Raw genomic sequence first — 109578 nt, 5'->3', positions numbered from 1 at the left:
CCCCACGGCACACCTCGAGGATTCACCGAAGGATGCCGCGGAGCCGCCTGCCCCGCGCTGATCAGCTGTCGCGACATCCACACCAGATACGCGGGCGACTGGAGCTTCAAACGCCTCATCGACGTCGGCACCCCGCTCGAGGAGATCATCGCCCGCGAGACAGCAGAACGAGACAGCGTCCGAGAACGCGACCGAGCCGCGACCCACGCGGACCGTCACGCTGAGGCGCGAACCACACGAGCGCGCGCCGCCAACCGGAAGCCATCGTCCACCCGCGGCCGCGGCGCTTCGCCCGCGGTGGCACTTCCGACACGCGCCACCCCAGCGGTGTCACCCCCAGTAGCTCCCGAATCCGCGGCACCAAGGGTGCACCCCGGATATGCCTGGCTTTCCAACGCTGAGACCCTCGCTGCCGAACTCCCCGTTGAGCAGGCGGCCGACTGGCGGCGAGCGCTCGAGGAGTATCGCTCCGCGCTTGACGCGCACGTCGCAGACCTGGCCGGATGGGCGGCCGATCGCCGGCGGGGCCGTGCAACTCTGCGCAGCGCCAAGCTGATGCTCGAGCAAACCCGGATCGCCCTGAGCACAGGGATCTCCCTGGACGGAGCGATCTCCGCTGCAGCGGATGCCGCACGAACGGAGTATGACTGTGCCCTGGCGGCGTGGGAGGAGCATGCGGCGTCCGCGAGGCCAGAACCGCCTGCCCGTCCGCGCCGGCCGCAACACCGCCTCGTGAAGCGGACGCCGGCGGCGCCGCGCGAGCTGAAGCCCCATGGGACGAACGCTTGCCGGGCTCGAGGGTGTGATCGCCCGGAATGCATCGAGGCAGGCCGTCAGTACCACCGCGCATGGGTGGCCGGGCGGCAGGGTCAGAACATCGAGACGAAACATCACGGCACGGCCTATGGCTACCAGCTCGGTTGCAAAGACCGTTCGAACTGCCCTGCCGAGATTTCCTGCGCGGATGCGTCGCTGAACGAGGAACGACGACGAGCACGGCAAGCGGGCATTCCCGCACAAGCTCCCCGTGTCCCCGCTGAGCCCGTGCGCGAACGCGTTCGAGAACTCATGGCATCGGGCATGACCATCCTCTCGATCGCCGCCGACGCGCAGGTCTCCAAGACAGGGATCAAGATCTTGCTCTATGGGCGGTCGGGTGCCCGCAAGGGCGAGGTGCCCGCGGCGATCGAACAGGGCAAGGCTGATCGGATCATGCAGCTCAAGCCCCACCGCGGAGCATCCTCACAGACTGCGTGAGTCAATCACGCACCGGTTACCGCTTCCTGTTGGCGAAGGGCCAGCGCCCATACCGCTCCGCGAACACTGCGCGGTAGTGGATCTCGACAGCCTCTGCCGACTCGTCAGGAGTTGTGGCCCAACAGACCAGCAGCTCGTCCTGATCAGCCAGCTGCCAGATGGACCGTCCACCCTGATGACTGGCACCCTTTCGCGCGAACTGGCCCAGTCGCTTGCGCAGCCCGCCGGCCTTTGCCTCGGCCTTCCCGATGTAGACCACCGGCGTGCCCTCAATCCATCGAGCGGACAAGTCCTCGAGGGGGTAAGCCGCTCCGGCGCGTGCTCTGGTCACCTCGAGTAGGTGAGGCGGTGTGCTCGCTGTTCGCAGCACGAGGTAGATGCCGGGGGAACGGGGGACATTGGCTGTGTTGAGCTCGGCGAAGGCGACGAAGCCAGCGAAGCCCACCTCCTCGAGTCCAGCTCGATCCCACGAAGCCGGCAATTGAAGCGAGCTCATTCGCCGTCCACTTCCGCAACGGCGAGCGCAATCCCCCGAGGATGCACGGACGCTCGCATCAGCTCAACCACGAACCGGCACCGAGAGCAGCTTGCCGCTCGAACCAGCAGCCGTAACGATGACCACGCCACCCTCGGGCGGCTCCACCGTCGCGATCCCGTCGGCGTCGACTGTCAGGACGTATCCGCTGACGACAGCGCGACGGTGATCCTGGATCTCCTCGATCGGCGCGTCACCGTGACGAACCACGTCGGTGTCGACGTACTGGATCGGACGCGCCTGGCCACGGACCCACGGCTTGACGGGGCTCTTCTGCCCCACCAACGAGGCGAACTCCACCGACTCCTCGGCGTCGAAGTAGACGCGGCCGTCCTCTTGGCGCTCATGCGACTTCACGTCATAGACGGAGACCACCTGGTCGTTGTAAACCCCGACGACCACATCGCCGTAGCGTTCCACAGCCTCATCGGTCACCCCGGCCCACCAGCCCAGAGTGGCGTCCTCCATATCCCTGAGGCCGGCGAGCACCTCTCGGTAGGACTTGCGCAGATTCACGACGATCATTGTTCTTCCTTCATCCGGTGAAGATGGGTCTTCTTTGTCACTCGTTTCGAAGATAGCACTTCTTCAACCCAAGATGTTTCTGTAGGTTCCCGCCCGAAATGGCGAAGGTTTCCGCTATTCCACGGTATTTGACAGCGACTTACGGACAAGGAATCCACGCGAAGTGGCGGATTCCTACATTCCGCCAACTAGCAGTGGAGCTGTAGGCGGTTCGGATCGGAAGAACTGCCCGCGCGGATCCGAGCTACCGGCCCTTCGGGCCGAGGGAGCCGGCCGTGTACTCCTCGAGCGGGACCTCGCCATTCCGCCAGGCGCGCAGCACCGGTTCGAAGATGCGCCAGCTCTCCTCCGCCATGTCGGCCCGCACCGACAGCAGCGGGTCACCCTCGACGATGCCCTGCAGCACCTGACCATAGGGGAGCAGGTCGCCCAGCTCTTTCTTCGCAACCAGGGTGCTGCGTTCCAATGTGAACGCGTCGCCACTTCCGTTCATCGTCAGATCGAGTTCGACTGAGCCCGACTTGAGATCAAGCGTGATGCAGTCGGGCGCCGGAGCGCCGCCGAACCCGGGGATTGCCGGCACCGGCCGCATGTGCACGCGCACCCGAGTCACGTACTTGCCGAGAGCCTTGCCCGACCGCAGCACGAACGGCACGCCATGCCACCGCGCGGTGTCCACCTCGAGGGTGACCTGCGCGAACGTCTCGGTCTCTAGCGCCGGATCCACCCCCGGTTCATCCGTGTACGAAGGCATCGATCGCTCGCCCACCTTGCCGGCCGTGTAGCGGGCCCGGCGGCTGGAAGTAGCCGGATCGTCGTCCCACACGTGGGTGGCGCGCAGAACCTGGGAGGCATTCGATCGGAGCTCGACCTCGTTCAGCCGCGGCGGCCGCTCCATCGCGACGAGCGCGAGGACCTCGAGCAGATGGCTCTGCAGCATGTCGACGAGGGCACCCGCGTGGTCGTAGTAGCCGCCGCGCCCCTCGAGTCCGAGCAGTTCGTCGTACACGATCTCGACGCGTTCGATGCGGCGGCTGTTCCACACCGGCTCGAGAAACTGATTCGCGAAGCGCAGGCCGAGGATATTCAGCACCATCGACATCCCCAGGAAGTGATCGATGCGGAACACCTGCTCTTCGGGCACAAGCTGCGCGATCTGTCGGTTCAGCGCGCGCGCAGACTTCAAATCGGTGCCGAACGGCTTCTCGAGCGCGAGGCGAGTGCCATCGGGGAGGTCAAGCGAACGCAGCGAGGCACACACCTTGGTGGTGACGGCGGGCGGCAGGGCGAAGTAGATGATCGGCGTGTGGTCGCACGCCGCGATCAGACTGCGAAGCTGCTCGGCATCCGTCACGTCTCCCGTGATATACCGGGCGGATTCGAGGTAGCGGTCGGCGTTCTTGGGATCGGTGACCAGCGCGAAGCTGTCGCGGATCAGCTGCCGCCATTCCGCGTCCGTGCGCTCTTCCCGAGCCGCGCCGATCACCTGCACGTCGTAGTCGTGCGACGACAGCAGGCTCGCCAGCCCCGGGAGCAGCAGGCGCTTAGTCAGGTCGCCCCCGGCTCCGAGAATCAACAGGCTCACGCTCTTGGGTGCTCGACGCTTGGTCACAGCCCCAATGCTAGGTCGTGGTCGTCCGGCGCGAGGGCCCCTCGTGCGCGAGCCCCTCCGGTGCTGCCGGTTGGATCCCGGTACACGCTCGAGGTCACGCGCTGGCGGAGTCCGCCTTCCGGCTGCCGGCCTCCAGCACGTCACCGGCGGGAAGCTCGGCGTGCCCGCCGAACTGCAGGCGCATCGCCGAGAGCAGCTGGTTCGCGTAGTGATCCTCACCGCGGGAGGCGAAGCGCTCGAACAGTGCCGCCGCGAGCACCGGGACAGGCACTCCGGTGTCGACAGCGGCCTTGATCGTCCATCGCCCCTCGCCCGAGTCCGACACGCGACCCGCGAGACCGTCCAGCGTCGGATTCTCCTCCAGCGCCGCAGCCGTCAGGTCGAGCAGCCATGAGGAGATGACCGATCCGCGACGCCACAGCTCGGTGACCTTCGGAGTGTCGACCGTGAACTGGTAGAACTCCGGCTCCTCCAGTGGTGCGACCTCGGCGGAATGCTCGGACTCTCGGATGCCGGCATCCGCGTTGTCGAGGATGTTCAGCCCCTCCGCCAGCGCCGCCATGATTCCGTACTCGATGCCGTTGTGCACCATCTTCACGTAGTGCCCCGCGCCCGACGGCCCGCAGTGCAGGTAGCCCTGCTCCTCCGGCGCGTAGTCGCCTTCCCGACCGGGAGTTCGAGGGATCTCGCCCGGCCCGGGTGCGATCGTCTTGAGGATCGGCTCGATCACCGATACCGCCTCGTCGGGGCCGCCCACCATGAGGCAGTAGCCCCTCTCCAGTCCGAACACGCCGCCGCTCGTGCCGACGTCGACGTAGTGGATGCCACGCTCCTTCAGCTTCGCGGCCCGGCGGACGTCATCTCTGTAGTTGGAGTTGCCGCCGTCGATGATGATGTCGCCGGGCTCGAGTACATCGGCGACCTGGTCGACTACCTTTCCCGTGAGTCCTGCGGGGATCATCAGCCACACGACACGTGGCGCCGGCAGCTTCGCAACCATCTCCTCGATGTTGCGGCTGCCCTCCGCCCCCTCACTTTCGAGAGTTGTGACCGCCGCTTCGGCGACGTCGAAGACCACGGTGTCGTGACCGTCCCGCATCAGCCTCCGCGCGAGATTCGCACCCATCCGGCCGAGGCCGACCATTCCCAGCCGCATGCTTCCTCCGATTACTCGATCGACCCCACCCAGGCGGCGGATCACCGGAGTCTACGGCGAGGTCGTCCCGGGAAATAGCACCGGGGAAGACCGAGCTCGTCTACGACTCGGCAATCTCCGGTTCGTGGTCTGGGCCACTCGAATCGACCATCGCTGCGGTTGCATCGAATTGCGACATGATCAAGGCCGCTGTGCTTGTGAAGCCAGCGGCAAGGGCGATGAGGATCGACGGGACGAAAGCGGACGTGGGAGGCGCCCATCCTCCGATGATCCAGGGAAGAACGATCAACACGACGACGGCCGCCGTGCTCGTCCATTGATTGACCAGGAGTGCCGACGAATCGCCGGATCCGCCCTTCATCAACATTCGCCGCCCCGTGTCGACCGTGGAGACCGCCAATATCGCACTCAGGGCGATGAACGCCGCGGCACCCCAGATCGTGTCCAACGCCGCGAGAGCCAATGATGCGAAGAGTGCCAACGCGTAGACGACGAAGACCCAACGCACACCCGAACGCAGATAGCGATCGGCCGTATCCGACGCCATGAGTCGGCGGTGCATATCGGTGTCGATATAGAAGAACACTCCCACAATGAATGTTCCGAGCAAGGTCGCTGAGACCCCGGCGACGCCCAAGAGAAGTTCATCCACGTTGATGCGCATGGTCGGTCAAACCCCTCTTTCGTGTGGTGTGGACTCTGTCACGCACTCATGCTGTCATGACACTCGGGCGGCGGATCCTCAGGTGATGCGGGTTGCAACGCGATTGCAGAGCGTGATCCACTCGCCTTCCGGCCTGAACTCCCAGTGATGGGTTTGAGTGCGTCCGTCATCGTTGAACGTGATGGTGGCGCGCTCCTCGTCGCCGGTGAGGGTCCAGACGTCTCCGTCGACGGTGACGAGATACTCACGCGCGAATCCGTGATTCTCGATGCTCCATGAAAAGTAGGTCGAACGGTCGGCGTCCCATCCGAGGAAGCTCATCGTGTCGAAGGGTCCGTTGGCGCGCTCATTCTGAACGATGAAGAAATCGCCGGAGTGCCAAACGGCCGAGTGCACGCTCCGCCACGGTTCCCTGTGGAGTTGGCGCTTTTTGGCGGTGTTCTGTGATCGCTTAGTGTCGCTGGTTGCCAATGACGAGGGTGCTGGCGGCGGCCTCGATGACGTCGTCCGTGATGGTGTCCAGCTGGTTGATCTTGAGGACCCGGTTGATCTGAGGGAAGAGTCGTTCGAGGAGGCGGAATGAGTCACCCCGGCATGTTCGGAGAGCGTTTTGCTGGTGTCAGCCCGTTCGTTCGAGGGGTTCGGTGTGAGCGTAGTCGAGCTGCTCGGCCTCTACGGGGGTGAGGTCATCGATCGAGCTGTGGGTGCGTTCGGTGTTGAACCACTGCACCCAGCTCGCGGTGGCAACCTCGACCTGGTCGACGTCGCGCCAGGGGCCTTCGTGGTGGATGAGCTCGGACTTGTAGAGCCCGATCTGCGACTCCGCGAGGGCATTGTCATACGCATCGCCGACGCTGCCGACGGACGCGTCGATGCCCTCATCCACGAGCCGATCCGTGAAGGAAATCGACGTGTAAACGCTGCCCGCATCCGTGTGATGGGTGAGGCCGGCGAACCCAGCGATGCCCTCACGACGACGCGTCCAGAGCGCCATTTCGAGACAGTCCAGAACCAACGGTGTCGTCATCGAAGTGGCGGCGCGCCAGCCGAGGATGCGGCGGGAGTGCGCGTCGAACACGAACGCGACGTAGACCCACCCGGACCATGTCCAGACATACGTGAAGTCGGCGACCCAGAGCTGGTTCGTGCGGAATCTCGCGAAATGCCGGTCGACGAGATCAGCTGGTCTGGTCTCCCGCGGGTCCGCATCGACCGGACGCTTCCGGCGCCCGCGGATCACACCGGCGATGCCCAGTTCTCGCATGAGGCGTTCGACCGTGCAGCGGGCGATATCGTGCCCATCACGACGGAGCCTCAGCCAGAGTTTCCGGGCGCCGAGGAGCTTTCGCTGCTTCTGCCACGTCGCCAGGACGATCGACTTCCACCGTTCGTCCGACACCCCCCGGGGTGAGGGGCCGCGGCGCCTCGCGTCGTAGTAGGTCGATGGGGCGATCTTCACGTCATGCTGGCTCAGCACGGCGCAGATCGACTCGACACCCCATCGCAGCCCACCATCCCGGCGGTCCTTGTGCGCCTCGATGAAGGCGACTAACGCAGGTGTGGCCGGTCGAGTTCGGCCGCGAAGAAAGTCGAAGCCGCCTTCAAGATCTCGTTCGCCCGCCGCAACTCGGCGTTCTCCCGCTTCAGCTTCTTGATCTCGGCCTGCGCGTCGGTCGTGACACCCGCCCGGTCGCCGGCATCGACCTCACGCCGGCGAATCCACGTCCGGATCGTCTCCGGCGAACCGATACCGAGCATCCCCGCCACCGCCGTCATCGCGGCATACTCGCTCGGATAATCGGGCCGCACCTCGGCGACCATACGGACAGCGCGCTCACGAAGCTCACGCGGGTACTTACTGGGACGTCCCATAAGACAGATCCTTCCAAGGAATCTGCCCTCCGGACACACCGGGGTGACTCAGGACGTGGAAATGTTGTCGTTGGACTGGTTGGTCCGGAAGGCTGGGCGTAAGGTGACGGGTGTGTCCCGCCACGAACGGCTCGTGCTCTCGATCGCAGTGGGAGCATCGTTCGTCGTCTTCATGAGCGGAACGGTCCTCACGGTCGCGCTGCCCAGAATCACCGACGACCTCGGTGGGGGTCTCGTGGGGCAGCAGTGGATGATCAACGCCTACCTGGTCACGCTCGGTTCGCTGATCCTCGTCGCTGGCTCTGTCAGCGACTCGCTGGGTCGCGCTCTGGTGCTTCGCGTAGGTCTAGTCGGGTTTGCGGTTGCCTCCACGGCCATCGCCCTCGCACCAACCGTGGAACTGGTCGTTGGTTTCCGGGCCGTGCAGGGCGCCGCGGGCGCGTTCCTGGTACCGAGCTCGCTCGCATTGATCACGTCCACGTTCCGCGGTGCTGCCCAGGCTCGGGCGATCGGCATTTGGACTGCCGCCACAAGCATGGCCTCCATTGTCGGCCCCATAGTCGGCGGACTGCTCTCGGACTTCCTGTCGTGGCGGTTGGCTTTTCGTGATCAACCTGCTACCGATCGTGATCGTCCTGGTCCTCGTCGCCGTGGTGAAACTGCGCGACGTACCGACGGGCGGGCGAGTCGACATTCTCGGGGCGGCGCTATGCGCTTTGGGCCTGGGCGGTCTCGTGACTGCGCTGATCGAGGGACCGAGCCAAGGCTGGGCCGAGCCTCTCGTGCTCGGATGCCTGATCGGGGGTGCCGCGCTTTTCCTCGCCTTCATCGCCCGGCAGCGATATGGTTCACACCCGATCGTGCCGCTGGAGCTGTTCAAGAAGCGAAACTTCTCGAGCGGAAATCTGGCCACGATTTTCGTTTACGCAGCCCTGTCACTAAACGGGTTCGCCCTGGCCATCTTCCTGCAGCAGTCGGTTGGCCTCTCTGCGACCGCTGCCGGGCTGGCATCGCTGCCCATGACGATCATCATGATCCTTGGAAGTTCCGCCATCGGTTCGCTCAGTGGTCGCTTCGGACCACGACTGTTCATGACCGTCGGGCCGATCATGATGGCCCTTGGCTCGCTAATGCTTCTCACCGTGTCAGTCGACTTCAACTACTGGCTGCAAGTGCTGCCTGGCGTCATCGTGTTCGGAGCCGGCCTCACGGTGACCGTCTCGCCGCTGACGAGCGCCGTGCTCGGCTCGGTGCCCATCGAACGCTCCGGAACCGCGTCGGCGATCAACAACGCGGTTGCCCGACTTTCCAGTCTCGTCATTGTTGCTTTGCTCGCCGTGATCGTCGGAGGGCAAATCGACCTCTCAGGGTTTCACCGCGCCGCTGTCGTCACGGCAGCACTTCTCGGTGCGGGCGCTCTCGTGTCATGGGCCGGGATCCGCACTGTGATCGAGCCGAATTCTCTGACCAAAACGATGGTCACGGCTGAGCCCTGCACAGCGTCGGATATCCCCGTGGCTGTCGGCGTCGCACGAGCACACCCAAGACCCAGGTGACAAACGAAGGAGCTATCCGATGGGAGTGATCAACAGCAGATTCGGTGGGCGTCGCGGCGACGACGATTCACGGGTGCCACCGGGCCAGACAGTCGTCGACGACTGGCCGGTCCTGACCGCTGGCCTGACGCCCGATATCGGAGCGCACGAGTGGACGTTCACCATCACGACCGAGACGGGCAACGAGCACCGATGGGACTGGAACGCGCTCCAAGACGTGGGCGTGGAAGACATCGTCGCCGACATACACTGCGTCACCCACTGGTCGAAACTCGACATGGCGTGGCGCGGAGTCTCCCTGGACCGGCTATTCAAGGACGTCAAGACGTCCTATGACTACGCCATGGTCCGAAGCCATGGCGGCTACACCACCAATCTGCCCCTCAAGGATCTGCTCAACGGCCAGGCCTGGATCGCCACCGAGGCAGAAGGTGAGCCCTTGTTTGATGAGCACGGCGGACCCGCGCGTCTTCTCGTGCCCCATCTCTACTTCTGGAAGAGCGCCAAGTGGGTCCGCGAGATTCGGATGATTCCCAGCGACGAGCCCGGGTTCTGGGAACGGAACGGATACCACCTCCGCGGTGATCCGTGGCAGGAGGAGCGCTACTCGTGACCCATACGGGCAGGACGGGTCGCCAGCTGTGTTGGAGCTCAGCGTCGTGAGGCACGAAACGGAGGAGAACATGACCGCGCACAACGAAGTCGCTGACCATGCCGGCCGCGAAGAACCTCGCGCACACGCGAAGAGCGAGGCAGATCACAGCCAGGAGATAGGCAGGATTGGGCTTGGACTCGCGGCTCTCGGACGACCGGTCTACCTCACGGCGGGCAGAACCGATGCCTTCGGCGCTCCTGGCGACCGAAGCGTCGACGCCATGCGTGCCCGGACGTTCGAGGTGTTGGATGCTGCGTGGCGACTCGGCATCCGGTTCCTTGACGGCGCCCCCTCGTACGGGCACGCGGAAGACTTCCTGGGAGCATGGCTCACCTTGCACCCGACTCGCCGCGGTCAACTCTTGGTCAGCTCAAAATGGGGGTACGAGTACGTTGCCGGATGGGACCCCAAAGCGACAGTCCACGAACGCAAAGAACACAGTCTTGAGATGCTCGAGAAGCAGTGGCCCCAGAGCCGTGCCGCCCTTGGGAGCACTCCAAATTTCTATCTGGTCCACTCCGTAACTCCTGACAGCCCGGCGCTCAGCGATCCCGCTCTGCTCGCGCGGCTGAGAGCTGTGACGGACGAGGGCACGCAAGTCGGGCTCACCACCAGCGGCCCGTATCAAGCACAGGCCATCGACACAGCGCTGAGCCTTCCATCATCGCCGTTTTCCGCTGTGCAGACCACATGGAACCTGCTCGAACGATCGGCACAGCGATCTCTCGAGACCGCTGCCGACCACGGGTGGACGGTCATCGTGAAGGAAGCCATGGCCAACGGTCGCCTCGCGCCAGGTGGGACACCCGAGGTGGACCGCCTCGCGGCTGCGGCTGGCACCACCAGCGACGCGCTCGCAATCGGCGTGGCCCTCGCGCAAAGCTGGGCTCACATCATCCTCAGCGGTGCGGTAACCCCCACTCAATTGATAAGCAATACGAGTGCCCAACCGTTGATCATGGACGCCGCAGAACTCGACCGACTGTTGATCCCCACGGACAGATATTGGGCGGAGCGAGCCGCACGCACGTGGAGTTGACCGGCCTGAGCCCTCATGTGCTGGGCCTTCGGGCAGCCGTCCCCTCCCCCACGGGATCGGTGATAGTCGTGCAGTTCTCGTCGAGGTCCGCGACGACCTAATCCCCCCGAGAACGTCAGCTGTCTCAGCGTCGGCCCCGCGGCGAGTCCTCGGCGACGAGATCGGCCAGTCGGCCGAATCAGTCGCGAAGCTCATCGGCCGTGATGTCGCCGCCAGTTACCGCCACACACGCGATCGAAGTCCCGGCGTCGGAAATCGTGATCGTCCCGCATGCAGTGATGCCCGGCCTCCGCCTCGGCGGCCGTCGTGGTCCTTCGCGCTACATCCGTTCAGGCGCGTCGACGCCGAGAAGGTCGAGTCCGTTGCGCAGAACCTGACCGCTCGCGTCATTCAGCCACAACCGCGTTCGGTGCACGGCTTCGATGGGTCCGTCGCCGAGTGGGATCACGCGGCACATGTCGTACCAGCGGTGGTACAGTCCGGCCAGCTCCTCCAGATAGCGCGCGACGCGGTGCGGCTCGCGCAACTCCGCAGCAAAGCCGACGATGCGCGGGAACTCCTGCAGGGCGCCCAGAAGTGCGGCCTCCGTCTGGTGGTCGAGCAGTTCGGGCGCGAACTCCGAGCGGTCGACACCTGATGCGGCCGCGTTACGTCCGACGTTATGCGTACGGGCGTGCGCATACTGCACGTAAAAGACGGGGTTGTCGTTCGTCCGCTTGCGCAGCAACTCGGGGTCAAGCGTGAGCGGCGAGTCGGCCGGGTAGCGTGCCAGCGAGTATCGCAATGCATCGGTCCCAAGCCACTCACGAAGGTCGTCCATCTCAATAATGTTCCCGGCGCGCTTGGAGAGCCTTGCACCATTGACCGACACCAGCTGGCCGATCAGCACCTCGATGTCCTTCTCCGGGTCGTCCCCGGCGGCACCGGCGAGTGCCTTTAGCCGATGAACGTAGCCGTGATGATCAGCTCCGAGGAGATAGATCTTGTGCGCAAAGCCGCGGTCGCCCTTATTGAGGTAGTACGCGGCGTCAGCAGCGAAGTACGTGTACTCGCCATTGGATCGACGGATCACTCGGTCCTTGTCATCGCCGAACTCGGTGGTGCGCACCCACACCGCATCATCAGCATCGAAGACGTGGCCCTGCGCCCGCAATCGGCCCACCGCCTGTTCGACGAGGCTGGGAGCCCCGCCGGTGCCGGCCGCGTGCAGGTCTCGCTCGGAGAACCAGACGTCGAAGGCCACATGGAAGGCTGCGAGTGAGGCCTGCAGCTCGGCGAGCTGGAAGCCGTACGCGAGATCACGCGCAGTGGTCATCTGCTCAGCGTCGTCGAAGCCGAGCAAGTCGGGCCGCGCCGCGATGACCCGCCGCGCCAACTCGTCAACGTACGCCCCGGAATAGCCGCCTTCCGGTGCGGGCTCGCCCTTCGCCGCCGCGATCACCGAGCGGCCGAAACGATCCATCTGCACACCAGCGTCGTTGATGTAAAACTCCCGGACGACCGTCGCACCGCTGGCACGAAGCAGTCGCGCGATGCAGTCACCGAGCGCCGCCCAGCGGGTGTGGCCGATATGCAACGGACCGGTCGGATTCGCGCTGACGAACTCGACGTTGATCGAGTTGCCACGCTGCGAGTCGTTGGTGCCGAAGGCCGCGCCGGCCTCGACGATCACCCGCGCCACCGACCCAGCTGCCGCGGTCTCCAGTCGTATGTTGATGAAGCCGGGGCCGGCCACTTCGACGGTCGCGACACCGGGAGTCGCCGTCAGGGCCTCTGCGATCTCGGCCGCGAACTCCCGCGGATTCGCTCCGACCGTTTTGCCGAGCTTGAGCGCAGCGTTGGAGGCCCAGTCACCGTGGTCGCGGTTCTTCGGCCGGCCCAGCAGGAGGTCAGCGACGCTTAGATTCTCTGTCGATCCGGAGCGCCGTGCCTCCGCAAGCGGAATGATCACGGCGAGCAGGGCTTCGGCGAGAGCGTCAGGATTCATGACCGGGCCAGTCTATGGTCGCCGTCATGTTGCCCTCCGGCACCCTGGGAAAGTCCATTAGTTGCAGCCCGGACACGAGAATCGCGGTGGGATGGGCCGGTGAAGCAACTTCTCGGTCCATTTCTGGGATGAGAAGGTTCCAGGAGTTTGGATAACACCATCCCCAGAACTGGCCCAACAGGACCAACATACGCTGCCATCGGAGGCGTGCTGCCGGACACCGGCCTACGGGCCAAGGCTCATCTTGACGCGGGGCGCGCTGAAGCTACATCGCTAAACTGGTCCTGCTGGGCCAATAGCCGTTGCGACAGCAACTGTGCGTGCCGGATACTGACCCTCATGACAACGGCCGAAAGTGCAACCATCTTTGATGATCTCGTCGGCGAGATCATCCAGCACCACCCACGGGGGCGCGTTCTCATCGCGATCGACGGAGTTGATGCACAAGTATCCGGTGGGTTTGCTCTCTCGCTGGCGGAGGCGATCAGAGCCAGGTCGCGGGTAGTTGTCCGGTCGACAAGTACGGCGACCTCCGATCCCGCGCAAGGGTGTAATCTCTCGTTTCCTCGGCATGAGGGCTATCTCGCCGACGACGACTACAGTCGGCTGCGCGACATCGTCTCGCATTTCCGTGACGGCGACCTGTCCACAGATACCTCAGAGACGGTGATTCCTAGCGACGCGGTGCTGATCGTCGACGGCCGATTCCTCCTGCGACCAGAACTGCGGGGAGTTTGGCATTTCGGGGTGTGGCTAGAGGGCGACACCCGTCTCAGCGACGAATCACTCGAAGCACAGATTCGCTACAGCCGGGACAGTGCACCCAGGGCCGCCGCAGACGCCATCTTCGATGTCACGAAGACTGATGCGCCCGCTCGAGTATGGGCTGACTCGTGCTGACCTTGCAGCATCCGGCCCATCCGGCCCTCTCACGCGGGCAGCGAGCCTCAGAAAAGGTGAAAACAGCCGTTACGACGACTTCCCCACACCCACTCAGCCGCGACAAGCCAACGTGCGCCGTCCAGCACGTTCGTCCGGGCGGCGGCGCCTCACGCGATGATCGAGGACTGGCGCCCGACAATGTGCGATGCCGCTGTCACGGATGGACTGCGTGTGATCTCAGCGGTCCGGCAAAGTCTGAAGCTGGAGCGTTAACGTCATCACCTCCGTCGCGGGTCGCCTGAGAAGAGTGTTGCCGTGGAGGACAATGCAGTTGACGCCCGCGACCAGAATGTCGACATCCGACGAGCGGAGTTGGCTGCGGGATTGAGCTGTGCTGACGTGACGGACGCCGTCGGCCGGAAGCACCGTCACCGGGCGCACCTCACCGGCCTTGTAAGTCCAGTACCGAGTCGCACGCTCTTTGGCAGAGTTGTGACGATCTCATTCTTCCCCGCATGCAGATCAAGACTGAATCCGGACGATTTCAACTTTGACCGACTATTTCACGAGGCCGTGCACGGCGGAGGAAGCGATCCCGCGCACACGGTTCTCGTCATGGCGAGTAACGGGTACACGTCGACGTCGCTCGCTGGCGGAACAAAGCTGTCACGCGTCACCACCGCAGGCCTGGCGGGGGTGCTAACCGACGGGCGCCTGCGTGATTTTGACGAGCTGGTCAACGAACCGTACGCGGCGTGGTGTTCAGGCGAAGCGGTCGCGTGGGGCGGTGGCGACGTGACCCCCTTCCAATCGAACGTGCCGGTAGTCATCGGCGGCGTCGGCGCATACCCGCACCAGTACGTATTCTGCGACTCGTCTGGAGCCGTGTTCATCCCGGAAGCGGACATCGACAACGTGCTTGAAACTGCTCATCAGATTCGACGCGAGGATGCATCTCACCGTATCGACATCGCCCGAAAGGGCATGACTGCCGCTGCCGGAGACGAGCGGTGATGGGTGACAGCGAATCGAGCCCTCAGGAGATCCCATCCGTCCACGACGGTGGCACATCAGCAAGCCTCGGGTCCCCGCGTCTGGCAGATTTGGTGGAGAGAATTCCTGAGGGCTGGACACGTGCCAGCTATCGAGGGCGCGCCTACGGCTTGTCCCGGACGACTCGGGTTGGAGGTCGAAGTATTAGTGTCACTGCGGCGGAGCTGGGCGGACAGGACCTCATCAGCGCGAACGTGTATCGCACCCGTCGAGACGACGTTCTTCGATCATGCGAGATGCCAGATGCGAAGGTGCTGGCGTTCCTGCGCGAATGGACGCCCGCATAATTAACTTCGGTCGCGCGCACGGTCTACAGCGGGGAGGCCAAATGACCAGACGAGGGGTCGGACTAGGTTGAAAACATCCGAACTTGCGCGATTGCCATGTCCAGCGCCACTCGCATGGGCTGCACATCACGGAAAGTTTTTGCCAGCAAGTACCCTCCCTGCACTGCAGCGAGGAGGCCGTTAGCTGATATGTGACTGGTTCCTGTCAAGTGGCAGGGGAAAGAGCGCCCGGAGTGATCGAGCTCCGGGCGCTCTTTCGTGGGGTCGACGGCGTCGTGGTCTCGGTTGACGAGCGTGTCGTGGCGACGCGTGGTCAGACTGATATGCGCGGGTTGGTTACCGCAGGACGGGCTGTTCGGCTGGAGCGGAACCGCTTGTCTAGGATCGAGCGTCGCCCGCCGTGGGCAGGCTGCTCATAGCTAAATCGCGGGTCGCTCCTCGCGTTGCCGTCACCGTTGTCCGCGGCGCCGTCGACCGGTCGGGGGCTGTCAGTCGGGCATGACGGCCAGGGACCAGCACCAGCCCGCGAGCTCGCGGGCGACAGCGACGTTCGCGATCACGGGACGCTTCTTGCGGGTGGTGAACTGCTGCCACTTGTGGTGAAGGCGGTGGTTGCCGGCGTCGCCCCGCGCGACGGCCATCCCCGAAGCTTGAGCCCACCGCGCTTGCATGACCGCGCCGGGTCGGTACGGCTTGCGGTGATGCCAGGCTGATTCGACCAGCAGGCGCCTGGCGTGCGTGTTGCCGGTCTTCGTGATCGATCCCTGAACCCTGGACTGGCCTGAGGAGAACTCTGAGGGCACCAGCCCGAGGAACGCACCGATGGTCGATCCGGTGAACCTGTCCCAGTCGCCGATCTCGACGGCCAACGCGAACCCGGTCAGCGTCGAGACACCCCGCAGGCAGCCGAGCCGGCGCACCGTGGCCGCGTACTGACTGGTCTCCGCCAGCTCCTCGATCAGCTTGTCGAGGCGGTCCTTGCGGGCACCGATCTGCTGCACGGTCTCGTAGTCCGCGTCGAACGCGGCCTGCAGGCCCGGATGCTCGAAGCGGTGCCGTCGCAGCCAGGCATCGTGCGCGCCCGTCCACGCAGACTTGCCGTCGTAGAGGATCCCGTGCCGCAACAGCAGCTTCGACAGCCGATGCCGCGCCGCCATCAGCGCGGCCCGGTTGTCTTCCCGCGTGCGGACAAGATCCCGTGCGGTCTCCTGCTCGATCGTCGGCACCCGGACCGCGACGATCTCGTCCAACCGCAACAGCCTGGCCAGATGCAACGCATCCCGCGCGTCCGTTTTGACTCGATCCCCTGACGGTCGCTGAAGCTTCGACGGCGCCGCGACAAGACACGAGATCCCCGACACCGCGAACAGTCGCGCCAACGCGAAACCTGTCGGACCGGCCTCGTACGTCACCGCCGCGGGCTGCGGCAAAGACCGCACCCAGGCGACGACCTCGGCGGGGTCATACCCGAATCGTCGCCGGAGGACCTCGCCGGTCTGCTCATCGATCGCCGCCGCCACCACACTCCGTGCGTGCACATCCAGTCCGACGCTCGTACGCTGAGTAATCAACTGGGGCCTCCATTCGCCTGTCGGATAGACCAGTCCCCACCGGACTGGTAACCCACGCTTACGCGAATCGAGGCCCCAGCCTCAAGAGGACCGAAGACCCATATCGTCTAGCGCCCGCGAATCAGCGTCCGCGCTGATCACTCCATGACTTTTCAGCCTGTCAAGCGCGGCGGTCAGTAGCTGAAGCCACTCATCGAAGTGCGCGGCGATCCTGCGTCGGCCCTCATCGTCTTGGTCGGCGATCTCGTTAGCCATTGACCCAAGGGGACACCCGAACGCCCCATCACGGATCGCGTTGCGCTCCACGAGCTCATCACGCCAAAGCTCGAGCCCGCGAATGGAGTCAACCTTCTCCAGCCGACGACGCTGCTGCGCAAGCACCTTCTCGGCCCGAACCTCGATGACTTCCCCCACTAGTGCGGCCTTGCTGGCGAAATGTTGATAAAGCTGGGACTTGGACGTCCCACTAGCAATCCGAACATCAGCAAGCGTGGTAGCCGAAACGCCCCGCTCGTACATCAGTTGATCAGCGACCTCGACGATGCGCAGCTTCGTGGCCTTCCCACGCGACGTCAAACGGCGCACACTCGCGTCGGCGCTGCTAGTAGTCACACCCCCAGGTTAGCCCTCCCCCAGGCTTTGAATCCGGGAGGCTTCGTGTGTGGAGGTGCGTGGATCGAGGCGCGCCGAATGAGTTGGCCGGCGCTATCGCGTGTCGTCGTGCGGCTTCATTTCAATCCCACTGGTCTACTTAGTTCTTCGTTTGGACCCTCGGGTCCTCGTCTGCGAAAAGCCTACTGGATGAGCGGGCGCTGTTGATCCCACACAAGGGGGCCAGCAGACCAGCGTTTGCCGGAGTTTTCGCTCCGTCCTCAGCTTCCCGGTCACGTGGCACCCAGTTGTAAAAATGGACCTGTTGGTCCTACATGACCGGCGTATGATGATCGAACAATCCAGGACGAAGTGTTCGCCTCACGATCGGAGTGGAGCATCCGTCTTCACATCCCTGAACGGCACCTGGTAACTGCGTTTGGGCGCGTTATCGTACGCGTCTTGCGTAAGCCATTGGATGGTGCCAGCTTCATCTTGCCGAGCTCGATCGCGTGGACCCGTTCGCTGTGATGCTGCTCGGATTGAACGTGGCAGTCCCGAGTGAAGGAGTCCCATGTCAGTCATTAACAGCGGTTTCGGTCGCCGACACGCCTCTAGCGACCCACGGTTGCCTCCGGGACAAACATTGGCCGATGACTGGCCGGTGCTCACGGCAGGTCCAACGCCCGAGATCGGGGATGACCAGTGGTCTTTCACGATCAGGACAGAGACGGGCGCCGAGCACAGCTGGGATTGGAACGCACTCCACGAGCTCGGCGTGGAGGAGATCGTCACCGACATTCATTGCGTCACGCACTGGTCCAAGTTGGACATGGCGTGGCGCGGGGTGTCGCTTGACAAGATTTTCGAGAACGTGGAGTCGCTGCACGACTACGTGATGGTGCAGAGCTATGGCGGCTACACCACCAACCTTGCAGTCGAGGACCTGCTCGATGGGCAGGCCTGGATCGCCACGGAAGCAGAGGGGGAACCGCTTACGCCAGAGCACGGTGGACCGGCGCGTCTTCTCGTACCCCATCTCTACTTCTGGAAGAGCGCCAAGTGGGTCCGCGGGATGCGAATGATGTCGCTTGATGAGCCCGGTTTCTGGGAGCAGAACGGATATCACCTCCGAGGCGATCCCTGGTTGGAGGAGCGCTACTCGTGACGCTACTGACCCGTGCGAAATGGCACATCGGGCGAGTAGTGGACATTCGCCGCGAGACAAGATCGGCGGTGCGTATTGAACTCGATGTACCTACTTGGCCTGGTAATCACCCCGGTGCGCACCTGGATATCCGTCTCACCGCCCCTGATGGCTACCAGGCTGCGAGGTCGTATTCCGTCGCCAGCTCTGGCGAGACGACGCGAGTGGTCTTGGCTGTCGAAGAGGTTGATGGCGGCGAGGTATCGCCCTTTCTCGTCCACCATCTCAGCAAGGGTGAAGAAGTAGAGGTGCACGGCCCACTTGGCCGCTACTTCGTATGGGATCCTTCGACACCCGATCTAACACCCGTGCAGCTCATAGCGGGAGGGTCGGGTATAGTCCCGCTGTTCGCGATGGCGGTCGCTCGGGAGCTGGAGGCAGACAGCGTCGCTTTTCGCTTGCTGTACTCCGTCCGCACACCTCAGGACGTGTTCTTCTCCGAGGAGATCGCCGCATTCGCGAGGACCACCGTGGACCTCGTACACACCAGGGAGCCACCTCCCGGGGCCGACCGCCCGGCGGGACGGCTAACAAGGGAATCGCTTGGTGCCCTCACTTTCCCTTCCTCAGCAGCACCGCGGATCTTCGTCTGTGGGCCCACGCCGTTCGTCGAGGCGGTTGCTGGTTGGCTTGTTCAGCTTGGCCACGACCCCGCAAGAATCCGCACGGAACGATTTGGAGGAATCGGATGAGTTACGTAGACGGAAACGCTCTTGCGGGAGTGCTTGCTGACGTATTCGGCGTCGAAATGACTGCGGCCATTGCACGGTGTCGCCACTGTCAACGCATCTTCGAGCTCGCCGTGGCACACGTGTTCATCACCGCCATGGGGTCAGTGATGCGGTGTGCACACTGCCAGTCGACGCTCGCCGTGATCGTGAACAAGCCCCACGAGACCCTCTTCAGCCCCACTGGCCTATCGTTCGTGGCAGCCCCGCGGTCGTGACCGCGTGCACGGAAGAGATCAGAAAGGGTGCGAGCACAGATGTTCCATATCTACGACAGTCGCACCCGCGCAGTGCGCGCATTCATCCCCGTCCAACCAGGAAAGGTCAGCATCTACCTCTGCGGGCCCACGGTTCAGTCCGCGCCACATATCGGGCACCTGCGAAGTGCCCTCACCTACGATCTCTTGAACCGCTGGCTCACCCACCGCGGATACACCGTCACCCTCGTACGAAACGTGACGGACATCGATGACAAAGTCCTCGCCTTGGCCACCGAAGACGAACCATGGTGGGCCCGCGCATACCGTGTCGAAACAGAATTCACGCGGCTGTACGCGTCGATGCGAATCCTGGCGCCCACGTATGAGCCGCGCACCTCGGGCCACATCATTGACACGCAAGCATTCATCGAGAGGCTGATACAGCGCGGTCACGCCTACGCTGCTAGCGACGCATCTGGAGACGTCTACTTCGACGTCAGCAGCTGGGGCGACTACGGTGCGCTGACGAGGCAGAAGCCGGATAGCATCCCCGATTCCGATGAGGCCCCCAGCGCCGCGAAGCGCGATGCACGAGATTTTGCTCTCTGGAAGGGAACGAAGCCCAACGAACCGGCGTCGGCCTCATGGCCCTCCCCATGGGGGGCTGGCCGACCTGGTTGGCACATCCAGTGCTCGGCCATGTCGCACCGTTATCTCGGGCCCGTTTTTGATATCCACGGTGGCGGTCTTGACCTTCGGTTCCCACACCACGAAAACGAGCTCGCCCAATCGGCGGCTGCCGGCGACGCATTCGCCCGGAACTGGGTCCACAACGGCTTGGTCACCGTCGGCGGGCAGAAAATGGCCAAGTCGCTCAGCAACTGGGTCTCCGCTGACGAGCTCCTCCAAACTGTCGGCCCGGACTCCCTGCGCTACTACCTGCTGAGTGCTCACTACCGGTCGACGCTCGACTATCACCCGCACGCTCTCGCCGACGCCCAAGCGGCCTTCGCTCGAGTTTTGACCTTCCTGAAGCGGCATCAGCAACAAGCTGTCGCCGCAGCACACACAGTCGATGCCCTTCCTCGCCAATTCGCTGATGCCTTGGATGATGACCTGAACGTGCCAGCGGCTCTAGCCGTCCTTCACGAGCATGTCCGCACCGGAAACATGGCACTCGATCGCGGCGAGAGAGCCATCGCATCCGCGGAGTATCGAGCAGTATCGGCAATGCTCACGGCGCTCGGCATGCACCTTGATGACAAGACCCGTCCGACGAAGCATGACAACCGTGACACGCTTGCGGACCTCCTCGATGTCCTGGTGGCCCGTCGCGAGCAGGCACGAGCGGCAGGCGACTACGCCTCAGCTGACCGCATTCGCGACGATCTCGCACGCGCCGGAATAGTCCTCGAAGACACCCCCTCAACCAGCACCTGGAGGACCATGACGACTCCCCCGTAAGCACATCAACAATCCTCCGGCAGTCAGCGTGGGCGAGCGTGTCCTGGTGACATCCGGGAGTCGGAGTTCCTCCTCTGACGGGAGAAGAGGACCCCATGGCTTGGTCCGACTGAAGCGGCATCAACCCCGAACTGATCTAGACCTCAGGTGCATCTGCGCCTGGGACACACTTTCAAGTCCACATCCACTGAGGAGTCCCATGGAACACGCACCGAAGTCCACGCCCGAGTTCTTTGCGACCCCTGGATATGGGGAATGGGCACGTGAGCACCTTCACTACTCGCAAGCGTTGCGGATCGGAAATCGAATCGAGACCTCCGGCCAAGGCGGCTGGGACGACCACTGGGTGCTCCCTGAATCGCTGGAGGCGGAGATCGTACGTGCGTTCGAGAACGTCGAGCGCACTCTGGCGACGGCCGGCGCGAGCTGGCGGGACGTCGTTCATGTGAACTCCTACCACGTGCCAACCGAGACAGACGCGATCGGTCACGCACACAATGACGTGATGGTGGCACAGCTCCGGCGCTGGACAGGGCAACGTGCTCCGATCTGGACCCAGACCGGCGTGACAGCACTCGGACTGGCCGGGATGAGGGTTGAAATCCGCGTCACCGCGATCGTCGCTTAGCGGCAACGTGGCATCGCATCAAAAGGATGGTCGACATCGGCCCAAGAACGACCTCACACACCGCAACACAACCCAAAGGACGAGGGATTTGATACTCATGGCTCGACCACTTAAGGAAGCACGCGGCTGCGGCGGTTTGGGCGACCTTCGCCGGCAGAGGGATGCTGACGAGCACTACGGCTCCCACCCCGAGTACCGGTGAGATCTCACATGAATCCCGCCGCGACCGAACGCATTGAATTCTCAGGCTCGCAGGGTGACTCACTTGCCGCCCGACTCGAACTGCCGCTCGGCGAGCCGCGCGGGTACGCCCTCTTCGCCCACTGCTTCACCTGCAATAAGGACTCCGTCGCCGCAAGTCGCATCTCTCGCGCACTCACCAGCTCAGGGATCGCAGTGTTGCGCTTCGACTTCACCGGCCTCGGCCAGTCCGGCGGTGACTTCGAGAACTCGAACTTCAGCTCAAACATCGGAGACCTGATCGCCGCTGCGGACTATCTGCGCGAGAACTACGACGCGCCCCGCATTCTGATCGGTCACTCGCTCGGCGGCTCAGCCGTGCTCGCCGCTGCGGGGAGTATCCCCGAAACGGCGGCTGTGGTGACGATCGGCGCTCCCGCAGAGACGGAACACATCGTGCGGTTGATCGGCGATGACCTCTCCACAATCGAGCGCGACGGAGTCGCAGAGGTGAATCTCGGCGGCCGACCGTTCCGTATCCAGACACAGTTCCTGCGCGACATCGAGATGCAGCCCCAGCAGGAGCGGATCGCGAGCCTCGGCGCGGCGCTGCTCGTGCTGCACTCACCGGTGGATGAGACCGTCGGCATCGACAACGCACGCATAATCTTCGACGCGGCGCGACACCCCAAGTCGTTCATCGCGATCGACGGTGCCAACCATCTGCTCTCCCACAAGCAGGACGCTACCTACGTCGCTGCCATCATCGGTCACTGGGCGAGCCGCTACGCCCTCACCGACCCACCGGCCGAGGCCATCGGTCGTGGGCCAGACCTCGCCCCGGGGCACGTGCGCGTCTCTGAACGATCAGCCGACGGCTTCGTCCAGACGGTCACCACGGCCCAACACCTGTCCGTCGCCGATGAACCCTTCCCGCGCGGCACTGACGCAGGCCCGAATCCCTACGAGCTTCTTCTCGCCGCCCTGGGAACATGCACCTCGATGACCCTACGGATCTACGCGAATCGCAAGAAGTGGCCGCTCGAGCACGTGGAGGTTGAGCTCTCCCACGCGCGCTCCCACCCAAACGACTGCGAAACCTGCGACGAGACCACCGCGCAGCTTGAGCACATCGACCGCACGATCACTCTGACGGGCAACCTGACTGACGATCAGCGGTCCGCTCTCCTGGTGATCGCCGACAAGTGCCCGGTGCATCGCACGCTTCACGCCGGACTCGTCGTATCAACCCGGCTCGGATAGACGCCAACCTGAGGGCGACGACGAGGGTGTCAGCTTCATGAGCTTTGCCGCCGTAGACCCTTACCGAGCACGAGCATGCGAACGAGTACGCCGGAATGCCGCAATCAGCTCGCCCGCACGCTAGACCTCGAAAAGGAGCGCAGCAACGCCGGGCTCAAGTGCGTGTTCAGCTAGCGGTGATCAGATAGCCGTCGAGGAATCATCTAAGTGCTCGCGGGCCGCGTCCAGCGCACGGCTGAGAGGTCCCGACATCGATGCCGAGGGTCACCGCTGCACGCTTGCTCGTTTCACCGACCCGACGGCTCCCGCCGGCACGCGGACCGTCAGATCGCGCACCGAGCGTTACCTGCCGCTGCCCTCGAGACCCGCGTTGTGCAACTCGACAAGGTATTGGCTATCTGCGGGGTGAATCGGCCTGACTTTCGTTCCGTTCTTCAAGTAAGGATGGAACACGATGAACAGGAAGTATTCGCCGGAGATGCGTGAGCGGGCGCTGCGGATGCTCGCGGAGACGCGGCCGTCGCACCCGACGATGATGAGCGCCGTCCGGCACGTGGCCGGATTGCTAGGGATGAGCCCGGAGACGTTGCGATTGTGGCAACGCCGCTACGAGGTAGACGCCGGCGTGAAGCCCGGCGTAACGACCGAGGCGGCCGCGGAGATCAAGCGTCTGCAGAAGGAGGTCTCGGAGTTACGGAAAGCGAACGAGATCCTCAAGGCTGCGAGCATCTTTTTCGCGAAGGAGCTCGACCACCCCTCGACGAGATGATCCGGTTCATCAACGAACACCGGGATCGTTTCGGGGTCGAGCTCATCTGCCAGGTCCTCCGACCGGCAGTGAGAGGATTCCTCACGTCACGCGGCTACCGCGCTGCGGTGAACCGCACTCCATCCGCCAGGCAGCTGCAGGATGACCTGCTAGTGCCCGAGATCGTCCGGCTGCACGCAGAGAACTACGGGGTCTATGGGCGCCGGAAGATGCACGCGCTGATGCGACGACAGGGGTGGGACATCGGGCGCGACCAGACCGAACGGCTGATGCGTCTCGCCGGTGTTCGCGGGGTGCGCAAGTCCAAGCGAGTGTTCACGACGAAGTCTGATCCCGCCCTGCAGCGTCCGACGGATCTCGTCAACCGCCGATTCACCGCCGACGGTCCCCGCCGGCTCTGGGTCTGCGACGTGACCTATGTCGCGACGTGGTCCGGGTTCGCTTACGTCGCGTTCGTCACCGACGTCTACTCACGTCGCATCGTGGGTTGGAACGTCGCGGCCACGCTTCGGGCGGAGATTCTGCCGATGCAGGCGCTGGATATGGCGGCGTGGGACGCCGGCGATGACCTCACCGGGCTGACGCACCACTCGGACCACGGCTCGAACTACATGGCGATGGTCTACACCGACAGGATCGTCGAACTCGGCGCTGTTCCCTCGACCGGGACGGTCGGCGACAGCTTCGACAACGCGATGGCAGAGGCGGTCAACAACCTCTACAAGACCGAGCTGATCCGCCAACGCGGTCCCTGGCGGACCGTCGAGCAGGTCGAGCTCGCGACCCTCGAATGGGTGTGGTGGTGGAACAACTCCCGCCTCCACGGCGAGCTCGACATGCGCACCCCACTCGAGGTCGAGCAGGCGTACTACGCTGACCAAGAATCAGCCCAACCGGCCCCCGCCAGACAAGGCTCCCGATAGGAACGAAAGTCAGGCCGATTCACACTGAGCGTAATTGGTGACTGTGGTCGAAACACATGACCGAGAGTGAATTGATCGAGCTGCGACCATCGACGACGTCTGCCGGCACCCCGAAAAGCCCGCTCGAGCATGCGAAAGAGGACGCCGGAACGGCCGCGCGACAAGCTCGCTCGAGAGGGAGCGCAGCCACGCCGGATCCCAGTGCTTGCTCAGCTGCTGGTGACGAAATAGCCGTCCAGAGAACCACGAAGATGATGGCGGGCCTCGTTCAGCGCACGGCGGAGATCGCCGACCGCGACGCCGAGGATCGTCGCCGCGCGCTCGCTCGTTTCACCTTCAAAATCCACCAGGTTGACCGCCGTAGCTTGCAGAGAGCTAAGGTCGTCGAAGGCATCGTCGACGACGCCGTACAACTCCGTGGTCGAAAGATCCGCTTGCGGCCCCAGGATTTCGTTGTGTCCGGGCCACGCGTTGGGCTGGTCGATCCACGCGCCAGCGTCGGGGCCCTCGCCATAGAACGCGGGGTAAAACAACTCGGCTTCATCCGCGTCCGCGTCCAGCTGGTCGACGATGGCGTCTGCGCCGCCGTCGTGATCATCCCATGACCGCACCTCGGGGTCACCGTCGTCCTCGACCAGAAGCAGCTCGGTGAGTCGTTCGCGGGTGAACGCCTCCGAACCCTCGCGAAGAGCGCGCAGCCAGGCAGACTGGACGGCATCTTGCGCGCTCTCGGGCCGGAAGGCCCGAGCGAGTCCGAGCAGGTATCCGGTGTGGTCCATGGCAGCCTGAGCCGCCACGTCGGCCAAAGATGCGGTTGCGGAAGCGGCGGCGAGTACATTCCGTAGTTCGTCGGGCACGACGACATCTGGCCGTTCGCCCAGGATCCTGATGGTGGTCCGAAGTTGGGCGAGGTGCCGCGGGCACGCGTCGCAGCCTTCCAGGTGTGCGTCAACCTCTGAGCGCTCCTGCGGCTCGAGTACGCCGTCGAGATAGTCCGAGGCCATCGATACGACCCGGGCGCATGTCAATGTAGCCATCATTCGACTCGAGGCGCTCATGCGTCGGTGACGTCGATGAGCACTTTGCCGACGGTGTCCGCCTCAACGGCATCGTGAGCTGCCGCGGTGTCAGCGAGGTCGAACCTGGTGAGGGGAAGCCCGTGCTCGGCGCCGACGGGCAGTGCACCGTCAGCAAGAGCGGAGGTGACGGCGGTGACCGCGTTGGTCTTCTGGTCCTCGGTCACGGTGTAAGTGAGCACGAACTGGTATCGAGCGTTTCGACGCATTGCGCTACCGATGGGAACGGCGAGCGGCGCGGACGAGTCCGAGGCGTAGATGGCGATCGTTCCGCCGAACTTCAGCACCGCCAAGTCTGTGGCACCGTTGGCCTGCACGTTCACGTCGACGATGGTGTCGACGCCCTCTTCCGCGATGGAGAGTACGGCGGCGGCTACATCCTCGTTGCGGTAGTTGATGACGTGGTGGGCGCCGGCCGCTCGGGCGAGTTCCGCTTTCTCGGGGCCGCTGACCGTGGTGATGACCGTTGCCCCTGCCCAGCGCGCGAGCTGTATGGCTGCGTGCCCCACGGCGCCGGCGCCGCCGGTCACGAGGATGACCTGGCCGCCGAGTGCACCGGGAGCGAGCCGCGCGGGGCCGTGTTCGTTGGCGGTGAGGGTGCGGTGCGCGGTTAACGCCGGGATGCCGAGCGATGCGCCCACGTCGAAGGAAGCGTTGGACGGCAACGGAACGACCTGCCGGACGGGCACGACAGCGAGTTCCTGGGCGGTACCCGCGGTTCGCTCGTATGCGGCATCCCACACCCAGACGCGGTCGCCCACCGACAGCCCAGACACTCCGCTGCCGAGCGCGTCGACGATACCCGCACCGTCTTGATTCGGCACTCGTCGCTCGAAGCTGCTCGACGAGCTGCCGGCGCGTGCCTTCCAATCCGTGGGGTTAACGCCGGACACGACGATCCGCACGCGGACTTCTCCTGGGCCCGGATCAGCGGCCTGGACCTCGTCGAGGGTCAGTACTGAGGATGCGCCGGGCCGGTTGTAGCTGATTGATTTCATAGTGGTATCCCTAACTGTTGAAGTGAATAGTGAATCTCGCCTACCGCTGAGCAGAATCCGGTTCGTCGTCCGCAAGGCTCAGATCGGCCATTGCTGCGGTCGCATCGAATTGGCCCATGATCAGACCGAGAGTGCTTGTGAAGCCGGCGGCGAGGGCGAGGAGGATGGACGGGATGAATGCGGTCGCCGGAGGCACCCATCCTCCGATGACCCAAGGAAGCGCGACCAGGACAACAACGGCTGCTGTAGACACCCATTGATTGATCACCGTGGCAGTCGAGTCACCCGATCCACCACGCACGAGCATCCGTCGCACCGTGTCCCCGGTGCAGACGATCAGAATCGCGCTCAAGAGGATGAATATAGCGGCGCCCCAGACCGGGTCGAAGACCGCGAGAGCTAAGGAGGCGAAAAGCGGTAGGGCGTAGACAAGGAAGACCCAGCGCACGTTGGAACGGAGGTATCGATCGGCCGCGTCTGACGCCATCACAACACGGTGCATGTCGGTGTCGATGTAGAAGAACACCCCGACAATGAAGGTGCCGAGGAGCGTCGACGAGACTCCCGCAACGCCCAGCAGAAATTCATTCAAGTTGATGCGCATCGTCGGACCTCTCACAATCTGAGTTTGTTTTGGCAGTCGCCCGCTGGCCATCGTGTGTGAGCGACCCTCAAGGCTCAGTGTGGTGCGGATCATAGGGTTTCTCGGTAACCAGGGAGGGTTTCCGTTTGCATCCCATGAAGTACGGTGCTCCACGCAGACTCGCCTTGCCATAGTTGAACGATCCGCGATCGAATCTCGACCGCATCGCCTCCTTTCTTAACTCCTGAGGCACCACCCCCGCACGCAGACAATCTGACCAACTCCGGTGAAGCTCCAGGTCTCGACCTCGGATCCCGCGCTCGCGCAGGATCCGAGGACTGCACGGTAGGCGGCTTCCGACTCGATTCGCGCCGTGGCCGCGGAACCCGCTGCAATCGGCGGAACTGCGGCCTGGAGGTCGGCGACCGCCTCACTTACCGCACCCTGGCCGGAGGTAGCCACTCGATCGAGTGCACGTGTCGCGAGCCGATTCCAGCTCCGCTGCTCCTGCACAGTCAGGCGACCCTCCTGCGCTGCCGAGTCAGCGTTGAACGTGATCGCGACAACGTCGCCGATGGCAGCGCACATGTCCGCGTCCGTGACCCCTACCACTGCGTTTACTGAGTCCGTGAGTGGAGGATCAGGCGACGAGGCGCAGCCAGCAAGGGTCAGCACGAGTGTGAAGGCGAAGGCCCCAATCGCAGGCCTCACGTAGCGAAGCCACACATCCTTGTCCCGATGGCGCGGACTCACCCGGGGTCCACCTGACCGACGATCTGCGTTTCGTCCGGCCCCATCGCCTCCGACTCAACGGGCACAGCCCCTTGCGCGAGCTTGAGGCGAGTCCACACATTCATGTTTATGACGACAGCGGCGATCTCTGCGACATCGCGTTCGGTGAAGTGGGTGCGCAGTTCGTCGTGTGCGGTGGCAAACCGCTCCTGGTTGAAGACGGTTAGGGCTTCGCAGTATTCCAGTGCTGCTCGCTCCTTCACGGAGAACATCGTGCTCTCCCGCCACGAGGGGAGATGCGCCACGTCGATCGACGAGATCCCGATCTTGATTGCGACTTCGGAATGCAGGATCAGGCAGTAGGAGCATGGATTGAGCTGCGCGACTCGAAGTCTCAGCAGTTGCAGCAGTTGCGGATCAACGGCCAGTTCGGCCGAGTACCCGAATGCTGCGGCCATCTCTGCCGCCAAGCGGTCGAGTCCAGTCTGTTCCGGGTTAAACCGGGTGTTGCGGAAGCTGACGTTCTCGAGGACCTTACCGAAGCGATTGGTCTCTTGCTCAGACATCGTCATCCGGATCCCGGCCCGGTTGGTGGTCGAGGCGTGCCGCGTACTCTGGGTGATGCTGGACGAACGAGCGGAAAACGGGGCACTTCACCGTCACGCTCTTGCCCTCGGCATGGAGCATGTCGAGCACCCTTCGCGTGAGTGCCGCGGCCAAACCCTTCCCGCGAAACTCCGGCAGGATCGACGTTGCCAGAAGCAGAACTCTGTCGTCTTTTTCGGCGAACACCACTCCGCCGAACTCGATGCCATCCTTTGTGGCTATGAACACGTCGGCGGCCTCGTCTAGGGAGATCGAAAACGAGGGCTCCTCCTCTGGACCAGTCGCCGGCATCTCGTCCATCAGAGCCTGCTGGTCTGCGGAGACAGCGGGCGAGCTGTGGTCCGCCCGGTCCAAAGCATCCGACGACGACAAAGCCGGAAGACGCGAATCGGTCATGTCAGCCTCTCGAGTCCACTGCGGAGATATGGGATCAGGGCGTTAGCGGAGCCCGAAAAGCGGGCCGCCAGGCGCTCAGGGGACTTCGATGTCGAACGCCTCCGTGAGGCTGAGCATACTCCCAGGCGAAAGTTTATGGACGCCAAGGTCCAAGCCCATCTATGGTGAGGAATGGCGGCGGTACCGAGGAGGAAGCCATGACTTCGAAGGACTATCTCAAGACCGAGGAGGCGCTCAGTCGCCTTACTGAACGGCAGCGCTATGTCACCCAGAACGAGGGCACTGAGCCCGCGTTCAACAATGAATTCTGGGCGAACGACGAGCCCGGCATCTATGTCGATGTGGTTTCCGGGCAGCCCCTGTTTTCCTCTACTGACAAGTACGACAGTGGAACTGGCTGGCCGAGTTTCACCAAACCAATCGAAGACAATGCTGTCGACACCAGAACCGACTACCGTCTGACCCGGCCCCGCGTCGAAGTGCGTTCGGTGGGTGCGGATAGCCACCTCGGCCACGTCTTCCCGGACGGACCGCAGGAAGCTGGTGGTCTTCGATACTGCATGAACTCCGCCGCCTTCCGTTTTATCCCCGCCACATCGCTCGAGGAGGAGGGTTACGGCCAATACCGCTCCTTATTCGACTCGACAACAGAATCGACAGGACACGGATCATGACCAGCGCCATCAACAACACCGGGAAGATCACCCGCAACACCGACACGGAGACCGCTATCCTTGCTGGCGGCTGCTTCTGGGGCATGGAAGATCTGTTCCGACACCAGCCAGGCGTGGTCGACACCCGTGTGGGCTACACCGGGGGCGAGAACGATCATGCGACCTACCGCAACCACCCGGGTCACGCCGAGGCGATCGAGGTCGTGTTCGACCCAACCCAGACGACCTACCGCGACATCCTGGCCTTCTATTTCCAGGTGCATGATCCGACAACACTGAACAGTCAGGGCAACGATTACGGCACAAGTTACCGATCTGCGATCTTCCCAACCTCCATGCAGCAGGAGCAGATCGCGCGGGACACGATCGCGGACGTGGATGCGTCCGGCCTGTGGCCGGGCAACGCGGTAACGACCATCGAGGCGGCCGAGTCGTTCTGGGAAGCGGAGCCTGAGCACCAGGGCTATCTCATCACTTACCCGAATGGTTACACGTGCCACTTTGTGCGTCCGGACTGGGTTCTCCCGAGGCGAATCGTGTCAGAAGTGCCGGCGAGTCACTGAGCCACCCAGCGGTTGCCAGTGACCAGCTTCGCCCCTTCCTTTCGGACGCCGTGGTCGCAGAGCACGCGGAGAGGCTTTCGCAGGTCGCCCACTACCAGACAGTCAGGACGACATGGAACGCAGTGAAGACAGCATGGTCACGCTGATGGGCACTGACCAAGTGATCGCGGAGCTGACGGTGTCCGAGACCGGGGCGACCGATGAGGACGATCTTGGCATCAGCGACAACAAAGACGCTGGCGCCTACGAGCTCAGGGTCGCCGGGCAGACGGTAGCTGGCCTTCTCTATACGGAAACGGGGACGCGCGTCACTCTTCTCGCGACGTCTGTGTTCCCCGAGTTCCGCGGCAGGGGTATCGCGGGCAGGCTTCTCGGCGGAGTCCTCGACACGCTTCGCAGAGAGGGTCGAACGGTCACACTCAGCTGCCCGTTCGCGATGGCCTTTGTCCGATCTCGCCCCGAGTACGCGGACCTCGTCGACGTCGCTTTTCCTGGCAGTGCGCACTCTCTTGGGCACCACGGCATGCACGGAGTCTTGCGCCAGCACTGAGTCATGTCGAGGGAGCAAGCGATGGAGCCAACACACCGCGCGGCCAACAACATCACACCATCGACTCGGGATCACGGGGTCAGGGTGCGCCTGGACGACGCGCCCGCGGAGCGATGATGCGCAACGAAGATGGTCTGCTCCCTTTCATGGACAAAGCTCTACCCGACGCGTGGACGGCAGCGACGACCTTCGCGGCTGCCATCTCCCGGGAGACCACCCGGCACGGCCTCACGCTCGCGGAAATCGAGCTCATCAAGGTGCGCGTCTCCCAGCTCAATGAATGCGTCTTCTGCCTGGACCTGCACTCACGGCAGGCCAGAAAACTTGGCGTGCCGCAGCAACAGCTGGATCTCCTGCCCGCATGGCGGGAAACCGCATTGTTCAGCGCGCGGGAAGCTGCCTTGCTCGCTGTCGCCGAGACAGCCACCGAGTTGCCACTAACAGAACGCAGCAAGGCAGACCTCATTGCCACGTATCGCCCTCGGCGACGAGACCTTCGTACGCGCTGAATGGGTAGCCACCACCATCAACATCTTCAACCGGATCTCCATCCTCAGCGAGCACCCGGTACGTACACGCGATGCTGACGGACATCTCTCCTGACGCTGACGCCGGGACTCGGCCCCTGTGTCGGGGCACGAACCGAGCCCGACTCGTCGTTTGACGGTCCTCTCGTCGGGAGCAGCGCACTCGCCATCACCATCTGCCGCGCTGTGAGATCGGCGTGCCCGGTTGCCGGCCGGGCCGAGACTGAAGTCACAGTCAGCTCCCAGGAACTCAGGACCAAAAGGTCTACTTCCTGCGTTTCACCTGATGACGCCGCGGACCAGACGCGGCCGGAACGGAGAAATCGTGGTCAAGTCCCGTGGTGTGGTGTCATTCCGTATCAGTAATCTTGAAGAGCGGACCATCTCACCCAGGAGGAGACCATGAGCGCGAAGGATTACGTGAAGACCGAGGAGGCGCTACGCAGCCTCACCGAGGACCAGCGTTACGTCACGCAGGAAGAGGGCACCGAACCTGCTTATGACAACGAGTATTGGGCGAACGACGAGCCCGGCATCTACGTCGACATCGTCTCCGGGCAGCCGCTGTTCTCCTCGACCGACAAGTACGACAGCGGCACCGGTTGGCCGAGCTTTACCAGGCCGATCGATGACGACGCCCTGGACACCAGGACCGATCATCAGCTGGTCACGCCTCGCATCGAGGTGCGTTCGACCGGTGCGGACAGCCACCTCGGCCACGTCTTCCCCGACGGACCGCAGGATGCTGGGGGGCTCCGGTATTGCATGAACTCCGCCGCCCTTCGCTTCGTCCCGGCCTCATCCCTCGAGGAAGAGGGATACGGGCAGTACCGCTCGCTGTTCGACGCGGATGCCGGCTCGACAGGAGTCGTCGCATGACCGCCGGCATCGATGACACCGGAAAGATCACCCGCAACCCCGACACCGAGACCGCCGTCCTCGCGGGCGGCTGCTTTTGGGGCATGGAGGATCTGTTCCGTCGCCAGCCGGGCGTGGTTGACACCCGTGTCGGCTACACGGGAGGCGAGAACGATCACCCGACTTACCGTAACCACCCCGGGCATGCCGAGGCGATCGAGATCGTCTTTGACCCGACCCAGACGACGTACCGCGACATCCTCGCCTATTTCTTCCAGGTCCACGACCCCACGACCCTCAACAGCCAGGGCAACGACTACGGCACGAGCTACCGCTCCGCGATCTTCCCCACCTCCATGCAACAGGAGCAGATCGCCCGCGAGACGATCGCCGACGTCGACGCATCCGGTCTGTGGCCGGGGAAGCCTGTCACCACCATCGAGCCCGCGGGCTCTTTCTGGGAAGCCGAGCCCGAGCATCAGGATTACCTGATTACATACCCCAACGGCTACACATGTCACTTCGAACGCCCCGATTGGGTGCTGCCGAGCCGAACCGAGGCGGACGCGCCGGCATAGCGACGGCGGATCTCAGCGAACCTCGGACGATCGCGCCGGAAACAGGACACACATGGACAGCAGCCAGGACGGCATGGTCACGCTGAGAGGTACCGATCAGGTGCTCGGAGAACTGGACTCGTCCCGGACCGCCGACTCGCTCGCCGAAGTCACGAACATCACGAACGACGAGAGCGCATCGGTCTATGAACTCCGCGTCGAGGACCGCACCGTTGCGGGACTTGTGTACGCCGAGACCGGCAACCGGGTGACTCTGCTCGCGACATCCGTGTTTCCTGAGTTCCGCGGAAAAGGGCTTGCCGGCAAGCTCCTCGGCGGCGTCCTCGACAAGCTTCGCACCGAGGGCCGGACCGTGACCCTGACGTGCCCATTCGCCACCGCATTCGTCCACTCCCATCCCGAGTACGCGGATGTCGTCGACCCCACCTTCCCTGGCAACGCGCACTCACGCAGGCACGGACGACGGCACTGAGCCGCAAGAGAGGCAGCCATGACCCACCTCGAAGAACACTCGCTCCCGTACATGGACAAAGCCCTCCCCGATGCATGGAAAGCAGCGACAACCTTCGCTAGCGCGATTTCTAGAGAAGCCGCTCAGCACGGGCTGTCACTCGCCGAAGGCGAGATCATCAAGATCCGCGTCTCGCAGCTCAATGGATGTGTCTTCTGCCTAGACCTCCACTCCCGGCAAGCCCGGAAGCTGGGTGTGCCGCAGCAGAAGCTCGACCTGCTCCCAGCATGGCGAGAGTCCACGCTCTTCAGTGACCGGGAGGCAGCGCTGCTCGCAGTCGCCGAGACAGCGACCACGCTCCCGCTGAGCGAAGACAGCAAGGCCGACCTCCTCGCCGCCCGAAGCGCCCTCGGTCAGGAAGCTTTCGTCAGCGCCGAATGGGTGGCCACTACCATCAACATCTTCAACAGGATCTCCATCCTCAGCGAGCACCCCGTGCGAGCGCGAGATGCTGAAGGGAAGCTCTCCTAGAGTCGAGAACGGACGCCCCGCAACGCCGCGAAAAGGACAGCATTCTCTCAGGAAAGCGGGACCAAAAGGTCCACTTCTGACGTTATCTCCAGTGACGCCGCAAGCCAGCGGCGGCAGAAACGGAGGAATCGTGCCCAGCAGTAACTACCCCAAGACGTCCGAGGCGCTCAGCCGTCTCACCCCGATCCAGTACCGCGTGACCCAGGAGGACGGCACCGAGCCGTCGTTCTGCAACGAGTACTGGAGCAACCACGAGCCCGGCATCTACGTCGACGTGGTCTCGGGCCAGCCCCTGTTCTCATCCACCGACAAGTACGAGAGCGGCACCGGATGGCCGAGCTTCACCCGACCGATCCAGTCGGACGCCGTCCACACCAAGACCGACCGGAAGCTCTGGATGGAGCGCACAGAGGTCCGATCCACAGGAGCCGACAGCCATCTCGGGCACGTCTTCGACGACGGACCTGCCGATGCCGGGGGATTGCGCTACTGCATGAACTCGGCCGCACTCCGTTTCATCCCCGCAGCGGAGCTCGAGGCACAGGGATACGGCGAGTACCGCTCCCTGTTCGACACCACCGACACCACAGAGGAGAACGCATCATGACCAGTGGCATCCACGACGCCGGCCAGATCACCCGCACACCCGGCACCGAGACGGCGGTTCTCGCCGGCGGCTGCTTCTGGGGCATGGAGGACCTGGTCCGCCGCCAGCCAGGCGTGCTGCAGACACGAGTCGGCTACACCGGCGGTCGCAACAGCCACGCCACCTACCATCGTCATCCCGGTCACGCAGAGGCGCTGGAGGTAGTCTTCGACCCCGCCAAGACCACCTACCGTGATCTCCTGGCATTCTTCTTCCAGATCCACGACCCGACCACCGTCAACCGCCAGGGCAACGACATCGGCTCCAGCTACCGCTCAGCGATCTTCCCCGTCACCCCGGAGCAGGAGAAGATCGCCCGCGACACCATCGCAGACGTGGACGCCTCCGGCCTGTGGCCGGGCAGCGTCGCGACCACAATCGAGCCGGCAGGCCCGTTCTGGGAGGCAGAGCCTGAGCACCAGGACTACCTGGAGCGGTATCCGAACGGCTACACGTGTCACTTCCCTCGTGCAGGTTGGGTGCTTCCGCCTCGCGCGGCGCATGCGGCGATCTGATCAAAGGAGGAGGGTGTGCTCACCAGGGTGAACACACCCTCCCGGTCGATAGGGAAGCAGTTAGTGAGCTCCGCCGTCGTCGGCCCAGACCTGCAGCTCGTTCATCACAAGCTCGTCGAGCATGGGCGTCTCGTATCGCCCTTCGGCGGTGTAGGACCCATTCCGGAAGCTGAGCCCAGCAACAAGATGGTCTTCAACGATCCATCGAACGTCATAGCAGGCCCGGTAGCTCGGAGGCCAGAAGGAGCAGAAACGCCCCGTCGCGTCGAGGTACCATTCGCCGCGAGTGGACCGCCCATACTCGACATACACAGTGCCGCCGGCGGGGTCGAACGTCTGTGTCGCCCCGTCTGCGTATCGGAGAGGTCCTCTTGTCACCGCGTAAGCAATGTCTTCGGCGAGGACGACGTCGCCATGCTTCATGATCGGCTTCTCCCAGCGTACGGAGCCTCGGCCCTCGTCTTCGTGCTAGACGCGGTCTCCATCAAACAACGGCCTCCTCGATGAGCTCGTAGATGTTCGCGCGCCGGAGGTCGGCGGCGTGAAAGACGAGACCGTCGCCGCGCTCGGGCGGTTCCACGGCGACATGCCGCACGCAAGTCGCGGCGAGATCTCGCTCTTGTCCCGTCATGACAACGAGCCCGATCACCGTGGTGTCGGACCCGACCGCGTTGGTCGCTGCCACTCTGATGTCGCGGGTGACGTGCCGTGCGATGCGGTCCACACGTCGCCGTGAGGCGCCGTCAGCACCCTCGAACACCATCACCACCGTCCGCGGCTGCACAGCGTGCACCGCGCCAGTGACCTCCCGGCGTATGCGCGCCACTTCTGCTCTCCTTGAGCGGAAACCGAGCATTCCTCTGATCCGATATGCGGCCAGCACCATCCGCAGGTCCTCGACCGTGGGCATATCGGAGGCCAGCGGGACGAGATCCAGAACGGCCGCGTCGTCGCCAATACGGACTGGCGAACGTATGTCAGACATCGCGCCAACTGATCGGGGGCATGCCGCACAGGCTTGCGTGCCCATCTACGTCCATCGTTGAGGCTCCCGTCGAGATAGTTGCGCCTTCGTGTGCCACTGCCCCTCGGCGACGGGCGAGGAGGACCGCCCGTCACCAATTCGCTTCGCGCCGCGGCGGCTAGGCGTGAACGTGACCCGGCTCGTGCTGGTGGTTGTCGAGCTCGGCACGGACCTGCTCCATGTCCAGCCCTCGCACCTGAGCGATGAGGTCCTCCAACGCCGGCTTCGGCAGTGCGCCAGCCTGGATGAACACCCTGATCGAGTCGCGGTAGACCGCCACGGTAGGCAATGCACGGATGCCGATCTCCGACGACAGCTGAGCCGCAGCCTCTGTATCGACCTTGCCGAACACAATGTCCGGGTGCTCTTCGGAGGCGGCCTCATACACCGGGGCAAACGCTCGGCACGCACCACACCAGGTCGCCCAGAAGTCGAGGATCACGATCCCATCGCGGCCCGTGACCTCCTGAAAGTTCTCGTCTGTTACCTCTATCGTCGCCATCTCTGGTCCTCTCGTGAACAACCTTATTGGACTTCGTGGTCCTGTTACATAGTCCTCGGTCGCGCGGGACTGCGCAAGGTCGCGGCTACCTGTTGGCGGCGTAGCGATAACCGTCAGCAGCGGGGCGGAGATGCGAGTCGACACGTCGCTACACGCGATCGCCGGATTTTCCGTCCAAGATCAGGCTTGTCGGGCTCGCGAGGCGAGCCTCGGTAGCGGTCGGCTTTCGGGCGCCGCGAAGGTTCCCGGCGTCGTCAACGTCGCCACCCGCGTACGGCTGACTACGTGCTGCTGTCGGACCCGATCGTTGTGACGGTCATTCACCACCGGGGGGGTATCACCGGATGAGTGTGCTCTTGCTCCAGAGGATCGACTTCCATCTCGGTGGCGTCCGACACGGCCTCGACGCCGGCACCCGAGCGACGACTCTCGTTGAGTGCCTGGACGATGCGAGCAAGCGCTGGTTCAGAAAGCGTGCCGGTATGGCTGAAGACTCGTGCGCCGTCTCGGTACCCCAGTAGGGCCGGGACGGCGGCCACGCGTGCGACGTGCGCAGCCTGGAGCTCGCTGGTGATGTCGACGCGTGCGTGCAGGACGTGTGACTGTTCGACGGATGACCTCTCGTAGATCGCACCGAAGGCACGGCAGGGAGAGCACCAGCTCGCCCAGAAGTCGACGACGACGAGTTCGGTCGTCGCAACCACGCTTACGAAACTCTGATCAGTCAAAGCAACCACGGTCATGGGTCAATGCTCCTGTCAATTTCGACGCGGCGGTCTTGGAGGGGCAACGGAATGGCGGCGACCCCGGTGGCTGCGGGGCGACCCCCGCATCGTGTCTCGGTCAAGTCCCGTGGTGTGGTGTCACTCCGGTTGTTCCCTGTGGTGGGTGGAGGGTCAGGCGGTGAGGTAGCGCTCGGGGCGGGGCTGCTCGGTGTGATCGTGCAGGGTATGGACGAGTTTGCGCATGGAGATGTCGGAGAAGTAGCGGCGTTCGCCGTAGGACCATTCCTCGTGCTGTTCTTGGAGGACGGCCCCGATGAGGCGGGTGACGGAGTCGCGGTCAGGGAAGATCTGGACGACGTCGGCGCGGCGTTTGATCTCGCGGTTGAGGCGCTCGATGGGGTTGTTCGACCACACCTTCTGCCAGTGCTCGCGGGGCAGCGGTGCGAACGCGGTGAGGTCGGGTTCGGCGGCCTCGAGCATGGTCGCGATCTCCGGGAATGAGCCGCGGAGGCTGTCGGTGACGGCCTGGTATTGCGCGGTGACGGCTTCGGTCGTGGTTTGCGCGAAGATCGTGGAGATCAGTGCGTTGACGGGCTTGGAGCGGGCCGAGCCGATCTTCTGGGTGACGTTGCGAGCGAAATGGACCCGGCATCTTTGCCACCCGGATCCGGGCAGGATCGCTTTGACCGCGGCTTTCAGGCCGGCGTGCGCGTCGCTGGTGACCAGGGTCACCCCGAGCGGGTCGGCGTCGGTGGCGACCTTGAGTCCCCGGTCGCGGAGGGAGCGGAGGAACTCGGTCCAGAAGTCGGTGGTCTCCGCGTCCCCGAGCGCCATCCCGAGGATCTCCCTCCTGCCGTCGCCGGAGACTCCGGTGGCCACGACGAGGGCTTGGGAGACGACCCGGCCGCGGTGGCGGACGTCGAGGTAGGTGGCGTCGAGGAACAGGTAAGGGAACCAGGTGTGATCGATCCGGCGGTGCAGGAACTCCTGCACCGCCTCGTCGATCTCCCCGCAGATCCGCGACACGGTCGACCTCGAGATGCCGGTGTCGTTGCCGAGCGCACGGACCAGCTGGTCGACCTTCCTGGTCGAGACTCCGTCGATCCAGGCCTGGCAGATGACCGCGTAGAGGGCTTTGTCGACCCGGCGACGCGGGTGCAGCAACGACGGGAAGAACGACCCCTCCCGCAGCTTCGGGATCTGAAGGTCCACCTCCCCGGCCGGGGTCGCGAGCGTCTTCGGGCGCACTCCGTTGCGGCGGGTCGTCCGCTCAGGAGACCGCTCGTGCGGGGCCGCGCCGATCTTCACGGTCGCTTCCGCGTTGATCAGGTCTTGCAGGCCGGCCTGCAGCATCCGGCGGAACACGTCCGAGTGGGCGAGGTCGGGGTCGGCGAGGACTTCGCCGATCAGGGTCGTCAAGGCAGACTGGTTCTGGGTCATCGTGGGATCCACTTCTTTGCTTCTTGGCGGAAACAACTGGGTATCCCACGGTGGCCCGTCATCGTCTACGACGACGAGGACCCCGCGGGAAGTGACACCACGCTATGGGACTCACCCCGACAAAGTACGATCGCGGAATGCCCGGCCTCGTTGCTCCGATGACCTTGCCGCCCGGCGAGCCGGCTGCCGGCCCTTGGCGGGCGATTCGAGAAGAGGACCTCGTCCGGGTGCTGTTCAATGCGGGCAGCGTTTCGCCCCGCAAGCCCTTAATCGTGGCGGTAGACGGTCGCGGTGCATCCGGGAAGACAACTCTCGCCGAACGGTTGGCTCGACAGGTGGATCGCTCAGCCATCGTCCATACCGATGACATCGCTTGGAATGAACCCTTCTTCACGTGGGGCCATCTCCTCGGCGATCACATCCTGAGTCCGTTGCGCCGCGGTGAGAGCGTGATGTTCTCACCGCCCGCCTGGGCTAAGCATGGGAGGGACGGGGCCATCGAGGTTCGCGCTGGTTTGGATCTCGTGATCATCGAGGGCGTTGGGGCCAGCCAGCGCGAATTGAGCGACCTCGTTGATGCCACCGTCTGGGTACAGTCCGACTTCGCTGCAGCGGAAACACGAGGTATTGCCCGAGACATTGCTCAGGGCGTGAATGGAAGCGCCGAAGAGACCGTCGCTTTCTGGCACGAATGGATGGATGAGGAACTGCTGTTCTTATCGGAGCAGAGGCCGTGGGAACGGGCATGCATAGTTGTCGCGGGGACCCCCACGATCCCGCTCGAGCGAGATCGGCTGGCCGTGGCGAGCGGACCCTTGTAAATCTCCAAGCCCGCGTCATCTCAGGTAGGACGCTCTGATCAGTGGGCGCCCGACATCGTGCGGAGATCCGCTACTGAGGTGCCCTCAGCGAGACCATCGTCGACAATTCTGTGGACCCATCCTTCTACGGTCGTCCCCCTGGGCGCGTGCGGAATTTCGGCTTAGGGCGCGAGCAAGTACGCGACGGGTTCGGAAACGGCCACGATAGCGGTCACCACGATGCCCATGACAGCCAAAGTCGTCCAGCGCGCGGAGGTGGACGCCGCCAGGCCGACCACGATCGTTCCCACGCTCAGCGCGAGGAGGGCGGAGCATGTCGCGATGAACGCCGCGATCGCCCACAGGTTCTCTGTGTCGCTCGTGATCTGCTGCGAGACGAGCCCCGCAAGGAAGTACGAACCGAGGTAGGCGAAGAACAGTCCGCTCGCGGCCATGCACAGACCGGACGTGATCCAGACGGCGACAGCCTGGAGGTGTCGGCGCAGGTATGGAACGAGGAAGACAAGCTGACCGAGAAGTGCGAGCACCGTCCCGAGGAGACGGATATCGGTGAACGAAGTCAGGGAGGCCACCACCAGTGATGTCATGGTGACGATGACGTAAAGCACGGTTACCGCCGCCACCGTTCTCGTCGATCGCGGTTCAGCGGTGGCCAGTAGAGGTTCCGTGCTGGTCATCGGCTGCCTGCCTGTCGTTGATCCCAGATGCTGTGTGTCGTCGTCTTCAGCATCAATGGGAATCTCTGCACCCGCAAGCGGATCCGCTTGCGGGCGCTCGCCCTAGGGGGAAGTGGACATCTTCGCGCAACGATGACGCTGCAGCTCGTGGACATTTCTCGAGTCGAAAGCCCGCTGTGACGTGCGCGCGGTGGACAAGTCGCACCGGTTCCTACAAAGATTGAGATGTCCGAGACAGGACTGGCTCCACGTCCGATGGGGCGCACCAGCAGGCGGCGATCACGCCGTCCGCGAGTAAGGAGAGATCATCGTGCCGACGTGTGGGAAACTCAGGTCATGACCATGGCCGACCCGTACACCCCGGAGAAGTCGAAGGCGCTCTTCGGCAACAGCCACATGTCCACGGTCATGCTCGAAATCGCCTCGCTCGACGACGACACCTTCTCGCCCAAGCAGATCGTGGAGCGCACCGGCTTGCTGGGCAGTGTCGTTCACCCACTGATCCACCGCCTCACCGACGCCGGACAGATCGAATACCTCGGCCGTGGGCCAGACGGCAAGGCGAAGCTCTACCGCATACGCCGCACCCACATCTGGGATGCAATGAAGAAATACGCAGACGGCGTCGACGACGAAGTCGGCCAACTCGCCAGCTGAGAGTTGTCTGCGGGCACCTACGTGGTAGACCGATAAGCCGAACGTGGGGAAGCAGGAGAAGCTTCACCGGAAGGGTGCCGTGAGCCGTCGCTTCAGTTGCCGAGGTCAGCGTGGTAGTGGCCCAGGAGCAGCCGGGTGAGCTGTTCACCCCGTACCGCGACGGCCGTGAGGTCCTCCGTGGTCATTGCGGCGAAGTTGGTGGGGTATCGCTCGACACGCTCACGCGGGATCAGATCATGGAGTGGCACCGGGAGCTTGTGATCGCGCATCCCGAGGTATGCGTGCACGAATCCATCAATCTGGCCGGCCGCGGCTGCGTCGTGGATGCGGCCGCGGCTCGCATCTTGGGTCTTGCCGTACGTGATATCGAAGCTCTGCGACAGCCGGCCGGGGAGGAAGCGTGCAGCGCGGCGGTGGGCGCGCCCTCGGCCGGCATCAGCCGCGATCAGGAAATCGAGCTCGTAAGTGTGGCTTGTGTGAGCAGTGGATCGATTGGGCAGCAAGGGACTCAGTCCAAGGTTGTCGTATACGCCGCCGTCGGTCATGACCACCGTCTCATGCGTTCGATGACCATCGCGGTTCTCGAATTCATACTCCCTGGTCATCGCGGGCAGGAGTATCGGGAACGCAGCCGAAGCCGCCACCGCCTCTGCGACGGTGACCGGATCCAGGATCTTTCCGTACGCGGAGCAGGAACTCACCCTGCTACCGAATCTCACGGCGTTGCCGGTAGTCATATCCGTCGCGGAGAAAATCACGCTGCGATCCGGGTGCGTAACGTCGGCCACGTCGCGGCTGCCGAACGCTCGTGAGGCAAGTGCAGCGACGAGGGCATCGGTACGCGAGTACCCGCGGCGCTGACCCGGGACTGTGGCGCGAAGTGCGCTGCTCGCGCTCTTCACCATCGCGGTGGGCGCGAATGCGCGTCGGGCGAGCTCGGCCTGCAGCCCGCAGCGAAGGAGTTGGACTACCGAGTCGTCGAACTCAGCGAACTCGGCCGGCCCGTACGCCCACATGGCCGTGAGTAGGCTTCCGCCGCTAATTCCGGATACGACAGACACGTGCTGGAGAAGGTCGCGATCCTGCAGTGCCCGGAGACAGCCAAGTCCGAAGGCTGTAGCGCGAAACCCGCCTCCCGAAAGGGCTAAGCCAATACGCGGAGTGGTCATCCGTCCGCCTCGATCGCGCCCGCCGTCGGGTAGGCGAATCCTCCCGGGAACCAGTGGGTGCTGCCGATCGTCATGTAAAACGGTGAGCTTGCAGGTGTCCGGGTGCGTCCTTCATCCCGTCGGACAACGCGCGCATATAGGTGGGGTGGGGTCCCATCGCGTAACCAGGTCGACCAGGCGTGTGACGGTCCGCCGAGGATCAGCATCAGCGCCCGCCGCCCAGCACCCTGAGGCGCGACGATCTGCGACATTCCCGCATCGTCAATGTCGCTCGGTCTGGCGGGGCCGTGCGGGTGCGTGTGCCACATGCCCACGAAGCCAACCCGGTCACCGGTGTTACGCAAGCTTGCCTCCACGATCTGCTGAGTGCCCTCGACGCCGTGATCGAAATAGATCGAGGAGAGGTGGCTGTCCGGGGACGGGCCCGTGGCGGCGTCCACGTGCACAGTTCCCGTCGCATCGTCGATCATGCCCAGGAGCATCCCGCCCGTCTCGACCTTTGCCCCTCGGATGCGCGCACCCCGACGGGCTTCGCTCCGGATCTCAGCCAGTGCACGCGAACTCACCTGGACCTCATACTCACCGGAATGATCCGCCATCGTCACGTCGTTCGGCCACGTCAATGGCCGCGGCACGTGGCCGGCCGCGGGCGGGGTGAGGTGAATCGCCACCGCCGTCATCGGTGCTGCCTCACGATCAGTCAGCACACGAAGAGCCGACCACAACAGTTGGGAAGCGAGAGCCACTGTCTGGGTGGAGGACCCCGTGAACGTGGGTGCAGAACAACCCGGCTCGGGGAAGAACATGTCCGTCCGCGGGGTGGCTGGGAAGAAATCTTCAGCGATCTCAGCCCATCCGAGGGGCGGGTTGGTGGCGATGTCGATCGCAGTTCGTCGCAGGACATCGTGTGTTGCCCCGGTTGCTCCCGTCAAGGACACGGTGACGACGCCGCGCTCCGCGGTGTGTCCGAACACGGCACCGACAGTGGGCGGCCACTGATCTCTGCGCGAAGAGCGGGCATCCTCGAGGGCGGTCCGCACGCCCACGTCCGCCGTCGCATCGATGACGAGGTCGTATCCCAGGACGGCGTCGGGTTCGCTCAGGATTCCCGTGACGATGTGGGATCGGGAGGCCGTCACGATCAAGTCTTCGCGGACACGGGACAACCGAGCTGCCAGACGCTCCGCCTTGTTGTAACCGATGTCATCATCGTCGTAAGGCTGGCGCACGAGGATCCCCGGGCCGACATTCCCTTTGTCGATCACGTGAAGAGCCGCCACGCCTGCGCGAACGCATTGCTCTGCGATCGGTGCGCCGAGCGCCCCGGCGCCGAGCAGCAGCACACGCTTTCCGGCCAGCCATGTCGACGCTGATCCCGTGTCACGGCGTCGTGTCACCTCGGCGCGCGCCTCATGGACGATCATCCATTGAACCTTCGCGAAACCCAACCAGGCCTCGGCCAGCTCGCGAACGTCCGTGGCGAGCTGCTCGTTCTCCGGTCGGATCATCTGCAAGAGATCGGTGATCTTGGAGCCGAGGTCATCGAGGTGCCAGCACGTCACGTGCGCAAGCGGCTTCCCAGGGTCGAGGCGCCGCGCAGGTGTAGCCAGAAGCATCATCGCTGGCACTGCACTGCCACCGCTTACCGAGTGCCCGAGCACCTTGTTGATCGTCGATGCCCGAACGAGAGCCGAGAGAAGCATGTCCCGCGGAACCCCGTACCCATCCAGCGCGTCGGCGAGGGCAGCGGCAGTTGCCGGGTACTCCATATCGAGTGTGTCGCTGATCACTATCGAGGGCGCCACGAAGAGCGCGCGACCCTGATCGTCATGGCTCGCGACACCGTCCTCGAGAACGCGCTCATAGGTCTGAAGCGGAGTGAGCCACTCGAGCACATCAACGCGAGACCCGCGTTGCACACACCACGCGTAGACCAGCCTGACCCCGTCACCGCCGAGATCGCGCCACGGCACCAGATCTCCCAGATCCGGGCGCAGCACAATCCACCCGTTCTTATAGGAGCCGTACGCGATAGGTGGGTGCAGCGGCTGACCCGCTGGATCGAGCTCTCCCGCAGCTGCGCGCTGCACCCACGACATCAGGCGGGAAATCAAACCCCGCATGCCATCTGCTGGATTCCACTCAACGGACGGCGCCGCATAGAGACACAACACCGAACCCCACTGCACGTGCGGTGTGCCCGCCCACCGCCGGTGTCGAACCATCACTGACGGGTACGCGTGAGGGTATGACGGCTCGACCAGGATCTCGAATCGTTCCCTGCGCCGCACTGAGATACCGGAGCCAGCGGTAACGACACCGGCCGTGTCCAAGGAGATGCTGTAGGTGGAGATCGTCTCGTCCGCCGTCGATCCGAGAAGCTGGATAGCGCCGCCACTCATGTCGGCGAGATCCGCGAGCTGGCGGGCGGCGAGTTCGCTCAACGACCGAACCCGATGGGGTTCTCCGGTGCGCTCTGCCCACCACGATCAGCGGCGATCGCGTCCTGAACCCGATCCACGCCCGAGAACTCAGAGGCCACCGCTGTCGCAGGAAGTGCGTGCGCCAAGCTCACCGCGGCAGCAGTGACGGCGGCAAACCGGCGGCCGACGGAGGACATCGACAACTCCAGCGCCGCTTCCTGCGCCGACTTCTCAAGCAGCTCGCCGCGGATCACGCGCGCACCGTACGCGTCGACGCCGAACACCACCGGACTGGGTGCCAGTTCATCAACCCACGACATGGTGCAAATCAGCTCATCAGCTATCTCGGCGTACCGATCCGCCGCCATAAGGTGCGGCGGGTTGTGGCCGTCCACGTCCACGTCAGGAAACACCGCGCTACTGGCCACAATCGAGGCACCCAGCCGGGCGTTGCGCTCGAAAGCGTCAAGGATGTCCTGCTGCAAGACCTCCGCGCCGTCCACATCCTTCTTGTACATCACCCGCTTCGAGCAGTGATGCGGCGCAAGCAACAGATCCCACTCGAGATACTGCTCGCGATCCTTCGCCTCGCTGTACTTGAAGATCTTCATGATCGTGTCGTGCGCCAGATCTCCGAAGAGCAGAACCTTGCCGTCAACACCCGACTCGTCGGTGAGGGTCACCTGCATCGACAACGATGTCTCGTTCCGGGCAGCCGCAGCATCCTCCTTGAAGGGTGCATGGATGAACGCCTCGAAAACACCGGCACGATCATGACCGTCCAGCACTGTCAGCGACGTCCCCGGATACGCCAAGTACTCCTTCGGGAGATCGTCGTACGCATGGGAGCTGTGATCGGTGTCGTATCCAACTACTCGGATCCGATCGCCACTCCCTGGAGCCCCACCGACGCTCACCGCTGCACGCGTGACCTCAATACGACGCTCCGACTCTTCACGAAACGCGATCGCGTCCGCGCACAGCTCCGGTGCCTCCGGATCGTTGTATTCACGCCACAGGCGCGGCGTCGACCACAGCTCACCAATACGGACCTTCGCCAGCAGATCCGCAAAACCCAGGCAATGGTCCTTATCGGCATGCGTCAACACGAAGGTGGCAAGATACGGCTCCCCATCAACGATCGGGAGGGCATCAACGAGGCGATCAACAACCGCGACTTCTGGGTTCTCATCGCTGTCCGCCTTCGCAAGGTCATGAAGATCGACCTGCATCACCACGCCATCATCAACGACGACTGTCGTACTATCTCCGGTGCCAACCGGCCAGAACACCGCGCCTCTCGCGGGAAGCCCCTCTGAATACATCACGCACCTTCCTGTCGACCAAAACCGGTGCGCGCCAATCCGCCACACTTCGGGTGTGCACTGCTCAAGGTAGCTACGACCACCGACACCAACACTGGGAAACGCAAGCGGATCATTGAGCCACCCAGCGCCAATCCGGCTCCCAGCGCCGCCCCACATTCGACGTCACCACGGCAAGCACCGGCGAATGGCACAAGGAGCGGATCCCGGGTACCTGGCACGAATGCCAACTGCATGCCATCTCGTCGTGGAAAGTGCCATCTTCACGCGGAACCTACAGTTTCTTCTTCAGCAATGTCAGTGGTCCGCGCTAAAGTGTAACTGTCAGAGATACAAACAAAGGAGCATGATATGAGCGGAACGATGCGACTGGCAGTGAAGGTCTCGCCCGATGCGCGCACGGAGCGCGTGGACCTGGGGGCGAACGCCTATCCGGTGATCTCGGAGGCGGTCCAGGGGGACATCGAGCCCGTCACCTTAGCTGAGGATTTCGAGTTCTACGCCAACGAGAACGGCTGGGCCGAGTTCTCGCCGCTCGAGCGCAACCCCCTCGCGGAGGCAGTCCAACTCGGCTGCCTCGGTGCCGCCAACCCGATCGTGGGTCCGGTGATCTTCACGGGGGGTATCGACGAGGCGGGCGAGACTCGTGGGCTGTCCGAGACTCGAGCCGCGCTGGTGGAGCAGCTGGCGATGATGCTGCGCGGGGAGGCCTGAGATGGGTGCGGACATGCTGTTGGCGATCGCCGCCTCTCCCCGAATGACCAGCAGGGGTTCCGATGCGTCGGTCGACGTGCTGTGCACCCGCGTGGAGGAGCGAGCGGCAGCGGCGGCCTCGGAAGGGGATCTGGAAACAGAGCTCTACCCGGAGCTGTTCGAGGACAGATCCGGCAGGGCGGCCGATCTGGCTGCTGACGCGCTCACAAGCTGGATCAGGAACGGAGGGCTCGAGTCCCGAGACGTGGCACATGTTCGGATCGGCGGCCGTGAGTACATCGCCACAGGAGGACTCTCATGGGGCGACTCCCCCACCGATGCATTCAGCTACGTGAGCCTGCTCGACGATATCCACGCCTTCGACGAGCCGCTGCCCTGACACCACGCGCGCCGCTTACTCCTGGTCGAGGGGTCAGCGGTCGCGGTGCACGACCTCGATGGTCTCCACCTCGATGTCGGGAACGGTCTGGGCCGCATGGCTCACCGTCGCGCACAGAGCGGTGATGGTGACGCGATCACCCTTGCTGACGGCAGCACGGATCATCTCAGCGCGAGGCCCAGTCGCGTGGACGTTATACGGGCCGTGCTCACCGTCTATGCGGAAGCTCACCCGAGCTACTCGTCCGGGAAGGCTGCGGGTCAGCATGAGGGGTGATCGGACGATGCCTGTTGCGATGACCGCAGTCTTCGGCGACGAGGCGATCTTGGTGGTGTGCATGACTTTGCTCCAGATCTAGCTGTAGATGGGCGCGTCGAACGTGACGCGATGGAAGATGTGGTCGGCGTCGTCAGCGCAGCCGGCGCCGAGATCGTCGATCATGACGGCTGCACAGCAGAGCTGTCCCTCCGCATAGGCCGCGGCGAGCGCGTCGAGGATTCCTTGGAAGGTGACGGTCGTAGTGACCTCTCCTTCGGGCTCGTCGACGTCGGTGTAGTGAGTGATGGAGACGGTCGCCGCGTCGAGATCGGACTCGGTGGCAACTAGCCAGGATGAGCTTGGACCGCGAAGAAGGTCACAGAGGTCGACCACCTGAGACGGCGGGATCTCTCTGGTGATCGTGAGTGTCAGCGCCATAGTTGCTTTCCCCTTGTTAGTATCTTGGTTCGTTACTAACGGTACTCTCCTAGGGTGATGTGTCAAGGTGGCGATTGTGAGCTCGCGTCTTGCGAGATAGCGTCATTCCGCATCAGCAGCAGACGCCTCGACAGGGTGAGCGAGCAGTTGCGGCTTGGCGGGCCGAGAGAAGAAGCCGAAGGACTCGTCATCGTCACCACGCTCGACGGTCGCTGTAAACGCCACGCGGTGGCCGCGGGCGGGTCGACCATCGAACTCAAGCCCACGCGGCACGCTGCCCCATACTTTCCAGCCCGGACCTGTGACGAGCATCTTGAGCGAGCCGCCGTAGGCGTTCTCCACCCACTTCGTAGCGGTGATCTCCCCTTCGAGGCGCACACGACCGGTGGGAACGGGGCGCTTGGCAGCCTCCTGCTTACGCAACTCGGCGATGACAGCTTCAGCTTCGAGGCCCCAGACATCGAAGTCGAGCTCTTCGATGCCGGCAGTCTCGGCAGCATCCAAGAGATCCCCCGCCCTGCGGCGCAGCGGATCGCCCTCGCGCAGTTCACCGTACGCGTGGGTGAGCGCGCCGTGGGCGGATGCGTTCTCCTCCATGAAGCGCGCTTGCGCGGAGACAATTCGCGCAAGCGCGTCTCGGGCTTCGTCAGCGAGGCGTGCGCGGCGACGTGCGGTGGATCGGGCAGACGAGATGAGGAATGAACGCGTGCCGGCTCCCCCACAGGCGAAGCATCCGGTCGTGACGTCACCGACGCTCGAGGTGTAGAAGGTGATCCGGCTGGGTGCGCTGTAGATGCCCGTACCCCCACACGCGCCACATGCTTCGGTGATCCGGTCGGCGCCCTTTCGACCGGGGTAGGGATCTTGGTACGAGCTCGCGCCGGCTGAAGGAGCGTTCTTCACGTCTCGCATCGCGCTTACCTCCCTTTCGTATCTCTGTCAGTTACAAAATACACCCACCCGCAGACACTCGCGTCGGGATCCTGCCGCCGGAGCGAATGGGGTTAGGGAGAGATCTTCCGCGTGTCCCTCGTCGGGTGTATATTAGTAACTGTCAGAGATACATACAGAAGGATGGTGCACGATGGCTACTCGAAAGACGCTCAGCCCCGAAGAGCGCAAGGCTCGCGCTGAAGCACTGCACGAGACGATCACTGCGCAGGTCGAGAAGCTTCGCGACTCCGAGCAGTGGACCGAGTTCCTGCGATACGCACGCAGTTTCCACCGCTACTCGCTCAACAACCTCTGCCTCATCTGGGCCCAGTTCGAGGCGCTCAAGGCTGCCGGTCTCACGGGCAGCGCCGACTCCTTCACCCAGGTCGCCGGCTTCCGGAAGTGGCAGGAGCTTGGCCGCCAGGTGCGCCGCGGCACCAAGGCAATCCGAATCTTCGGGTACGCCCAGAAGCGCATCGATGCGGCCGAGGATGAGAGCACTGACAGCGAAGCACGAACCGTGACCTGGTTTCCCGTGTTGAGCGTCTTCGACATCTCTCAGACCGATCCCATCCCCGGGCACCCAGGCGCCCCGGACAACCCCGTGAAGCAGCTCACCGGGGACGACGATCTCGGGATCGTCGATGACCTCAGCGACTACATGACGGGTCTGGGGTGGACTGTCGGCCGCGAGCGCATGCCCGAAGGGATGAATGGCTACGCGTCAGGCACACGCAAGCACGTCGCCCTGTCCGACTCGATCTCTCCCGCCCAGTCGGCAAAGACGATGATCCACGAGGTCTGCCACTTCCTCCTCGGGCACACGGATGAGGATTGCGACTACGTGGCGCATCGCGGCACATGCGAGGTCGAAGCGGAGTCCGCCGCCTACGTCGCACTGGGCATCCTCGGCCTCGACTCGGCCGACTATTCGGCCGGCTACATCACGGGGTGGGCAGAGCGCGCCGAGGCCGACGTCATGCGCGAGACAGCCAAACGCGTCCTGGACGCAGCGCAGCGCATCTCCGAGATCCTGACACCAGCGCCCGCGATCGCTCACGAGCTCGCCGCCTGACCATGATGCAGGACACCGGACCCCTGGAGACCGGCGCCCACGCGTCTGCAGGGACGGTCTCCTACGGCGCCCACATCCGTGCCGCCGGCATCCTCTGGGAAGTGTGTGACGTGCGCTCGATTGAAGCTCCCCCAGCCTCGAGGGAGACCCGCGGGCGTTTGCGCCCCATCGATACGGAGACCGGTGATCGTCTCACGATCGTGCGCATCGGACGCGCCGAACGGGAGATGGTCCACGTCGACCTGACCGTCTACGCCGGTGGCGAGATCTCCGCGTTTCCCGCTGCACGGAACTACAGCGCGCCGTTGACCGACCGGCAGCGGCAACTCATCCTCGACGACCTGGCCGGTGTCGAGTTCCACCTACCGCCTCTGAACGTTGACGAACGACTCAAGCGATTCATCTCGTCGATCGCCACCGATGCCACCCACGCCGCTGCGAACACGATCAGCTACGCACGCCGTCGGGTCTTGAGTGAGCACTTCGCCGAGCTCCAGACCCGTCCGGAGGCTGACCGGCATCGGGCAGCAATTCTCGACCAGGCTTGTGCCGAGTTCCGCGCGCGGTTGCAAGCGCTACTCACCCAGGCCTGAGCGCCGATCGGTATAGAGACGAGCAGCGCTTACGTCGGTATCCGCACCTAAAATCGGCGCCCATGCCCCCTCACCACTCATACCCATCCGGCGTCGAATGGAGCGACGTTTGTAGCTGGATCGCGGCGAATCGCCCCGATCTCGACGCGCGGCTCCGGGACGGCATCCCCGACCGGCAGGATGACCAACCCGCACCAGCACCTCCACCAGCGACCGTATGAACGCGTCCGCGTTCCACACCCAGGACAATCCGGGTCCGAGGACACCAAGCCGTCATCCGCGATCATCTCGGCACGCTACTCGCTCGTCGTGGCCGGGAAGCTCAACTTTCCACAGCCTCCGCAATCCTGTAGAATAGTAACTGAGAGAGATACATACCGAAGGGAGTTGAGGGAAATGGCGAACAAGACAGCAATGCAGGTGATGAAGGTTCTGCACCGCCAGGCGAACCCGACCGCAACCACGCGAGGCACTCCGGCCCAGGAAGCGAAGCGTCTGAACAAGTCCCGCAGGCTCGCGCTGGCCAACGCCACCGCCATGCTCAGCAAACTCAACCGCGCAGCCGTCACCGAGTCCGCCACGACCATCCAGGCGATGACCGACGATGCACAGGTACTCCTCGACGCTGCCACCGGGTTCCAGGAACTCATCGACGACATCCCCAACGGTCGCCAGCTCGCCGCCTGACATGGCTCGCCGGATCGTAACCGCCATCGCCGCCATCAGCGCCGTCTGCGCCGCCACGGCGGCGATCTGGCTGACGTCCGGCTCGTTCGCGTCCCCTGCAGAGAGCATCGTCCCCGACCCCGACCTGCAGCCCCTCGTGAACGCCGGCTACACCACACAAAGTGAGAGCGGCTCCTACGCCTTCAACCATTCGCTCATCGAGCAGCAGATCGACCAACTGCCGCCCGCCGATGAGGTGCTCATCCGCGCGTATGAACGTGACACCTTCGGCCAGCGCTGGGCGGATGTGGACCGAAACGGCTGTGACACCCGCAACGACATGCTCCGAATCTGGTTGACGGAGGTGACATTCAAGCCCGGAACACACGACTGTGTCGTTCTCACGGGCACGCTCGCCGATCCCTTCAGCGGCACCGCAATCGCGTTCACCCGCGGTCAAGGCACGAGCGAAGCGGTGCAGATCGACCACCTCTGGCCGCTGTCAGCAGCCTGGCAACGCGGAGCGGACGCCTGGACCGAGGTGAAGAGACAGCAGTTCGCAAACGACCCACTCAACCTCACGCCCGTCGACGGCCCGCTCAACCAGTCCAAAGGTGACAGGGTCAAGTCCCGTGGTGTGGTGTCACTCCGGTTGTTCCCTGTGGTGGGTGGAGGGTCAGGCGGTGAGGTAGCGCTCGGGGCGGGGCTGCTCGGTGTGATCGTGCAGGGTATGGACGAGTTTGCGCATGGAGATGTCGGAGAAGTAGCGGCGTTCGCCGTAGGACCATTCCTCGTGCTGTTCTTGGAGGACGGCCCCGATGAGGCGGGTGACGGAGTCGCGGTCAGGGAAGATCTGGACGACGTCGGCGCGGCGTTTGATCTCGCGGTTGAGGCGCTCGATGGGGTTGTTCGACCACACCTTCTGCCAGTGCTCGCGGGGCAGCGGTGCGAACGCGGTGAGGTCGGGTTCGGCGGCCTCGAGCATGGTCGCGATCTCCGGGAATGAGCCGCGGAGGCTGTCGGTGACGGCCTGGTATTGCGCGGTGACGGCTTCGGTCGTGGTTTGCGCGAAGATCGTGGAGATCAGTGCGTTGACGGGCTTGGAGCGGGCCGAGCCGATCTTCTGGGTGACGTTGCGAGCGAAATGGACCCGGCATCTTTGCCACCCGGATCCGGGCAGGATCGCTTTGACCGCGGCTTTCAGGCCGGCGTGCGCGTCGCTGGTGACCAGGGTCACCCCGAGCGGGTCGGCGTCGGTGGCGACCTTGAGTCCCCGGTCGCGGAGGGAGCGGAGGAACTCGGTCCAGAAGTCGGTGGTCTCCGCGTCCCCGAGCGCCATCCCGAGGATCTCCCTCCTGCCGTCGCCGGAGACTCCGGTGGCCACGACGAGGGCTTGGGAGACGACCCGGCCGCGGTGGCGGACGTCGAGGTAGGTGGCGTCGAGGACCAGGTAAGGGAAGCAGGTGTGATCGATCCGGCGGTGCAGGAACTCCTGCACCGCCTCGTCGATCTCCCCGCAGATCCGCGACACGGTCGACCTCGAGATGCCGGTGTCGTTGCCGAGCGCACGGACCAGCTGGTCGACCTTCCTGGTCGAGACTCCGTCGATCCAGGCCTGGCAGATGACCGCGTAGAGGGCTTTGTCGACCCGGCGACGCGGGTGCAGCAACGACGGGAAGAACGACCCCTCCCGCAGCTTCGGGATCTGAAGGTCCACCTCCCCGGCCGGGGTCGCGAGCGTCTTCGGGCGCACTCCGTTGCGGCGGGTCGTCCGCTCAGGAGACCGCTCGTGCGGGGCCGCGCCGATCTTCACGGTCGCTTCCGCGTTGATCAGGTCTTGCAGGCCGGCCTGCAGCATCCGGCGGAACACGTCCGAGTGGGCGAGGTCGGGGTCGGCGAGGACTTCGCCGATCAGGGTCGTCAAGGCAGACTGGTTCTGGGTCATCGTGGGATCCACTTCTTTGCTTCTTGGCGGAAACAACTGGGTATCCCACGGTGGCCCGTCATCGTCTACGACGACGAGGACCCCGCGGGAAGTGACACCACGCTATGGGACTCACCCGGTGACAGCGGGCCCGAATGGATGCCTCCGAACGTCAGCTACCGCTGCGTCTACGTCGCACGGATGGTTCTCGTCGCCACCAACTACCAGCTGGAGCTGACCCTCGAAGACCGGCGCGCGCTCACTACGACGCTCGCCAGCTGCGCCTGATATAGATCTCCGTCATGAGGCCGGGCGAATGCAAGTCCGCAGACATGGCGGAAGCGATGTCACGCTCGGGCAAGTACCGCGCGGATCAGTGGCGTGGGGTCGGCGGCAGGATTTCGCCAGTCAGCGCGGCCGGGATGGGTCACGGTTACGACAGCACGGCCGTCGGCCGCGACGTGCGCCTCGCTGGTCCATGCTCGGGCGTTCTGTTCCCGAAACCGGTCGATCAATCGGTCGGCGCCGATCGCCTCCCGAGTCCAACGTCCAGCAGTGCCACCGAGGCAAAGAACAGTGCCAATCCCCAGCGATTGAAGAACCGCGTCATGAACCACCCAGCACTGCTTCAGCAGCGCCTCCTTTTCACGACCAAGCGCCTCCTCGCTCGTCGACCGGACGAACACGACGTTGCTGGCCGGCACATCGCGGAGGTCAAGCCCCAGTCGGTCGAACACGTGCCGCATGCGTGGTTGCAGCCCGTGCGTCCCAGGGGGTTTGCCCTGCCAGGAATCGTCGAGATACGCGGACCAGGGCGCCGCACGCCGCTTCCAATCGTGAACGCTGCGTGCGACCGTCTCACTCGCTTGGGAAACGGGCGACCCACCGGGATTCAAGCCCAAGATGTATAGGTCACGGTGACCTTGAAAAGCGCTCGACCCCGAATAGAAGAGCGCGCCGGATCGCTCGAGCGTAGATGGCGAAAGTTGCTCTATCGACGCGGCAATAGCGTCTGGCTGAAAATCGGGCATGGAGCGGTCAGGACTCGTTAGCCGCGATGGGCGCGGACAAGGCGACAGTCTTCGGCACGGCCCCACGCTATCTGAAGAGCATCGGGGTCCCTGACTGTTCTTCAGGCGCTCACGAGGAGTGGACTATCGGTTCCCCCTCGAGGGCGCACACGCGCAGATCCGCAGGCGAATGTGGCCCCCTGTCTGCCACGAATCGCGGGCCGCCTGTACGCGTGTCGCCAGGGTGGAGTAATCTCCTCTGAGACGCCCGGTTGCGGTGCGGCGGTTGAGAAGCAGTATCTCTGACAAGTGCTCCTTCCCATCTCCCGCTTCACCCACCGGGCGTCTTCTTCTATTCGGCGGTGATCAGTAGTTGCTGGCCGCCCCGCTCCGGTAGAGAGCCTCGGCGTCGCTTGCCGCTCCGATCGCATCTCGAACGTTCTGCTGCGTGAGGTCAAGCACCCGCAGCGTGTCGTCGACCTTCGCGACCGCTTCGATGCGGTGGAACGCGGCGCCATGCTCGACGGCGAACCGTGCCAGACCACGAAGCTTCGGCAACGCGTCGGCGAGATGGAACCCGTGCGGATCGACGATAGAGGGCCGAACGCTCCCACCGACGTCGGCGAAGAAGATGAAGTCTGGGAACAACCGGCGCCACGCACCCTTGCCGTCCACGTAGGCGATCGCGAGCGCGTCGTCGGCAGCTCTTCCCGGGTTTCGGTACCAGGCGGCGCTGTGGGGCAGCTCGCGATCGAGCACGTCGATCTCCCAGCTGCCGAGCGAACCGATGGGGAACGCGCCGTGCTCGTCCGACATGAGGTGGTGGGTGCGCGTGGCAACTGGATTGCCGTCTTCGGTGATAGTCGACTCCGTACGTACCTTGGGCCGGAGGACGGAGATCGGCTGCGGCGTGCCCGTCATTGCGATGAGCTCGGCGTAAACGGCCTGTCTCTCGTCGGAGAGGCCCTTGATGGGGATCCGGTACTCGGCAAGCCATCGTTCCGCGAGTGCAGTCGCAGCGCGGTTGAGCTCGTCCGCCACGGTCGGCACTTTGGCGAGCGCGGCGACTTGGAGATGTGCTGCGAAGAAGGCGTCGTCGTTGCCGTCACGGTCTGCGATGCGCTCGGCGTATCGGGCTGCGATGTCTTTGCCGAGGACTCGGCCGGCGGCGCGATATTCGGCGTCGACCGTGCGGTCGTCGGCGAGTTCGGTGAAGGTCGAGTCGACGATGAACGTCCGGTTTGCGATGGACGCGATGATGGTTTCTCCGTCGACGGTGCGAACATCTTGGCGTGCCTCGTCGACGATGTCGGCGTAGCGGGCCGCGAGACCGTCGAGCACCGCCAGCAGCTCGGTGTGGGCGAGCTTGGTGGCATTCGGCACAAGGCGGTCGTATGCGAGAGCCTGGGCCAGTCCCGAGAGCCGTGAGGTGGGTCGAGCGCCCTTCCGAGGGAGCGTCTCGGACGGGAGCTGATCGAACGCGTTCCAAACCTCTACCGGGATGGTGGCGTTGACGTGCATGTCGATCGGTCCCAGGAGCACTCGTCGACCGTCACCGCCGCCGGAGCCACCGCCGGCGTCGAGGTCGTCGTCATCGCCGTCGGAGGAGGCGACGCCGAGGAGCAGCTCGACGACCTTTCGGGCGGTGGACCGTTCGAAGAATGGGAGGATGCACTCCACCGAGTTGAGGCGATCGTCTCCGGGGATGCGTCGGGCCAGCGGTGTTCGCACCATCCGGCCGAGCAGCTGGGTGATGTGCGTGTCGTCCTGGGCTGGGCGGTAGGAGACGAGCACCTCGGCGCGCGGGCAGTCCCAGCCCGTCGAGATCGCGTCCTTCGCGAGCAGGACGCGGATGGCGGTGCGCTGTTGCACGTGCTCGGGGCTGATGTAGCCAATGACGCGACCACCGATGACCAGGTCGGTGTGCTCGCCGAAGACGTGTGCGATGTTCGCATCGCCGAGCTCCGGCCACTCGTCGGCGATCGCCTGGAGCGCATCGAGCAGCATCTGGTCGCTGGGGGTGTTGGGCACCTGCACCACCAGGAGGGGAATGACGGGATCCTCCATGGTCTCCTGTGCGCGGTGGTAGTCGGCCCAGTGCTGGGTGGATTCCTTCACTCTGCGTACGCCGCGGCGAAGCAGCACGGTGTCGAAGGTGCCGGTCTCTGCGGGGAAGTCGAGACGGATGTCGTCCTTGAGGAGTCCAGACTCCTGCACTCGGGCGGGGTCGACCACGACGTTTGGAAGCAGAGTTCGTCCGGACGAGTCGGCCATCGCCTGGTTGAACCGCTCGACCGTTGCGCTGATGCCGAGCACGACCGGTACCGGAGGGGCGCCAGCTTCGCCGTTGACGAGCTGACGAACGATCGTTGACTTCTCTGCCCGTTCATTGCGATTGGGGCGCTTCATCCCCCGGTGTGCCTCGTCGAGGATCACGTACAGCGTGAGGGCGGGATCTTCGATCGTGTTGCGCAGGACATCCCAGAAAGTGTTGGCCCGGCGGTCTGGAGCGATCAACATGTTCTCGGCGTCGGCGAGCGTGCCTCCGCGCACAAGGAGTGATCGGGCAGCAAGCTTCTGAGAATTGAGGAAGTAGACGTGCCCGGGTTCGAGGCGATCTCCGGCGAACGTGTTGCCGATCGCGACGAGTCGTGAGTACGGGATCTCCTCGGTAGCCTGCAGGATGCGATGACGGGTCTGCTCGTTCAGTGACGGGTCGCTGGTGAACCACAGCACCACGGCGCCCGGGTCGGGTGCGAAGTTGAAGTCGTCGTTGCCGGCGAACAGCGCTTCGATGACCGCGGCCGCCATGACGGTCTTGCCAGCACCGGTGACAGCAGACAGCGAGAACGCCGACAGCCGCGGCCGTGGCCGGTGATAGTCCTCGCGCGCGTCGATGAGATTGGCCAGCACGTCCGCTACCGCATCGGCCTGATAGTCCTTGAGGGTGAACTTCACCGGCTCTCTCCCCCGACGTTGATCGTGAAGTTGGTCAGATAGGACTCGTATAGCCGGACTGGCTCTATGTGCTCCGGGAGGCCTGCGCAGACCATCTGGAACGATCTGTCATCGTCGGTGACGATGTAGGCCACGCGTGCCGATGGCGCCGCGGCCAACTGCTCCTTGAACGCCCTCGAGGAGTCCACGTCGAACAGCACCCCGTACGTCTCGGCGATCGCGAAATCCTCTTCTTCGGCGTCAATACGCGGCCCACGAGCTCCCGCCCTCAGCCACAGAAGTGGAGCAATCGCCGAGAACGCTCTGTTGTGAGAAACCATCCGTGGTGACTCGTATGTGAGGGTGAACACCTCGAGGTTTTCGTCGAAGCCGTCGAGCATCGGAAACTCGTCGACGAACTTGTAGTCTCCCTTGATCGGCTCGCCTGCCGGCGTTCTTCCCAAGATCGCCGCCTCGAGTCGCGGCTTGGTGATGTAGTCGCAGATACCCCAGCGCTCCCATTCCTGATCGCCGGGCCGTAGACGGTCTGCACGCAGTCGCTTCTGCTCGTCAGCACTCACTTCGTTGTTGGTGATACTGATCGACTGTCGACGTCCGCCGTCCTGTCGATTCAGTCGCATCACTGCGTGCGCGGTCGTTCCGGAGCCAGCGAAGAAGTCGACTATCGTCGCGTCCGGGTTGTCAGCGACGAAGAATCTGAGCGCATCCTCGACCGCATAGAGCGCCTTGGGATAGGGGAACTTTCTGTCGGGGAGAAGTGCGGCCAGCAATCGCGACCCGCTGTTGCCGGCGTCATGAGATGAGATTCGCCACACATCGGTAGGCACGAATCGTGCCTCGTAGTCGGAGCTGTCGGTAATGACTGAGCCGTCGGCCCTACGTCCGAGCACCTTGAAGGTGCCTTCGGTGACCTTCTTGCGCTCCCCGAGCTTGAGGTAATAGGGAGTTGTTCGTTCGGCGTTCCACTTGCCCAACCGTGCATGACCTTGAGCTATCAGTTCTCGGAGAGCCGCGGGACTGATCTGCCAGCGGCCTTCCCGACCGTCCTGTCGGATGGGCCACACCGCTACGGCGCCCTCTGGGGCGGGTTGGGTTTGCCAGCCGTCTCCGTAGTACGGCTCGCCGACGGAATGAAAGATGGGTCCTTGTGGGGTGTCGACCACATTCACTGGATAGAACAGGTTGGGATGTGTCGTGCGGAAGGGTTGTGTTCCGGAGCGCATCAGCAGGTTCCATCGGATGTCGTTCTTGTTGCGTGTCACGACTGGGTTCCACTCGCTGCCCAGGGGCAAAGGTGAGGGAGCGGAGCTTCCGAACTGAACGAAATACAGGTACTCGGCGGATCGGTTGAAGGTTCCGCTCCGGGTGGATCCCGCACCATTGATTGACGACGTCACCATGGTGATTCGTGCTTCCGGAAATACCTGCTCGAGGAGCAGCCCGAGCCGCAAGTACTCCTTCTCATCGATGGTGACGATGAGGACAGAATTGTCTGGGTTTAGCAGCCGCTTGGCGACGTTCAGGCGGCGCTCGATGAAAGCTAGCCATTTCGAGTGGCGGTAGATGTCTTCGCCGTCGACGTAGTCGTTGTTGTACTTCCAGTCCTTGGCGCCGGTGTTGTAGGGCGGGTCGATGTAGATCACATCGACCCGTCCTGCGTGGGTGTACTGCAGCGTTTGCAGTGCGTGGAAGTTCTCGGCGTTGATGACGGTGTGGAACGGCTTGTCTCCGCCGCGCTCTACTCGCCCTGTTGACACAAGGCCCGGGTAGATGGGATCCCGGAACTCGGCGACGACGACGAGGTCGTCGATGTTCCGGGTCACGACCTCGAGCTCCACATCTGTCGGAGCAGGCGTGGAGTCTTCGATCGAGGCGACGAGCGTCGCCGTCTTGGTTGCTTCTTCGAGGGCGATGCTTCTCACCCTCCACAGACGATCGTCGACGGTGGAAGGTGCGTCGCCGCGGGCAGGCAAGAATCGCACCTTGTCGTTGACGCGAACAGGGCGGCCGGGCAGTTCGACCGTCTCTGGAGTGTGCCGCTCGAAGTTGAGACCGAACGCGCGGCGGCCGCTCAGTGCGGTGTACTCGCGTGTGAGGTCGGCTGCCAGCTGGGGGTTGAGTTGCTCGACGTGTTTGAGCAGCTGGGTGATTCGGGACACAACGGACAGCCTATTGATCCCGTTGCGACTCTCATCGCAAGCCTTGCCCTCGGCCGGGATTAGCGACTGGAGGAGGATGGCTGCTCGGTGGCCGCCTTCTCCCAGTATGCGTAGAGCGCCTGCTCCATCTCTCCTTTGAGCCTTGTCAGCTGCGCGAGCTGCGCTTGTTCTCGATCTGACAGCGAAGTGCTGCTCATCTTGGTGGTGAGCTCGGCGGAAGCATCCGTGACCAGTTGCACGCAGATGTTGGCGGCCGTGTTGAACCCGTCCTCGAATGCCTGATCGGTGTGTTCGGCTGCGACGCCTCGCACCCGAGTCAGAGCCTCCTGCCCGATGTTCTTGGCGAAGTCGATCAAGCCGGCCATGAATCCCCCTCTTCAATCCAACGACTATGTCGTGCGCTTGCGTTCAGGCTAGCGATTCATCCGCCGCCGCGAGCTGCGGGGAGCTTGAGGTCGAGGCGACCCGAGACGGCTGCCGCCGACCATTGTCGACGTCTCTCACCGGTGATACAGTTAGTAACTGTCAGAGATACTAACTAGTAGGGAGTGAGACTATGGCTGCAGCACTCGTTTCAGACGACACGATCGATCTGCTTGTTTCTGCCCTGATGATCCTGGGACTCAGCCCCGACCCGGCCAAGCCGATGCCGACCGGGTCGCAGTGCGTGACGCATGTCGCGGACGGAATCGGCCGCGAGCTCAGCGACGCGAACCTCGACGCGGTGAGCCTGGCGGAGGCCACGAACCCGCCCCGTTCGACATACCGATGGCAGCCGATCATGGAAGTCGCGCTGAGCTATCTCCTGCAGCCCACGGTGGCGCTGCAGGTCGAGGCGGCGCGCCGGCACTACGTCCGCAATTGCGCATCGCACCCCGGATGGGAGCAATCGCAGGCGCGACAGATCGTCGCCCGCTTGGGCGAGAGCCTCCGGAAGGGCCCGCTCCTGAGGTGGCCCCGCGAAAACCATGGCGACCTGCGCGGCATCCGGAAGTGCGAGCCGGCGTGGACACGAGAGATCGGCTTCGCCGGTCTGGAAGCGAAGGCTGACGCATGAGCGGGCAGCCACGGACTCCCGGTCGCCTTCCGGAGCACCTCCGCCACCGCTTGTCAGTGCAGTTATCTGTAGTCGCCGTTCTCGCCCTGGTCACTGGTGCAGGGCTCTTGGGGATCGTGGTGGCACCGATCCTCGACCGGATCATTTTGACAGGGCTGGCGGCGGGTTTGGTGTGGCTACTCATCGTCGCGGCAGTGGGGTTCTTCCGCGGAGACTGACATGACTAAGCAGACCGTGAGATGGACTCAGCAGGCTGAGGTGGTCGCCACCGTCGACATCAGCCTCGACGAGCTCGCCGTCTGGGCAGCAGAGAGCGCGCAGGTCCGCGCTTTGATGGGCGCCGAAGCGACCGCAGCTCACGTTAGCCGCGTGAGGTTGCTCCTGGAGTCGAACGCCCACGTACGCGACACCTTGGTCCGCCTGTGGGCGGTAAGCAAGGCGACGGAGAACGGCTGAGAGGTCCCGGATGTTGGGTCTCTCAGCCGTTCAACCGCATCAGGCGAGACGAGCAGCGAGCTCGTCGATCTTGTCTGGCCGGAATCCCGACCAGTGATCTTCGTCGGTGATGACGACGGGCGCCTGCAGATACCCAAGCGCCTTCACCTGCTCGAGCGCGTCAACGTCCTGCGAGAGGTCGTGAACTTCGTACTCGATCCCCTTCGCATCTAGCGCCCGATAGGTCGCGGTGCACTGCACGCACGCGGGCTTGGTGTAAACCGTGGTGGCCATGTGGTGTCCTCCTTCCTATTCTCGTTGCGCTGAGACTGCCAACCAGCTCAGACATCAGGTGGATGTCACTGAAGCGCGGTGATGACGATGCGGCGCGGCCTACGGGCCGGCAATGGCACGGCCAACGCGAATCGCGGCGTCCGCACCCACAGTGCGCGGCGGGGGTGCTCCCGAAGCGTGCGGGCCCACTCGTCCGCGGCCGCCTGCAGAGCAGGCAGCTCCCGCACAAATAGCACCGCGTTGTATATCCGGTAGGCGGACTCACCCAGCGCATCCCGTTCACCGGCCGACGCAGCGAAAGCACTCGCCACCAGCAGGTGCGCCTTCAACTGCCGTCCCGTCATCAGCCGCACTCTCATCCGTCGCCCCTCCCTGCGCATCCCAGATCTCACACTCGCTCGATGAGGATCGACCCATACTGTGCTCGCGTGACAAGGCTCCCGACCGTCTCGGTCCGCTCGAGCTCTTGAGCCGTAAGGATCGTGGAGGACGTTCCTTCGGACCCAGTGATGGTGACGGTGAACTGCATGGACGAGATCTCCCTGGTCAACCGGAGGCTGCGTTCGCGCGAGCAGCGCGGAGCACCTTCTGAATGTGTGCGTCGAATGCGCCGGCGACATCGCCAGCAGAGTTGGTCACCCGCCCGCGGGCGCCGCACCCACAGCCCCAGCGGCCGACGCCGCCTGGCACGTAGAAGTGCTCTATCGCTGGTGCGTGTTCGGTGCTCGTCATGAGGAGGATCCTGAGTATGAGGCGACCGCCGTCGCGTGCATCCGGATCGTTACGTCCTTCACTGCACAGGGATGCCGCCAGATTCGCCGGTCTACTAGCAAGACGGGGCGGGTTCCCGCGACGGATTCGGCAGCTTCGGCAAGGTCACGCGCCCAGACTCTGATGATCCCCGTCGACGGGTCAGCGAAGCCGAGAAGTTTCGGTAGGCAGCGGTGCGGCATCCCGGACCGAACGATGAGATCCGCGCCGATCAGGAGCGGCGGAAGCGGCACGATCGCCGTCTGCGGCGACTCGAGGTACACCGTGTACGCGGTCGGATGCGCTCGCATCATGAACCCCACTTCGAGCGACCCACGCGACTGAAGACGGTGAGCATGCCGGTGATGCCGACGACCGTGCCCACCGCGAGAGCTGCGGATGCCACAGCTGCCCCTGTCTGGGCGGCGAGCAAGGCGGGCGTCAAGCTGACGACCACCAGCACAGCCGCAACAACGATGCGAGCAATCATGAACTGTTGAAGCGTTCCGCCGACTCGCAGAAATCGAGTGGCCGCATCGGCGGCAGAGTGGCCGAGCAGCGCGGCGGCGAACAGGATGCCGACCAGCATGCCGAAGAGCGAAGACCACAGTGCAAGCGCGAACACGAGCACGGCTGTGACCACCTGCGCGAGGATCTCGGAGGCGAGCAGCAAAGCGGAGGGCGCGTCCCTAAGCGGCGGGCTAATCTCACTGGCCGCCGAAGAGAGTGTCCAAGCTCGGCGCTGAAGGAGTGTCCCGAGGATCTTGCTGCCTACCCCCGCCACGACCAGCCACGGCCAGGCAGAGCCGCCCGCAGAGAGATCAAACACGCCCGCAGCGACCACGGGCAGGAACGCCTGGCGCAGCCCCCATCCCGCGATGAAGATTCTGCGCAGAGGGCCTGGCTGGTTTGCCGGATGCGCGTTCACGACCAGAGTCATGGCTGCACCTCGCCACCAGCGCCGGCGGCGACGATGGGCCGAGCGAAACCCTCCGCGCCAAGACCGGGCCAGGCTGTCACGGAGTACTCACCGCGTTGGACGTCCTGGGACTGCGCCTCCAGCAGATCACGGATGCCGGCCGAATCGGAGCGGCGAGCCAGCCTGACCATGGCACGGGTGATCTCGATCGTCAGCTCAAGCTTCGCAAGAGGGTAGTACCGGCCATGCGCTCGGGCAGCCTCGTAGCACGTCAGCAGCTTCCGGGAGTTGTGGTTGGGACAGCCGCCCCGGCTCTTGCACCCGCCGATGTACCCCGCGGGCGTGCCATGGTCGACGCGTTCGATCATGTCGAGGGTGCGGCTCATCAGGCAGCCATCCTCTGGTCGGCCACGAGCTCGTCAGAAACGTGCTGCACCCGCAGGACGGTCCGCGACGTCACGCCGAGCAACTGAGCAGTCTCCTCGAGGCTGTAGCCGAGCTCGCGCGCGCGGTGGATGGCGAGGTGACGCTCTTCCCGCGTCATACGGACGCGCTCACCGTTGAGTGCCAGGGCGACGGCGACTTCGTCGATGACTGGCTCGGAGTCTTCGACGGCCGGCTCGTCGTCGTTGTCGATGTCGTCCCACGCCATTGCCGGTAGCCATCCCAGCCGCCGGGCGTAGTCGAGCGCTCCCGTGTAGACGGCGCGGTCGTATCGCGTCTCGTGGGGCGGTCTTACGTTCCACAGCTCCTCGAAGAGCGATGCCGCGGCCATGTGTAGCTCGACGGGGATCTCGCCATCAGTGGTGAGGATGCGTGCCATGCGCGACTGCGTGATCCCGAGGCGACGCGCCAGCCGCGTCTGCGCCCAGCCGAGCACTCCCAGAGCCTGGATGCGCCGCCGCATGCCCCGAGAGGACACCTTGACGTCAGGAGGCAGCGTGCTGAGGTCCGGCTGCACACCGGTGATCCGCTCGGCGGTGGTCCGGTGGATCCGCGCGGGCGGTGCCCCGCGTCCGGGACCGTCCTTGCGCTTGCTGCCGAACCAGATAGCGCGGATGGTGTCGGTGCTGACGCCGGCAGCCGCGGCGATCGCCGTGACGGTCATGCCGTGCTTGAGGAGGATCCCGATGTGCAGCTTGACGGGCGCCGTCGACGACATGCCGGAGTCGTACCTGCCGTAGGCGATCAGCTTCTTGCGCTCGTAGCACCGCTTGGTGTTCGCCGCGCAGCAGGGCGCGCAGCTGCATCGGTGGACGCGGTAGCAGGTCGGCGTGGCACCGTGCTTGTGGTCGGGCGGGCAAACCGCAGTGCGTTCCATCATCCATCCCTTCTCGACTAACTTACTTTTATAAATGTAAGCAGAGCATTGGCCGGTTGTGCAAGCGGAGAAGGAGCTCTCCTACCTACAAGGGGTGGACTACGACAGCGAAAGTGGACATATCCGGTTGCTGCTCATCGGCTGACGGCCGGCGTACGCGGTAATGCGACGCGTACGACTGGGCACTTCGGGCCCGAAAGTCAGTGGCGCCGACGGATCACACGTGGGTTGAATGCGACGGTTGCGCGTGTGGCGCGGACGTGCGGTCTCCTCGACCCCTCAGGGAGTGTGTACCGGCCGTAGGCGATGACGTGCCGCCCTATGAGAGCGTCTGCGTCGGTGATGTGGAGCCGGTTGAGGTTCTGCTTGTCGACGAGGATCGCAACCTGATCGGCGGCTCCGTTGAGCCGGATCATCAGCCCCTCCCACCTGGTGTGGGTGTAGCCGGCGACCCGTCCCCAGATGATGAGGTCGGTGTTGAGGCATGCCGCGATCGACGCGTCCCGGGCATGGACGATGACGCTGTCGGCCGCCACTGGGTCCTGGGCGCCAAGGACGAGCTCGAGGCCCGGAGGCATCGTGCCGGCGACCAGGTTGACCAGCATCGTGGAGAAGGATCGTTGATCGGCAATGTCGGTCTGATCTTGTGCCTGTTCGGTGCGGAAGCGGCGTGTCAGCTGCCCGGGTCGGTTCGGATCCGGACGACGACGACCATCCGGTCCTGCAGACGGCTCGGCGACACCGAGCCGCATCCGCCAGCGCGTCGGCCGTGGTCCCTGCTCGTACTGATGGCCGGCGTCGCCGCGGCGGTCTTTGGACCGGATGGAGCCCTCATCGCAGCCCTCGCCGTGGTGCGCTGCGAACGCGGCCGCCTTCTTCGTGCTGTGCAACGCGGTCGTCCAGACCTCGGCGCCGCACTCCTCACCGCCTGGAAGCCCACCGGGGCACCACAGGGTGGGAATCACCGCCTGGCCGCGCACTTGCTCGAGGGTGACGAGATCACCCGCGGCGTTCCTCGCGACGTCCACCGGCGCCTACTCCCCGGCGTCACCCTCGTCGACGTCGCGCGCGAGCTCGTCCGCGAAGGCGCGGGCGATGGTTTCCTCGTCCGGAAGCGCCTGCTGCGCATCCTCGGTGAGCTCGTATCGGCTCACAGCGACCGGCTGCGTCGTCGACGCGAGCGCATAGCGGACGACCGTGTCGTTCTTGCCGGCGACGAGCAGGATGCCGACGGTCGGCTGGTGCTTGTCATGGATTCGCAAGCGGTCGTCGACGACCGCGACGTAGAACCCGAGCTGGCCGGCGTCGCGAGGGTCGAACTTCGTGGTCTTGAGCTCGATGACGATGTAGCGAAGTTGCTCGACGTGAAAGAACAGCAGGTCGACGTAGAAGTCGTCGCCTTCGATGTCGAAGTGAACTTGGCGGCCGACGAACGCGAACCCGGGTCCAAGCTCTTGCATTGTGTCGAGGATCCGGTCGACCATGCGTTGCTCGAGTTCGCGTTCAGAGGCATCGCCGTCGACGGCGAGGAATTGCAGCGCGTACGGGTCTTTCGTGAGCTCCTGCGCCTGGTCTGAGTCGATCCGTTCGAGCGCGCCGGCGAAGTTCGTCGGCGCGGCCGCTTCTCGCTCGTGCAGCTTCGTGGTGATTTGATGTGCGAGGACCGGGCGGCTCCACCCGTGATGGGCGTCTTTCGCGGCGTACCAGTCCCGCTGCTGTTGGTCGTCGAGCTTGTCGAGCAGCTCGATGACATGACCCCACGGCAATTCGCCAACGGGTCGTTGGCGAATTGCATCGAGATCGGGCCATGCCTCGGCGAAGCGCCTCATGTACCGCAGATTGGCGGTCGAGAAGCCCTTCATCGTGGGGAACTCGGTGCGAAGATCTCTTGCGAGCCGGTCGAGAACGTTCGTGCCCCAGGCCTCCTGGGATCGCCGCGTGCGAATGGTCTGGCCGACGTGCCACCACAGCTGCAGCAACTCGTTGTTGGCTCTGCGCTGTACCCGCAGCCGGGCGGCGTGTACACGACCCTTGAGTTCCTCGAGAGTCGTCGCGTAGTCGCTCGGTTCCAGTTCGCTCACTTGCTCAGCCTCCCATTTCACATTGCCGACAGCGGCTCACCGCCGCGGTGACGGTGGCTTTCGGTAGTGGCCCTCGATTTCGCGGCCGTTGCGGGTGTGCGCCTGGACCCAGGTGTGACCGTCCCCTCCGGCTTCGGTAGACGATGCGATGGCAGCAGGAGATGCAGAGGGTGAATGGACGGCAGGTGCTTCCGAGATCTCGAGCGGGGGTGCAGCCCGTCGGAGGGCCCACTTTCGCGACCAACGTCCGTCGTCTCGCTTGCCGGAGTACTTCTCGACCAGCTCGGGAGCGGCCTCCGGTTTGTCGACGGCGTACCGCTGGAAGCTGACCACGTTCGAGTTCGCCTCGGCTACACGCTTGGCGATCCCGGAGCAGATCGACTGCTCATCGTTTTCGTACAGCTTGTCGATGAAGCCGGGAGGAACGGCTCGACCTCCGAGCTGCTCGGTCGCTGTGGCGTCGGGCTTGAGGCTCTCGATGTGTTCGCTGCGCCACCGGTACTCCGCCCGTGCTTTCGTGACGGGCTTCGGCCCGTCGACGACGATGATGTCGACGGCGTATCCGCGCTTGTGCAGCACCTCGAGCATCGCGAAGGCTTTGGGCTCGTTCGCGAGCGTCCCGTCGAGGATGATGTTCTCTCCGCGCAGGATCGCACGATCCCGCTCCTGCTTCATCAGCAAAGAGGACTCTTCGTGCACGAGGGAGGCGCGTTCTCGCGGGGTCAGAGCCTCCGTTCCCGGCGGAGCGAGCTCGCGGTCGATCGATCCGTCTCTGGCCGCTCGCAGGAGCAGCTGATCCTTGAAGTCGTCCGCGTTCAGATCCCGCCAGTCCTCGTCGGAGGAACCCATGTCAGCGATGAGCTTTTTCCGGGCGGAGGACTTGCCGGCGCCGGGTGGCCCGGCGAGAACGATCGCGCGACGCTCACGCTTCACATTGGGACGTTGGGCGCGGAACGTGTTGCGGATCTCTCGGTGCACGGCCTTCCGCTGAGTAGAGGGTTGAATGCCCTCCTCGAACCAGGTCGAGTTGTGAATCGTGGAACTTGCGGTGTCATCTGCGAGCGGACCACCTGGGGCGCCCAGCTGCTCGAGCAGCAGTCTGCGGCCCTCGAAGTCGATGTGATCAGGGAAGGCGGCCACCGTTGTGCTCCCTCACGGCATCCGCGATCTCGTCGTAGAGCTCGTCGTCGATGAAGTCGCAGGCCAGCGCCGAGCCGATCTCCTCGAACGAGCCGGGCGTCGTCATCACCGGGTCGTCGAACGGCGGCGCGATGCGCTCTCGTGGCGCGTATGGGTACACCGCCAGCACCTCGAGCAGCTGCGAACGCGAGATCTCGCCCTCGCTGTACTGCTGAGCGAGCTCGAGTGGGGTAGTAGTGGTCATCCTGATCACCTCCTCCACAACCATCATGTCCATGGCCCCATCATACGACAGGACGGGTTATATTCGATAAGGTTTCCGTTGCGGGACATCAGAACTCCCTTCCCCTACAAGGGGTGGAAGCCGGCAGCCTCGCTCGACAAACTCAGGTGACGATGCCGATCGCCGCCACCGCGATCGCAGCGATCGCGATCGCGGGACCATGCGCGTGAGCGCGGCGATCTCCACCTCGAGCGAGCCTGATCGCTCGTTCCGCACCGCTGAGAAGTACAGCCAGCGGCACGGCGTAAATCGCGAACCAGCCCGCGAAGATCCCTGCGAAGAGCGCCAGCCCTGCCGCGAACTTGGCGTCACCGAAACCGAACCAGCCCGCCATGCCCATCGCTACGTAGGCGGCGAACACCACGGCCGCTGCGATCACCGCACCGATGGCGATCCAGAGATCCATCTGCTGCACGCTCATCGCCGCCACCTGTACAGCTGCGGCGACGACGAGTGGACCAGTGAAGCGATTGGGCAGGAGACGGGTCCGCACGTCCACCGCGGCAATGGTTGCAGCGGCAGCTGCGAAGCAAGCCAGCGCGACCCAGGCGTAGATCTGGACGTTGAGGTATGCGATCGACGCGAGGATGAGCCCGCCCGCGGTCGCCGTCACGTAGACGCCCGCCGCTCGCCCTCTAGTCGAGGGAGCAGCCTCCACCACGGTCATCGGGTTCCCGCGAGCTTCGTCTGCGCAGCGTCGATAAGTCGTTGGGTCGCCTCGTCGAGCTCGTAGTCAGGATCGCCACCCCCGGGACGTGCGTAGAGTTCGTCGACGACACGGGAGAACTCTGTTGCGCTGCCTGCGCGCATGGCCGCCTCCAACTCGAGGCGCCATCCGGCTTCGTTGAGCGGATCGGCTGATTGGGCGATACGCGCCGCGAACCGCGCCTGATCGATCTCTCCATGGCGAAGTGCCCGGTGGGCGAGCTCGTCAGCGGCATCCAGCACCGCGGCGATCATCTGCTCCTCGAGCAACGAGCGCCACACCCACCATCCGCGACGATTGCGGGCCGGGGTCAAGGGCTGGCCGCGGACGAGACGGATAGCGGCAATGAGGTCCTCGTTCGGAGTGACCTTGAGGTCCGGTCCGATGAGCTCGCGGAAGTCATCCCAGTCACTCCGGATGGCCGGGTGGATCCGGAACCCGACGTCGTTACGACCCTCGGGGAGCAGCTTGTGCCCCTCAGGGTCGCTGCCGAGAGCGTTCCTCAGATGCTTGGCCAGCTGGCGCGCGTTGTTATTCGACGGCTCGTACTTATCCGGCCAGAACGCCTTCTGCAGCTGGGCACCGGGAACCTGGCCGTTGTGCAGCAGCAGGTAGGCCATCATCTCGACGCCACGGCCCGGGAGGCTGTCGGCATCTGCGACGTTGAGCACGTCGATCGTGCCGAGCAGTCGGACGTAGGGTGCGGGCCATTCCGGCGCCTGAACGGTCGCCGCAGGGTCCAGCCCCTCGGTGGCAGGCTCGACGCTGACGCTGGAGGTCGAATCGACGGCGGTAGCCGCATCTGGCTCGGGAAGGCTTGCCGCGTCGTCGACGTCGGAAGATGCCGACCCGGATGCGGGTTCCTCGCTGGAGAGGTCGGGTTCTACAGCGGTCTCGTCGACCGAGCCGACCGCGACCTCCTCGGCAGGAGTGTTCACGGTGGGTATCTCGGCGACAGGGGTCTCTGTCTCCTCGGCGAGCTCGCCAGCGGTCTCCGTGGCTTCGGGAGCGGCCGTCTGCTCTTCCAAGGGAGGCCGCTCGTCGATGTGATTCTCGATGGGAAGGTCAGCCGGGATCGACTCGCGTGTCGTGGTGTCGAAGAGGTTCTGGATGAGTTCCAGCTCTTCACCCGCCAGGATCTGCGGGTGGAAGGGCAGCGGCGGCAGCTGGCCGCCGGACCGGTACTCGGCCGTGGTTCGGTCCGTGATGACGACGGTCGAGCCGGCGGCGATGGCGTCGCCGCTGGCGACCGTCGCGATGCCGAGGCGGGGCATGCGTGCTACCAGTTCGGCGAGCTCGGCGCGGAGATGCTCTGCTGGCTCTTCGCCGAGGATGACGATGTGCGGTGCCCACGACTCCATCTCCGTGGCGCGGACCCGGGCTTGGTGTACGTCGTCGACGCCGTAGCTGTCGAGGGCGGCGCGGCGGTCGTCCATGTCAGCGCGAAGGTTGCGGAGCAATGCCGGTACGTCGTCGACGTGTTGGATGCGGAATGTGCCGATCTCGTGCGCGAGTCCGTGTGGCATCCCCACCAGGGTTACCTGGATCTGATCGGACCACGGATTGACGGCGAGCTCGACGGCGATCGCTGTGAGCACTCCACGTGCGGTCTCCGCGTCACCGACGACGTTGAGAGAGCCGATCTGTTCCAGGTCGAGAAGGAGGACCCCTCCGGCGTCGTCGGTGCCGATTGTCGTCAGGGCCGGGTATGGGGAGACGGTCGGTCGAGTCGGCGGTGTTGCTCGTCCCGGGCGGACCACCCAGGCCGTGCGGTCGGGGTGGGCAGGTTCGAACGGCTCGGGGAGGTCGGCCGGTTGTGTCAGGTAGACGGCGATCTCATCATCAGCGAGGCGAACTGCGAGCAGCTCCGGCAGAACCGATCCCGTGTTCTCCGCCCATTCCTGGAGCCCGCGCAGCGCGTTGTCGATGTCCTCGACGCCGATCGGGTTCTCAACCAGTCGCATTTCCAGCTCGAGGTCGGCCGCGGCCTGCTCGGGCATCGCGATACGCTCGCCGGCCGCGCGCTGCCGGCGCTGCCGTAGTCGCCTCGTCCCAATCGCGGCGAGTAGACCCGCCAGAAGCAGCCCGACAGCGCCGCCAGCGGTCGCGAGCGGGATCAAGGACTCCGCGTCATCTGCCTCGTTGACGTCGGTGTTGGACGTGGAGGCTTCCTCAGTGGACGCCGAGGTGTCACTCGCCGAGGAGTCTGACTGACTACCTGCTCCTGCTCCCGCTCCTGCTCCCGCACCGCCGGCGCCGCCGGCAGAATCCGCGCCAGCTCCGCCTGCATCTGCCCCCGTGTCCGTGCCCTCATCGAGTGAATCAGAGCTCGTAGAGTCATCTGTGCCCGACGGGGGAAGCTCGGGTGCCGGCGACGGCGGAGCCTGCTCGACCTGGACATTAGGGACTGCGAGCGTCCATCCCGTGATGATCAGATCCGGGTCGCTGAGGGCGCGACCATCCGACTGCACCACTCCCCTATTCGCCTCGAAGATCTCCGGGTAGCGCCGACCGTCGCCGTAGTAGTTCTCCGCGAGATCCCACAGCGTGTCGCCGCGGACAACTGCGTGGGACACCGTCGTGTACACGAAGGCCGGCGCTGGCGATTCCGCCGCAATCGGTGCGGCCGTCTCGGGAGTTGTCGTTGCAACTGATGGAGCTGGGCTGCTCTGCGCGGGCGCCGTAGCAACCGTGGAGACAGAAACGGACTGAGAGAAGTCCGCCGCGGCCGCCGGAGTAGTGGTACCAATCGCTCCAAAGCCGGTGAGCATGACCGCGACCGCAGCGACCAGCGAGGCAGCCACCCGCTGCTGGCCTCGGAACACTCCCACCCTCTTGCGAGTCGGACGTCCCGCGATGCCTGCGAAGATCTCGACCAGCAGAGGACCGGCGAACGCAGCCCACGCGATCCAACAAAGCAGCGGAAGGACCTTCGTCGTGGTGATGACCCACCCGTAATCGGGGGTGAGGGTGAAGATCGCCTGCCACTGTTCAGGTGAGGGCAGCGGGTTCCCGGCGATGGTCACCAGCGCAATCGGTACACCGACGAGCAGCGCACCGATGACGATCAGAGAGCCCAAGCCTCGCAGCAGTTTGATCACGCTATTGCCCTTCCGATCAGCCAGGCTGTTCAGTCACCGTAGTTGGCGGTGTTGACAGACTGGAGCTCGCCCACCCGAACCTGCGCGCTCGAGGTGGTCGTGGGCATCGCGATCGTGCCGTTCTCCCCGCCACCGTTCCACTGCACGACCCAGGTAGTCGACGCCGAAACGGTGAACGTGCCGGAGCCGGATGTTCGCTGATACCGGAACCCGCAGGTCGGGGAGTCGACTGCCAGCTGATCGGCCATGGCCGCTGCGTTGAACGGCGTGCCGACACCGCAGTTGACCGTCTGCCCGTCGCCCGACGACCAGGTCAGAGATTGCACCTGCGCGGTCGCGGTAACGGTGACGCCGCCATAGGTCGCCGTCCGGGTGAGAGGCCCCCACGTGCTCTCTGAGGTGCTGTCGACCCACAGCCAGACCGGGATGCCGACCCACGTGCGCCGATACGCCGCGGTGCCGGCAGGGTCGTCGGTGTGGACCTTGCTCTCCGGAGCCATCCCGATCGTGATCGGCTGGAGCACGAACGTGCGCACGAGCATGCCGGCCGCCTGCGCCGGCGTATAGCGAGTGATGCCCGGAGGAGGAGCGTCCAGCCAGGTCGAGATGCCGTAGCACGCCAGGACCGTGCCGCAGAAGGACGCATTTGGCACGTGTGGGTCGCAGCTGTAATAGGCGCCGACGTTCCTACTCTTTCCGTTCGGTGCAGGACGCTGAGGATCGTCGATCGACCAATAGCACTGGCGTTCGTTCGACCAATAGCCATCCCCCGATGAGCATGGAAGTTCCTTCGTCTGCAGCTCCGGCTCTTCAGAGCCGGGTACTCCGTCCCAGATGCACGACGTCGGCCCGGGAGTAAAATCAGCGGGAGCGGTTCCTCCGCCTCCGCCAGGAGTGCCTGGGGTGCCCGGCTGTCCGACCTCAACGTCACAGACCCACTCGCCAACGTCGTTGTACCTGCAATCATTGGCCGCGGCAGGTGATGAGGTCATGACCAGTATGGTCAGAACGACGCCTACAACCGCCAGTAGCCCGGCCGCTGTGCGCGATCTACGAGCGGCTCTCAACATGTCGGAGCCCCGTCTTGGTCACGCAGCGAGACGTTCTCCTGGATCAGCCAAACTTGAGCTGTCTGCTCATAGATGAGCGTGTACTGATTCGGGAAAGATCCCCTCGGGATCTCGGGCGCCACCTGCCCCTCTGGCACCTCAAATGTCCAACTGGTGTTGTCTGCACAGCCATAGATAATGGCCGCCCCAAACTCGAACTTCTCGCCAGTTGCCGCGTTCGTCGACTGCGATGCATACGACATGGCGTCGTTGGTTTTCCAGGTTGTGGGCGACCCGGTCTGCCGAAGGCCGATCTCGATGTTGTGAGCTACGGTGTCACGAATGACTTTCGCCTGAGGCGACCCCTGCACTAGGAACCCGTCTAGATACGACTCACCGAGGTCAGGATTCTGCGCTAGAGCGAACGACGCGGCGAGATACTGCTGAATCGTGTTGCTGGCGCCGGTGATCGCTTCCTGCTGCGTAGTGGGTGCAGACACCGGGCTCTGAGTAGGCGCTGCTTCTGGGGTGGGGGTGGGAGTGCTTGTCGCCGTGGGCGAGGCTGTGGGGGATGTCGTGGGGTCGGTCGGCGCGGTGGGGGTGCACGCGGCCATCGCGAGGGCGGCGGCGACCATGAGGGTGATCGCGGCGGTCTTCCGGGTGGTCTTCATGCGTTGTTCCTAGTCGTCGATGAGTACTGCGGATCCGGTTGCTTGAACAGGCAGTGGGCCGAGGCCGATTGAGCCGAGGATACGTGGCGTGTAGGTCATGTCGACGGTGACGAAGACCTCGTTGCCGTTGACGGTGACGGTGCCTGTGGCACCTGCTGCGGTGATGTAGTTTTCGGCGGCGTTGACCGCGGCGGGGATGGAGAGGTTGAATGCGTCGCCGTTGACGGAGTTGCCGGTGGCGGCGTTGGTTCCGGCTCTGGCTGCCGATTGGGCGACGGTGAGCGCCTGCTGGAAGGTCTGTGTCTTGCCCTGACCGTCTACGACGATGCCGGCGATGATGATGAGGGCGACGAAGAATCCGAGCCACATGGGGATGTACTTCATGGTCTGGTCACCTCTCTCTGTACGGGTCTACGGGGCTGCTGGCGGTCTTGGTGATCGTGATTGATCCCGGCATACCTGGGAATGAGATGTCGGCTGTCGCGATCGTGCATGCGACGGTCGCTGTTACGGTTCCTGTCTGGCCGATGCCGGTGCTGAGGCCGTTGCCTCCGATCTCGATGTCGAGGTCGATGCAGGTGACGTTGCTCCCGAGTGCAGCTGCGGCCGCGGCTTGGGCGTGGGGAACGGCTTCTTCGACGGTGCGGGAGATGGATGCGTCTCGTGCGGCGGCGTACGCGGCTGCTTGCACGGTGTTGGCGGCTGCGCCGCCGCGGCCGGCGTAGACGATTAGTCCGATGAGGGTGAGCGCGGAGAGGGCGAGGATGGTCCAGCCGGGGAGGTCATCGAGATCTCCGGCTTCGCTGCGGATGATCCGCCGGATCGTCTTCATGGTGCCGGCACCCATCTCTCGACGGGCCCCGTGTGGCTGCGCGTGATGGTTGGGAAAGTCACACCGGGGATGAGGGATACCGGCTGCCCGGTCACCGTCACGGTCACAGTGTCGGCCGTACGGTTCACCGCGACCTGCGGGTTGATGAGCAGCCCGGTGCCATCGAGCAGCTGGTCTGCCGTAGCGATGCCGGCGGTTCCGTCGGACTCGTAGGCGCGCGCGACCGTGTAGCCGGCTTGAGCTGCGGTGTTGGCGGCATCGGTGCCGAGGTACCAGGTCGCAGCCTGCAGGCCCAAGAACAGCAGAATCAGGCTGGCGGGGACGAGGATCGCCGTCGAGGCGTATCCCTCCTCCCCCGCCAGCCTTCTTCTGGTGGTCTGGAGCCATGTGCGCATGCGTGAATCAGAACCCGTTGAGGCGGTCCTGGATGTACCCCTGACCCCAGGTGAAGATGAAGGTCGCGATGGCGATCGCCGCGGCGCCGCCGACGGTGATCCAGATCGCCTTCCAGGCGGCGTCGTCCAGGCCGGACTCGGGCTGCTCGGTGAGGCGGTCGACGCCTTCGCGTACCCGTGCCTGCGTGGTGATGACTGCCTGGTTGACCTTGTCCGAGACCTTGGTGGCCTTGTCTGTGATGGTGCTCATGATGTGGGTTTCCTTTCGGTGGTGGGTGGTGCAGGTGGTTCAGATGCTGGCGAGTTGAAGTACGGACGGGACGATCATCAGGGCGAGGATCGGGATGATGGTGCAGTAGACGGGGATGTCCATCTTGCTGGTGACCCTCTCGGCAGCATCCTTGTCGGATGCTGCGACTTGTGCCCGGAGCATGTCGCAGGCCGAGAGGAGCTGCTCACGCAGTCCGACGCGAGCTTCGGACAGGCGCATAGTGCGCGCCATGTCGACGAGCGCGGGGACGCCGACGGTGACTCCGAGCCGCTCGAGAGCGTCCCACTTGCTGGTGCGGGTGAGTTCGGCTGCTTGGTACTCGCGGCGGATCCGACGAAACACCCAGGAGTCGGAGACGGATGCGGCGGAGGTGAGAGCTGCGTCCGCCGTGGTGTTCCCGAGGAGTGCGACGGCGACCAGCTGCAGGTAGACGGTCACGAACCTGGTGAACTCGCGTCGCGCCTCCTTCGTCTTGGAGCGCACATTGGAGTCCGGGATGATCCAGAAGATGAAGGCGAGGATCGGGGCGAACAGGACGGGGAGCGGGAAGCTCAGGCCGCCCAGTTGCAGGATGGCAGCGAATCCGAGCGGGATGGCGAAGCCGATCGCCGCCATCTTGAGCTTGTCCGCGTAGAACTGAGCAACGGGGATCTCGAGCAGGTCGAGCTCGGCGGTGGGCGCGGAGAAGAAGGGGATGCTGGGAGCGCGGCGGGAGACCCAGGCGCCAGCTTTGTCCCAGCCGGCGAGGTTTTTGACGGGCGTTGCGCTGGGGATCGAGACTTCGCCCAGGCGGGTGAGCGCGTCGCCGGCACGGATGGTGCGCGGAGCGTAGGTGAGCATCAGGACGGCCAGGCCGGCGCCGGCGATGAGCCCGGGGATGATGGCCAGGAGCACGGGGTTCATCGCTCGACCTCCAGCGGGGTTTTGCTGAGCACGATGCGGGATTCTGGACGGAAGCGGGTCTGGGATTTCGCCCAGGCGAGGATCCCGGTGAACACGCCGATGATGACCAGAAGTGCGACCTGACCGACGGGGGTTCGGTAGAACGCGATCGTCGGCGTGCCGGAGAACACAACGAGTCCGACGAGCACCAGGGCGACGATGCCGGTCATCACTTGCATGGTGCGGCGCGGCTTCTCCCTCTCGTTGAAGATCTCCATCCGCTGCTTGGCCTGAATCGCGAGGGTGTCGGCGACGGCGGAGAGCGCTCGGGCGAGTCCGCCGGCGTTGAACTGGGCGGCCTGGATCAGATAGACGGTGACCTCGTCGACGTAGGCGCTGTCGAGCTCGTCGGCGAAGGCCTTGAATGCTTCGGCGGCTGTCCAGGAGGTAGACATGCGCGCGTGGAGCCGGTCGACAGCGCCGCGCAGCAGCGGTGGGGTGGCGCCGCGGGTGATGCCGATTACCTCGCGGAGGGTGTACCTGCCGGTGTCGGCAGTAGACGCGAGCGATCGCGCCCACGCCTCGAGGGCGATGATGAGCTGCTGCTCGCGGGTGTCCTGTTTGCCCAGGAGCAGCGGGAGCCCGACGATCGCGGCGGGGACGATGATGATCAGAAGCGGGAGTGCGGTGATGAGTGCTGCGAGCAGGCCGACGACAAGACCGATGATGAGGCGCAGTCGTGTTGCTCGGCTTACTCGCCGCCAACGCTGGACGAGCGTGGCCTGCGTCTTGACGTGCTTCTGCGGCTTGGGCGGTGCGGGCCGGAAGTAGGCGACGATCATGACGAGGCCGGCCAGGAGGATGGCGCCGGCGATTGCTGCGGGCAGGATCATCGCGCCTCCCAGGGGATTCCGCTGGTGCGGCTTGCCCGCTCGAGCATCGGGCGCAGCTTGTCTTCGGTGGGGCGCTCGGGTTCGGTGTAGATGCCCTTGTCCCAGTCCCACTGGAAGAGCTTGGCGGCCATGGGTTCGAGCCGGTCGTTCGGTCGGACTTCGGCGATTTCGGAGACGATGCGGGTGCGGGTTCCGTCGCTGTTCTCGACGAAGTCGAGGTAGATGATGATGTCGATGCTGCGGAGGATCTGGCGCAGGGGCACGGAGTCGGTTGCCAGACCGTATTCGCTCATGAGCATGTCGGCGAAGCGGTGGATTGCGTCGTCGGCGCTGCGGGCGTGGATCGTGGAGATCGAGCCGCGGCCTGCCTGCATGGCCTTCATCGCCCATCCGGACTCTGGGCCGCGCATCTCGCCGTAGAGGATTCGCTGCGCGGACGAGCGTAGCGACTCGTAGAAGGCGTCGCTCAGGCTGTAGGACGCAGTCACGTCCGTCCCCGAGAACATGGCCGGCATGTACTGCAGGTCCTGCACCTGGGCGTGCCTGGCGCCCTTATTGAGGTAGAGCTCGCGCTCCGTTTCGATGGTGACGATCTTCTCGTCCCACGGCACGGTCGCCATCCATGCCCGCAGGAACGTCGTCTTTCCGGTACCGGGGAATCCGGCGATCAGTGCCGAGCAATTCGCGCGTGAGGCGAGGGTGAGGAAGGTCTTCATCTTGTCGGTGATGGTGCCGATGTTGACCATGTCGTCGAGGTCGACGTCCACGAGGTTGTGCTTGCGGATGGTGAGGTTGGGCACGCTCGTGATCGGCACGCCGGTAGCCGAAAGGCGTGCACCGCCGATATCTAGGTCGAGGTGGCCGCCGGGCCGGGAGAAGGAGCGGCCGCGCCAGGATGCGATGTCGGAGATCATCTGCTCGAGGTCGCCGGCGTGTTCGGTGAGCGGTGGCCGTTGCTCCCGACGACCGCTCGCCTTGGTGACCATGACGTTGTCGTGGCCGACGACGCTGACGTCTTCCACATCGGGTTCACGCAGGTACTGCTGCAGCCTTCCGTAGCGGAATGCGTTGTCGAACACGGCTTGCACGTGCTGCGCGCGCTTTCGTGGGGACCACTCGTTGTCGCTTCCCAGGTTGACCACGCGCCACTCGGCGTGCCGGGTGACCAGTCGGGTGATTTCCGAGAGGGACTGCTCCTCGAACGGGGTCTCGGGACCGGCCGATGCGATGGCCACATCGAACTCGGCGCGTGTGCGTCCGGCGCCGTCCTCATTGAGGGTGAGCTGCTTGGTGAGCGTGTCGACGGCGTTCCAGTCGACGTCGTCAAGAAGTGCCTCGACGACGGTCACCGGCGCGACAGCGGGGTTACGTCGGGTCGCCGGTGCCGGCGAGGCAGGAGCAGGCATCTGGTAGTTGTCGGGAAGCACTGCCGCGGTGGGTGCGGCGACGGTGGGTCGCTCATCTTCGGCGACCCGGTGCAGGTGCGCGCGGCCGGTTGCCGCGGCGAACAGGTGCGGGTTCTCGGCCGCGGTGTTGCCGCTGGTGCGCGAGGTGACGTCTGGGGCGCTTGAGAGCAGGTCGCCAAGGAAAGGGCGAGTGCTGATCTGGACCTCGGGAATGGATTCGTCGCTCATGTCAGCTGGCGCTCCGATCGAGATCGCTGTAACCGATGATGCTGCCCAGGGAGGTGATCACGCTGCGGATCCGCTGGCGGTAGCTGTTCCGACTGGGTTTGATGTCCGGGCGCCCGACGGAGAACGTGGCCGCACCTTGCGGGTCGAAGGGCAGCACACCGAGTACCGGCAGCACGTTGGTGGTGAAGTCCGAGGCGGGCAGCTGCTCGGCGACCGCTTCGGTGAGCAGTACGAGGAACTTCTCGTCGTCGACCACACCGATCCGCTGGGCGAGGTCGGGGATCTCGAGGCGGCGGTACACGCGGTTCAGGTCGACCATGGTCGAGTGCGCGCAGATGAGGACCCGGTCGGCAGTGTCGATCAGTGGGAGGCGAACGTCGTCACGGCCGAGTCTGCCGAGATCGAGAATGACGTCGATGCCCGCTTCGGAGAGCGACCGCAGCAGCTCGGGCAGTCTGGCCCACAGTCCGCTGACGCCGTCAGCGATGCTCAGGTGGAAGAAGCCGGGGACGACCCACATCTTGTGTTGTGGAGGAAGTGCGGGGATCGGTGCCGCCTTGATGGGCGGCAGTTCGTGGACAGCGATCGCGAGGTAGCGGTCCGGGTCGAGGAGATCTTCGGGGGTGAGGATGCCACGGCTGTAGGCGAGTTGAACTTTCTCGATCCCACCGAGTTCGGGGAGCAGGTTGGACCGGAAGAAGCCGGGCATCGCGCTGGTGACCGCATTGGTGTCGGCTTCGATCACTACAACGGGTCGCGGCCAGTGCACGCCAAGAGCAAGAGCGGCCGTGCTCACACCGGGGGATCCGCTGATGCTGGTCAGGGCGATAACTGCCACGGTCAGTTCCCCGGGGCGAGGTAGATGGCGACGCCGCCAGCCGCGGCGAGGCTGGTCACGTTCGCGGCCGAGCGTGCGTCGACGTAGACGTCGACGACGACGGTGCCGGTGGTGTTCGCGGAGGTTCTCACTTGGGAGACGGTGGCCTGAACTGTGGTGGACGGATCGACCGTGGTCGGTAGTCCGGTGGCGGATTGGGTCGCGACGGGCACGATGACGATCTCATCGCCTCCGACCAGGGCTTGCGCGGGCAGCTGGCTGCTCTTGAGCTCGAGGCCGACGAGCGCCTGTCCGGAGGGGACGGGGAGGGTGGTTGTGAGGTCGCTCTCTGTGATCATCCCGCCGACGGCGATGTTGCCGGTGGCGATCTTGCCGATGACGTCGTTTGCTCGAGTGACGGGGATGGCCTGTGTGGTCTGCCCTGCGGCCAAGGCGATTGTGGTGAGGTCGTCGCGTTCGATCGTGTCGCCGCGGGCGATGGTGCTGGCGGCGACGAAGACCTGCTCGGTGTTGCTGGCCGTCGTGTACACGAAGGCGCCTCCGATGGCACCGAGAAGGATCAGCACGATGGCAGCGGCGAGCCAGATGCCAGAGCGTCGTGTGCGGACTGGTGGCACGGCCGCAGTGTCGGCGGAGCTCTGACCGCGGGAGCGGGACTTGTCCGCCTTCTTCTCAGCCGGAGCGGTGTCGGTTGCTGTGCTCACCGTCGTCCTTTCGTTTAGGTCGTCCTCTACCCACAAGGGGCGGGAGCGGGAACCGAGAGTCGACATATTGGCTGTGCCGAGCTCGCGCCCGCTGCCCCCCAGGAGCGAATTGCAGACAGCCTAACCCCGCCTTCGATCCCATCGAAAGCCGCTTGGCTTGAGGTGGGGAAAGCTATGTCGACCGAGAACAACAATCTGTCCCCCGAACGGGGGACAAGTCTGTTGTGAGCTTCTCGGGGTCGCCGGCAGGAGGGTGTGGCAGCAGAACCACGACGCACCGAGCACGCGGGTTCCTGTGACGCGCCCGCGGGTCGATCAGCTGCCAGTGATCAACGCGGTCATGATCTGGAGGCGTTGATCCACAGCTTCCCGGTTCACCCGCCAGATCAGGCGGTTGAATCCGGATGCCTTCCCGACGCGGGTCGGATCCATCTCGGGGATGAGGATGCCGGCGTCGACGAGGGGCTTGATGTGGAAGGTGAGAGTGCTGCGCGCGATGCCAAGCTGGTCCATGAGTTGGTCTGCGGTGACCTGACCGTCTCGATATGCGATGCGGATGATTCCGACCCGAGAGGACGATAGTCCAATCGTCTTGACCAGATCAGCGAGAAGGTCGGGGGAGTCTTCGGGCATGCTGGCCATTGTGCCAGCGGGGTGACGCTGCACTGCAGCTGCCGTGAGGGGATCACGCGTAAAAGTACGCGAAGTCCTCCGGGGTGGGGAGCGGTCGATCGGGGTAGAAGATGACGTTGTCGAGGTCTTCACTCATCGCTTCGTACTCGTCGGCGAATCGTTCGGGATTGTCGATCATGGAGGCGGGTGCGGAGGCGTACGTGAACGCGAGCTCCCAACGGCTCTCGTGCAGCGAGCTCATGGTCACAGTCCTTCCTGGACGGCGGTGGCGATGCGGGCGCGGATCCGGTCGGCGCGCTTGCGGAGGCAGGCTGTGGACAGCCCCAGCTCGCTGGCGATGTCGGCGTGCTTCTCATCGCTAAGGGCGGTGCGTGAGAGAAGCGCGAGCTCGTCCGTGGTGACGAGCTTGATGTCGAGGGCCCAGGTGAACAGGTTGGCGAGCTGCTCCTCCGGAGTGCGCTCCGGCTCCTGCCAAGCGCCGGCTTCGATCTCCAGAACGTCCGCGGCCATCGGTGCCGTCTTGTCGGCGATGAGCCGGTCGTTGGCGGTCTTCTCCGGGGCGAGGATGCCCAGCATGTTCATGGTCAGATTGGCCATCACTCGCGCGTGCAGGTGCAGCTTGTACTTCTGGATGGACTCCCATGCGGCGCCGATGGCGTAGCCGACGCGGTCGTGGCGATCGAAGTCGTCCAGTGATCGCACTCGGTGGGCCATGCGCTGCGCTGCGGGAATCAGAGACTGCAGGACGACGCGTTCAGCGGTGCGGTCCCCTTGGTGGGCCAGGGTGACGAGCTCGTAGAGCAGCGCGTCTTGGGCGGCACCTTTGGTGGTGCGGATCTGCTCGAGCAGGGCGCCGGCGGTGTGGAACCCGAGGCTGCCGAACTCGTACTCCTTCGCGGCGATCTGTGTGGTCCATTCGCTGTTGAGGCGGGTCATCAGCGGCGCCGGCCGCGTGCTGGTGATCGACATGGGGACTCCCGGGTTGACGGATGTGGTCCCACACGACGGTCCTCACGCGGCGTGTACCCCTGCGTGTATCCGGGGTGGTTGCGGCAGCGAGATCTCTGCGTGACTGCTGGTGCTGTTCCGCGTGTTTGCAGCGATCGCGGGCGTGTATCCCCGGCCGCAGAAAAAGTTCAGCGAGTTTGTCCACTTCGCCTCGCAGCGCCCACCCCTTGTAGGTGAGGGAGCCGTGACGCTCCCGCCGTAAACGACGAGGAGAGCGAGAGATGAGCTCAAGCGAGGGCCAGGACGATGCGGTCATCGGCGCCGAACTGCTGACACAGCTCGGGGAGAACGCGACCGTACTGGGCGTCTACGACGAGGGGCAGGACATCGCCCTGGACCTTCACGAGGGGCTCTTCTCGCCCACCACACACCAGCGGGCGTTGGCGTTCCTCAACTCGGACCGCTACCGCGACGCCGCGTCGAAGTTCCGCCGTCTGACCGGCTCTCCCGATACGGCTGAGGAGGCCTCATGAAAAAGCTTCGCAAGACTGCGGCGGCGTCCGCCGGCCCGGACGCCGCCGCTCCGATCGCCCAGACGACGGTCGAAGGTTCCAGTTGGTCGTACGGGAGGAGCCTGGGTCAGAAGGCCGTCACGGGTCTGCTGTACCTCGGCATCGCCTGCGGTGTGCTCGCGCTCGGAATGCAGCTGCTGCTGCCTCCCGCCAAACCTGCCGCAGCCGTCTCGACCGCCGAGGGCGGGCTGACGGTAGCCCAGCAGCAAGCCGGCGCCTACGCGACGGGCTTCGTCGGCGCCTGGCTCAGCGCGACACGACAGCAGCCCGGCACCCTCCTGGACTACATCGACGAGTCGACCACGTCGATGCTCAGTGAATCAGCGTGGGTCTACCGAGACCTCGGCGTCGTGTCCATCGACCCCGTCGACGAGACCGGCGTGGTCAGCGTGGTGGTGGCGGCCAATGTCGAGGAGTACGACATGACCTCCGACGACGGCCTGACGTTCTGGCCGCGCCGCTACTTCTCCGTTCCCGTTCGCATCGCCGACGCCGGCTTGGCCGTGGTGGCACTACCCACCCCGGTCGCCGCACCGCTCCGCGATTCCGCGAACGTGCAGATGCCGTACACCAAGACCGTTTCCCCCAACACGCCCGCCCGCGCGACGGTCGAAGCATTCCTGGCGGCCTACCTCGCCGGTTCCGGGGACATCACCCGAGTCATCTCCCCCGGTTCCACGATCAACGCCGTCCTTCCCGCCCCATACCAGGAGCTCAAAGTCACCGACGTCCGCAGCGACAAAGAGGCGTCCGAAACGCCCGCCGGCGGCGACGTCGTGCACGTGTTCGCGACCGCGGATGTGACCAGCGCCTCCGGTCAGCGGCTGACCACGACCTACGCACTCACGCTCACCGCGCGTGATGGCCGATGGGAGACGACAACCGTCGATCTCGCACCACAGGAGCGCTCCACCGGAGCAACCTCCAGCAAATCCACACCCACCCCGACCCCCTCGCGCTGAGCGGGTCTCCTGAAAGGAACAGCACTCATGGAATCTCTCTCCGACTGGCTCATCGGTCTCTTCGCATCGTGGACCACCGTCGCGCAGGTCGCTGTCGTCTTCCTCGCGATCGTCGTCGTCATCGGCGTCGCGATCATGACCAACCTCAAGTGGGGCAAGATCATCGTCACCGGCCTCGCGGCCGCGGTGGTCGTGATGCTCGTCAACGGCGGCATCCAGCTCTTCTCCGACCGCCTCAACACTGAGGTCAACGCCGCCCCGGCCATTCAGCTCACCTCCGACGAGGTGGGGGTCTGGGCGCTTCCGGAGCTCGCCGAACCGGCGGTGTAACCCGTGCCCCAGGAGACCGCCCGCTTCTACACGAAGTCCCGCCGATTCCCCAAGATGATCGGCCGGATGAACGACGGCTCGCGCATTCCCGGCGGCCCGTACACGCTCACCCAGGTAGGGGTGGGCGGTGCTGTGCTGCTGGCGATGTTCGCCACTCGCGGTCTGCTGTGGAGCACGGGCGAGATCCTCCTCGACATCCTGATGACAGCCGTTCTCGCGTTCGCTGTCACCTGGTTGGTGGGCCGGCTGCCGATGACCAGGCGCAATCTGCTGTTCGCGTTCCTGGACGCCGCGGCCGCGATGTTCAAGCCATTCGGGGGGAAGTACCAGGGGCAGGTGATCCGACTCGCTGCACCTCACGGCGCGGGAGGCGGCACGCGTGTGCTTCCCCCCGAACAGCCTGTATCGCTGGTCCCCCCTCCCGCGCCGGTGGGCGCCAACCTCCCGCCGTACCCGACGAAGACCCCGCGGCCCCGCCGCGACGTCTCCCTCACGCCGCCCGCGCCGATCACCACCCCGGCGCACCGACCCGCGACTGGCCTCGAGCGGCTGCTCACCCAGGTCAACTCCACCAACAGCTAGGAGCCGCTCATGCAGATCCCCGCCGCCGCCTTCGCCGGCAACCTCACCTGGACACGCACCGGCGTCATCTGGGCCACCTGGCGCCTGCAGGGACTCCCCCACGGTCTCGGCACCGACGAGATGGCCAGCCTTGTGCTGTCGCAGCATCAGGCGCTGTTCCAGTCGCTGCGGGGCGAAGCGCTCCTGCTCGGGTTCTGCGCCGCGACAGACCCGGTCGACATCGTCGACAAGATGCTCGCCGGCGTCGACGTTCGCGACGCGCCTGCCTGGGCCGAGGAGTGCGCCCTCACTCTCGACTCCCTCGAGGAGATCGCGCTTGGGGAGCGTGTCTACTGGCTGTCCATCCCACTCGCGGCAGGCAACTGGCGCACCCGGTCACGCGCAACATGGCGCGCCGGTTTCAACCAGTTCCGTGAACAACTCGCCCTGCCGCGCACCGCACCGACCAAGAGCGAAGTCGCCGCTGCCATGGCCGCGGCCGACCAGCTCGCACACCGCATCCCTGCTGGCTTCCAGGCCCGCCCTGCCACCATCGCCGAGCAGATCTGGATTGCGCTGCGCTCTCAGCACCGTGGTCTCGTTCTGGATGGCGCCGCGCCGGACGAGGCACCCGGGATCGACGAGGTGCCCGCTACGCAGCTGCCCACAGCAATGCCTCGCCCCTGGCTGGACGAGGGTGGCCAGTCTGATCTCTCCCCCGCGGAACTCAAGCGTTTCCTGCCGTTCAACCGCCGCTACCTCAAGGTGCAGAGCCCTCACTCCGAGGAACCCAGCTATCAGGTCATGCAAGCCGTCGTCGGCGGGCCCAAAGGCGGCTGGGTGATGCCAGGGGTCGAGTGGATCAGCCGTGTCGAGCAGTACGAGATCGACGTCGACTGGGCGATTCGCCTGACCGTGACCTCGGCCGAGGCCGTCAAGCGTCGCAACAAGCGCGCCGAGGAGCAGCTGATCGACCAGGTGCAGCAGCAGTCGGGGACCAACGCGATCACCGGAAGCGGAGCTGATCTCATCGAGATCGGCGAGACGCTCGCGGCGTATCACGCATCCCTCAACGTCTCCGACAAAGAGGTCGAGGTTGAAGGAACCGTCATCCTCTCCGTCGGCGGCCCCACGCCGGCGATTGCTCAAGCACGCGCCCGCTACGTCGCGGCCGACTACAAGGCAAGCGACTTCCTTCTGGAAACCCCTCTCGGCGGCCAAGAGGAGCTGTGGTGGGCGATGCAACCAGGCACCCCGACATCCCGGCTCGTGCGCGACCTGGCTCAGATCACCACCGGAAGGGAGTTCGCGTCCGGCCTTCCGATCGTCAGCTGCTCGCTGGGCGATGACCGCGGGATTCGCCTCGGCGACAACATCACCACCGGACGGCACACCCCGATCCTCATCGATCTGCACGGCAACATCCGCGCCGACTCGAGCGGATCCTTCGGTGTGGTGGCCGAGCTCGGCGCCGGAAAGAGCGTGCTGCTCAAGGCGATCGCCGGCGACGTCCTGGACCGCGGCGGCCGCATCGTCGCGATCGACCGCACCAACGCCCGTGAGTATGCCACCTTCGCACGCTCCCTCGCCTACGACCAGGACGACTCCACCGACGGCGGCAAGATCGTCCGAGTCGTGGACATCCTCGAGCCGGAATGGTCTCTTGACCCGCTGCGCGTCCTCGGACCCCGCAAAGGCGCCCGTATGGTGCAGTCTCTGTTCGCGCTCATGCTCAACGTCGACCCCGTCGAACCGCGCGGGGTGGAACTGTCCCGCCTTCTGGAGTCGGAGTACATGACCGAGCACAAGATCGTGAGCCTCGGATCGCTCATGACCCACCTCGGAACCCTCCCCGACAACACCATCGCCACCGAGCTGCTCCACCTCATCCGCGTCGTCGCCACCAAAGAGTTCGGAACGGTCCTGTTCGACGAGAACATCCCCGCCCTCGACCTCAACGCCGACGCGATCGTGTTCACCACCCGCGGCCTGCCGCTGCCCGACCGCGCGGAAGTGGAGAAGGAACACCTGTTCAAGCAGCTGCCGCTCGAGAAGAAGTTCGGGCGCGCCATGTACGCGGTCCTCACCCAACTGACCCGCGAGGCCTGCTTCATGGACATCTACCGGCTGGCCCTCGCCATCTTCGACGAAGCCCACCACATCACCGTCAGCCGCGATGGAGAAGCCGAGCTGCAGACCTTCTTCCGCGACGGCCGCAAGCACGGCGCAGCCGCAGGCGTCGGATCACACGACCCCGCCGACTTCGGCGACGAGGTGACCCGCGGTCTCATCAAGACCCGGTTCGTGATGCGACAGACCGACGAGAAGCTCGCCCGACGCGCCATCGAATGGCTGGGCCTCCCCGTCACCAACGAGACCGTCCGTGAGGTCACTCAGAACCTCAGCCCGATGGGCGCCGACCGGCAAGTCCCCACAGGCCGACGGGGTGAGGGCCTGATGCGCGACATCCGCGGCCGCTACGGCAAGTTCCGCAAGACCCTCCCTGCTCGACCCGACCGCCGTCAGGCAGTCATGTCCACGCCATCCTTCGCAGCGGAGACACCGTGATCACCTTCTACGCCACCTCGTTCCACACCCTCAGCAGCTGGGCGCTTCGGGCACGGGTCTGGGCGCACACCCACCCGTGGAAGGCACGCACGCTCGCCGTCCTCCTGCTGATCACGTACTTCACCGTCATCACTTCCCAAGCAGCACACGCCTCCTGGCTCCTCCCCGAAGGAACCACATTCACCGACACCCACGGCGTCCCCATCGAGGCGTACGCGACGATCAACGTGAATGCCGGCGACATCTGGACCCCCTGGAAGGTGATCGCCAACTTCGTCGTGCAGCTGGTCTGGATGGTGCAGTACTACCTCACCACCGCCATCATCTGGCTGTTCAGCTTCCTGCTGTCCTTCGAATGGGTCGGCTGGCTGGCCACCCCGTTCAACGCACTCGCTGTGTGGCTGCAGAGCGTGCTGTCCGGCGTCGGATGGATCCCATTCGCTCTCACCATCGCCGCGCTCGCCGGTGGCGCCGCGATTCTGTTCGGGAAGACCTCGGCCGGCGTGTGGGAGCTCGTCATCGCCCTGGTGATGTCAGTGCTCGCCGTGGGTGCGCTGGCCAACCCGGTGGCAACCCTCACCGCCACCGGCGGCATGCTCGAGAACGCGCAGGAGTGGGGTGGTTCACTGGCCGCGGCGATCGTGGTCGACGACACCCAGACCTCTGTCGATGTCGACACGATGTCGGCCGCCGTGAGCTCGCAGCTGGTCGACGTGTTCATCCGGGTCCCGCACCAGGTGATCTCCTACGGAATGGTGCTGCCCGACAACTGCCAAGAGCCGTACACCGCGGCGATGACCACGGCCGACCCGATCACCGGGTTCGTCTCCGGCAGCTACGCGGCGTTCTCCAACTGCCTGCCCGACTTCGCCAAGTCGGTGTCGGACAACCCCGGGGCGCTGAACATCATGTTCGCGTTCGTCAACAGCGGCGGCGTCACCACCCTGCTGATCTTCGCTCTGGCGATCGCCGCACTCCTGCTCGTGTCTGTCTTCTTTTTCCTCGTCGCCGCGGTGAAGTCGATGATCCTGGTCTACCTGGCGATTCTCCCGATCAACCGGGAGCCGTTGTGGCGGTCCATCAGCGACACGTTCATGGGACTGATCAGCCTGGTGGTGATGACCTGCCTGCTTTCGCTGTACCTCAAGTTGACGACCTGGATCATGACTGCCAGCGGTGGCATCCCCCACAACTTCCGGATGATCATCCTCTCGCTGCTGCTCATCATCATGGTGGTGCTCATTTGGCGGGCACGGAAGGCGACTCTCAAGGCCGGGCGTATGGCGGCCGGGCCCCTGAGCCGGCTCGGGCTGGGGATGAAGGGCAGCCCGCGGGACGCTAACGCGCTACTCAAGATGGGTGCCGTCACCAGCATGGCCAAGAACGCATATGACCTTCTCAAGCGTGATGGGTCCAAGTCGGTGCAGGCCTCTCCCACCCCCGCGGCGCTATCGGAACCTGACCCGATCCAGCTGCACCAGGTGCCCAACGCACCTCAGCCGCGGCCGCAACAGGCATCGCTGACAACGGGTGGCGGCCGCGGGAGTAGCGGATCCGGCGCAACGGTTCCCGATGGTGGCCCTCGCCCGCACGGGAGCGCGGGTGTGCGCAAGGCGATCGGCGCGGGCACCACGGTCGTCAACGTCGCCAAGGGCGCCGCGGCCGGTGGGGTTGCTGGAGCCGCCGGAGCCGCTGCGCTCGAGGCAGGGAAAGGTCTCGCCGGTCGCGCCGCGCGTGCAGCAGCGCAACGAGCGCAGCGCAACGACGTCGGCGAGCTCAAGGTCGTCACCGTCTCCGAAATGCCCAGCCGCATCCAGGTCGACAAGGACGGTGTCGCGACAGCTCGCCGTATGCCGACGATCGTCCACGACGTGTCTTCGCTGCCGCCCACTCCCGCGCAGGCGTCACCGCGCGCTCTCGAGCGCCGTCGACAGCTGGAAGCCTTCCGGCCGAAGGAACTGACCCGCCAATGAAGAAGCTGCTCCTCGTCGCCGCAGCCCTCGTCGTCGTGCTCGTCATCGGCGCCGGAGGCTTCGTCGTCGTCGCGCTGGGAGCGCTGTCCTCTTCTGCGGCCGCAGCCGGCAGCTCAACCGGATGTCTCCCCTCCACAGCCGGCGCCGTTGGCCCAGCCCCGACAGGAGCACCCACTGGCGCACCGCCCGCCCCAAGACCCGTCGCCTCTGCAGCTACCGCTTCCACACCCGCCGCGGCGCCGGAGACGTTGGAGATCCCCCGCGGAGACAGCACGGTCACCCTCCAGAGTAAGCAGCTGACGATCGCCACCTCGATCATCACCGTCGGCCGGCAACTGGGCGTCTCCGACCAGGGCATCAAAGTCGCGCTGATGACAGCGCTGCAGGAATCCGTGCTGCGCATGTACGCGAACTCCACCGTCCCCGAGTCGCTCAACTACGACCACGACGCCGTCGGCAGCGACCACGACAGCCTCAACCCCTTCCAGCAGCGCGCCGGCTGGGGAACCGTCGCCGAGCGGATGAACCTGGACTATTCCATCCGCGCCTTCTTCGGCGGCAAGGACGGCCCCAACGGCGGTTCACCCCGCGGCCTGCTCGATATCCCCGGGTGGGAAGCCATGACACCCGGCGTCGCCGCCCAGACCGTGCAGATCAGCGCCTACCCCGACGCGTACGACAAGTGGGAAGCCGGCGCAGAGCTCCTGATCACCCAGCTCGGCGGTGGGATCAGCTCCGGCTGCGGCACGGGCACGATCATCGGCGAAATGGCGCTGCCCCTGGACCAGCCCTACCAAATGACCAGCGGCTACGGGCCCCGAGACATCGACGTACCCGGCGCCTCCACCTGGCACGCTGCGCTCGACCTGCAGAACTGGCCCGGCAACTGCGGCGCGCCCGTCTACGCGATCCTCCCCGGCGAAGTAGTTCTCTCCAGCGCCCTGTGGCTATCCGTCAAGCACCCCGACGGCTTCGTCGTGTCCTACCTGCACATGTACAAGTCCGACCGCCTCGTCGACGTCGGAGACCAAGTGACCGCAGGGCAGCAGATCGGGAAGGTCGGCAACGTGCCCCCGAGCGGCGGCTGCCACCTGGACCTGCGCATCAACGTCGCCAACAACACCAACGCCGAAGTCGCCAAGCTCACCCTCTCCCAGAACGAAACACGCATGCGCTCAGCGACCCTCCCCGAGCACCAGAACTTCGTCGACCCCGAGCAGTTCATGCAGCTGTGGAGCGTCGATGTATGCCCCACCGACTGGTGCCGACGGCTCTAACCGCAGCGCGGATTTGTCGACTCGACCATCGCAAACCAACCCCTTATGGAGTGAACGCGTACCAACGCAGGAGGACTCATGAACACCGACGACGACCGCACCATGCTGATCCTCACCCTGCCGATCCTTGCGCTCCTACTGGGCCCCGGACTGCTCGCCTCCTTCCTCCCCGACGTGCGCGCCCTGCTCCTCGAAGCCCACCTCCTCGTCGACGAGAACGTCGTCATCCCGATCGCAGACGGAATCGGGCTCGACACGGCAAGGATCGTCATCCTCGGAGGTCTCCTCGTCGCACTGCTGACCCTGGGCGCCCTCGGAATCAAACGGCTCCACGCACGCCGCGACGAAAAGGCGACCCGCTGATGTCCGTCCGCGCCACAACCGCCGCACTCCCCCGCAGCAACCCGCCAATCCTCGCCGTCGGCGCACTCCTGACCGGCATGCTGCTGGCAATCGGAGCCGGCATGCTCCTCGAACTGCCCATCTTCACCCTGATCCTCGTCGGCATCATCACGGTCGCGCTCACCGCGGCTGTCATCGCCACTCACATTCGCTCTTCCCGTCGTCAGGAATCCCTGGACCTGTGCCTGATGCGCCTCTACGGGACCCTGGGATGGCCCGCTCCGGCACGGGAACAGCTGACCGCTACACGGTGGCGTGGTGGATGGTTCGGCAAGCCCACGCGTCTCCTGGTGCGTTACAACCCCATCGCCGACGAGTCCTTCCCCGAGATTCTGGGAGAGACCAAGCGCATCGTTGAACGCGCCTTCGACTCTCGATACAAGCTCGGCAAGCACAAGCCCCGCAAAGGGTGGTTCCAACTCGCGCTGAACACCGAAGAGGCCGACACCAGCAAGGACGCGCAGATCGAGCGTGTGCACACCGTGATCGCGAAGACCTTCGGCGGGGACGCCAAGGCGTCAACGAAGTTCGTGGACGACAAGCTGCGCGAGATCACCGTCCGCTACGAAGTGACGCCGAGGCTGTCCTCGAGCGCGCTGCGCGGCCGCATCGAGTCGCAGATCTCCTCGGTGCTCGACGGCCGCTGGCGGGCATTCTGGGATCTGCAGAACGACACCGTCCGCCTCGAGGTGCGTCCCGACATGTCGGGCGTGATCTTCAACCCGAACCGCGCCCCCGCCGCGGTCGATCCGCTCGCCAGCTACGACGACCTCAAAGTCCCGTTCGCCGTCGACGAGGACGGCAACACGATCTACTGGCGTCCCAAGCGTGACCCGCACGGCCTTATCACGGGAAAGACCGGCGCCGGCAAGACGGTCGCCATGCTGGGCATCATCCAGTTTCTCGCCGCGCAGGGGTGGGAGATCTGGGGCATCGACGGCAAGCGCATCGAGCTGCTCGGTCTGCGCTCCTGGCCGAACGTGCGGATCATCGCCGGACGCATCGACCACCAGGCGCGCGTCGCACACGAGGTGTTCCGCACCATGCAGCAGCGCTTCGAGGACTACGAGAGCGGACGGATGCGCCTCGAGGACTTCACCCCCGTCCTGTTCCCCATCGACGAGTTCAAGACCTTCAAGAACGCCGTCACCCGCTGGTACCGCACCGTCAAACCCAAGGGCCCCGGCACACAGCCGCCCGTGCTCGAGGAAATCAGCGACTTCATGTCCCTGGCCCGCAAGGTGCGAATGCACGCGCTGCTCGGTCTCCAGCGCCCTGACGCCGAGTTCCTGACCGGCGACATGCGCGACAACTTCGGCTTCCGCGCATCCTTCGGACGCCTCTCCCCCGACGGCGCACAGATGATGTGGAACTCCTACTCGACCGGCGTCACCGTTCCCGTGAACGCCAAGGGCCGCGGCATCGCCTACGACGACCACGGCACCCCCGTCGAGATCCAGGCCTACTGGACGCCCGACCCCTACCAGACCGAACCCGAACACCCTGAGAACTGGGTCTTTCCCGACGACCTCAAACTCGTCCAGCAGATCACACCGAAGCACACCATCCACCAGCTGATGGCGATCGTCGACCCGGAAGACCAAGCCGACCTCGACGGCACGGGCACCGACGGGGTGCCCGATTACAACGACTACATGGCGGCTCGGATCGTCACAGCCGACCGCATCGACGAACTTCAGCACAAAGCGCGCGGACTCATCACCGGCCTCGAAGACGACAACCGTGTCGCCGAGCTGGACCGAATCCAGCGTGAAGAAGCAGAGCCCGAGCTCGACGACGCCGAAGAACTGTTCGCCGGCTACACCCAGCCCGACGAGCTCGTCGTGGAAGAAGTCCTCACCGACGACGGCACGCTCGCCCGCGAAGGCATGCTCGCCCTCGTCGACCCCGACACCAACACCTGGGGACTCGTCGAAACAGCCGAGTACGACGAGTTCGACGAGGGATACATCGCCTTCACCTACCGCGACTTCGAAACCGGCGAACCAGGCACGCTCTCGCTGCCCTCTGACGGCGCCATCACCGTGCGTAGCCCCGGTGCATAATCGTGCTGCTCTTCATGTCCCGAGATGTAGACACGCACTCGAATGTCTTCCATGTGCGTGTGCACATGTGGTTTAGTGGCGCGCATGGCACGTATTCAGCGGCGACGTGGGGCGCTGCTCGACCCGGTCCAGCCCAGCTGGCGCATCGAGCGTCAGACGAAAGTGCGCGCCGACGCTATCGCAGCGCGAGTGGGCATCTCGACCTCCGAGTTCGTCGACGAGCTCGTGGCCCACATCGAGTTGACGGACCAGGGCATTCCCGTTTGGATGCCCGAACTTCCACGGGATGGGGAGCTGCCTATCGATACGGCATAAAACGACGGACCCCCCGCCGAAGCGAGGGGTCCTGGTGTCAATGGTCTCGGTCTGAGCGTCGCCAAACAAATCAGTCCGAGTTAGTCCTCAAGAGTTCAGGCCTGCCAGCCAGATCTCTTGTGTATGTCACCCGGGAAGCAACCCGGGGTCTTGTCACGCCTACCGAGGAGGTAGAGGAGGTGGCCTCATCGTAACCGTTAATGCTGGGATTAGCGAGCTTCGCCACGCGAAATCTGCAAGCAGTTTGCAAGAAAAATGCAAGCAGATTTCGCCTGTGGATGCCGGAGTAGCAGGCCTTTCATCCGATCGAAAGCCGCAGTCTGGCTCGCAGCGTTCGGGATCGTGGTCGCTAACTCCTGCTGACGGCGCCTATGCGGCACTGCCGGCGTGGACTTCTGCACGCGCCTGGATGGCGCTCGTCGAGCGCGTCCTGGGCTCTGAGCGGGCTGCGCAGCTCCGCGGAAAGAAGATCTCCGTTGGGAGTGCGATCCTCGTCGCCCGCGCCGACATGGCCGCGGCCGACGTGCGCACCGGCCGCGGCGTCAGCACCTCGCACGAGACGGTCGCGAAGCGCCTGGGTATGAGCAAGCGCACCGTCGGCGAAGCTCGGCGTCTGCTCGAGAAGCTCGGCCTCGCCGTCACGGTCGTCATGGGCCGGCACCTCTCCCCCGCCGAGCGCAGCCAGGCCAAGAGGCTGCACGGGAGATATCAGGAAGCTGCCGCATCGGTGCGCGCTCTCGTCATGCCTCGCCCCACCAGCCCTGTGGATACTTGCCACCTACCTCGCAGAGGTTCAGTTCTTAAGACATCTCCTGTTCAAAAATGGTCACCAACGCGCGCAGGAGCGCGCGAGACGGCCGCTTCGCGGCCAAAGCCGAGACGAAGAAGTACACGCCGGGTCCCCCCGGCGACATCGCCTCGCCCTATCGAAGTTCAGCGATTCACCTGGGCCGTCGCCCGCAACTACGGCCTGGACGCCGGAGGACCACCCACAGCCACCGGTGCACTGCACGGCGGCCGCCACATCGGCCAGCTGAGCAACATCCTGCAGCGCTACGACGTCACGCCCGACAGGTACACCCTCGCCACGCTCCGCGCAGAGCTCGACGAGGCGATGGCGGCCGCGAAAATCCTCCCGCTCGAGAACGGGCAAAAGCGCGACCGTCTCGCGCACTTCGCCTGGATGCTGTCCAAGCTCCAGACATTCACTCGAGGCGAGACACGCCTGCAGCGGCAACTCAGAGAGCACGCAGATCGCCTCACGAAGCGACACTCCGACCTTGAGGCGGCACGACAAGCCGAAAGGGAGCGGCAGCGCCTGCTGGAGGAGGATCAAAGCGCTCGTGAAGCGATCATCGAACAGCTCCGCCGTCACAGCCTGAGGAGGCAGCCAGCAAGCGCAGCACAGCGGGCAGCCGCTGCGAAGGCGCTCGTGATGGCGCTCATCGGCCACGAGCGGGCCCTCTACGCCATGCCAGTGCGAACGCAGCAGCTGGTGGGCGAGATCTCCGCTCTCGATAAGTGCCTGACCATGCACGGATGGCACCCAGAGCACGACGTCGCAGCTGGGGCTGCGCGGTGGCGTGACAGCGACAACGGCGAAGAACTCGTCGTCGCCCTTGTCGACGGCGCTGAGGACGCCGCTCGAGTTCGCGTCGTGTTCCCCCACCGGGCGCCGCTGCCGTCCGCAGTGAGCGACATCGTGGGGCACCTCGCGTCATCGGGCAATGACGGAAAAAACGGCAACGACGCTAATAACGCCAATAACGGATAAGACGTGTATTGCGTCAACGACGGAATACACGTTATATTCGTGAAAGACGTGATACACGCAATAAACGGTAATCCCGTTACTAACGGCGAGAGGATCCACGATGGTGAACGCGCGAGCCACGATCGACCATGACCAGCTCAGCAGAGTGATGGCGATCGAGAGCCTCAAGGGCGGTGTCGGTAAGACGACGCTCGCAGCAAACATAGGTGGCTACTTCGCCCTCGCCGGCGCGCGAGTACTCCTGGTCGACCTCGACCCGCAGGGCAACCTCGAAGACGACCTCGGCTACGCCGACGACGACCGCAACGACCAGGGAGAGTCACTCGCCAAGGCGTTGATGTTCGGCGGCAGCGTGGACGCGCTCATCGGCGTCCGAGAAAACCTCGACGTCTGGGCCGGCGGGGGACACCTCGCGAACGTCACCGCGGCACTGAGCGCCAAGATGGGCAACGACCCGACCGCAGCGAAGCTCGCACTCGCTCGCATCCTCGAGCCCGTGGCCTCCGGCTACGACTTCATCTTCCTCGACTGCCCACCCGGCGACGGAGTACTTCAACTGGCAGCCCTGTCGGCAGCACGCTGGGTGCTTGTGCCGAGCAAGACCGACAACTCGAGCATCAAGGGCGTCGCGAAAGTGGCCGAGCGCATCGACCAGGTGCTCGACGTCAACCGGGGGATCGACTTGCTGGGAGTGATCCTCACCGATGTGGGAACCGCCACCGGACGCAAGGACGGCACAGTCGTGATCCGCAACGCCGAGCGCGACGCGCGCGCCGAGCTCGACGCGATGTTCGGAGTCGGGGACGAAGGCGGCATCGGCCGAGAGGTCGTGTTCCGACGAACCGTTCGCCACAGCGAAGCGGTCGCCAGCCAGGCACGCCGCGCCGGGCTCCTCGCGCACGAGCTCGACGAGCGAGCAAAGGCCGAGGCCAAGGCTGGCATCGCCTGGTGGAAGATCCGCAGCGGCGAACTCAAGGACAAGCAGCTCACCAGCGCCACGGCAGGATCCGTTGCCGATGACCTGCAGGCGATCGCACAGGAGATCAACGACCGCATCATCATGGCAGAGACGCCGACGCTGGAAGGAGCCCACTCATGACCGACAGCACCCGGGGCATCACGGGCCTCGCGCCTCGCAAGGTCGATCCCAAGCGGATGTTTGCCGCCAATCGCGACGCCGAGACAGCCACGCCACCCGCGCCGGAAGAAGTATCCGCAGGGACACCCGCGCCGGAAACGCCCAAGGAGCAGCCCACGAAGGCCTCCACGGCGCCAAACGTGCGACCGAAGGCCCAGCAGCCACGGAAGCCTGCCCCGCCCGCACAGGGCGCTCAGGGACGCGTGAATACCTACATCGACGCGGGCAAGCGGGCACGGGTCGTCGCCGCCTACAAAGCGACCGCGCACCTCGAAGGGGACGAATCGTTCAGCGCCTTCGTAGAGACGGCACTCGTGAACGAGGCCATCCGTCGAGAGCAGCTCCACAACTCCGGCAACGAGTTCGCGGCCGCGGGAAAACTGCAACGCGGCCGCCCCGTGCGCGACTGAATACACACAGTCGGGTGCGTGTATCGCACCACGGTCTGGAGCCGAGCCATCCTCGAGCTGCAGGGATACGGGCGAGCTACGCTCTGCTCATGTGCGGCCGCTTCTCTCTGTCGTCGAAGACCAACGAGCTGATCACGGAGTTTGTCGTCAGCGGAGGCAAACCCGAGGATTGGCGACCCACCTACTCGATTGCGCCCACGACCAGCGTTCCGATCATCCGTGAACGTCTCGCTGACGATGACGTTCAACGCGAGCTCACGCTCGCACGATGGGATTGGCCCAAGCCCGCGAGCCGCCCCGGCGGTGGGCCGATTATCAACGCCAGGATCGAGAAGCTGCCTACCGGGTTCTGGGTCGGCGCGTTCTCCAACAGCCGCTGCATCGTTCCCATGGCGCCGGGCTACTTCGAATGGACGGGGCCGAAGGGAAGCAAGCAGCCGCACCTGATCGCCGGCGACGGGATCCTCGCCGCTGCCGGCCTGACCTGGACGACCGACATCGCAGGAGAGCGGCAGCGGGTATTCGTCGTCATCACCAGAGAGGCACGAGACGCATCCGGAGAGATCCACGACCGGATGCCGGCGTTCATCTCCGACGACCTCCGCGACGACTGGCTCAACCCCACCTCGCTCACCATTCAAAACGACAGCGCCGCATCGAAAAGGAACCGCCTCGAGCTGCTCGACGAACTCGATGCCAGCTCGAGCGCGATCGCCGAAACGATGCGCACCCATCTTGTCGACCCTCGGATGAACAACGCCCGCACCGTCGACCGGCACGACTCGACGCTGCTCGAACCGATCGATCAGCCGAGCTGAGCAGCGCCAACCGAAAAGTGCTTGAAAAATGCAAGCAGCCCTCAACGTCCGAAACGTGACGCACTTCAATGCGTTCCGTGTACTGGGGGAGAGGGCCTGTTGGTCTGAGCCTCCGCATCTCCCTCGCGCTATAGCGCGGGTCAACGCTGCGGCTCAGCCTAACACGGGCGGCGAAATCTGCAAGCAAAATACACGCAATTTGCAAGCACTTTTGTCCGATTGTCAGAACTCTGTCAGTACGGCCACGAACTTTGTCAGTAGCGCCATAACCTTGCGGTGAGTGATCATAGATCCTCCTTAGTCAATGCGAGACTCGGCGAGACTCATCGTCTGTCATCAGAACCGCTGGATCAGCGTGTGATCGCAACTTGCCCCGCAAATCGCCTCTGCCACGGTGTCTCCACGGCGCCGGATCGATAGTGCGTGCGCACCCATTCCACGGCTTCCTCTGCGGGGACACCGCTGTAGCGCGCGAGGATTGCGATAGCCGTTCCTGTTCGTCCCCGTCCACCTCCGCACGCGATTTCGACCTTCATTCGGGCTGATCGGGTCAACGCCTCCTCGATCGCTGCAACCGCATCGGTCGCGCTTCGCGGCACACGGAAGTCCGGCCAGGCAACCCATCGGGATTCCCAAGCCTCAGCGTGCGGCTTCGCGGTCAGATAGATCCCGAAGTCGGGCACCTCATCGCCAACCGGTGGGCCTGCCCTCAGGGATCGACCCCGCACGGTGCGACCGTTTGGAAGCTCGACAACCCCAGCCATCATCGGATCCCACGTATGCATGCTTCCATCCTGCCGGGCGGCCGTTTGGTTGCGTGCGGGCTGCGCACACTGCTCGTCGACTACTGACAAGTTGTCTGGCATAACGAGTGCCGGTGGCGGATCGAGGGACCGCGGAATTCCGGCAAGCCGAAGCTCGAGTACTCGCCAAACTGCGTGTCATCGAACAACTTTTCGAGTCGAAATGTCATGCGTTCTGGAGTCTTCCGCGTGAGCTCCCGGTCGATGTGATGCGACGTTCACGGAAAGAGAAGAGGCCACCGATGAAGTATCGGTGGCCTTCAAGACGATCTGACTCAGCGTCGCTTGCGTCCGTAGAGATGACGTACCGCCGCAGTCACCGCGTCGTCCTTCGTCAGCCGGATGCCGTTGTCGGCAGCCTCCTGGCGAGCGCGATCGATCAGCTCATGAACATCGGGCGGCAGCCGGAACGTGGCCGGCTTCTTGTCGACCTTCTTCACGTTGTAGGGCCCGCGTCGACGCGGTGCCGGCTTGGCGAGATCCTGCTCGGCGTCTTCGACGTCGACTTCCGTCACCGGCTCGAGGGATCGCGAAGCCGTCTCGGGCTTGCTGAACGCTGCGCTCCAGTCCGTCTTGGGCTTCCTCTGTGGCTGGGTCATCGGTCGCCTCCCGCCAGGATCTCCTCGAGCACGTCGGGGTAGACGCCGAGGTTCGTGGGTACGGTGCCGAACGCCTGAGAGTAGAGCAGCTGGAACGGCACATTGACATCGAGAACGTGGAGACCCTCGACATCGCCTTCCATCGCTTTGAGCTGCTCCCACGCTTCACGGAAGCTGATGGTGTTTGGCTTGGTGCGTGTGAAGAGTATGGACAGCTGTATCGGCTTGATGCTTGCGACCTCGGCAGCGGCCTGCAGCGTCGGGGTGAGCCGCGTGGCCTCCGAGGGGGTGGCGCCGATCGGCATCACCAGGTGGTCGGTGACCATGAGCGCCTGCCGCAGGGTCGTCGAGTCATTGCCGGTATCGATGATCAGGTGCCCCTCGGGCCACATCTCGCGGACGCGCTTGCCGAGCATCTGTGACGGCAGGTACACGACGTTGACCTCGGCTGGCCACACCTCGCCGGCGTACTCGGACCACTCGAAGCTCGTGCCGTTCGCGGCATCCGCGTCGACCAGAAGCACGCGCTGGCCGGTGCGCTTAACCAGAGCGAGGGCAAGCATGATCGACGTCGTCGACCGGGCCACGCCGCCCTTGAGGTTGCCGACGGTGAGCCTCAGGGGGTTCTCTAGTGGCGTCTGCTTATCAGTCATCGTCTACTCCTCGTCACGACCTGCGGCCGCCGCGGCGTCGCCCCTGCTCGAGGCGTGCCTTTTCTTCTTGGCGCCGAATCTCGGCAGGGTTCAGTGCACGCGATCGCCGCGGCCTGCCCTGAGCCTTGAAGTCCTCGTACTCGGGTGTCTTCGTGTCGGCGAACACCGTCAGGGTGACCCCTGTGATGGGTTCGCGGGACACGTCGAGGTTGAGGTACCTGTTCTTGGACTCACCGCGCATCCACTCCAGTGCACTGCCGCCGGCCTCGTTGACGCGCTGCAGCATCGTCGAGGCGTTGTACGTGTTGACCTCCATGACGCGCCCGTTGGCGAACGTCAAGGTCGCGCGGATCTTCTTCTGATTGTCGCGGGCCTGGCCCTTGGCCGCGTTCCGGATCTGGCGGACGAGTTCAGCGTCGGCCGACGTGCGGCCCTTCGCAGTCTTCCCCTTGGGGAGGCGGAGCTCGACCTGCCGACCACCCTCGGCCATGTACGTCGTCGACGCCTGCATGGCACCACCCTGGCGGGCGGAGGTGTACTTGCCACCTGGATCCTCAGGAACCACGGTCTTCTGCTTTGCACCCGCCTTGGCCCGGACGGGAACCAGACCCCCCGACTTCAGGCGCCGGCGAGGGGGAACGCTGGAGGTGCGACCGGTGTTGGCCAGCTCCTCAAGAGTCGATCGATACAGCGCGCCGCTGGTCTCGCCGTTGAGGATCTTCCGCACCATCCTGGGGGAGCGGTGCAACTCGGCCGCGATCTCCGCCGTCGAGATCCCGCGCCCGCGGAGGAAGCGCACCAAGTCCTGCGCAGATCGGGCGCTATTGCTGTTGTCGCTCACGACATCACCACCTCGTGCTCGAGCGCCGACTCGACGCCGGCTTTTTCTGCGCGGCCGCGCAACGACAGGCGCTGCTGCAGTCGCTCCGGCGTCAGGAACGACCCACGCAGATAGCCCTGCAGACGCAGGCGGCCAGGCTTGCCGTCGTCGCCGCCACCGCTCGCGACCGGCAGTGACCAGGTCGGCAGCATGCTGGTGTAGATGGCGTCACCCTGGATGCCCAGCAGTGTGGACGGATCGACTGCGAGAGCCCCGGCGGTGTGGAGCCCGAGAGCGCTTGGTCCGTCGAGTACTCGAGCGCGAGCTCGCCCCCACACCTGAGCAGCGAGCTCCGGGTGATAGAAGGACTCCGTCCGGGAGTTGCGTTCGCTGGGAACGTGGTAGACGAACAGCTTTCCTTGCCGCTGCATGCGAGCTTGGAACTGCGGAGGAACATCGAGGGCGTTTGTCGCGACACGGGTCTGATCGCGACCCGACGACGCGAATGCGCCCACACTGTGCAGCACGATCGCTCGAAGCGCAGCCATCACCGCCTTGCGCAGCAGAGGGTGCATATCGGGGTGCTCGTTGACCCGGTCTCGGGCGCGCATGATCCGTTCGAAGAAGGTGTCCAACGGACGCGCCTTGCGGAAGACGACAGCCTCGAGCGGGTCAATCACCCACCCCGCTGCGCGCGCCACCTGGATCTCGGCTGCATCCGCCCACGTCTCACCACGCGCCCCTGGACGGTTCGGGTAGTACCAACCCTCTTCCACCCGCTGGTGGCGGACGCCGAGGAGTCCGACGTGGTTCCACGTCGAGGGCACCTGGAAGCGCACGTTGAATCTCGCGCGTGCGTACGGATCCTCATCCATCAGCTGATACGCGGCCGCACGATTCAGCCGACGCGCTGGACCCAACCCGAGCTCGCGGCCGAGCGCGGCGTACATGAAGCGACCGTCGACATACGCGAACTCGGCCATCTTCTTCTGTTTGGCCGGATCAACCAGCGGGACGCAGTCCTCGTGGGTCGAGAAGTCCGGGCCGGCAACGAGATGCTCGATATGGTGCTGGCCACTGGTCGCGTGGATCTCCTCGGCGATGTCAGAGGACACCGGCACGGGATTGACGTTCTTGGGCAGCGACAGAGCCCAGAGGTTCGTTCCGGTCGCAGCGGGGGAGTTGAACATCCGCGCGCGTTCATCGGCGGCCTTGAGAATCGCGGCTGTGGTGTCCCACGCGCTCCGCGCCTGCGCAGGGGTGAGAGGAATCTCACCGAACCACTCTTCGGCCGTGCGGATCTCGATCTTGAAGCCGGTGGTCTCGTGCTCGAACCTGCCCGTAGGCGGCCCGTTGTTGATCCAGTGAGTACCGGGCTTCCACCGCGGCGTCTGCACGTACAGCCAGTGGCGAATGCCCGGCTCGGGCTCGGGGCGCTTTCCCGTCAGCATGATCCGATTGGCGCCGTAGCTGGCGGCTGTATCGAGCAAGTCGGTGAGGTTCGGGTTCTTCCGGCGATCGCCAACAACCGGCCGGACAACTACGCCGTCCTGCGTCACACCCTGCCCGGACGTGTGATCGACCCAGATGGTCGGAACGTCTTTCGGTACCCAAGGCTTCGGGCGGTAGTCGAAGTCCTCCATGCCCGTCACCTCCATGTGCTTATATTAGTAAAAGAATATTGCAATTTGCAAGCATATTTCACGAACTGCGACGGCTTCTGAGGGTCCCGAAGCTCAGGATGCGCGTGCCTCAAGATGAGACGAGCGCGCGCGAAACGCCTTCTGCGTCTTCCGAAGCCCGGTCTCGGTCATACCCAGCAGCTGGGCAACTTCCCGATAGGTCATGCCAGCTGCGCGCGCTTCCTCAACCAGATGCCCACGACGCTCCAGCAGTTCGTCGGTGCGGGAGATCTCTACACCGACCTGAGAGATCTGCCGGCGGATGTCATCGATGTTCGCCATGACAACCATGTTACGGAACAGGGATGCGAAACCAGATACCGGATGGGGAGTGTCGCCCCTTCCAGTGGGAACCTGTCGCCACGGCTCGTTACATTTATGAAGGAAGCGCGCAGTCACGCATGCTCGATCGAGAAGAGGGCCTCCCGCGAATGAAAGACACCAACGCTGCCGGGCGCCGGATAAGCAGCGCGGAAATCGCCGAGAAGATGGGCGTCTCCCTCAACACGGTGTACGTGTACCGCAGCAGCGATCGCGACAAGTCGCCGGGCCCCTCCCGGTTTCCCGATCCCGTCGGCTTCGAGGGGCGAACCGTCCTGTTCGATGAGAACGCGATCGACGCATACATCCGTGCCCGCTCGGACACCCAAGGCCGGGCCGGTCGGCCTCCACGAACCGCCCTGCGCCGTACCGGCCCGACTGCACCCTTCCCGGACCGGATCCGCGAGGCCATAGCCGCCGGCGCCGGCGCGCCCGGTATCACCACTCTCAAGCAGCTCGCCGAGACGCTGCAGCTGAACAACGTCACCTTTGGCGAGCGAATGCGGGGCCGGACGGCCTGGACCGCAGACGAGCGGGAACGGATCGCCTCCACGCTCGGGATAGAAACCAGCGACGCCAACCTCCAGGTCGAGCAGCTGCGCGCCGAGCGGCGCACTCGACGAGAAGAGGACGAATGACGGCACCGCTGCCAGACCCTCCTGCCGGCGTCCACCTCGCCACCCGCCCCGACAGAATCCGTGAGGCCGGTTGGGTCTTCCGATCGCTCCTCTGGGAGCGTATTTTCACGCGGCGAAGCACGAGCGGCCAGCGCCTCTTCTCCCTCGCGATCGTCCTCATCCCTCTCGGAACGCTCTGGTACATCGGCTGGCGGGACGGCATCCGCGGCCTCATCATCGCCGCGCTCGTCCTGCTGGCCGTACTTGCGCTGTGTGCGGGGCTCCTGCGCCGGCAACGGCGGGGCACGCAGACACGGGTCTACGTGCTCGATGACCGGACCGCGACCCTGACGATGACCTCCAACGGCGATTACTGGACTATCGCCGGCCACAACCGCAGCCGAAAGGCGCCAGGCGCGGGGGAGCGATTACAAGATCAACTGCTCCCCACCGTGTCGGTCGCCGCCGATCGCGCCGACGTCGGCGTCCGCCTCACCGCGGCCGCACCCAAGCTCGCCGACCGCTATGCCCACAAGCTGCCCGGATTGCTCATGATTGGTCCGGCCGTCCCGTACGGAATCCAGATGTACCGCCCCAGCCTCACGCAGCGCCGCGTGATCTCCATCGACGAACTCGATTAGACGCCGGCGAAGAAGCGCACCACTGTCACGCAAGGTTGGTACACTCCTGCATTGACAAACCTTCTACTGCATCGATCGGAGACTCGGCATGGTTTCAGCGCAGACGATTGCGCTCGAGGACGTCGTCCGCCCGGAGTACGTCACCTACAAGCAAGCCGCCAAGATGATCGGCGTCAAGCACGACACCGTCCGCGTGTACCAGACGAGATCGCGTCGGATCGAGAAGGAGGGCAACAAGACTGGGCTGCCACTGTTCCCCACTCCGATGCGGATCGAGGGCATGCGCGCCAGCGCGGTCTTTCGGCGAGCGGACATCGAGGCGTACATCGCCGAGCAGCAGAACCGTGGAGACAGCATCACGGGCCGGCCACCTCGCAATGCTGCCGATCGCCTCGACCAGGACGCGAGCCGTGGAGTCAGCGAGTGGCTGGAGAAGCTCTTGTCAGAGCGTTCCATCAGCAAGGCAGAAGTCGCGCGGGCAGTCGGGATCGGCGCCGGCCCGCTGCGCTCCCGGATGTCAGGTCAGGCGCGGTGGCGCACGGCAGAGGTGCCCGCACTTGAGCAGCTGCTGGGCGAGAAGCTGCCGACAGGCAAAGGCAGCAAGAAGCGCCGCTGATCCATAACGCTGACCGGCCCGCCCCTACTGATCTTGCTCGTCTGCCTGCTCCGCAGTCTGCATACGCGCAGCCGCGTCAGCTTTGATCAGGCCGTGCTCAGTCATGCCGAACATCAACGCGAGTTGCCGCCATGTGGCGACGTTGCGACGTCGCGCTTCGGAGATCAGGCGAGTGCGAGCATCCACAACTTCCGCGAGCTCTTCGCGAAGGGCTCTCTGTCGCTGCGCGAGCTGCTCCAATTCGGTCATGAGCTCATGTGAGTCCTCAGCGGGGCTGGTCATGACGGACCACCTTGGGCTGCCGCGCCAAGTTCGTCTGACGCGATGTTCGCGGCCCGGGAGCCTCGGATCAGTTCCAGGGTGCGGAGCCGCCCGAGTGCGTTGGCAAACCCTCCGCCCGCGACGGCGTATCCCGTGCGCTCGGCAATCTCATCGTTCGACAGTGCATTCGGCCATGCCTCGAGCAACGTGGAAAGGATGGCCCGCTCCGCTTTAGCCAGCCGGGTAAGCCAGTGGTCCACGAGGGCCTGCCCGGATGGCAGCGGCTCGAAGTCGCCGAGATCGGCGATGCCCTGCTCGGTGATCGAGATGTGATCGCGGCCACCGACGATACGGCCTGTGCTGCGAAGGCGGCCGAGCGCGTTGGCGAACGCGCCTCCCTTGCCGCTGTAGCCGGTGAGATGTGCGATCTGCGAGTGCGTTCTCGGTCCGTAGGTGGCGAGGGCAGACAGAATCAGCCTTTCCGCCTTACCCAACGAACCGCGCTCGTGAGCCGTCGCCGACGGCTCACGAGTCGCCTGAGTGGTCGTCGTCCGGGCTGGCGGGGCGAGAGGGGCTACCGGCTGCGGATGCTCGGTCCGTGGGATTGAAGGCGGTGGCACCTTCGTGTGTGACGGAGTGGCAGCGGTTTCGATCTGGCTTAGCAGCGCCCACGCCGCGGCGACATCGCCCTGCACCGTGCCGAGCATCTCGTCGACGCGCGTGAGAGTCTCCGTCGCCTGATCGAAGCGACGTCGGTCCTCATAGGTAAGGGTGGGCACCTCCACGCGCACTTCCATCGGCGGGCTGATCGCCGGCGCTGCGGCCGGCCGTGAGGCGAGCTGCCGCTCCAGCTCTGTGATGCGAGCTCGCAGTCGGCGGGGATCCTCTGCCGCAGCCTTATCGATCGTGGCGCGGATGACGGAGCCGAGCTCGTCCAGATCGATCGGGGCGCGGGCCTGCGGGACAGCGGTAGCGACACCGACCTTCGGGGTGGCCGAGGAATCGAACGTCTTCCGTGCCCGGACATCGACCATCTGCAAGATGCCCAACCAAGAGGGAGACCACACCCATGCCGTGCCGGTGGGAAGGCTCGCAAGTGTCGACTTCACTCGCAACGCCTCTGCCTGGTCGGCATGCAGGCGCACCCACTCGTCGATCGCGGCGACGTCGCGCGGTCCGGTGAGGCCGTGGGTGATGAGGACTTCGATCTGTGTGAGCACGTCCTTGTTGAGCACAGCCGGCCGTTGTGTGACCAACGTCACACCCAAGCCGCGTGCGCGGCCGCGTCTCACGAAATCCTCCATTGCGCCCAAGAGTCGGGCGCCCTCCGCACGTGGATTCTGGGGCGCGAGCTCGTCGGCCTCATCGAAAACGACATGAAGCGGATCCCGGTTGCGGTGGTAGACCTCCGTCACGAAATCCGTCAGGAACCGCCGAGCCGCGCCCTTACTGAGCAGTGATGTGTCGATCACAGCGGGGATGCGGCGCTCGACGATGACCTCCGCGATCACCTTGCCCGCGGTTTCCTCGAGCGGCACGTCAGCATGAGATCCGCCGAACACGACCACAGGAAGTCCCGGTCCCTTGCCGGACTTGCTGGAGCGCAGGCCCCACCACACGCCGACGGTGTCGACGACACACACAGGAACGCCCAGGCCGATCAGTTCCTCGACGATCACACCCGCGGTATTCGTCTTCCCTTTGCCACGGCGCCCCAGCACTGCGATGGCTTCCGTCGCGAGATCTATCGGCAGCGAGAGCTTCGAGCCGAGCTGGATCTGAGCAGCAACCGTCCGACTCATAATCGGCCTCCCGTATGCAAGTCAGTTGTGTAACTAAGTTACACAATACGGCCACAATAGAGCGAGCGCTAGCACCTTCCGCAGATTCGGTCTAACTTCCTAATGTCTACCCGCGCGCGCATACTCGAAATCGTCAACATGTTCTAGGAGGTCCCTCATGCGCGCTGTGGATGTACGAGTCGCGGCCGCGATCGACGTGCGTGCCATGTCCGTACGCCCGGGCATTCGGGTCGCCCCTGTCGCTGTCGCAGCAGGGTTTCCGTCGCCTGCGCAGGACTACTTCGAGGGAGACATCGATCTCACGGAGATGCTCATCGACGATCAAGCGGCGACCTTCATTGTGCGCGTTGCCGGCGAATCGATGATGAACGCGGGCATCAGCAACGGCGACGAGCTGTTGGTCGACCGGTCCAAGACTCCCCGCGACGGCGACGTGGTCGTCGCCGTGCTCGATGGGGAGCTCACGGTGAAACGGCTCCGGCTCACCCCAGTCGGCGTCGTCCTCCAGGCAGACAACTCGGAGCATCCCGACATTGTCGTCCCCGAACTCTCAGAACTGACCATCTGGGGCACGGTCACCTACTGCTTGCACAAGCTCTGGATCAGGTGAGCCGGTGCACCTCGCGCATGTTGATATCAACAGCTGCTACGCCAGCATGGAGCGGGTCTTTCGTCCAGATCTCGCTTCCACCCCTCTCGTCGTCTTGAGCAACAACGACGGCGCGATCGTCGCTGCCAGCGCCGACGCGAAAGCGCTCGGGATGCAGATCGGTGAGGCGTGGTTCAAGGTACGAGCTCAGGCCGAACGGCTCGGTGTCGTCGCGGTGAGCTCCAACTACGAGCTCTATGGGTCAATGAGCTCGAGGGTGATGCGGCTCCTGGCTCGGTACACCGCAGATCTCGACATCTACTCCATCGATGAGGCGTTCCTCGTCGTCCCGCCGCACATCGAGCGGGATCCGGGAGCCATGCAAGCCTGGGCCCAGGACATCAAAGGCACCCTTGCGCGGCTGATCGGCGTGCCGGTGTGTGTGGGGATCGCGAACAATCGCACCCTCGCCAAGCTTGCGAATAGGTGGGCGAAGAAGGCGTCGGCGTTCGACGGCGTCTGTGTCTGGCCTGACATCGACCCCGCCGACCGGCACGCGCTGATGAGCCGGCTGCCTGTCTCGGAGATCTGGGGCATCGCGTCCCGCCTCGAGCGCCGCCTCAACGCGATCGGCATCGAGACGATCGCCGACCTCGCTGCAGCCGATCCGACCGTGGTTCGGAAGAACACGTCCGTGGTGACGATGCGAACGGCGCTCGAGGTGCGTGGAATCCCCTGCATAGAGGCCGAACCCGACCACACCGGCAAGAAGCAGCAGCTGATCGTGTCTCGCTCGTTCGGGGAGAAGATCACCACGGTCGCCGAGATGCGCCAGGTGTTCTCGATCTACGCGCAACGCGCTGCGACCCGACTCGTTCGCCATGGTCAGGTCGCCAACCTTGTCACAGCATTCGCCAGCACCTCCTCATACGCGGAGAGCACGTCATTCCAGCAGACGGTCGCCCGGCTCCCCACGCCGACAGCAGACCCAGTGCAGCTCACCAAAGCAGCACACAGCATCCTGCCGAAGCTCGAGGAGGGCATCCGCTACGCGAAAGCCGGAATCATGCTCACCGATCTACGCAAAACCGACGAACACCAGACTCTCGACATGTTCCGACACGCCCACGAGGAGTCACGGATCGCTGAGCTCCTGGACAGGGTGCAGCGCAAGACGGGTCGGGAGGTCGTGGGGCTTGGCTATGCCGGCATTCGGCCCGGGCCCAGTTGGCAGATGAAGCGTGCGATGCTGACCCGTCGTGCGACGACTCATTGGGACGAGCTCGCGATCGTGCGCGCCTGAGAGGGTAGGCGCTGTCGCCGGTGCCGCGGCGCGCTACCCGCGCACCGGCGTGGGCCTGAGCAGTTCATAGGCATCGTCGGGGCCGGTGACGATCTGCGCCTCGCACTCTCGGATGAGGCGGTGGCATCCGGACGATGCTGGGCTGCTGATCGGGCCAGGCACGGCTCCGAGGCCGCGGCCGAGGATCGCGGCGTGGTTGGCCGTGGTGAGGGATCCAGAGCGCCAGCCTGCTTCCACGACGACCGTGGCAGCGGCCGTGGCGGCGACGAGGCGATTGCGACTGAGGAAGCGGTGTCGAGTCGGAGCGGATCCGGGCGGGATCTCGCTGATGACGGCACAGCCGGCGTGCGTAGCAATCCGGTCGATCAGGTCTCTGTTGCCGGCCGGGTAGGCGCGGTCGACGCCATTGGCCAGCCAGGCGATCGTGTGGCCGTCGTTCCAGAGCGCTGCCCTGTGGGCGGTGGCGTCGATGCCGTAGGCGGCGCCGCTGACGATGGTGATCCCGCGCCCGACGAGGTCGGTGGTTAGTTCTCGAGTGACCTGGTCTCCGTAGTTGGTTGCGGCGCGCGCGCCAACGAGAGCGATCTTGCTGCTGAGGGGAGTGACCGCGGCGCCCAGGTCACCTCGAACCCAGAGCACATGGGGCGCGAGGATCCCGAGATCGGCGACGCCGGGCACAGCGTCGGGGTCGAGCATCTGAATGCCGTGACGCTGTGCCTCCCGGAGTGCGAAGTCGAGCGTGCGGCTGTTCATCCGCGGTAGCCATCGCTGTACGGCTGTCGCAGCCTCCTCCTGGGTTGAGGCGGCGTCGGCGTCCATGATCGCTGTAATGCATGCCGCAGGGTTCTCGAGCGCGGTGAGAGCTTCGGCGTATCCGATGGCCGCCACGAGACCGCCGGCGACCGTGTCGCCGGGCTCGGTGAGGACGGACCAGGCTGCTCGCGCCTCGAGGTTGACGTTGGTGGGGGTGCTCACGGGGATCTCCTGTCGTGGGATTGTTGGTAGGTGGTGGCGGGGGAGAGGTCACCCCGCCATCACCGGGTCAGTTGCGCAGGTCGGCCCAGTCGCGGCCATGGATGCCGTCGAACAGGTCGGACACGGGGCCGGTACCGGCACCGACGAGGATGTCGTGGCGCTCGGCGTAGTAGTCGGTGACTCTGTCGGTTGCGGTTGCGGTCGCAGTTGCCATGGTTTGCGCTCCTTTGTATCTCTGACAGTTACATACTAACGCACACCTCAGACATGGACCATGGACGACGATGCGACGGACCCGACTTGGCCGGTGTCAGCTGACGGTCCTGAGTTCGGCGGAGTGCTCGAGTGACGCAAGGCGTCTTGTCCATCCACCGATGACATGGGCTGGTGTGGCCCATGTGTCGAAGTGCTCAAGAGTGAGGGAGTTGCGCCGATTGATCAACGCCGGCACGTCCAGCAGTGACAACTGGAGATAGCTCATGTGGACGGCAGTGAGGCTGAGATCGTCGGCGGTGACGTGGACGCTCTCGCGATAGTCGAGACCGCGACGAGCGAGAGCTTGAGTCATCGCGATGACCATGGCTCCCGCCCCGCAGGCTGGCTCATAGATCGTCAGAAACGGCCGGGGTGGGACCCGAGTGGAGGTGCCAGTGAGCTGCATTTCGGCGATGAGCTGCGCCACGTTGTACGGGGTGAAGAACTGTCCGCGATCGCGGTCAGCGATGCCGAGCTGCATGTATGTCTCCCCGAGCACGTCGCGTGGGTTCTGGGTCACCTCGATGGCCACCAGGGCCAGTGCTTCCGCGAAGCGGTCCATCTGCGCGGCGCTGTACTGAGATCGGATGCGCTCGTACGACTCCTCCCGCTCTCGGAAGCCGTGAGAGTCGACGCGGTTGCGGATGGCGATGGCGCTTGCCTCGCAGAAGTCCGTGAATACCGTGCGCAGGTCGCGAGATCCGGCGTTGGCTTTGAGTGTCCTCACGATGGGTGTCATCATTGCTGCTCCTCTCGGCTCGTCGAGGATCAGCGGGAAACCGCAAAGCTGAAGTCCGGGAGGTGACCGGCGGCGACGAATGTGCCGACGATCTGCGACAGGCCGTGCTCGGGGTCGATCGCCAGCGCGCGGAGTGAGTAGGCATCGGCGTGAGTCGAGCGCCCCAGTGCCCAGGAGAGCCACGCAGCGACCGCCAGAGGGCCGACCTGCTCACTTTCGGGTGCGAGTGCGGCGAGGTGGCGGCACGCCGTCAGAGCGGCGGACAGGCGGTCCGCGTCGGGGCGCGGTCCCTCGCCCCACATGACCATCGCCAGGTGCTTCGGGTAATCGACGCCGTTCTCCCAGGCGATCTGCGCGTCCAGCGCGCTCTCACCGGCTGCGAAACCGTGCGCCCACTGCACCACGGCCACGTCGCGCAGCGAGGGCCGGTTCAGCAGGGTGATCATCGTCGCGGCTGACTGCGCCTTGAGGTCCGATCCATCCCACGACAGCGACTGCTCGAACAGGTCGAGCGGGTCAACGTCCAGCATTGCCAGACGGATGCCGAGGTCACCGGGGAGAGCCTCGGCGACCTCCCGTGCGAGAGCCTCGTCGGCCTCCGGCAGAACCGCCCCGGCGTGCTGATCGGCTGCGGTGACCATCGCTGCCAGGTGCTCGGGAACCTCGGGCATCGGGGACACCGCATCGTCGCCGATGAGGCCCCACCCGGCGCCGGTCACGTAGAACCGCTCGATCATGCTCAGCCCGCACTCGTCGGCGGTCTGGGTGATCGCCTCAGCGACCGCCTCGGCCTCGGCGCGCTCGCCGTAGACGATGACCGCCAGGCCCGTCGCGTTCTCGACCCTGCAGACCAGGCCAGCGGCCACGGTCGCGAGGTGCACGGCGTTCTCGACGCTCGGCAGATCGAAGCGCATCGCGCCGATCGTGCGGGGACCGTCGAACGGGATAACGACGACTGAGTCAGTTGGCTGGTAGCCGAGCATCGGGGGCACGGCAGCGAGGAAGTCGCCGGGCTGAGTGGCCTTGTGGAGGGTGGGGAGTGGAGTGGTCATGGTGTGTCCCTTCCTGGGGTTTGTATCTCTGACAGTTACAGACTACGAGGGGGGTCAGACATTGGGGACCATGGGCGGCTGGTTGGGGT

At 64.7% G+C, this 109578-nt stretch carries 121 protein-coding genes and 3 pseudogenes (1 of these 124 only partly in view); 54 read left to right on the top strand and 70 right to left on the bottom strand.

Annotated features, from left to right (window positions below; translation table 11 throughout):
• A protein-coding gene (locus ACWGUG_RS17255; protein ID WP_376127445.1) for a hypothetical protein crosses the window boundary here: on the top strand, window positions 1-1257 show its 3' portion. It extends 33 nt beyond the left edge of the window; only the last 1257 of its 1290 coding nucleotides appear in the window; its start codon lies beyond the left edge, outside the window; the stop codon is at window positions 1255-1257.
• Between the two features lie 16 nt (window positions 1258-1273).
• On the opposite strand, the gene ACWGUG_RS17250 is transcribed toward ACWGUG_RS17255, so the two are convergent.
• The 8 genes and pseudogenes from ACWGUG_RS17250 to ACWGUG_RS17215 form a co-directional block, all read right to left on the bottom strand.
• Window positions 1274-1753, bottom strand: a complete 480-nt coding sequence (locus ACWGUG_RS17250) for a hypothetical protein (RefSeq protein ID WP_376127443.1) — start codon at window positions 1751-1753, stop codon at window positions 1274-1276.
• 63 nt (window positions 1754-1816) lie between these two features.
• Window positions 1817-2317, bottom strand: coding sequence for a hypothetical protein (locus ACWGUG_RS17245; RefSeq protein ID WP_071044872.1), 501 nt, complete (start codon window positions 2315-2317; stop codon window positions 1817-1819).
• 244 nt (window positions 2318-2561) lie between these two features.
• Window positions 2562-3929, bottom strand: coding sequence for a glucose-6-phosphate dehydrogenase (locus ACWGUG_RS17240; protein ID WP_282837952.1), 1368 nt, complete (start codon window positions 3927-3929; stop codon window positions 2562-2564).
• A 94-nt stretch (window positions 3930-4023) separates the two neighbouring features.
• Window positions 4024-5085 carry a phosphogluconate dehydrogenase (NAD(+)-dependent, decarboxylating) gene (gene gnd, locus ACWGUG_RS17235; RefSeq protein WP_376127441.1) on the bottom strand — a complete coding sequence of 354 codons (1062 nt, stop codon included), beginning with the start codon at window positions 5083-5085 and terminating at the stop codon, window positions 4024-4026.
• A 100-nt stretch (window positions 5086-5185) separates the two neighbouring features.
• Window positions 5186-5749: a hypothetical protein gene (locus tag ACWGUG_RS17230; RefSeq protein ID WP_376127439.1), complete on the bottom strand. Its 564-nt coding sequence runs from the start codon at window positions 5747-5749 to the stop codon at window positions 5186-5188.
• A 78-nt stretch (window positions 5750-5827) separates the two neighbouring features.
• Complete coding sequence (locus ACWGUG_RS17225) at window positions 5828-6145, bottom strand: hypothetical protein (RefSeq protein WP_452325342.1); 318 nt, start codon at window positions 6143-6145, stop codon at window positions 5828-5830.
• Window positions 6146-6200: 55 nt separating this feature from the next.
• A pseudogene (locus tag ACWGUG_RS17220) lies at window positions 6201-6350 on the bottom strand (AAA family ATPase); the annotation flags it as partial.
• Between the two features lie 18 nt (window positions 6351-6368).
• Window positions 6369-7621 (bottom strand): IS3 family transposase gene (locus ACWGUG_RS17215; protein ID WP_376127435.1). Its coding sequence is split into 2 segments (ribosomal slippage): window positions 6369-7339 and window positions 7339-7621, totalling 1254 coding nucleotides; the frame shifts between segments, so codons are not numbered across the junction.
• A 61-nt stretch (window positions 7622-7682) separates the two neighbouring features.
• Here ACWGUG_RS17215 and ACWGUG_RS17210 point away from each other — a divergent pair.
• From ACWGUG_RS17210 to ACWGUG_RS17195, 4 genes and pseudogenes are all read left to right on the top strand, one after another.
• Window positions 7683-8165: pseudogene (locus tag ACWGUG_RS17210) on the top strand (MFS transporter); the annotation flags it as partial.
• A gap of 61 nt (window positions 8166-8226) precedes the next feature.
• Window positions 8227-9177 carry an MFS transporter gene (locus ACWGUG_RS17205; protein WP_376127434.1) on the top strand — a complete coding sequence of 317 codons (951 nt, stop codon included), beginning with the start codon at window positions 8227-8229 and terminating at the stop codon, window positions 9175-9177.
• A 19-nt stretch (window positions 9178-9196) separates the two neighbouring features.
• Window positions 9197-9790: a molybdopterin-dependent oxidoreductase gene (locus ACWGUG_RS17200; RefSeq protein ID WP_376127432.1), complete on the top strand. Its 594-nt coding sequence runs from the start codon at window positions 9197-9199 to the stop codon at window positions 9788-9790.
• Window positions 9791-9860: 70 nt separating this feature from the next.
• Complete coding sequence (locus ACWGUG_RS17195) at window positions 9861-10871, top strand: aldo/keto reductase (RefSeq protein ID WP_376127431.1); 1011 nt, start codon at window positions 9861-9863, stop codon at window positions 10869-10871.
• Window positions 10872-11190: 319 nt separating this feature from the next.
• On the opposite strand, the gene argS is transcribed toward ACWGUG_RS17195, so the two are convergent.
• Window positions 11191-12858, bottom strand: a complete 1668-nt coding sequence (gene argS / locus ACWGUG_RS17190) for an arginine--tRNA ligase (protein ID WP_376127429.1) — start codon at window positions 12856-12858, stop codon at window positions 11191-11193.
• Between the two features lie 339 nt (window positions 12859-13197).
• On the opposite strand from argS, the gene ACWGUG_RS17185 reads away from it, so the two are divergent.
• A complete protein-coding gene (locus tag ACWGUG_RS17185) occupies window positions 13198-13758 on the top strand; it encodes a nucleoside/nucleotide kinase family protein (RefSeq protein WP_282837950.1) in 561 nt (186 codons plus the stop codon).
• A 297-nt stretch (window positions 13759-14055) separates the two neighbouring features.
• On the top strand, window positions 14056-14754 hold the full coding sequence (locus ACWGUG_RS17180) for an RraA family protein (protein ID WP_282837949.1): 699 nt from the start codon (window positions 14056-14058) through the stop codon (window positions 14752-14754).
• 814 nt (window positions 14755-15568) lie between these two features.
• Here ACWGUG_RS17180 and ACWGUG_RS17175 read toward each other — a convergent pair.
• Both ACWGUG_RS17175 and ACWGUG_RS17170 read right to left on the bottom strand, forming a co-directional pair.
• Entirely contained in the window at window positions 15569-16600 is a 1032-nt protein-coding gene (locus ACWGUG_RS17175; RefSeq protein WP_376127427.1) for an IS110 family RNA-guided transposase, read from the bottom strand.
• A 132-nt stretch (window positions 16601-16732) separates the two neighbouring features.
• Complete coding sequence (locus ACWGUG_RS17170) at window positions 16733-17263, bottom strand: TetR/AcrR family transcriptional regulator (protein ID WP_282837947.1); 531 nt, start codon at window positions 17261-17263, stop codon at window positions 16733-16735.
• Window positions 17264-17816: 553 nt separating this feature from the next.
• On the opposite strand from ACWGUG_RS17170, the gene ACWGUG_RS17165 reads away from it, so the two are divergent.
• The 7 genes from ACWGUG_RS17165 to ACWGUG_RS17135 all read left to right on the top strand — a co-directional run bounded on the left by ACWGUG_RS17165 (window position 17817) and on the right by ACWGUG_RS17135 (window position 24604).
• Window positions 17817-18410: a molybdopterin-dependent oxidoreductase gene (locus tag ACWGUG_RS17165; RefSeq protein ID WP_282837946.1), complete on the top strand. Its 594-nt coding sequence runs from the start codon at window positions 17817-17819 to the stop codon at window positions 18408-18410.
• A complete protein-coding gene (locus ACWGUG_RS17160; RefSeq protein WP_345947492.1) occupies window positions 18407-19141 on the top strand; it encodes an FAD-binding oxidoreductase in 735 nt (244 codons plus the stop codon). The genes ACWGUG_RS17165 and ACWGUG_RS17160 overlap by 4 nt, the downstream gene beginning before the upstream one ends.
• A complete protein-coding gene (locus ACWGUG_RS17155; RefSeq protein WP_282837945.1) occupies window positions 19138-19395 on the top strand; it encodes a DUF6510 family protein in 258 nt (85 codons plus the stop codon). Before ACWGUG_RS17160 ends, ACWGUG_RS17155 begins: the two co-directional genes overlap by 4 nt.
• A gap of 39 nt (window positions 19396-19434) precedes the next feature.
• On the top strand, window positions 19435-20841 hold the full coding sequence (gene cysS, locus ACWGUG_RS17150) for a cysteine--tRNA ligase (protein ID WP_282837944.1): 1407 nt from the start codon (window positions 19435-19437) through the stop codon (window positions 20839-20841).
• A 199-nt stretch (window positions 20842-21040) separates the two neighbouring features.
• A complete protein-coding gene (locus ACWGUG_RS17145; protein ID WP_282837943.1) occupies window positions 21041-21469 on the top strand; it encodes a Rid family hydrolase in 429 nt (142 codons plus the stop codon).
• Window positions 21470-21679: 210 nt separating this feature from the next.
• Window positions 21680-22912: a bifunctional alpha/beta hydrolase/OsmC family protein gene (locus ACWGUG_RS17140; protein ID WP_282837942.1), complete on the top strand. Its 1233-nt coding sequence runs from the start codon at window positions 21680-21682 to the stop codon at window positions 22910-22912.
• 454 nt (window positions 22913-23366) lie between these two features.
• Window positions 23367-24604 (top strand): IS3 family transposase gene (locus ACWGUG_RS17135; RefSeq protein WP_282838261.1). Its coding sequence is split into 2 segments (ribosomal slippage): window positions 23367-23652 and window positions 23652-24604, totalling 1239 coding nucleotides; the frame shifts between segments, so codons are not numbered across the junction.
• Window positions 24605-24813: 209 nt separating this feature from the next.
• Here the strand turns inward: ACWGUG_RS17135 and ACWGUG_RS17130 are convergent.
• The 5 genes from ACWGUG_RS17130 to ACWGUG_RS17110 all read right to left on the bottom strand — a co-directional run bounded on the left by ACWGUG_RS17130 (window position 24814) and on the right by ACWGUG_RS17110 (window position 28899).
• Window positions 24814-25641: a zf-HC2 domain-containing protein gene (locus ACWGUG_RS17130; protein ID WP_376127422.1), complete on the bottom strand. Its 828-nt coding sequence runs from the start codon at window positions 25639-25641 to the stop codon at window positions 24814-24816.
• 17 nt (window positions 25642-25658) lie between these two features.
• The gene (locus ACWGUG_RS17125; RefSeq protein ID WP_376127471.1) at window positions 25659-26678 is read right to left on the bottom strand and encodes an NADPH:quinone reductase; all 1020 of its coding nucleotides are present in this window, start codon (window positions 26676-26678) and stop codon (window positions 25659-25661) included.
• A gap of 40 nt (window positions 26679-26718) precedes the next feature.
• Window positions 26719-27375, bottom strand: a complete 657-nt coding sequence (locus tag ACWGUG_RS17120) for a hypothetical protein (protein ID WP_376127421.1) — start codon at window positions 27373-27375, stop codon at window positions 26719-26721.
• 635 nt (window positions 27376-28010) lie between these two features.
• Complete coding sequence (locus ACWGUG_RS17115; protein WP_376127419.1) at window positions 28011-28565, bottom strand: carboxymuconolactone decarboxylase family protein; 555 nt, start codon at window positions 28563-28565, stop codon at window positions 28011-28013.
• The gene (locus ACWGUG_RS17110) at window positions 28552-28899 is read right to left on the bottom strand and encodes a GNAT family N-acetyltransferase (RefSeq protein ID WP_452325341.1); all 348 of its coding nucleotides are present in this window, start codon (window positions 28897-28899) and stop codon (window positions 28552-28554) included. Before ACWGUG_RS17110 ends, ACWGUG_RS17115 begins: the two co-directional genes overlap by 14 nt.
• A gap of 293 nt (window positions 28900-29192) precedes the next feature.
• Between ACWGUG_RS17110 and msrB (ACWGUG_RS17105) the strand changes: the two genes are divergently transcribed.
• The 10 genes from msrB (ACWGUG_RS17105) to msrA (ACWGUG_RS17060) all read left to right on the top strand — a co-directional run bounded on the left by msrB (ACWGUG_RS17105) (window position 29193) and on the right by msrA (ACWGUG_RS17060) (window position 34888).
• Complete coding sequence (gene msrB / locus ACWGUG_RS17105; RefSeq protein WP_376127415.1) at window positions 29193-29669, top strand: peptide-methionine (R)-S-oxide reductase MsrB; 477 nt, start codon at window positions 29193-29195, stop codon at window positions 29667-29669.
• On the top strand, window positions 29666-30232 hold the full coding sequence (gene msrA, locus ACWGUG_RS17100) for a peptide-methionine (S)-S-oxide reductase MsrA (protein WP_376127413.1): 567 nt from the start codon (window positions 29666-29668) through the stop codon (window positions 30230-30232). Before msrB (ACWGUG_RS17105) ends, msrA (ACWGUG_RS17100) begins: the two co-directional genes overlap by 4 nt.
• 112 nt (window positions 30233-30344) lie before the next feature.
• Entirely contained in the window at window positions 30345-30782 is a 438-nt protein-coding gene (locus ACWGUG_RS17095) for a GNAT family N-acetyltransferase (protein ID WP_376127411.1), read from the top strand.
• Between the two features lie 113 nt (window positions 30783-30895).
• Window positions 30896-31291, top strand: coding sequence for a carboxymuconolactone decarboxylase family protein (locus ACWGUG_RS17090; RefSeq protein ID WP_376127409.1), 396 nt, complete (start codon window positions 30896-30898; stop codon window positions 31289-31291).
• Between the two features lie 420 nt (window positions 31292-31711).
• On the top strand, window positions 31712-32188 hold the full coding sequence (msrB, locus tag ACWGUG_RS17085) for a peptide-methionine (R)-S-oxide reductase MsrB (protein ID WP_101966239.1): 477 nt from the start codon (window positions 31712-31714) through the stop codon (window positions 32186-32188).
• A complete protein-coding gene (gene msrA, locus ACWGUG_RS17080; protein WP_101966238.1) occupies window positions 32185-32745 on the top strand; it encodes a peptide-methionine (S)-S-oxide reductase MsrA in 561 nt (186 codons plus the stop codon). Before msrB (ACWGUG_RS17085) ends, msrA (ACWGUG_RS17080) begins: the two co-directional genes overlap by 4 nt.
• A gap of 52 nt (window positions 32746-32797) precedes the next feature.
• Window positions 32798-33217 (top strand): GNAT family N-acetyltransferase, encoded by a 420-nt coding sequence (locus tag ACWGUG_RS17075; protein WP_101966237.1) that lies wholly within the window; start codon window positions 32798-32800, stop codon window positions 33215-33217.
• 18 nt (window positions 33218-33235) lie between these two features.
• Window positions 33236-33727 (top strand): carboxymuconolactone decarboxylase family protein, encoded by a 492-nt coding sequence (locus ACWGUG_RS17070; protein ID WP_219721920.1) that lies wholly within the window; start codon window positions 33236-33238, stop codon window positions 33725-33727.
• Window positions 33728-33857: 130 nt separating this feature from the next.
• Window positions 33858-34334: a peptide-methionine (R)-S-oxide reductase MsrB gene (gene msrB, locus ACWGUG_RS17065; RefSeq protein WP_251393508.1), complete on the top strand. Its 477-nt coding sequence runs from the start codon at window positions 33858-33860 to the stop codon at window positions 34332-34334.
• Entirely contained in the window at window positions 34331-34888 is a 558-nt protein-coding gene (gene msrA, locus ACWGUG_RS17060; RefSeq protein WP_101966235.1) for a peptide-methionine (S)-S-oxide reductase MsrA, read from the top strand. Before msrB (ACWGUG_RS17065) ends, msrA (ACWGUG_RS17060) begins: the two co-directional genes overlap by 4 nt.
• Window positions 34889-34948: 60 nt before the next feature.
• Here the strand turns inward: msrA (ACWGUG_RS17060) and ACWGUG_RS17055 are convergent, their stop codons facing one another.
• The 5 genes from ACWGUG_RS17055 to ACWGUG_RS17035 form a co-directional block, all read right to left on the bottom strand.
• Window positions 34949-35311 (bottom strand): hypothetical protein, encoded by a 363-nt coding sequence (locus tag ACWGUG_RS17055; protein WP_180951267.1) that lies wholly within the window; start codon window positions 35309-35311, stop codon window positions 34949-34951.
• 61 nt (window positions 35312-35372) lie between these two features.
• The gene (locus ACWGUG_RS17050; RefSeq protein WP_144820275.1) at window positions 35373-35873 is read right to left on the bottom strand and encodes a hypothetical protein; all 501 of its coding nucleotides are present in this window, start codon (window positions 35871-35873) and stop codon (window positions 35373-35375) included.
• 157 nt (window positions 35874-36030) lie between these two features.
• Window positions 36031-36414: a thioredoxin family protein gene (locus ACWGUG_RS17045; protein WP_101966233.1), complete on the bottom strand. Its 384-nt coding sequence runs from the start codon at window positions 36412-36414 to the stop codon at window positions 36031-36033.
• A 320-nt stretch (window positions 36415-36734) separates the two neighbouring features.
• The gene (locus ACWGUG_RS17040) at window positions 36735-37157 is read right to left on the bottom strand and encodes a thioredoxin family protein (protein ID WP_101966232.1); all 423 of its coding nucleotides are present in this window, start codon (window positions 37155-37157) and stop codon (window positions 36735-36737) included.
• A gap of 153 nt (window positions 37158-37310) precedes the next feature.
• Window positions 37311-38579 (bottom strand): IS256 family transposase, encoded by a 1269-nt coding sequence (locus ACWGUG_RS17035; RefSeq protein ID WP_242089912.1) that lies wholly within the window; start codon window positions 38577-38579, stop codon window positions 37311-37313.
• Window positions 38580-38716: 137 nt separating this feature from the next.
• Here ACWGUG_RS17035 and ACWGUG_RS17030 point away from each other — a divergent pair, with 137 nt between their 5' ends.
• Entirely contained in the window at window positions 38717-39400 is a 684-nt protein-coding gene (locus tag ACWGUG_RS17030; RefSeq protein WP_279071142.1) for a uridine kinase family protein, read from the top strand.
• Between the two features lie 161 nt (window positions 39401-39561).
• Here ACWGUG_RS17030 and ACWGUG_RS17025 read toward each other — a convergent pair whose 3' ends face one another.
• Window positions 39562-40077 (bottom strand): hypothetical protein, encoded by a 516-nt coding sequence (locus ACWGUG_RS17025; protein WP_279071139.1) that lies wholly within the window; start codon window positions 40075-40077, stop codon window positions 39562-39564.
• A gap of 336 nt (window positions 40078-40413) precedes the next feature.
• Here ACWGUG_RS17025 and ACWGUG_RS17020 point away from each other — a divergent pair, with 336 nt between their 5' ends.
• Window positions 40414-40734 (top strand): hypothetical protein, encoded by a 321-nt coding sequence (locus ACWGUG_RS17020; protein ID WP_282837531.1) that lies wholly within the window; start codon window positions 40414-40416, stop codon window positions 40732-40734.
• Window positions 40735-40826: 92 nt separating this feature from the next.
• Here ACWGUG_RS17020 and ACWGUG_RS17015 read toward each other — a convergent pair whose 3' ends face one another.
• From ACWGUG_RS17015 to ACWGUG_RS17005, 3 genes are read right to left on the bottom strand one after another with little or no spacing between them, the layout of a single operon-like run.
• Window positions 40827-41903, bottom strand: a complete 1077-nt coding sequence (locus tag ACWGUG_RS17015) for a patatin-like phospholipase family protein (protein WP_282837532.1) — start codon at window positions 41901-41903, stop codon at window positions 40827-40829.
• Window positions 41900-44347: a ThiF family adenylyltransferase gene (locus ACWGUG_RS17010; RefSeq protein ID WP_282837533.1), complete on the bottom strand. Its 2448-nt coding sequence runs from the start codon at window positions 44345-44347 to the stop codon at window positions 41900-41902. The genes ACWGUG_RS17015 and ACWGUG_RS17010 overlap by 4 nt, the downstream gene beginning before the upstream one ends.
• Window positions 44344-45561: a ComEC/Rec2 family competence protein gene (locus ACWGUG_RS17005; protein ID WP_282837534.1), complete on the bottom strand. Its 1218-nt coding sequence runs from the start codon at window positions 45559-45561 to the stop codon at window positions 44344-44346. Before ACWGUG_RS17005 ends, ACWGUG_RS17010 begins: the two co-directional genes overlap by 4 nt.
• Before the next feature lie 441 nt (window positions 45562-46002).
• Between ACWGUG_RS17005 and ACWGUG_RS17000 the strand changes: the two genes are divergently transcribed.
• Together ACWGUG_RS17000 and ACWGUG_RS16995 are read left to right on the top strand one after the other, a co-directional pair.
• Window positions 46003-46365, top strand: coding sequence for a DUF3846 domain-containing protein (locus ACWGUG_RS17000; protein ID WP_376127398.1), 363 nt, complete (start codon window positions 46003-46005; stop codon window positions 46363-46365).
• Window positions 46366-46378: 13 nt separating this feature from the next.
• Window positions 46379-46744 (top strand): hypothetical protein, encoded by a 366-nt coding sequence (locus tag ACWGUG_RS16995; protein ID WP_376127397.1) that lies wholly within the window; start codon window positions 46379-46381, stop codon window positions 46742-46744.
• Window positions 46745-46777: 33 nt separating this feature from the next.
• On the opposite strand, the gene ACWGUG_RS16990 is transcribed toward ACWGUG_RS16995, so the two are convergent.
• The 3 genes from ACWGUG_RS16990 to ACWGUG_RS16980 all read right to left on the bottom strand — a co-directional run bounded on the left by ACWGUG_RS16990 (window position 46778) and on the right by ACWGUG_RS16980 (window position 48037).
• Window positions 46778-47083: a hypothetical protein gene (locus tag ACWGUG_RS16990; protein ID WP_376127395.1), complete on the bottom strand. Its 306-nt coding sequence runs from the start codon at window positions 47081-47083 to the stop codon at window positions 46778-46780.
• Window positions 47084-47098: 15 nt separating this feature from the next.
• Window positions 47099-47440: a hypothetical protein gene (locus tag ACWGUG_RS16985; protein WP_376127393.1), complete on the bottom strand. Its 342-nt coding sequence runs from the start codon at window positions 47438-47440 to the stop codon at window positions 47099-47101.
• Between the two features lie 102 nt (window positions 47441-47542).
• Window positions 47543-48037, bottom strand: a complete 495-nt coding sequence (locus tag ACWGUG_RS16980; protein ID WP_376127391.1) for a hypothetical protein — start codon at window positions 48035-48037, stop codon at window positions 47543-47545.
• 487 nt (window positions 48038-48524) lie between these two features.
• On the opposite strand from ACWGUG_RS16980, the gene ACWGUG_RS16975 reads away from it, so the two are divergent.
• The 4 genes and pseudogenes from ACWGUG_RS16975 to ACWGUG_RS16960 all read left to right on the top strand — a co-directional run.
• Complete coding sequence (locus ACWGUG_RS16975) at window positions 48525-49448, top strand: ArdC family protein (RefSeq protein WP_376127389.1); 924 nt, start codon at window positions 48525-48527, stop codon at window positions 49446-49448.
• Between the two features lie 2 nt (window positions 49449-49450).
• Window positions 49451-50041, top strand: coding sequence for a hypothetical protein (locus tag ACWGUG_RS16970; RefSeq protein WP_376127387.1), 591 nt, complete (start codon window positions 49451-49453; stop codon window positions 50039-50041).
• Window positions 50042-50437: 396 nt separating this feature from the next.
• On the top strand, window positions 50438-50728 hold the full coding sequence (locus ACWGUG_RS16965; RefSeq protein ID WP_376127385.1) for a hypothetical protein: 291 nt from the start codon (window positions 50438-50440) through the stop codon (window positions 50726-50728).
• Window positions 50646-51308 (top strand): annotated as a pseudogene (locus ACWGUG_RS16960) (HNH endonuclease family protein); the annotation flags it as partial. The gene ACWGUG_RS16965 and the pseudogene ACWGUG_RS16960, both read left to right, overlap by 83 nt.
• A gap of 75 nt (window positions 51309-51383) precedes the next feature.
• Here the strand turns inward: ACWGUG_RS16960 and ACWGUG_RS16955 are convergent.
• Window positions 51384-52652 (bottom strand): IS256 family transposase, encoded by a 1269-nt coding sequence (locus tag ACWGUG_RS16955; RefSeq protein WP_452325340.1) that lies wholly within the window; start codon window positions 52650-52652, stop codon window positions 51384-51386.
• 138 nt (window positions 52653-52790) lie between these two features.
• Between ACWGUG_RS16955 and ACWGUG_RS16950 the strand changes: the two genes are divergently transcribed.
• Entirely contained in the window at window positions 52791-52919 is a 129-nt protein-coding gene (locus ACWGUG_RS16950; protein WP_376127383.1) for a hypothetical protein, read from the top strand.
• A 59-nt stretch (window positions 52920-52978) separates the two neighbouring features.
• On the opposite strand, the gene ACWGUG_RS16945 is transcribed toward ACWGUG_RS16950, so the two are convergent.
• The 4 genes from ACWGUG_RS16945 to ACWGUG_RS16930 form a co-directional block, all read right to left on the bottom strand.
• Window positions 52979-53368, bottom strand: coding sequence for a hypothetical protein (locus ACWGUG_RS16945; RefSeq protein WP_376127381.1), 390 nt, complete (start codon window positions 53366-53368; stop codon window positions 52979-52981).
• Between the two features lie 639 nt (window positions 53369-54007).
• Window positions 54008-56599 (bottom strand): DEAD/DEAH box helicase, encoded by a 2592-nt coding sequence (locus tag ACWGUG_RS16940; RefSeq protein WP_376127380.1) that lies wholly within the window; start codon window positions 56597-56599, stop codon window positions 54008-54010.
• Window positions 56596-58758 (bottom strand): site-specific DNA-methyltransferase, encoded by a 2163-nt coding sequence (locus tag ACWGUG_RS16935; RefSeq protein ID WP_376127378.1) that lies wholly within the window; start codon window positions 58756-58758, stop codon window positions 56596-56598. Before ACWGUG_RS16935 ends, ACWGUG_RS16940 begins: the two co-directional genes overlap by 4 nt.
• 59 nt (window positions 58759-58817) lie before the next feature.
• Entirely contained in the window at window positions 58818-59123 is a 306-nt protein-coding gene (locus tag ACWGUG_RS16930) for a hypothetical protein (protein WP_376127376.1), read from the bottom strand.
• Window positions 59124-59314: 191 nt separating this feature from the next.
• Between ACWGUG_RS16930 and ACWGUG_RS16925 the strand changes: the two genes are divergently transcribed.
• A complete protein-coding gene (locus ACWGUG_RS16925; RefSeq protein WP_376127374.1) occupies window positions 59315-59815 on the top strand; it encodes a hypothetical protein in 501 nt (166 codons plus the stop codon).
• Window positions 59816-60034: 219 nt separating this feature from the next.
• Window positions 60035-60271 carry a hypothetical protein gene (locus tag ACWGUG_RS16920; protein WP_376127372.1) on the top strand — a complete coding sequence of 79 codons (237 nt, stop codon included), beginning with the start codon at window positions 60035-60037 and terminating at the stop codon, window positions 60269-60271.
• Between the two features lie 39 nt (window positions 60272-60310).
• On the opposite strand, the gene nrdH is transcribed toward ACWGUG_RS16920, so the two are convergent.
• From nrdH to ACWGUG_RS16795, 25 genes are all read right to left on the bottom strand, one after another.
• Window positions 60311-60544 (bottom strand): glutaredoxin-like protein NrdH, encoded by a 234-nt coding sequence (gene nrdH, locus ACWGUG_RS16915; RefSeq protein ID WP_071044856.1) that lies wholly within the window; start codon window positions 60542-60544, stop codon window positions 60311-60313.
• 65 nt (window positions 60545-60609) lie between these two features.
• A complete protein-coding gene (locus ACWGUG_RS16910) occupies window positions 60610-60888 on the bottom strand; it encodes a hypothetical protein (RefSeq protein WP_376127369.1) in 279 nt (92 codons plus the stop codon).
• A gap of 716 nt (window positions 60889-61604) precedes the next feature.
• Complete coding sequence (locus tag ACWGUG_RS16905; RefSeq protein WP_376127368.1) at window positions 61605-62234, bottom strand: hypothetical protein; 630 nt, start codon at window positions 62232-62234, stop codon at window positions 61605-61607.
• Entirely contained in the window at window positions 62231-62599 is a 369-nt protein-coding gene (locus ACWGUG_RS16900) for a hypothetical protein (RefSeq protein WP_376127366.1), read from the bottom strand. Before ACWGUG_RS16900 ends, ACWGUG_RS16905 begins: the two co-directional genes overlap by 4 nt.
• Window positions 62599-63537: a hypothetical protein gene (locus ACWGUG_RS16895; protein WP_376127364.1), complete on the bottom strand. Its 939-nt coding sequence runs from the start codon at window positions 63535-63537 to the stop codon at window positions 62599-62601. Before ACWGUG_RS16895 ends, ACWGUG_RS16900 begins: the two co-directional genes overlap by 1 nt.
• A 197-nt stretch (window positions 63538-63734) precedes the next feature.
• Window positions 63735-64562, bottom strand: coding sequence for a hypothetical protein (locus tag ACWGUG_RS16890; protein ID WP_376127363.1), 828 nt, complete (start codon window positions 64560-64562; stop codon window positions 63735-63737).
• Between the two features lie 6 nt (window positions 64563-64568).
• Complete coding sequence (locus tag ACWGUG_RS16885) at window positions 64569-65615, bottom strand: PDDEXK nuclease domain-containing protein (protein ID WP_376127361.1); 1047 nt, start codon at window positions 65613-65615, stop codon at window positions 64569-64571.
• A gap of 36 nt (window positions 65616-65651) precedes the next feature.
• Window positions 65652-66755, bottom strand: coding sequence for a zeta toxin family protein (locus ACWGUG_RS16880; RefSeq protein WP_452325339.1), 1104 nt, complete (start codon window positions 66753-66755; stop codon window positions 65652-65654).
• Window positions 66739-67032: a hypothetical protein gene (locus ACWGUG_RS16875; RefSeq protein ID WP_452325338.1), complete on the bottom strand. Its 294-nt coding sequence runs from the start codon at window positions 67030-67032 to the stop codon at window positions 66739-66741. Before ACWGUG_RS16875 ends, ACWGUG_RS16880 begins: the two co-directional genes overlap by 17 nt.
• A gap of 109 nt (window positions 67033-67141) precedes the next feature.
• Window positions 67142-67705, bottom strand: coding sequence for a prepilin peptidase (locus ACWGUG_RS16870; protein ID WP_376127355.1), 564 nt, complete (start codon window positions 67703-67705; stop codon window positions 67142-67144).
• Window positions 67702-70845 (bottom strand): hypothetical protein, encoded by a 3144-nt coding sequence (locus ACWGUG_RS16865; protein ID WP_452325337.1) that lies wholly within the window; start codon window positions 70843-70845, stop codon window positions 67702-67704. Before ACWGUG_RS16865 ends, ACWGUG_RS16870 begins: the two co-directional genes overlap by 4 nt.
• Window positions 70846-70874: 29 nt before the next feature.
• Window positions 70875-71498 carry a hypothetical protein gene (locus ACWGUG_RS16860; RefSeq protein ID WP_376127351.1) on the bottom strand — a complete coding sequence of 208 codons (624 nt, stop codon included), beginning with the start codon at window positions 71496-71498 and terminating at the stop codon, window positions 70875-70877.
• Between the two features lie 410 nt (window positions 71499-71908).
• A complete protein-coding gene (locus ACWGUG_RS16855) occupies window positions 71909-72565 on the bottom strand; it encodes a hypothetical protein (RefSeq protein WP_376127349.1) in 657 nt (218 codons plus the stop codon).
• Window positions 72566-72574: 9 nt separating this feature from the next.
• The gene (locus ACWGUG_RS16850; RefSeq protein ID WP_075807116.1) at window positions 72575-72949 is read right to left on the bottom strand and encodes a DUF3060 domain-containing protein; all 375 of its coding nucleotides are present in this window, start codon (window positions 72947-72949) and stop codon (window positions 72575-72577) included.
• Between the two features lie 7 nt (window positions 72950-72956).
• Window positions 72957-73397, bottom strand: a complete 441-nt coding sequence (locus ACWGUG_RS16845; protein ID WP_452325336.1) for a hypothetical protein — start codon at window positions 73395-73397, stop codon at window positions 72957-72959.
• The gene (locus ACWGUG_RS16840; protein ID WP_376127345.1) at window positions 73394-73792 is read right to left on the bottom strand and encodes a hypothetical protein; all 399 of its coding nucleotides are present in this window, start codon (window positions 73790-73792) and stop codon (window positions 73394-73396) included. Before ACWGUG_RS16840 ends, ACWGUG_RS16845 begins: the two co-directional genes overlap by 4 nt.
• A gap of 7 nt (window positions 73793-73799) precedes the next feature.
• Entirely contained in the window at window positions 73800-74042 is a 243-nt protein-coding gene (locus ACWGUG_RS16835) for a hypothetical protein (RefSeq protein WP_376127343.1), read from the bottom strand.
• 39 nt (window positions 74043-74081) lie between these two features.
• Window positions 74082-74966 (bottom strand): hypothetical protein, encoded by an 885-nt coding sequence (locus ACWGUG_RS16830; protein WP_376127341.1) that lies wholly within the window; start codon window positions 74964-74966, stop codon window positions 74082-74084.
• The gene (locus ACWGUG_RS16825) at window positions 74963-75838 is read right to left on the bottom strand and encodes a type II secretion system F family protein (protein ID WP_376127339.1); all 876 of its coding nucleotides are present in this window, start codon (window positions 75836-75838) and stop codon (window positions 74963-74965) included. Before ACWGUG_RS16825 ends, ACWGUG_RS16830 begins: the two co-directional genes overlap by 4 nt.
• Window positions 75835-77472 carry an ATPase, T2SS/T4P/T4SS family gene (locus ACWGUG_RS16820; RefSeq protein WP_376127338.1) on the bottom strand — a complete coding sequence of 546 codons (1638 nt, stop codon included), beginning with the start codon at window positions 77470-77472 and terminating at the stop codon, window positions 75835-75837. The genes ACWGUG_RS16825 and ACWGUG_RS16820 overlap by 4 nt, the downstream gene beginning before the upstream one ends.
• A 1-nt stretch (window position 77473) precedes the next feature.
• Entirely contained in the window at window positions 77474-78310 is an 837-nt protein-coding gene (locus ACWGUG_RS16815; protein WP_452325335.1) for a hypothetical protein, read from the bottom strand.
• Between the two features lie 2 nt (window positions 78311-78312).
• The gene (locus tag ACWGUG_RS16810) at window positions 78313-79014 is read right to left on the bottom strand and encodes an SAF domain-containing protein (RefSeq protein WP_376127334.1); all 702 of its coding nucleotides are present in this window, start codon (window positions 79012-79014) and stop codon (window positions 78313-78315) included.
• Between the two features lie 315 nt (window positions 79015-79329).
• On the bottom strand, window positions 79330-79647 hold the full coding sequence (locus tag ACWGUG_RS16805) for an ArsR/SmtB family transcription factor (protein ID WP_376127332.1): 318 nt from the start codon (window positions 79645-79647) through the stop codon (window positions 79330-79332).
• Between the two features lie 52 nt (window positions 79648-79699).
• On the bottom strand, window positions 79700-79888 hold the full coding sequence (locus ACWGUG_RS16800) for a hypothetical protein (protein ID WP_376127330.1): 189 nt from the start codon (window positions 79886-79888) through the stop codon (window positions 79700-79702).
• 2 nt (window positions 79889-79890) lie between these two features.
• A complete protein-coding gene (locus ACWGUG_RS16795; RefSeq protein WP_376127328.1) occupies window positions 79891-80616 on the bottom strand; it encodes a hypothetical protein in 726 nt (241 codons plus the stop codon).
• A 260-nt stretch (window positions 80617-80876) separates the two neighbouring features.
• On the opposite strand from ACWGUG_RS16795, the gene ACWGUG_RS16790 reads away from it, so the two are divergent.
• From ACWGUG_RS16790 to ACWGUG_RS16725, 14 genes are all read left to right on the top strand, one after another.
• Window positions 80877-81128: a hypothetical protein gene (locus ACWGUG_RS16790; protein ID WP_071044835.1), complete on the top strand. Its 252-nt coding sequence runs from the start codon at window positions 80877-80879 to the stop codon at window positions 81126-81128.
• Window positions 81125-82129, top strand: coding sequence for a conjugal transfer protein (locus tag ACWGUG_RS16785; protein WP_376127326.1), 1005 nt, complete (start codon window positions 81125-81127; stop codon window positions 82127-82129). The genes ACWGUG_RS16790 and ACWGUG_RS16785 overlap by 4 nt, the downstream gene beginning before the upstream one ends.
• Before the next feature lie 27 nt (window positions 82130-82156).
• Window positions 82157-82459: a hypothetical protein gene (locus ACWGUG_RS16780; RefSeq protein WP_376127324.1), complete on the top strand. Its 303-nt coding sequence runs from the start codon at window positions 82157-82159 to the stop codon at window positions 82457-82459.
• 3 nt (window positions 82460-82462) lie between these two features.
• Window positions 82463-83041 (top strand): hypothetical protein, encoded by a 579-nt coding sequence (locus ACWGUG_RS16775; protein ID WP_376127322.1) that lies wholly within the window; start codon window positions 82463-82465, stop codon window positions 83039-83041.
• A gap of 231 nt (window positions 83042-83272) precedes the next feature.
• The gene (locus ACWGUG_RS16770; protein ID WP_452325334.1) at window positions 83273-85588 is read left to right on the top strand and encodes an ATP-binding protein; all 2316 of its coding nucleotides are present in this window, start codon (window positions 83273-83275) and stop codon (window positions 85586-85588) included.
• Window positions 85585-87561 carry a hypothetical protein gene (locus ACWGUG_RS16765; RefSeq protein WP_376127318.1) on the top strand — a complete coding sequence of 659 codons (1977 nt, stop codon included), beginning with the start codon at window positions 85585-85587 and terminating at the stop codon, window positions 87559-87561. Before ACWGUG_RS16770 ends, ACWGUG_RS16765 begins: the two co-directional genes overlap by 4 nt.
• A complete protein-coding gene (locus ACWGUG_RS16760; protein ID WP_376127317.1) occupies window positions 87558-88838 on the top strand; it encodes a M23 family metallopeptidase in 1281 nt (426 codons plus the stop codon). The genes ACWGUG_RS16765 and ACWGUG_RS16760 overlap by 4 nt, the downstream gene beginning before the upstream one ends.
• Before the next feature lie 78 nt (window positions 88839-88916).
• Window positions 88917-89201 carry a hypothetical protein gene (locus ACWGUG_RS16755; RefSeq protein WP_376127315.1) on the top strand — a complete coding sequence of 95 codons (285 nt, stop codon included), beginning with the start codon at window positions 88917-88919 and terminating at the stop codon, window positions 89199-89201.
• Complete coding sequence (locus ACWGUG_RS16750; RefSeq protein WP_376127313.1) at window positions 89201-91306, top strand: FtsK/SpoIIIE domain-containing protein; 2106 nt, start codon at window positions 89201-89203, stop codon at window positions 91304-91306. Before ACWGUG_RS16755 ends, ACWGUG_RS16750 begins: the two co-directional genes overlap by 1 nt.
• An 84-nt stretch (window positions 91307-91390) precedes the next feature.
• Window positions 91391-91621 (top strand): type II toxin-antitoxin system RelB/DinJ family antitoxin, encoded by a 231-nt coding sequence (locus tag ACWGUG_RS16745; protein ID WP_071044894.1) that lies wholly within the window; start codon window positions 91391-91393, stop codon window positions 91619-91621.
• A 409-nt stretch (window positions 91622-92030) separates the two neighbouring features.
• Entirely contained in the window at window positions 92031-93395 is a 1365-nt protein-coding gene (locus tag ACWGUG_RS16740) for a hypothetical protein (protein ID WP_376127310.1), read from the top strand.
• Window positions 93396-93495: 100 nt separating this feature from the next.
• Window positions 93496-94494: a ParA family protein gene (locus tag ACWGUG_RS16735; RefSeq protein WP_376127308.1), complete on the top strand. Its 999-nt coding sequence runs from the start codon at window positions 93496-93498 to the stop codon at window positions 94492-94494.
• Window positions 94491-94943, top strand: a complete 453-nt coding sequence (locus ACWGUG_RS16730; RefSeq protein ID WP_376127306.1) for a ParB family protein — start codon at window positions 94491-94493, stop codon at window positions 94941-94943. Before ACWGUG_RS16735 ends, ACWGUG_RS16730 begins: the two co-directional genes overlap by 4 nt.
• Before the next feature lie 89 nt (window positions 94944-95032).
• Window positions 95033-95761: an SOS response-associated peptidase gene (locus tag ACWGUG_RS16725; RefSeq protein WP_376127304.1), complete on the top strand. Its 729-nt coding sequence runs from the start codon at window positions 95033-95035 to the stop codon at window positions 95759-95761.
• Window positions 95762-96111: 350 nt separating this feature from the next.
• On the opposite strand, the gene ACWGUG_RS16720 is transcribed toward ACWGUG_RS16725, so the two are convergent.
• The 6 genes from ACWGUG_RS16720 to ACWGUG_RS16695 form a co-directional block, all read right to left on the bottom strand.
• Window positions 96112-96525, bottom strand: coding sequence for a protein-tyrosine phosphatase family protein (locus tag ACWGUG_RS16720; protein ID WP_376127469.1), 414 nt, complete (start codon window positions 96523-96525; stop codon window positions 96112-96114).
• A 314-nt stretch (window positions 96526-96839) separates the two neighbouring features.
• Entirely contained in the window at window positions 96840-97163 is a 324-nt protein-coding gene (locus ACWGUG_RS16715; protein ID WP_376127302.1) for a hypothetical protein, read from the bottom strand.
• The gene (locus tag ACWGUG_RS16710) at window positions 97160-97816 is read right to left on the bottom strand and encodes a ParA family protein (protein WP_071044819.1); all 657 of its coding nucleotides are present in this window, start codon (window positions 97814-97816) and stop codon (window positions 97160-97162) included. The genes ACWGUG_RS16715 and ACWGUG_RS16710 overlap by 4 nt, the downstream gene beginning before the upstream one ends.
• 13 nt (window positions 97817-97829) lie before the next feature.
• Entirely contained in the window at window positions 97830-98657 is an 828-nt protein-coding gene (locus tag ACWGUG_RS16705) for a hypothetical protein (RefSeq protein WP_376127300.1), read from the bottom strand.
• Window positions 98654-100294 carry a hypothetical protein gene (locus ACWGUG_RS16700; RefSeq protein WP_376127299.1) on the bottom strand — a complete coding sequence of 547 codons (1641 nt, stop codon included), beginning with the start codon at window positions 100292-100294 and terminating at the stop codon, window positions 98654-98656. Before ACWGUG_RS16700 ends, ACWGUG_RS16705 begins: the two co-directional genes overlap by 4 nt.
• 78 nt (window positions 100295-100372) lie before the next feature.
• A complete protein-coding gene (locus tag ACWGUG_RS16695; protein WP_071044816.1) occupies window positions 100373-100600 on the bottom strand; it encodes a hypothetical protein in 228 nt (75 codons plus the stop codon).
• A 149-nt stretch (window positions 100601-100749) separates the two neighbouring features.
• Here ACWGUG_RS16695 and ACWGUG_RS16690 point away from each other — a divergent pair, with 149 nt between their 5' ends.
• The 3 genes from ACWGUG_RS16690 (at window position 100750) to ACWGUG_RS16680 (ending at window position 102513) form a co-directional block, all read left to right on the top strand.
• Entirely contained in the window at window positions 100750-101277 is a 528-nt protein-coding gene (locus ACWGUG_RS16690) for a helix-turn-helix transcriptional regulator (RefSeq protein ID WP_376127297.1), read from the top strand.
• Window positions 101274-101897, top strand: a complete 624-nt coding sequence (locus ACWGUG_RS16685) for a hypothetical protein (protein WP_376127295.1) — start codon at window positions 101274-101276, stop codon at window positions 101895-101897. Before ACWGUG_RS16690 ends, ACWGUG_RS16685 begins: the two co-directional genes overlap by 4 nt.
• 88 nt (window positions 101898-101985) lie before the next feature.
• Window positions 101986-102513 (top strand): helix-turn-helix transcriptional regulator, encoded by a 528-nt coding sequence (locus tag ACWGUG_RS16680; RefSeq protein WP_376127293.1) that lies wholly within the window; start codon window positions 101986-101988, stop codon window positions 102511-102513.
• A gap of 24 nt (window positions 102514-102537) precedes the next feature.
• Here the strand turns inward: ACWGUG_RS16680 and ACWGUG_RS16675 are convergent, their stop codons facing one another.
• Window positions 102538-102762: a hypothetical protein gene (locus ACWGUG_RS16675; protein WP_452325333.1), complete on the bottom strand. Its 225-nt coding sequence runs from the start codon at window positions 102760-102762 to the stop codon at window positions 102538-102540.
• Between the two features lie 29 nt (window positions 102763-102791).
• The gene (locus tag ACWGUG_RS16670; RefSeq protein ID WP_376127289.1) at window positions 102792-104576 is read right to left on the bottom strand and encodes an ATP-binding protein; all 1785 of its coding nucleotides are present in this window, start codon (window positions 104574-104576) and stop codon (window positions 102792-102794) included.
• 205 nt (window positions 104577-104781) lie between these two features.
• On the opposite strand from ACWGUG_RS16670, the gene ACWGUG_RS16665 reads away from it, so the two are divergent.
• Both ACWGUG_RS16665 and ACWGUG_RS16660 read left to right on the top strand, forming a co-directional pair.
• Window positions 104782-105186, top strand: a complete 405-nt coding sequence (locus ACWGUG_RS16665; RefSeq protein WP_376127467.1) for a LexA family protein — start codon at window positions 104782-104784, stop codon at window positions 105184-105186.
• 4 nt (window positions 105187-105190) lie between these two features.
• Entirely contained in the window at window positions 105191-106468 is a 1278-nt protein-coding gene (locus ACWGUG_RS16660) for a Y-family DNA polymerase (RefSeq protein ID WP_376127287.1), read from the top strand.
• A gap of 33 nt (window positions 106469-106501) precedes the next feature.
• Here ACWGUG_RS16660 and dprA read toward each other — a convergent pair whose 3' ends face one another.
• The 4 genes from dprA to ACWGUG_RS16640 form a co-directional block, all read right to left on the bottom strand.
• On the bottom strand, window positions 106502-107443 hold the full coding sequence (gene dprA, locus ACWGUG_RS16655; protein WP_376127285.1) for a DNA-processing protein DprA: 942 nt from the start codon (window positions 107441-107443) through the stop codon (window positions 106502-106504).
• 67 nt (window positions 107444-107510) lie between these two features.
• On the bottom strand, window positions 107511-107657 hold the full coding sequence (locus tag ACWGUG_RS16650; protein WP_376127283.1) for a hypothetical protein: 147 nt from the start codon (window positions 107655-107657) through the stop codon (window positions 107511-107513).
• Between the two features lie 96 nt (window positions 107658-107753).
• Window positions 107754-108440 (bottom strand): N-6 DNA methylase, encoded by a 687-nt coding sequence (locus ACWGUG_RS16645; RefSeq protein ID WP_376127281.1) that lies wholly within the window; start codon window positions 108438-108440, stop codon window positions 107754-107756.
• A 26-nt stretch (window positions 108441-108466) separates the two neighbouring features.
• Window positions 108467-109489 carry a DUF4192 family protein gene (locus tag ACWGUG_RS16640; protein ID WP_376127279.1) on the bottom strand — a complete coding sequence of 341 codons (1023 nt, stop codon included), beginning with the start codon at window positions 109487-109489 and terminating at the stop codon, window positions 108467-108469.
• Between the last annotated feature and the right edge of the window lie 89 nt (window positions 109490-109578).

The sequence above is a fragment of the Microbacterium sp. NPDC055455 genome, assembly GCF_053619935.1.
Note: the sequence above shows the minus strand (reverse complement) of the source record. Positions and strands in the feature narration are given on the sequence as shown.

What these genes read in the sequence shown, in the direction of transcription:
- ACWGUG_RS17250 (WP_376127443.1), bottom strand. Translation starts at nt 1,753, where the DNA reads ATGAGCTCGCTTCAATTGCCGGCTTCGTGGGATCGAGCTGGACTCGAG.
- ACWGUG_RS17245 (WP_071044872.1), bottom strand. Translation starts at nt 2,317, where the DNA reads ATGATCGTCGTGAATCTGCGCAAGTCCTACCGAGAGGTGCTCGCCGGC.
- gnd (WP_376127441.1), bottom strand. Translation starts at nt 5,085, where the DNA reads ATGCGGCTGGGAATGGTCGGCCTCGGCCGGATGGGTGCGAATCTCGCG.
- ACWGUG_RS17230 (WP_376127439.1), bottom strand. Translation starts at nt 5,749, where the DNA reads ATGCGCATCAACGTGGATGAACTTCTCTTGGGCGTCGCCGGGGTCTCA.
- ACWGUG_RS17200 (WP_376127432.1), top strand. Translation starts at nt 9,197, where the DNA reads ATGGGAGTGATCAACAGCAGATTCGGTGGGCGTCGCGGCGACGACGAT.
- ACWGUG_RS17195 (WP_376127431.1), top strand. Translation starts at nt 9,861, where the DNA reads ATGACCGCGCACAACGAAGTCGCTGACCATGCCGGCCGCGAAGAACCT.
- argS (WP_376127429.1), bottom strand. Translation starts at nt 12,858, where the DNA reads ATGAATCCTGACGCTCTCGCCGAAGCCCTGCTCGCCGTGATCATTCCG.
- ACWGUG_RS17185 (WP_282837950.1), top strand. Translation starts at nt 13,198, where the DNA reads ATGACAACGGCCGAAAGTGCAACCATCTTTGATGATCTCGTCGGCGAG.
- ACWGUG_RS17165 (WP_282837946.1), top strand. Translation starts at nt 17,817, where the DNA reads ATGTCAGTCATTAACAGCGGTTTCGGTCGCCGACACGCCTCTAGCGAC.
- ACWGUG_RS17155 (WP_282837945.1), top strand. Translation starts at nt 19,138, where the DNA reads ATGAGTTACGTAGACGGAAACGCTCTTGCGGGAGTGCTTGCTGACGTA.
- cysS (WP_282837944.1), top strand. Translation starts at nt 19,435, where the DNA reads ATGTTCCATATCTACGACAGTCGCACCCGCGCAGTGCGCGCATTCATC.
- ACWGUG_RS17145 (WP_282837943.1), top strand. Translation starts at nt 21,041, where the DNA reads ATGGAACACGCACCGAAGTCCACGCCCGAGTTCTTTGCGACCCCTGGA.
- ACWGUG_RS17140 (WP_282837942.1), top strand. Translation starts at nt 21,680, where the DNA reads ATGAATCCCGCCGCGACCGAACGCATTGAATTCTCAGGCTCGCAGGGT.
- ACWGUG_RS17130 (WP_376127422.1), bottom strand. Translation starts at nt 25,641, where the DNA reads ATGGCTACATTGACATGCGCCCGGGTCGTATCGATGGCCTCGGACTAT.
- ACWGUG_RS17125 (WP_376127471.1), bottom strand. Translation starts at nt 26,678, where the DNA reads ATGAAATCAATCAGCTACAACCGGCCCGGCGCATCCTCAGTACTGACC.
- ACWGUG_RS17120 (WP_376127421.1), bottom strand. Translation starts at nt 27,375, where the DNA reads ATGATCCGCACCACACTGAGCCTTGAGGGTCGCTCACACACGATGGCC.
- ACWGUG_RS17115 (WP_376127419.1), bottom strand. Translation starts at nt 28,565, where the DNA reads ATGACGATGTCTGAGCAAGAGACCAATCGCTTCGGTAAGGTCCTCGAG.
- ACWGUG_RS17110 (WP_452325341.1), bottom strand. Translation starts at nt 28,899, where the DNA reads ATGGACGAGATGCCGGCGACTGGTCCAGAGGAGGAGCCCTCGTTTTCG.
- msrB (WP_376127415.1), top strand. Translation starts at nt 29,193, where the DNA reads ATGACTTCGAAGGACTATCTCAAGACCGAGGAGGCGCTCAGTCGCCTT.
- msrA (WP_376127413.1), top strand. Translation starts at nt 29,666, where the DNA reads ATGACCAGCGCCATCAACAACACCGGGAAGATCACCCGCAACACCGAC.
- ACWGUG_RS17095 (WP_376127411.1), top strand. Translation starts at nt 30,345, where the DNA reads ATGGAACGCAGTGAAGACAGCATGGTCACGCTGATGGGCACTGACCAA.
- ACWGUG_RS17090 (WP_376127409.1), top strand. Translation starts at nt 30,896, where the DNA reads ATGATGCGCAACGAAGATGGTCTGCTCCCTTTCATGGACAAAGCTCTA.
- msrB (WP_101966239.1), top strand. Translation starts at nt 31,712, where the DNA reads ATGAGCGCGAAGGATTACGTGAAGACCGAGGAGGCGCTACGCAGCCTC.
- msrA (WP_101966238.1), top strand. Translation starts at nt 32,185, where the DNA reads ATGACCGCCGGCATCGATGACACCGGAAAGATCACCCGCAACCCCGAC.
- ACWGUG_RS17075 (WP_101966237.1), top strand. Translation starts at nt 32,798, where the DNA reads ATGGACAGCAGCCAGGACGGCATGGTCACGCTGAGAGGTACCGATCAG.
- ACWGUG_RS17070 (WP_219721920.1), top strand. Translation starts at nt 33,236, where the DNA reads ATGACCCACCTCGAAGAACACTCGCTCCCGTACATGGACAAAGCCCTC.
- msrA (WP_101966235.1), top strand. Translation starts at nt 34,331, where the DNA reads ATGACCAGTGGCATCCACGACGCCGGCCAGATCACCCGCACACCCGGC.
- ACWGUG_RS17055 (WP_180951267.1), bottom strand. Translation starts at nt 35,311, where the DNA reads ATGAAGCATGGCGACGTCGTCCTCGCCGAAGACATTGCTTACGCGGTG.
- ACWGUG_RS17050 (WP_144820275.1), bottom strand. Translation starts at nt 35,873, where the DNA reads ATGTCTGACATACGTTCGCCAGTCCGTATTGGCGACGACGCGGCCGTT.
- ACWGUG_RS17045 (WP_101966233.1), bottom strand. Translation starts at nt 36,414, where the DNA reads ATGGCGACGATAGAGGTAACAGACGAGAACTTTCAGGAGGTCACGGGC.
- ACWGUG_RS17040 (WP_101966232.1), bottom strand. Translation starts at nt 37,157, where the DNA reads ATGACCGTGGTTGCTTTGACTGATCAGAGTTTCGTAAGCGTGGTTGCG.
- ACWGUG_RS17035 (WP_242089912.1), bottom strand. Translation starts at nt 38,579, where the DNA reads ATGACCCAGAACCAGTCTGCCTTGACGACCCTGATCGGCGAAGTCCTC.
- ACWGUG_RS17030 (WP_279071142.1), top strand. Translation starts at nt 38,717, where the DNA reads ATGCCCGGCCTCGTTGCTCCGATGACCTTGCCGCCCGGCGAGCCGGCT.
- ACWGUG_RS17025 (WP_279071139.1), bottom strand. Translation starts at nt 40,077, where the DNA reads ATGACCAGCACGGAACCTCTACTGGCCACCGCTGAACCGCGATCGACG.
- ACWGUG_RS17020 (WP_282837531.1), top strand. Translation starts at nt 40,414, where the DNA reads ATGACCATGGCCGACCCGTACACCCCGGAGAAGTCGAAGGCGCTCTTC.
- ACWGUG_RS17015 (WP_282837532.1), bottom strand. Translation starts at nt 41,903, where the DNA reads ATGACCACTCCGCGTATTGGCTTAGCCCTTTCGGGAGGCGGGTTTCGC.
- ACWGUG_RS17000 (WP_376127398.1), top strand. Translation starts at nt 46,003, where the DNA reads ATGAGCGGAACGATGCGACTGGCAGTGAAGGTCTCGCCCGATGCGCGC.
- ACWGUG_RS16995 (WP_376127397.1), top strand. Translation starts at nt 46,379, where the DNA reads ATGCTGTTGGCGATCGCCGCCTCTCCCCGAATGACCAGCAGGGGTTCC.
- ACWGUG_RS16990 (WP_376127395.1), bottom strand. Translation starts at nt 47,083, where the DNA reads ATGCACACCACCAAGATCGCCTCGTCGCCGAAGACTGCGGTCATCGCA.
- ACWGUG_RS16985 (WP_376127393.1), bottom strand. Translation starts at nt 47,440, where the DNA reads ATGGCGCTGACACTCACGATCACCAGAGAGATCCCGCCGTCTCAGGTG.
- ACWGUG_RS16980 (WP_376127391.1), bottom strand. Translation starts at nt 48,037, where the DNA reads ATGGAGGAGAACGCATCCGCCCACGGCGCGCTCACCCACGCGTACGGT.
- ACWGUG_RS16975 (WP_376127389.1), top strand. Translation starts at nt 48,525, where the DNA reads ATGGCTACTCGAAAGACGCTCAGCCCCGAAGAGCGCAAGGCTCGCGCT.
- ACWGUG_RS16970 (WP_376127387.1), top strand. Translation starts at nt 49,451, where the DNA reads ATGATGCAGGACACCGGACCCCTGGAGACCGGCGCCCACGCGTCTGCA.
- ACWGUG_RS16965 (WP_376127385.1), top strand. Translation starts at nt 50,438, where the DNA reads ATGGCGAACAAGACAGCAATGCAGGTGATGAAGGTTCTGCACCGCCAG.
- ACWGUG_RS16955 (WP_452325340.1), bottom strand. Translation starts at nt 52,652, where the DNA reads ATGACCCAGAACCAGTCTGCCTTGACGACCCTGATCGGCGAAGTCCTC.
- ACWGUG_RS16950 (WP_376127383.1), top strand. Translation starts at nt 52,791, where the DNA reads ATGCCTCCGAACGTCAGCTACCGCTGCGTCTACGTCGCACGGATGGTT.
- ACWGUG_RS16930 (WP_376127376.1), bottom strand. Translation starts at nt 59,123, where the DNA reads ATGGCCGGCTTGATCGACTTCGCCAAGAACATCGGGCAGGAGGCTCTG.
- ACWGUG_RS16925 (WP_376127374.1), top strand. Translation starts at nt 59,315, where the DNA reads ATGGCTGCAGCACTCGTTTCAGACGACACGATCGATCTGCTTGTTTCT.
- ACWGUG_RS16920 (WP_376127372.1), top strand. Translation starts at nt 60,035, where the DNA reads ATGACTAAGCAGACCGTGAGATGGACTCAGCAGGCTGAGGTGGTCGCC.
- nrdH (WP_071044856.1), bottom strand. Translation starts at nt 60,544, where the DNA reads ATGGCCACCACGGTTTACACCAAGCCCGCGTGCGTGCAGTGCACCGCG.
- ACWGUG_RS16910 (WP_376127369.1), bottom strand. Translation starts at nt 60,888, where the DNA reads ATGACGGGACGGCAGTTGAAGGCGCACCTGCTGGTGGCGAGTGCTTTC.
- ACWGUG_RS16905 (WP_376127368.1), bottom strand. Translation starts at nt 62,234, where the DNA reads ATGACTCTGGTCGTGAACGCGCATCCGGCAAACCAGCCAGGCCCTCTG.
- ACWGUG_RS16900 (WP_376127366.1), bottom strand. Translation starts at nt 62,599, where the DNA reads ATGAGCCGCACCCTCGACATGATCGAACGCGTCGACCATGGCACGCCC.
- ACWGUG_RS16895 (WP_376127364.1), bottom strand. Translation starts at nt 63,537, where the DNA reads ATGATGGAACGCACTGCGGTTTGCCCGCCCGACCACAAGCACGGTGCC.
- ACWGUG_RS16875 (WP_452325338.1), bottom strand. Translation starts at nt 67,032, where the DNA reads ATGGACATGATGGTTGTGGAGGAGGTGATCAGGATGACCACTACTACC.
- ACWGUG_RS16870 (WP_376127355.1), bottom strand. Translation starts at nt 67,705, where the DNA reads ATGACCGTGGTGGAGGCTGCTCCCTCGACTAGAGGGCGAGCGGCGGGC.
- ACWGUG_RS16855 (WP_376127349.1), bottom strand. Translation starts at nt 72,565, where the DNA reads ATGAAGACCACCCGGAAGACCGCCGCGATCACCCTCATGGTCGCCGCC.
- ACWGUG_RS16850 (WP_075807116.1), bottom strand. Translation starts at nt 72,949, where the DNA reads ATGAAGTACATCCCCATGTGGCTCGGATTCTTCGTCGCCCTCATCATC.
- ACWGUG_RS16845 (WP_452325336.1), bottom strand. Translation starts at nt 73,397, where the DNA reads ATGAAGACGATCCGGCGGATCATCCGCAGCGAAGCCGGAGATCTCGAT.
- ACWGUG_RS16840 (WP_376127345.1), bottom strand. Translation starts at nt 73,792, where the DNA reads ATGCGCACATGGCTCCAGACCACCAGAAGAAGGCTGGCGGGGGAGGAG.
- ACWGUG_RS16835 (WP_376127343.1), bottom strand. Translation starts at nt 74,042, where the DNA reads ATGAGCACCATCACAGACAAGGCCACCAAGGTCTCGGACAAGGTCAAC.
- ACWGUG_RS16830 (WP_376127341.1), bottom strand. Translation starts at nt 74,966, where the DNA reads ATGAACCCCGTGCTCCTGGCCATCATCCCCGGGCTCATCGCCGGCGCC.
- ACWGUG_RS16825 (WP_376127339.1), bottom strand. Translation starts at nt 75,838, where the DNA reads ATGATCCTGCCCGCAGCAATCGCCGGCGCCATCCTCCTGGCCGGCCTC.
- ACWGUG_RS16820 (WP_376127338.1), bottom strand. Translation starts at nt 77,472, where the DNA reads ATGAGCGACGAATCCATTCCCGAGGTCCAGATCAGCACTCGCCCTTTC.
- ACWGUG_RS16805 (WP_376127332.1), bottom strand. Translation starts at nt 79,647, where the DNA reads ATGCCCGAAGACTCCCCCGACCTTCTCGCTGATCTGGTCAAGACGATT.
- ACWGUG_RS16800 (WP_376127330.1), bottom strand. Translation starts at nt 79,888, where the DNA reads ATGAGCTCGCTGCACGAGAGCCGTTGGGAGCTCGCGTTCACGTACGCC.
- ACWGUG_RS16795 (WP_376127328.1), bottom strand. Translation starts at nt 80,616, where the DNA reads ATGTCGATCACCAGCACGCGGCCGGCGCCGCTGATGACCCGCCTCAAC.
- ACWGUG_RS16790 (WP_071044835.1), top strand. Translation starts at nt 80,877, where the DNA reads ATGAGCTCAAGCGAGGGCCAGGACGATGCGGTCATCGGCGCCGAACTG.
- ACWGUG_RS16785 (WP_376127326.1), top strand. Translation starts at nt 81,125, where the DNA reads ATGAAAAAGCTTCGCAAGACTGCGGCGGCGTCCGCCGGCCCGGACGCC.
- ACWGUG_RS16780 (WP_376127324.1), top strand. Translation starts at nt 82,157, where the DNA reads ATGGAATCTCTCTCCGACTGGCTCATCGGTCTCTTCGCATCGTGGACC.
- ACWGUG_RS16770 (WP_452325334.1), top strand. Translation starts at nt 83,273, where the DNA reads ATGCTCGCCGGCGTCGACGTTCGCGACGCGCCTGCCTGGGCCGAGGAG.
- ACWGUG_RS16760 (WP_376127317.1), top strand. Translation starts at nt 87,558, where the DNA reads ATGAAGAAGCTGCTCCTCGTCGCCGCAGCCCTCGTCGTCGTGCTCGTC.
- ACWGUG_RS16755 (WP_376127315.1), top strand. Translation starts at nt 88,917, where the DNA reads ATGAACACCGACGACGACCGCACCATGCTGATCCTCACCCTGCCGATC.
- ACWGUG_RS16750 (WP_376127313.1), top strand. Translation starts at nt 89,201, where the DNA reads ATGTCCGTCCGCGCCACAACCGCCGCACTCCCCCGCAGCAACCCGCCA.
- ACWGUG_RS16745 (WP_071044894.1), top strand. Translation starts at nt 91,391, where the DNA reads ATGGCACGTATTCAGCGGCGACGTGGGGCGCTGCTCGACCCGGTCCAG.
- ACWGUG_RS16740 (WP_376127310.1), top strand. Translation starts at nt 92,031, where the DNA reads ATGGCGCTCGTCGAGCGCGTCCTGGGCTCTGAGCGGGCTGCGCAGCTC.
- ACWGUG_RS16735 (WP_376127308.1), top strand. Translation starts at nt 93,496, where the DNA reads ATGGTGAACGCGCGAGCCACGATCGACCATGACCAGCTCAGCAGAGTG.
- ACWGUG_RS16730 (WP_376127306.1), top strand. Translation starts at nt 94,491, where the DNA reads ATGACCGACAGCACCCGGGGCATCACGGGCCTCGCGCCTCGCAAGGTC.
- ACWGUG_RS16725 (WP_376127304.1), top strand. Translation starts at nt 95,033, where the DNA reads ATGTGCGGCCGCTTCTCTCTGTCGTCGAAGACCAACGAGCTGATCACG.
- ACWGUG_RS16720 (WP_376127469.1), bottom strand. Translation starts at nt 96,525, where the DNA reads ATGGCTGGGGTTGTCGAGCTTCCAAACGGTCGCACCGTGCGGGGTCGA.
- ACWGUG_RS16715 (WP_376127302.1), bottom strand. Translation starts at nt 97,163, where the DNA reads ATGACCCAGCCACAGAGGAAGCCCAAGACGGACTGGAGCGCAGCGTTC.
- ACWGUG_RS16710 (WP_071044819.1), bottom strand. Translation starts at nt 97,816, where the DNA reads ATGACTGATAAGCAGACGCCACTAGAGAACCCCCTGAGGCTCACCGTC.
- ACWGUG_RS16700 (WP_376127299.1), bottom strand. Translation starts at nt 100,294, where the DNA reads ATGGAGGTGACGGGCATGGAGGACTTCGACTACCGCCCGAAGCCTTGG.
- ACWGUG_RS16695 (WP_071044816.1), bottom strand. Translation starts at nt 100,600, where the DNA reads ATGGCGAACATCGATGACATCCGCCGGCAGATCTCTCAGGTCGGTGTA.
- ACWGUG_RS16690 (WP_376127297.1), top strand. Translation starts at nt 100,750, where the DNA reads ATGAAAGACACCAACGCTGCCGGGCGCCGGATAAGCAGCGCGGAAATC.
- ACWGUG_RS16685 (WP_376127295.1), top strand. Translation starts at nt 101,274, where the DNA reads ATGACGGCACCGCTGCCAGACCCTCCTGCCGGCGTCCACCTCGCCACC.
- ACWGUG_RS16680 (WP_376127293.1), top strand. Translation starts at nt 101,986, where the DNA reads ATGGTTTCAGCGCAGACGATTGCGCTCGAGGACGTCGTCCGCCCGGAG.
- ACWGUG_RS16675 (WP_452325333.1), bottom strand. Translation starts at nt 102,762, where the DNA reads ATGACCGAATTGGAGCAGCTCGCGCAGCGACAGAGAGCCCTTCGCGAA.
- ACWGUG_RS16670 (WP_376127289.1), bottom strand. Translation starts at nt 104,576, where the DNA reads ATGAGTCGGACGGTTGCTGCTCAGATCCAGCTCGGCTCGAAGCTCTCG.
- ACWGUG_RS16665 (WP_376127467.1), top strand. Translation starts at nt 104,782, where the DNA reads ATGTCCGTACGCCCGGGCATTCGGGTCGCCCCTGTCGCTGTCGCAGCA.
- ACWGUG_RS16650 (WP_376127283.1), bottom strand. Translation starts at nt 107,657, where the DNA reads ATGGCAACTGCGACCGCAACCGCAACCGACAGAGTCACCGACTACTAC.
- ACWGUG_RS16645 (WP_376127281.1), bottom strand. Translation starts at nt 108,440, where the DNA reads ATGATGACACCCATCGTGAGGACACTCAAAGCCAACGCCGGATCTCGC.
- ACWGUG_RS16640 (WP_376127279.1), bottom strand. Translation starts at nt 109,489, where the DNA reads ATGACCACTCCACTCCCCACCCTCCACAAGGCCACTCAGCCCGGCGAC.